At 60.7% G+C, this 115,343-nt stretch carries 102 protein-coding genes, 1 tRNA gene and 2 pseudogenes (2 of these 105 running past the window's edge); 72 read left to right on the top strand and 33 right to left on the bottom strand.

Annotated elements, in window-relative coordinates; all coding sequences use genetic code 11:
• On the bottom strand, positions 1–19 hold the 5' portion of the coding sequence (locus IAU67_RS09300) for a hypothetical protein (protein WP_151842907.1). 263 nt of this gene lie to the left of the window's left edge; only the first 19 of its 282 coding nucleotides appear in the window; the start codon lies at positions 17–19; its stop codon lies beyond the left edge, outside the window.
• A 597-nt stretch (positions 20–616) separates the two neighbouring features.
• On the opposite strand from IAU67_RS09300, the gene IAU67_RS10055 reads away from it, so the two are divergent.
• Complete coding sequence (locus IAU67_RS10055) at positions 617–835, top strand: transposase (protein ID WP_151842908.1); 219 nt, start codon at positions 617–619, stop codon at positions 833–835.
• Between the two features lie 966 nt (positions 836–1,801).
• Here IAU67_RS10055 and IAU67_RS09290 read toward each other — a convergent pair.
• Complete coding sequence (locus IAU67_RS09290) at positions 1,802–4,126, bottom strand: DEAD/DEAH box helicase (RefSeq protein ID WP_187767905.1); 2,325 nt, start codon at positions 4,124–4,126, stop codon at positions 1,802–1,804.
• A gap of 190 nt (positions 4,127–4,316) precedes the next feature.
• On the opposite strand from IAU67_RS09290, the gene IAU67_RS09285 reads away from it, so the two are divergent.
• From IAU67_RS09285 to IAU67_RS09270, 4 genes are all read left to right on the top strand, one after another.
• Positions 4,317–4,520, top strand: coding sequence for a cold-shock protein (locus IAU67_RS09285; protein ID WP_151842910.1), 204 nt, complete (start codon positions 4,317–4,319; stop codon positions 4,518–4,520).
• A gap of 304 nt (positions 4,521–4,824) precedes the next feature.
• Positions 4,825–7,866, top strand: coding sequence for a type I DNA topoisomerase (gene topA / locus IAU67_RS09280; protein WP_151842911.1), 3,042 nt, complete (start codon positions 4,825–4,827; stop codon positions 7,864–7,866).
• A gap of 129 nt (positions 7,867–7,995) precedes the next feature.
• Positions 7,996–8,916 carry a CoA transferase gene (locus tag IAU67_RS09275; RefSeq protein WP_151842912.1) on the top strand — a complete coding sequence of 307 codons (921 nt, stop codon included), beginning with the start codon at positions 7,996–7,998 and terminating at the stop codon, positions 8,914–8,916.
• A 45-nt stretch (positions 8,917–8,961) separates the two neighbouring features.
• Positions 8,962–10,119, top strand: a complete 1,158-nt coding sequence (locus IAU67_RS09270) for an acyl-CoA dehydrogenase family protein (RefSeq protein ID WP_151842913.1) — start codon at positions 8,962–8,964, stop codon at positions 10,117–10,119.
• Between the two features lie 56 nt (positions 10,120–10,175).
• Here IAU67_RS09270 and IAU67_RS09265 read toward each other — a convergent pair whose 3' ends face one another.
• The gene (locus IAU67_RS09265; protein ID WP_151842914.1) at positions 10,176–11,720 is read right to left on the bottom strand and encodes an adenylate/guanylate cyclase domain-containing protein; all 1,545 of its coding nucleotides are present in this window, start codon (positions 11,718–11,720) and stop codon (positions 10,176–10,178) included.
• A gap of 50 nt (positions 11,721–11,770) precedes the next feature.
• On the opposite strand from IAU67_RS09265, the gene IAU67_RS09260 reads away from it, so the two are divergent.
• Entirely contained in the window at positions 11,771–13,039 is a 1,269-nt protein-coding gene (locus IAU67_RS09260; RefSeq protein ID WP_151842915.1) for a DNA polymerase III subunit delta', read from the top strand.
• A gap of 100 nt (positions 13,040–13,139) precedes the next feature.
• A tRNA-Thr gene (locus tag IAU67_RS09255) sits at positions 13,140–13,212 on the top strand.
• 105 nt (positions 13,213–13,317) lie between these two features.
• Here IAU67_RS09255 and IAU67_RS09250 read toward each other — a convergent pair.
• Positions 13,318–14,496 (bottom strand): IS481 family transposase, encoded by a 1,179-nt coding sequence (locus IAU67_RS09250; RefSeq protein ID WP_151843304.1) that lies wholly within the window; start codon positions 14,494–14,496, stop codon positions 13,318–13,320.
• Between the two features lie 594 nt (positions 14,497–15,090).
• Here IAU67_RS09250 and IAU67_RS09245 point away from each other — a divergent pair.
• The 4 genes from IAU67_RS09245 (at position 15,091) to IAU67_RS09230 (ending at position 18,661) form a co-directional block, all read left to right on the top strand.
• A complete protein-coding gene (locus IAU67_RS09245; RefSeq protein WP_151842354.1) occupies positions 15,091–15,288 on the top strand; it encodes a hypothetical protein in 198 nt (65 codons plus the stop codon).
• A gap of 425 nt (positions 15,289–15,713) precedes the next feature.
• A complete protein-coding gene (locus tag IAU67_RS09240; RefSeq protein WP_151842353.1) occupies positions 15,714–16,802 on the top strand; it encodes an ABC transporter substrate-binding protein in 1,089 nt (362 codons plus the stop codon).
• A 41-nt stretch (positions 16,803–16,843) separates the two neighbouring features.
• Positions 16,844–17,902: a FecCD family ABC transporter permease gene (locus IAU67_RS09235; protein WP_187767904.1), complete on the top strand. Its 1,059-nt coding sequence runs from the start codon at positions 16,844–16,846 to the stop codon at positions 17,900–17,902.
• 3 nt (positions 17,903–17,905) lie between these two features.
• Complete coding sequence (locus tag IAU67_RS09230) at positions 17,906–18,661, top strand: ABC transporter ATP-binding protein (RefSeq protein ID WP_151842351.1); 756 nt, start codon at positions 17,906–17,908, stop codon at positions 18,659–18,661.
• A 19-nt stretch (positions 18,662–18,680) separates the two neighbouring features.
• On the opposite strand, the gene IAU67_RS09225 is transcribed toward IAU67_RS09230, so the two are convergent.
• Together IAU67_RS09225 and IAU67_RS09220 are read right to left on the bottom strand one after the other, a co-directional pair.
• Complete coding sequence (locus tag IAU67_RS09225) at positions 18,681–19,799, bottom strand: YihY/virulence factor BrkB family protein (RefSeq protein ID WP_151842350.1); 1,119 nt, start codon at positions 19,797–19,799, stop codon at positions 18,681–18,683.
• 124 nt (positions 19,800–19,923) lie between these two features.
• Entirely contained in the window at positions 19,924–22,062 is a 2,139-nt protein-coding gene (locus tag IAU67_RS09220; RefSeq protein WP_151842349.1) for an acyl-CoA dehydrogenase family protein, read from the bottom strand.
• A 78-nt stretch (positions 22,063–22,140) separates the two neighbouring features.
• On the opposite strand from IAU67_RS09220, the gene IAU67_RS09215 reads away from it, so the two are divergent.
• Positions 22,141–23,463 carry an MFS transporter gene (locus IAU67_RS09215; RefSeq protein ID WP_151842348.1) on the top strand — a complete coding sequence of 441 codons (1,323 nt, stop codon included), beginning with the start codon at positions 22,141–22,143 and terminating at the stop codon, positions 23,461–23,463.
• On the opposite strand, the gene IAU67_RS09210 is transcribed toward IAU67_RS09215, so the two are convergent.
• The 6 genes from IAU67_RS09210 to IAU67_RS09185 form a co-directional block, all read right to left on the bottom strand.
• The gene (locus IAU67_RS09210) at positions 23,417–23,845 is read right to left on the bottom strand and encodes a DUF2304 domain-containing protein (RefSeq protein ID WP_151842347.1); all 429 of its coding nucleotides are present in this window, start codon (positions 23,843–23,845) and stop codon (positions 23,417–23,419) included. The genes IAU67_RS09215 and IAU67_RS09210 overlap by 47 nt on opposite strands.
• 13 nt (positions 23,846–23,858) lie before the next feature.
• The gene (locus IAU67_RS09205; protein ID WP_151842346.1) at positions 23,859–24,590 is read right to left on the bottom strand and encodes a glycosyltransferase family 2 protein; all 732 of its coding nucleotides are present in this window, start codon (positions 24,588–24,590) and stop codon (positions 23,859–23,861) included.
• A gap of 3 nt (positions 24,591–24,593) precedes the next feature.
• Positions 24,594–25,484, bottom strand: a complete 891-nt coding sequence (locus tag IAU67_RS09200) for a glycosyltransferase (protein ID WP_151842345.1) — start codon at positions 25,482–25,484, stop codon at positions 24,594–24,596.
• A complete protein-coding gene (locus IAU67_RS09195) occupies positions 25,481–26,851 on the bottom strand; it encodes a hypothetical protein (protein ID WP_187767903.1) in 1,371 nt (456 codons plus the stop codon). Before IAU67_RS09195 ends, IAU67_RS09200 begins: the two co-directional genes overlap by 4 nt.
• The gene (locus IAU67_RS09190; RefSeq protein ID WP_151842344.1) at positions 26,848–28,332 is read right to left on the bottom strand and encodes a M1 family metallopeptidase; all 1,485 of its coding nucleotides are present in this window, start codon (positions 28,330–28,332) and stop codon (positions 26,848–26,850) included. The genes IAU67_RS09195 and IAU67_RS09190 overlap by 4 nt, the downstream gene beginning before the upstream one ends.
• Before the next feature lie 111 nt (positions 28,333–28,443).
• Positions 28,444–29,823: an alpha/beta hydrolase gene (locus tag IAU67_RS09185; protein WP_151842343.1), complete on the bottom strand. Its 1,380-nt coding sequence runs from the start codon at positions 29,821–29,823 to the stop codon at positions 28,444–28,446.
• Positions 29,824–30,083: 260 nt separating this feature from the next.
• Between IAU67_RS09185 and lpdA the strand changes: the two genes are divergently transcribed.
• From lpdA to IAU67_RS09160, 5 genes are all read left to right on the top strand, one after another.
• A complete protein-coding gene (gene lpdA, locus IAU67_RS09180; protein ID WP_151842342.1) occupies positions 30,084–31,499 on the top strand; it encodes a dihydrolipoyl dehydrogenase in 1,416 nt (471 codons plus the stop codon).
• Between the two features lie 352 nt (positions 31,500–31,851).
• Positions 31,852–32,694 (top strand): hypothetical protein, encoded by an 843-nt coding sequence (locus IAU67_RS09175; protein ID WP_151842341.1) that lies wholly within the window; start codon positions 31,852–31,854, stop codon positions 32,692–32,694.
• A gap of 121 nt (positions 32,695–32,815) precedes the next feature.
• The gene (locus IAU67_RS09170; RefSeq protein WP_151842340.1) at positions 32,816–33,634 is read left to right on the top strand and encodes a hypothetical protein; all 819 of its coding nucleotides are present in this window, start codon (positions 32,816–32,818) and stop codon (positions 33,632–33,634) included.
• 106 nt (positions 33,635–33,740) lie between these two features.
• Positions 33,741–34,997, top strand: a complete 1,257-nt coding sequence (locus IAU67_RS09165; protein WP_151842339.1) for an Ig-like domain-containing protein — start codon at positions 33,741–33,743, stop codon at positions 34,995–34,997.
• 80 nt (positions 34,998–35,077) lie between these two features.
• The gene (locus IAU67_RS09160) at positions 35,078–35,860 is read left to right on the top strand and encodes an SDR family oxidoreductase (RefSeq protein WP_151842338.1); all 783 of its coding nucleotides are present in this window, start codon (positions 35,078–35,080) and stop codon (positions 35,858–35,860) included.
• Positions 35,861–35,879: 19 nt separating this feature from the next.
• Here IAU67_RS09160 and IAU67_RS09155 read toward each other — a convergent pair whose 3' ends face one another.
• The 3 genes from IAU67_RS09155 to aceA form a co-directional block, all read right to left on the bottom strand.
• Complete coding sequence (locus IAU67_RS09155; RefSeq protein WP_151842337.1) at positions 35,880–36,371, bottom strand: carboxymuconolactone decarboxylase family protein; 492 nt, start codon at positions 36,369–36,371, stop codon at positions 35,880–35,882.
• 6 nt (positions 36,372–36,377) lie between these two features.
• Positions 36,378–37,544, bottom strand: a complete 1,167-nt coding sequence (locus tag IAU67_RS09150) for a pirin family protein (RefSeq protein ID WP_151842336.1) — start codon at positions 37,542–37,544, stop codon at positions 36,378–36,380.
• A gap of 178 nt (positions 37,545–37,722) precedes the next feature.
• Complete coding sequence (gene aceA / locus IAU67_RS09145) at positions 37,723–39,018, bottom strand: isocitrate lyase (RefSeq protein ID WP_151842335.1); 1,296 nt, start codon at positions 39,016–39,018, stop codon at positions 37,723–37,725.
• 388 nt (positions 39,019–39,406) lie between these two features.
• On the opposite strand from aceA, the gene IAU67_RS09140 reads away from it, so the two are divergent.
• On the top strand, positions 39,407–41,629 hold the full coding sequence (locus IAU67_RS09140; RefSeq protein WP_158062900.1) for a malate synthase G: 2,223 nt from the start codon (positions 39,407–39,409) through the stop codon (positions 41,627–41,629).
• Positions 41,630–41,683: 54 nt separating this feature from the next.
• Here the strand turns inward: IAU67_RS09140 and IAU67_RS09135 are convergent, their stop codons facing one another.
• Both IAU67_RS09135 and IAU67_RS09130 read right to left on the bottom strand, forming a co-directional pair.
• Positions 41,684–41,791 carry a CGNR zinc finger domain-containing protein gene (locus IAU67_RS09135; protein WP_225723523.1) on the bottom strand — a complete coding sequence of 36 codons (108 nt, stop codon included), beginning with the start codon at positions 41,789–41,791 and terminating at the stop codon, positions 41,684–41,686.
• Positions 41,791–42,081, bottom strand: a pseudogene (locus tag IAU67_RS09130) (transposase); the annotation flags it as partial. The pseudogene IAU67_RS09130 and the gene IAU67_RS09135, both read right to left, overlap by 1 nt.
• 190 nt (positions 42,082–42,271) lie before the next feature.
• Between IAU67_RS09130 and IAU67_RS09125 the strand changes: the two are divergent.
• Positions 42,272–42,496 carry a DUF2283 domain-containing protein gene (locus tag IAU67_RS09125; RefSeq protein WP_225723500.1) on the top strand — a complete coding sequence of 75 codons (225 nt, stop codon included), beginning with the start codon at positions 42,272–42,274 and terminating at the stop codon, positions 42,494–42,496.
• 496 nt (positions 42,497–42,992) lie between these two features.
• On the opposite strand, the gene IAU67_RS09120 is transcribed toward IAU67_RS09125, so the two are convergent.
• The gene (locus tag IAU67_RS09120; RefSeq protein ID WP_151842333.1) at positions 42,993–43,643 is read right to left on the bottom strand and encodes a CGNR zinc finger domain-containing protein; all 651 of its coding nucleotides are present in this window, start codon (positions 43,641–43,643) and stop codon (positions 42,993–42,995) included.
• A 52-nt stretch (positions 43,644–43,695) separates the two neighbouring features.
• On the opposite strand from IAU67_RS09120, the gene IAU67_RS09115 reads away from it, so the two are divergent.
• The 19 genes and pseudogenes from IAU67_RS09115 (at position 43,696) to IAU67_RS09030 (ending at position 65,205) form a co-directional block, all read left to right on the top strand.
• Entirely contained in the window at positions 43,696–44,874 is a 1,179-nt protein-coding gene (locus IAU67_RS09115; protein WP_151842332.1) for an MFS transporter, read from the top strand.
• A gap of 1 nt (position 44,875) precedes the next feature.
• On the top strand, positions 44,876–45,997 hold the full coding sequence (locus IAU67_RS09110; protein ID WP_151842331.1) for an FAD-dependent oxidoreductase: 1,122 nt from the start codon (positions 44,876–44,878) through the stop codon (positions 45,995–45,997).
• A gap of 38 nt (positions 45,998–46,035) precedes the next feature.
• Positions 46,036–46,473 (top strand): PaaI family thioesterase, encoded by a 438-nt coding sequence (locus IAU67_RS09105; protein ID WP_151842330.1) that lies wholly within the window; start codon positions 46,036–46,038, stop codon positions 46,471–46,473.
• A gap of 2 nt (positions 46,474–46,475) precedes the next feature.
• Positions 46,476–47,618, top strand: a complete 1,143-nt coding sequence (locus IAU67_RS09100) for an acyl-CoA dehydrogenase family protein (RefSeq protein WP_151842329.1) — start codon at positions 46,476–46,478, stop codon at positions 47,616–47,618.
• A gap of 88 nt (positions 47,619–47,706) precedes the next feature.
• The gene (locus IAU67_RS09095; RefSeq protein WP_151843355.1) at positions 47,707–49,920 is read left to right on the top strand and encodes a malate synthase G; all 2,214 of its coding nucleotides are present in this window, start codon (positions 47,707–47,709) and stop codon (positions 49,918–49,920) included.
• Positions 49,921–50,008: 88 nt separating this feature from the next.
• Positions 50,009–51,118 (top strand): annotated as a pseudogene (locus tag IAU67_RS09995) (alkene reductase); the annotation flags it as partial.
• A 33-nt stretch (positions 51,119–51,151) separates the two neighbouring features.
• Positions 51,152–51,877 (top strand): HAD family hydrolase, encoded by a 726-nt coding sequence (locus tag IAU67_RS09900; RefSeq protein ID WP_370451978.1) that lies wholly within the window; start codon positions 51,152–51,154, stop codon positions 51,875–51,877.
• A gap of 93 nt (positions 51,878–51,970) precedes the next feature.
• Positions 51,971–54,640, top strand: coding sequence for a glycoside hydrolase family 65 protein (locus IAU67_RS09085; protein WP_151842326.1), 2,670 nt, complete (start codon positions 51,971–51,973; stop codon positions 54,638–54,640).
• Positions 54,641–54,956: 316 nt separating this feature from the next.
• A complete protein-coding gene (locus IAU67_RS09080) occupies positions 54,957–55,745 on the top strand; it encodes a succinate dehydrogenase cytochrome b subunit (RefSeq protein ID WP_151842325.1) in 789 nt (262 codons plus the stop codon).
• A gap of 31 nt (positions 55,746–55,776) precedes the next feature.
• Complete coding sequence (locus IAU67_RS09075; protein WP_151842324.1) at positions 55,777–57,810, top strand: fumarate reductase/succinate dehydrogenase flavoprotein subunit; 2,034 nt, start codon at positions 55,777–55,779, stop codon at positions 57,808–57,810.
• A complete protein-coding gene (locus IAU67_RS09070) occupies positions 57,810–58,559 on the top strand; it encodes a succinate dehydrogenase/fumarate reductase iron-sulfur subunit (protein ID WP_151842323.1) in 750 nt (249 codons plus the stop codon). The genes IAU67_RS09075 and IAU67_RS09070 overlap by 1 nt, the downstream gene beginning before the upstream one ends.
• A gap of 20 nt (positions 58,560–58,579) precedes the next feature.
• Complete coding sequence (locus tag IAU67_RS09065) at positions 58,580–58,900, top strand: hypothetical protein (RefSeq protein WP_151842322.1); 321 nt, start codon at positions 58,580–58,582, stop codon at positions 58,898–58,900.
• 226 nt (positions 58,901–59,126) lie between these two features.
• On the top strand, positions 59,127–59,432 hold the full coding sequence (locus IAU67_RS09060) for an urease subunit gamma (protein WP_151842321.1): 306 nt from the start codon (positions 59,127–59,129) through the stop codon (positions 59,430–59,432).
• Between the two features lie 10 nt (positions 59,433–59,442).
• Entirely contained in the window at positions 59,443–60,258 is an 816-nt protein-coding gene (locus IAU67_RS09055; protein ID WP_151842320.1) for a hypothetical protein, read from the top strand.
• 11 nt (positions 60,259–60,269) lie between these two features.
• Complete coding sequence (locus IAU67_RS10090) at positions 60,270–60,689, top strand: urease subunit beta (protein WP_151842319.1); 420 nt, start codon at positions 60,270–60,272, stop codon at positions 60,687–60,689.
• Positions 60,690–60,693: 4 nt separating this feature from the next.
• Positions 60,694–62,409 carry an urease subunit alpha gene (ureC, locus tag IAU67_RS09045; RefSeq protein WP_151842318.1) on the top strand — a complete coding sequence of 572 codons (1,716 nt, stop codon included), beginning with the start codon at positions 60,694–60,696 and terminating at the stop codon, positions 62,407–62,409.
• Between the two features lie 13 nt (positions 62,410–62,422).
• Positions 62,423–63,217 carry an urease accessory protein UreF gene (locus IAU67_RS09040; RefSeq protein WP_225723499.1) on the top strand — a complete coding sequence of 265 codons (795 nt, stop codon included), beginning with the start codon at positions 62,423–62,425 and terminating at the stop codon, positions 63,215–63,217.
• 130 nt (positions 63,218–63,347) lie between these two features.
• Positions 63,348–64,010, top strand: coding sequence for an urease accessory protein UreG (gene ureG / locus IAU67_RS09035; RefSeq protein ID WP_151842317.1), 663 nt, complete (start codon positions 63,348–63,350; stop codon positions 64,008–64,010).
• A gap of 106 nt (positions 64,011–64,116) precedes the next feature.
• Positions 64,117–65,205 carry a Fic family protein gene (locus tag IAU67_RS09030; RefSeq protein ID WP_187767902.1) on the top strand — a complete coding sequence of 363 codons (1,089 nt, stop codon included), beginning with the start codon at positions 64,117–64,119 and terminating at the stop codon, positions 65,203–65,205.
• Between the two features lie 106 nt (positions 65,206–65,311).
• Here the strand turns inward: IAU67_RS09030 and IAU67_RS09025 are convergent, their stop codons facing one another.
• Positions 65,312–65,851, bottom strand: a complete 540-nt coding sequence (locus IAU67_RS09025) for an LOG family protein (protein WP_151842316.1) — start codon at positions 65,849–65,851, stop codon at positions 65,312–65,314.
• A gap of 97 nt (positions 65,852–65,948) precedes the next feature.
• On the opposite strand from IAU67_RS09025, the gene IAU67_RS09020 reads away from it, so the two are divergent.
• Entirely contained in the window at positions 65,949–66,944 is a 996-nt protein-coding gene (locus IAU67_RS09020) for an urease accessory protein UreD (RefSeq protein WP_151842315.1), read from the top strand.
• A gap of 63 nt (positions 66,945–67,007) precedes the next feature.
• Here the strand turns inward: IAU67_RS09020 and IAU67_RS09015 are convergent, their stop codons facing one another.
• From IAU67_RS09015 to IAU67_RS09005, 3 genes are read right to left on the bottom strand one after another with little or no spacing between them, the layout of a single operon-like run.
• Positions 67,008–67,856, bottom strand: coding sequence for an ABC transporter ATP-binding protein (locus tag IAU67_RS09015; protein ID WP_225723498.1), 849 nt, complete (start codon positions 67,854–67,856; stop codon positions 67,008–67,010).
• The gene (locus tag IAU67_RS09010) at positions 67,835–68,911 is read right to left on the bottom strand and encodes an ABC transporter substrate-binding protein (protein WP_151842314.1); all 1,077 of its coding nucleotides are present in this window, start codon (positions 68,909–68,911) and stop codon (positions 67,835–67,837) included. Before IAU67_RS09010 ends, IAU67_RS09015 begins: the two co-directional genes overlap by 22 nt.
• Before the next feature lie 11 nt (positions 68,912–68,922).
• Positions 68,923–70,002, bottom strand: a complete 1,080-nt coding sequence (locus IAU67_RS09005) for a FecCD family ABC transporter permease (protein WP_225723497.1) — start codon at positions 70,000–70,002, stop codon at positions 68,923–68,925.
• A gap of 247 nt (positions 70,003–70,249) precedes the next feature.
• Here IAU67_RS09005 and IAU67_RS09000 point away from each other — a divergent pair, with 247 nt between their 5' ends.
• From IAU67_RS09000 to IAU67_RS08980, 5 genes are all read left to right on the top strand, one after another.
• Entirely contained in the window at positions 70,250–71,575 is a 1,326-nt protein-coding gene (locus IAU67_RS09000) for a DUF445 domain-containing protein (RefSeq protein ID WP_151842312.1), read from the top strand.
• A gap of 5 nt (positions 71,576–71,580) precedes the next feature.
• Positions 71,581–71,895 carry a DUF2516 family protein gene (locus tag IAU67_RS08995; protein WP_151842311.1) on the top strand — a complete coding sequence of 105 codons (315 nt, stop codon included), beginning with the start codon at positions 71,581–71,583 and terminating at the stop codon, positions 71,893–71,895.
• Between the two features lie 50 nt (positions 71,896–71,945).
• On the top strand, positions 71,946–72,659 hold the full coding sequence (gene deoC / locus IAU67_RS08990) for a deoxyribose-phosphate aldolase (protein ID WP_151842461.1): 714 nt from the start codon (positions 71,946–71,948) through the stop codon (positions 72,657–72,659).
• A gap of 20 nt (positions 72,660–72,679) precedes the next feature.
• The gene (gene ybaK, locus IAU67_RS08985; RefSeq protein WP_151842310.1) at positions 72,680–73,201 is read left to right on the top strand and encodes a Cys-tRNA(Pro) deacylase; all 522 of its coding nucleotides are present in this window, start codon (positions 72,680–72,682) and stop codon (positions 73,199–73,201) included.
• Positions 73,202–73,468: 267 nt separating this feature from the next.
• Complete coding sequence (locus IAU67_RS08980; RefSeq protein ID WP_225723521.1) at positions 73,469–75,244, top strand: FAD-dependent oxidoreductase; 1,776 nt, start codon at positions 73,469–73,471, stop codon at positions 75,242–75,244.
• On the opposite strand, the gene IAU67_RS08975 is transcribed toward IAU67_RS08980, so the two are convergent.
• From IAU67_RS08975 to IAU67_RS08965, 3 genes are read right to left on the bottom strand one after another with little or no spacing between them, the layout of a single operon-like run.
• Positions 75,241–76,362 carry an LmeA family phospholipid-binding protein gene (locus IAU67_RS08975; RefSeq protein WP_151842308.1) on the bottom strand — a complete coding sequence of 374 codons (1,122 nt, stop codon included), beginning with the start codon at positions 76,360–76,362 and terminating at the stop codon, positions 75,241–75,243. The genes IAU67_RS08980 and IAU67_RS08975 overlap by 4 nt on opposite strands.
• Before the next feature lie 5 nt (positions 76,363–76,367).
• Entirely contained in the window at positions 76,368–77,240 is an 873-nt protein-coding gene (locus tag IAU67_RS08970) for a class I SAM-dependent methyltransferase (RefSeq protein WP_151842307.1), read from the bottom strand.
• A gap of 24 nt (positions 77,241–77,264) precedes the next feature.
• A complete protein-coding gene (locus IAU67_RS08965) occupies positions 77,265–77,762 on the bottom strand; it encodes a DUF2505 domain-containing protein (RefSeq protein WP_151842306.1) in 498 nt (165 codons plus the stop codon).
• A gap of 23 nt (positions 77,763–77,785) precedes the next feature.
• On the opposite strand from IAU67_RS08965, the gene IAU67_RS08960 reads away from it, so the two are divergent.
• Together IAU67_RS08960 and IAU67_RS08955 are read left to right on the top strand one after the other, a co-directional pair.
• Positions 77,786–79,078: a UDP-N-acetylmuramate dehydrogenase gene (locus IAU67_RS08960; RefSeq protein ID WP_151842305.1), complete on the top strand. Its 1,293-nt coding sequence runs from the start codon at positions 77,786–77,788 to the stop codon at positions 79,076–79,078.
• Positions 79,078–79,830: a TetR/AcrR family transcriptional regulator gene (locus IAU67_RS08955; protein WP_151842304.1), complete on the top strand. Its 753-nt coding sequence runs from the start codon at positions 79,078–79,080 to the stop codon at positions 79,828–79,830. The genes IAU67_RS08960 and IAU67_RS08955 overlap by 1 nt, the downstream gene beginning before the upstream one ends.
• Here IAU67_RS08955 and IAU67_RS08950 read toward each other — a convergent pair whose 3' ends face one another.
• The 4 genes from IAU67_RS08950 to IAU67_RS08935 all read right to left on the bottom strand — a co-directional run bounded on the left by IAU67_RS08950 (position 79,831) and on the right by IAU67_RS08935 (position 83,590).
• Entirely contained in the window at positions 79,831–79,995 is a 165-nt protein-coding gene (locus IAU67_RS08950) for a rubredoxin (RefSeq protein WP_151842303.1), read from the bottom strand.
• A 138-nt stretch (positions 79,996–80,133) separates the two neighbouring features.
• Entirely contained in the window at positions 80,134–80,460 is a 327-nt protein-coding gene (locus tag IAU67_RS08945) for a hypothetical protein (RefSeq protein WP_225723496.1), read from the bottom strand.
• The gene (locus tag IAU67_RS08940) at positions 80,453–81,706 is read right to left on the bottom strand and encodes an alkane 1-monooxygenase (protein WP_151842302.1); all 1,254 of its coding nucleotides are present in this window, start codon (positions 81,704–81,706) and stop codon (positions 80,453–80,455) included. Before IAU67_RS08940 ends, IAU67_RS08945 begins: the two co-directional genes overlap by 8 nt.
• A 93-nt stretch (positions 81,707–81,799) precedes the next feature.
• On the bottom strand, positions 81,800–83,590 hold the full coding sequence (locus IAU67_RS08935; protein WP_151842301.1) for a long-chain-fatty-acid--CoA ligase: 1,791 nt from the start codon (positions 83,588–83,590) through the stop codon (positions 81,800–81,802).
• 235 nt (positions 83,591–83,825) lie between these two features.
• Here IAU67_RS08935 and mshA point away from each other — a divergent pair, with 235 nt between their 5' ends.
• The 5 genes from mshA to IAU67_RS08910 all read left to right on the top strand — a co-directional run bounded on the left by mshA (position 83,826) and on the right by IAU67_RS08910 (position 88,825).
• The gene (gene mshA / locus IAU67_RS08930) at positions 83,826–85,085 is read left to right on the top strand and encodes a D-inositol-3-phosphate glycosyltransferase (RefSeq protein ID WP_151842300.1); all 1,260 of its coding nucleotides are present in this window, start codon (positions 83,826–83,828) and stop codon (positions 85,083–85,085) included.
• A 142-nt stretch (positions 85,086–85,227) separates the two neighbouring features.
• Complete coding sequence (locus tag IAU67_RS08925; protein WP_151842299.1) at positions 85,228–85,809, top strand: type III secretion system chaperone family protein; 582 nt, start codon at positions 85,228–85,230, stop codon at positions 85,807–85,809.
• Positions 85,810–85,826: 17 nt separating this feature from the next.
• Positions 85,827–86,627, top strand: a complete 801-nt coding sequence (locus IAU67_RS08920) for a phosphoglyceromutase (protein WP_151842298.1) — start codon at positions 85,827–85,829, stop codon at positions 86,625–86,627.
• A 129-nt stretch (positions 86,628–86,756) separates the two neighbouring features.
• Positions 86,757–87,995, top strand: coding sequence for a sensor histidine kinase (locus IAU67_RS08915; protein WP_151842297.1), 1,239 nt, complete (start codon positions 86,757–86,759; stop codon positions 87,993–87,995).
• A gap of 134 nt (positions 87,996–88,129) precedes the next feature.
• Positions 88,130–88,825, top strand: a complete 696-nt coding sequence (locus IAU67_RS08910) for a response regulator transcription factor (RefSeq protein WP_151842296.1) — start codon at positions 88,130–88,132, stop codon at positions 88,823–88,825.
• Here IAU67_RS08910 and IAU67_RS08905 read toward each other — a convergent pair.
• A complete protein-coding gene (locus tag IAU67_RS08905; protein WP_225723495.1) occupies positions 88,822–89,817 on the bottom strand; it encodes a DUF3109 family protein in 996 nt (331 codons plus the stop codon). The genes IAU67_RS08910 and IAU67_RS08905 overlap by 4 nt on opposite strands.
• A gap of 31 nt (positions 89,818–89,848) precedes the next feature.
• Between IAU67_RS08905 and IAU67_RS08900 the strand changes: the two genes are divergently transcribed.
• From IAU67_RS08900 to IAU67_RS08875, 6 genes are all read left to right on the top strand, one after another.
• The gene (locus IAU67_RS08900) at positions 89,849–90,799 is read left to right on the top strand and encodes a Ppx/GppA family phosphatase (RefSeq protein ID WP_151842294.1); all 951 of its coding nucleotides are present in this window, start codon (positions 89,849–89,851) and stop codon (positions 90,797–90,799) included.
• 193 nt (positions 90,800–90,992) lie between these two features.
• The gene (locus tag IAU67_RS08895; protein WP_151842293.1) at positions 90,993–91,868 is read left to right on the top strand and encodes a ribonuclease E domain-containing protein; all 876 of its coding nucleotides are present in this window, start codon (positions 90,993–90,995) and stop codon (positions 91,866–91,868) included.
• Between the two features lie 166 nt (positions 91,869–92,034).
• Complete coding sequence (gene proC, locus IAU67_RS08890; protein ID WP_151842292.1) at positions 92,035–92,874, top strand: pyrroline-5-carboxylate reductase; 840 nt, start codon at positions 92,035–92,037, stop codon at positions 92,872–92,874.
• Positions 92,875–93,234: 360 nt separating this feature from the next.
• Positions 93,235–93,441, top strand: a complete 207-nt coding sequence (locus IAU67_RS08885) for a helix-turn-helix domain-containing protein (protein ID WP_151842291.1) — start codon at positions 93,235–93,237, stop codon at positions 93,439–93,441.
• Positions 93,442–93,999: 558 nt separating this feature from the next.
• A complete protein-coding gene (locus IAU67_RS08880; RefSeq protein WP_003855542.1) occupies positions 94,000–94,101 on the top strand; it encodes a 30S ribosomal protein bS22 in 102 nt (33 codons plus the stop codon).
• 278 nt (positions 94,102–94,379) lie between these two features.
• Positions 94,380–95,744: a CitMHS family transporter gene (locus tag IAU67_RS08875; protein WP_151842290.1), complete on the top strand. Its 1,365-nt coding sequence runs from the start codon at positions 94,380–94,382 to the stop codon at positions 95,742–95,744.
• Between the two features lie 27 nt (positions 95,745–95,771).
• Here the strand turns inward: IAU67_RS08875 and IAU67_RS08870 are convergent, their stop codons facing one another.
• Positions 95,772–96,917: an HAD family hydrolase gene (locus tag IAU67_RS08870; RefSeq protein ID WP_225723494.1), complete on the bottom strand. Its 1,146-nt coding sequence runs from the start codon at positions 96,915–96,917 to the stop codon at positions 95,772–95,774.
• A 115-nt stretch (positions 96,918–97,032) separates the two neighbouring features.
• Here IAU67_RS08870 and IAU67_RS08865 point away from each other — a divergent pair, with 115 nt between their 5' ends.
• The 4 genes from IAU67_RS08865 to IAU67_RS08850 all read left to right on the top strand — a co-directional run bounded on the left by IAU67_RS08865 (position 97,033) and on the right by IAU67_RS08850 (position 101,895).
• Positions 97,033–97,251, top strand: a complete 219-nt coding sequence (locus IAU67_RS08865) for a glutaredoxin family protein (protein WP_231699654.1) — start codon at positions 97,033–97,035, stop codon at positions 97,249–97,251.
• Between the two features lie 158 nt (positions 97,252–97,409).
• On the top strand, positions 97,410–98,846 hold the full coding sequence (locus IAU67_RS08860) for a glutamyl-tRNA reductase (RefSeq protein WP_151842288.1): 1,437 nt from the start codon (positions 97,410–97,412) through the stop codon (positions 98,844–98,846).
• Positions 98,839–99,882, top strand: a complete 1,044-nt coding sequence (hemC, locus tag IAU67_RS08855) for a hydroxymethylbilane synthase (RefSeq protein WP_151842287.1) — start codon at positions 98,839–98,841, stop codon at positions 99,880–99,882. The genes IAU67_RS08860 and hemC overlap by 8 nt, the downstream gene beginning before the upstream one ends.
• A 246-nt stretch (positions 99,883–100,128) precedes the next feature.
• Complete coding sequence (locus IAU67_RS08850) at positions 100,129–101,895, top strand: bifunctional uroporphyrinogen-III C-methyltransferase/uroporphyrinogen-III synthase (protein WP_151842286.1); 1,767 nt, start codon at positions 100,129–100,131, stop codon at positions 101,893–101,895.
• 246 nt (positions 101,896–102,141) lie between these two features.
• Here the strand turns inward: IAU67_RS08850 and IAU67_RS08845 are convergent, their stop codons facing one another.
• Positions 102,142–102,336, bottom strand: a complete 195-nt coding sequence (locus IAU67_RS08845) for a hypothetical protein (protein WP_151842285.1) — start codon at positions 102,334–102,336, stop codon at positions 102,142–102,144.
• 158 nt (positions 102,337–102,494) lie between these two features.
• Here IAU67_RS08845 and IAU67_RS08840 point away from each other — a divergent pair, with 158 nt between their 5' ends.
• The 4 genes from IAU67_RS08840 to IAU67_RS08825 all read left to right on the top strand — a co-directional run bounded on the left by IAU67_RS08840 (position 102,495) and on the right by IAU67_RS08825 (position 106,942).
• Positions 102,495–104,150 (top strand): DUF6777 domain-containing protein, encoded by a 1,656-nt coding sequence (locus IAU67_RS08840; protein ID WP_151842284.1) that lies wholly within the window; start codon positions 102,495–102,497, stop codon positions 104,148–104,150.
• Between the two features lie 287 nt (positions 104,151–104,437).
• Positions 104,438–105,457 carry a porphobilinogen synthase gene (gene hemB, locus IAU67_RS08835; RefSeq protein ID WP_151842283.1) on the top strand — a complete coding sequence of 340 codons (1,020 nt, stop codon included), beginning with the start codon at positions 104,438–104,440 and terminating at the stop codon, positions 105,455–105,457.
• Between the two features lie 373 nt (positions 105,458–105,830).
• Positions 105,831–106,376: a hypothetical protein gene (locus IAU67_RS08830; protein ID WP_151842282.1), complete on the top strand. Its 546-nt coding sequence runs from the start codon at positions 105,831–105,833 to the stop codon at positions 106,374–106,376.
• A 44-nt stretch (positions 106,377–106,420) separates the two neighbouring features.
• Positions 106,421–106,942: a hypothetical protein gene (locus IAU67_RS08825; RefSeq protein WP_151842281.1), complete on the top strand. Its 522-nt coding sequence runs from the start codon at positions 106,421–106,423 to the stop codon at positions 106,940–106,942.
• A gap of 344 nt (positions 106,943–107,286) precedes the next feature.
• On the opposite strand, the gene IAU67_RS08820 is transcribed toward IAU67_RS08825, so the two are convergent.
• The gene (locus IAU67_RS08820) at positions 107,287–107,766 is read right to left on the bottom strand and encodes a hypothetical protein (protein WP_151842280.1); all 480 of its coding nucleotides are present in this window, start codon (positions 107,764–107,766) and stop codon (positions 107,287–107,289) included.
• Positions 107,767–107,931: 165 nt separating this feature from the next.
• Between IAU67_RS08820 and IAU67_RS08815 the strand changes: the two genes are divergently transcribed.
• The 7 genes from IAU67_RS08815 to IAU67_RS08785 all read left to right on the top strand — a co-directional run.
• Entirely contained in the window at positions 107,932–108,813 is an 882-nt protein-coding gene (locus IAU67_RS08815) for an MFS transporter (RefSeq protein WP_151842279.1), read from the top strand.
• Entirely contained in the window at positions 108,810–109,331 is a 522-nt protein-coding gene (locus IAU67_RS08810) for a hypothetical protein (protein ID WP_151842278.1), read from the top strand. The genes IAU67_RS08815 and IAU67_RS08810 overlap by 4 nt, the downstream gene beginning before the upstream one ends.
• Entirely contained in the window at positions 109,331–112,069 is a 2,739-nt protein-coding gene (locus IAU67_RS08805) for a heavy metal translocating P-type ATPase (protein WP_151842277.1), read from the top strand. Before IAU67_RS08810 ends, IAU67_RS08805 begins: the two co-directional genes overlap by 1 nt.
• A gap of 69 nt (positions 112,070–112,138) precedes the next feature.
• A complete protein-coding gene (hemL, locus tag IAU67_RS08800) occupies positions 112,139–113,494 on the top strand; it encodes a glutamate-1-semialdehyde 2,1-aminomutase (RefSeq protein WP_151842276.1) in 1,356 nt (451 codons plus the stop codon).
• A gap of 33 nt (positions 113,495–113,527) precedes the next feature.
• Positions 113,528–114,133, top strand: coding sequence for a histidine phosphatase family protein (locus IAU67_RS08795; protein WP_151842275.1), 606 nt, complete (start codon positions 113,528–113,530; stop codon positions 114,131–114,133).
• The gene (locus IAU67_RS08790; RefSeq protein ID WP_151842274.1) at positions 114,126–114,836 is read left to right on the top strand and encodes a TlpA family protein disulfide reductase; all 711 of its coding nucleotides are present in this window, start codon (positions 114,126–114,128) and stop codon (positions 114,834–114,836) included. Before IAU67_RS08795 ends, IAU67_RS08790 begins: the two co-directional genes overlap by 8 nt.
• Before the next feature lie 6 nt (positions 114,837–114,842).
• Positions 114,843–115,343, top strand: the 5' portion of a protein-coding gene (locus tag IAU67_RS08785) for a cytochrome c biogenesis CcdA family protein (RefSeq protein ID WP_151842273.1). The gene runs 303 nt beyond the window's last position; 501 of the gene's 804 nt are visible here — the first part of the coding sequence; its start codon is at positions 114,843–114,845; the stop codon falls past the right edge of the window.

Genomic DNA, 115,343 nt, shown 5'->3' with positions numbered 1-115,343 from the left:
TTATTTTTGTTTTAGACATAGGTATATAATCCACAATTAATTTGACTTTTAGTGTCGTCTAGGAACCTTTCCGTTAACACGGAGAACCTACACCCCACCAGAAAGCGCTTGCTGCCGCTCCCGCAGCAGAACCCGCAGCTCCACCTAGGGCTGCTCCCCACAGGGCAGGTTGAGCTATATCGGCAGTACCTGTTGCCACCTGGCATGAGTTAGGCTTCTTTCTTAAAGCTTCAACTCACTCTGCGGCGCCCGCACTTTGTACATAACTTTTTAGTTCGCTGAGCTTAAATTGGTAATTCTCGCCATTGTCCGACGTAACTCGGATAGAATCTGCTACGACATCAACTTCTACCGTAGCTTTCACTCCATTTTTAAGGATTATTGTCTGGGTTGCGAAGTGATTAACATCGCCAGTAATTTCATCCTCAACGATTTGCTTAGCGGAAGAGGGGGTATCGGCTTTGCTGTAAGATTACTCGAAGTGGCCGATAGAATCGGCCATCGCAACAGGGGCCAGTAGTGCAAAACCTAAAATAGAGGCAGCAATCGACAAAGAGAACTTATGCAACTTAGACAAGTGAGGAACGTTCCTGTAATAAATCAATATGTTTACTAAATGAATATAACATGCCTGGGCTTCATGTGCAAGATTCATGCTGGACTCATGATCCTAGCGGCTGTTAGGCAAGTGCTTCCTGCTCCTAGTTGGCAGCGCTGCCGCACGCACTTTGCCAAGAACCCGTCATTAAAAGTGCTGAAATACCAGTGGACGGCCCCATCAGTCAAAATTCGCCGGTGGAGGCAACAATTTCATATTAGGAAAACCTCTGGTTGAAGATGATGCTGACGTATTGCGGCTCGTAGTTATCAATGGTGAATTAGACCAGCCGTTTCCCTAGCGCAGGCAATGGCATGGTTCAGCGTTTGTAGCGGCAACGTCTCGGTAGACATCGAATCAGATACCGCCCACTCGAAAATTCGACAGGAGTACACATCAATGGCAAAAACGGCGTATACGAATCCCTTGACGTGTTCGAGCATAGGTAATGTCGGCCACTCACAAATGCATTCGGCTTCCCGGCCGTGAACTGACGCATGATCAGGTCAGGGCGCAGATCATAACCGTGAGACGAACGTGTGGTTACAGGGGCGCTACCTTTAGCTGTGCTAGGTGCATCAGATGGACAGTCTGCTCACGGCCGATATCGGTGCCTTCACGACGAAGCGCATGCCAGAATCCACCTTGGCGGCGCTTCTTCAGCGTCGAGCAAATGAACCTGGCTGTGAAGCGATTCTGATGCTTATCAGATGCTTATCAATGAACTGGATCCTTGTCGACGTTGTGGGCCGAGAACTGAGGCGAGAAAAAGCCGAGGCAGCCTTCAATAACTCGTTGGTGTCCCGCAGATCCCGGTTTTTGAGCCGTAGCTTGGCGTTTTCGTCGGCGAAGTTTTCAGGTAGCGGTGCAACTACCCGCGCATCACATTGTGCTGTCTGTGTTCACTGCCGGGCAGTGTGTCACGACTCGACCAGCTTTGGTGTCATAATCTTGCATCCTTATTCTGGGGGAGAGATATTTTCTGCCAGAATGCGGGCTTCTACGAGACGAACCAGGCTGCCCTCCGCATTTTAATCAATCTTCATCGGCATGGTCCGGGCCTTTCCCATCTGCTCACGCGAAGCAAGACCTGGGAAGCTTCAGCTTGAAGTGGAAAGAGATTCTGATAATGCCACCCCTAACAAGAATGGAATCTCAAGAAAATCACAGCAAGAACAATTGCTGGCAAGCCAATCCGCCAAATTACTCAGCCACGTCCGCCAAATAACTCAACAACACTAACGCGCCGCGCTTGAACAAGGGATCGTTGCCATTTCCGCACTTGGGCGATTGCACACACGACGGGCATCCGGACTCGCATTCACACGCGGCCACTGCATCACGTGTGGCGCGAATCCATGAGGAGAACTTCCGAAAGCCCTGTTCTGCAAAGCCTGCCCCGCCTGTGTAGCCGTCATACACAAACACTGTGGGCAATCCCGTGTCCGCATGCAACACAGTGGATACTCCGCCAATGTCCCAGCGATCGCACGTGGCCATGAGGGGCAGCAAACCGATCGCTGCGTGCTCTGCGGCATGCAACGTTCCCGGCCATACGGGCTCGGGCAATCCAAGATCCTCAAGCACACACGGATCTATCGTGTAAGCCACCGCACGTGTACGCAGGGATTCCGGCGGCACATCCAGTGGTACTACATCTAGTACCTCTCCATCGGGTAGTCGCTTTCGATAGCTCGTGACCTGATGGGATACCTCCACATCCACATCCGCCAACCACACGCCCTCGTCCAGCTTGATCGTTGACCGTGTGGTGAGCACACGAATATCCGTTTCCTTATTCACGCTGGTGGAGTACTCCGGCATGGACTCTTTGACCCATGCCACATTCTCCTGCAGGTCTAGCTGCTCCACCACATACGTTTCTGCCTGATGCACGTACACAGCGCCGGTGTGTACATCACTGATCGCACGGGTGCTATCCACCGTCCCCAACAATCGCCCCGTGGAACTATCGACGATGGCCACCTGCTTCGCCGCCCCACCGCGAATGCTCACGGAACCATGGATGCTCTTCGCGGCCTCCAGGTCCGCGAAAATGCCCCGCGGCCGCCGGCGGAGCTGTCCTTTTCGCAAGAGAAACTCGGCCACTCGAGTAGCACCCCAGGCCTCGATCTCCTCCCATGCTAAAGGCTTTTCCGCCGCGGCACACACCAGATGGTCCGCCAACACATAAGGGTTCGACGGATCAAACACCGTATTCTCCACGGGCCTATCCAGCAACGCCTCTGGGTGGTGCACGAGGTATGTGTCCATCGGGTCGTCTGCCCCTACCAGCACTACTAAGGCTCCCTGGCCTCTGCGCCCCGCGCGTCCCGCTTGCTGCCGGAAGCTCGCGACTGTCCCAGGAAAACCACTGGTCACCACAACATCCAACCCGCCCACATCTATGCCCAACTCCAGCGCATTGGTGGAGGCCACGCCGAGCAGCTCGCCGTTGTCCAAGCGCCGTTCTAGATCCCGACGATCTTCCGGGGTGTATCCCGCACGGTAGGCCGCCACCCGCACCGCGTCCTGGGATCGGCCCAACGAGGAGAGCTGCTCCGCCGCCCCCATCGCAACATGCTCAGCCCCGCGACGCGAGCGCACGAAGGACAAAGTACGCGCACCCTGCGCGATAATCCTGCCCATGATCTCGGCGGATTCCGTGTTCGCCGCGCGGCGTACCGGTGCGCCATGCTCGCCCTTTTTGTTCGGGAGCAGCCCTGGCTCCCATAGCGCGATCGTGCGTTCACCGGATGGCGCTCCGTCTTCAGTCACAGCGCTGATCGCTGTCCGCCCCGTTAACCTGCGCGCGTGCGCCGCCGGATCCACGCTGGTGGCGCTGGCCAGAATCACTGTGGGTTGCGCGTGAGCCAGCCGCAACAACCGGCGAAGAACCATGGAGACGTGCGCGCCGAACACACCGCGATAGACGTGACACTCATCAATCACAATGAACCGCACGGTCTTCAGCAGGCGGGTCCACGCCTGCGGCCGCCCCACAATGGACGCGTGCAGCATGTCCGGGTTCGTCACGATGATGCGCGCTTGCTCGCGGATCACGCGCCGGCTGTCCTGCGGGGTGTCGCCGTCGTAGGTAGCGACCATGATTCTGCCTAGATCGTCCGCCTCCTGCGCCTCTCCGTTGCCTTTTTTACCGACGCCCACGGCCTCCGTAACATCGTGCGCTCCCCGGCACAGACGCGCAATGCTTGCCCGTTGGTCCTGAGCCAGTGCTTTGGTAGGTGAGATATATAACGCTGTGGCCGTGCTATTTTTCTGCCCCAGGACGGACAAAATCGGCAATTGGTAGGCCAAAGACTTCCCGGAGGACGTGCCTGTGGACACGATCACGTCCTGGCCATGAAACGCGAGATCCGCAGTCTGCGCTTGATGGGACCACGGGCGATCAATCCCGGATTCCTGCAGGTACGCCACCAGATCCGGATGTGCCCACTGTGGCCAATCGACGGGTTGGGATGGGCGCGCCGGTTCGTGGCGAACGTGCGTGAGCGTGGAGTTTTTCATGTGTGCCTGTAGCTCCTGGAGTAGCTCATCGCCAAAGTGGGAAGGCTGACGGGGTGGGCTAGCGGGGCTGAAATCTGGCACCTGGGTCCTTCGTGGTTGAGAGGTTGCGCGGTCAAACGTGGCAAGATGGACAACGTCTCCACCTCCGCAAGGGATTTCGGAGATTCTCCAACAGTTAGGTAAGAACATAATGGCACAAGGAACCGTGAAATGGTTCAATGCAGAAAAGGGCTTCGGCTTCATCGCACCAGACGATGGATCTCATGACGTTTTTGTGCACTACTCCGAGATTCAGGGTGGCGGTTTCCGTTCCCTTGAAGAAGACCAGCGCGTTGAATTTGAAGTCGGCGCTGGCTCCAAGGGCCCCCAGGCTCAGAGCGTGACTGCGCTGTAGTCTCCCGCTCATCGTGTGAGGACACACGAGCAACAGGCCACGCCACCATCCTGGTGGGCGTGGCCTGTTGCTATGTCTCCAGCTACCCCGCGTGTCCCACCACGTGAAATCATAAAAAGAGCAGGTCAGGACACCATGGGAGGGAGGGGTCGAGGGGGGAACGGGGTAACACGATGGTGAGGGAAAATGTATTGCTTAGCATTTTCGGTTATTGTGACGGCCAAGAGTGCGTGTGAAGTGCATGCAATATATAAGGAAGAAAAATCCTTCAGTTCCGCACGGTGAGGAAGAGTGAGCCACCCATATGGTGAAGCGACTAGTAATTGTCGAGTCTGCAACGAAGGCCCGCAAGATTCAGCCTTATTTGGGCGATGACTACATCGTTGAGGCCTCTGTGGGCCACATTCGCGACCTGCCGCGCGGCGCCGCCGACGTGCCCGCCAAGTACAAGAAGGAACCCTGGGCGCGCCTGGGCGTGAACGTGGACAAGGGCTTCGAGGCCCTGTACGTGGTCAGCGCTGACAAAAAGAAGAAGGTCAGCGACCTGAAAGCCAAGCTCAAGCAGGTCGACGAACTCTACCTGGCAACAGACCCCGACCGTGAGGGCGAGGCCATCGCCTGGCACCTGCTGGAGGTGCTCAAGCCGAAGGTTCCCGTCCGCCGCATGGTCTTCCACGAGATCACCAAGAGCGCGATTCTGGAGGCTGCGGAGAATACCCGCGAGCTGGATTATGACCTGGTGGATGCCCAGGAGGCCCGCCGCGTGCTGGACCGTCTGTATGGCTACGAGGTCTCCCCGGTGCTGTGGAAGAAGGTCATGCCGCGCCTGTCTGCGGGACGTGTTCAGTCCGTGGCCACGCGTGTGATCGTGCAGCGTGAGCGGGAGCGCATGGCCTTCGTCTCCGCGAACTACTGGGACCTGTCTGCGGAATTGGCGCTGGGTGCGGACGCGCTCCGCGTCGGCCAGGAGAGTGACCACACGCAGGATCCGCGCTCCTTTGAAGCCAAGCTGGTGAGCGTGGATGGCAAGCGCGTTGCCCAGGGCCGCGATTTCGGTGACGACGGCGCTCTGAAGACGGACGCCGTGGTGCTGAACGAAGCCCGGGCCCATGAGCTGGCGGAGGGCCTGAAGGACCAGCCGATGGCCGTGCTGTCGGTGGAGGAGAAGCCCTACACGCGCCGCCCATACCCACCCTTTATGACCTCCACGCTGCAGCAGGAGGCCGGGCGGAAGCTGCGCTTCACGTCGGAACGCACGATGCGCATCGCCCAGCGCCTGTACGAAAACGGTCACATCACCTATATGCGTACGGACTCCACCACGCTGTCCCAGGCGGGTATCGACGCCGCGCGCGCCCAAGCCAAGGAGCTCTACGGTGCGAAGTTCGTGGCAGATGCGCCACGCCAGTACTCCCGTAAGGTCAAGAACTCCCAGGAGGCGCACGAGGCAATCCGCCCTGCCGGCGAGACTTTCTCCACGCCGGGTCAGCTGTCCTCCCAGCTGGATGCCGAGGAGTTCAAGCTCTATGAGCTGATCTGGCAGCGCACCGTTGCCTCCCAGATGGCCGACGCCCGCGGCACCTCCATGAAGGTGACCATCGGCGGCAACAGCGCCGGTGGGGATGCCTGCGAGTTTTCCGCAACGGGCCGCACCCTGACCTTCCCGGGCTTCTTGAAGGCCTACGTGGAGGTGTCCCAGAATGCTGAGGGCCGGGACGTGGCCGATAACGCGGAAAAGCGTCTGCCCGTCATGGCAGCCGGGGACGACCTGGTGGCGCGCACCATCACTGCGGATGGCCACTCCACGAACCCGCCGGCTCGGTACACGGAGGCCTCACTGGTGCGCCGAATGGAGGAGCTGGGCATCGGCCGCCCCTCCACGTACGCCTCGATCATCCGCACCATCCAGGACCGTGGGTATGTGTTGCCGCGCGGCAATGCGCTGGTGCCATCCTGGACCGCGTTCGCGGTGATTGGCCTGATGGAGCAGAACTTCGGGGCACTGGTGGACTACGACTTCACCTCCGCCATGGAGGACGAACTGGACGCCATCGCCACCGGTGATGAGAATCGCGAGGCCTGGCTGAAGGCGTTCTACTTCGGCGATAAGGACCGCCCGGAGGGCCCGACCGCCGCGATTCCTCGCCAGGGCGGGCTGCAGCAGATCGTGGGGGACCGCCTGGAGAGTATCGACGCCCGCGCGGTCAATTCCCTCCACCTGTTCAACGACGATAACGGTGTGCCGATCGTGGTGCGCGTGGGTCGCTATGGTGCGTACCTGGAGCGGATCATCCCCGCCGCCTCCTCCGAGGAGGGGGCGGAGCCGACCGTGCAGCGCGCGAACCTGCCGGAGTCCATGACGCCGGACGAGCTCACGCTGGAAGAAGCCGAGCGATTGTTCGCCACTCCTCAGGGGGGTCGCGAGTTGGGCGTGAACCCGGCGTCGGGTCGAAAGATCGTGGCGCGCGAGGGGCGCTACGGCCCGTACGTCACTGAAATCCTCGGCGAGGATGAAGAGGCGACGGTCGCCGCGGAGGCGGAAAAGACGTGGGAGGCGGAACGCGACCAGCAGGACGCCGAGCGCGCCGCCGAAGGCAAGAAGCCGCTCAGCCGCGAGACGAAAACCGCGCAGAACCAGAAGGCCAAGCGGGTCAAGGAGATCGTGGAGGAGACGCTGAAGCCAAAAACCGCGTCCCTGTTCCAGACGATGGAACCCGCCACGGTGACGTTGGAAGAGGCACTGAAACTGCTGAGCCTGCCGCGCGAAGTGGGCACGGACCCATCCGACGGCGAGGTCATCACCGCGCAGAACGGCCGCTATGGCCCGTACCTGAAGAAGGGCAACGATTCCCGCTCGCTGGGCAGCGAAGAGGAATTGTTCACCATCACGCTGGATCAGGCGCGCCGCATTTACGCGGAGCCGAAGCGACGCGGCCGTGCTGCCGCCCAGCCGCCACTGAAGCAGCTGGGTGACAATGACGTCTCCGGCAAGCCCATGAGCGTGAAGGACGGCCGCTTCGGCGCCTACGTCACGGATGGAGAGACCAACGCCTCCCTGCGCAAGGGCGATACCCCGGAGACGATGACGGATGCTCGCGCCAACGAGCTGCTGTCCGAGCGACGGGCTAAGGAAGCCGCCGATGAGGCCGCGGGGAAGACCACGAAGTCCTCCCGGAAGGGCACGAAGAAGGCGGCCAAGAAGACGGCGAAGAAGGCAACGAAAAAGGCTGCGAAGAAAACCGCGAAGAAGACCGCGAAGAAGGCTGCCAAGAAAACGGCGAAGAAGTCCGCCACGAAGTCTGGCGCGCCCACGCTGACGAAGCGGACCATCTCGCGCTCGCACTAGCAGCTGGTTAACGCCGCGGCTCGCGTGCAGACCGCCGGCGGCTCGCGGGGCATCTGGTTGCAAAGCTGAGGAAAAGGAAATTTTCTGATTTCCCCACCTCAGCTGCCGGCACATTGCTACCGTCAACCTATGACTGATGTGCCGAACGCGGTGCCAGCCTTCAACGTGGTCACCCTGGCCCCCAACCTGCCAGGACCCATCGCAGCAAAACGCTTTGCCCACCTGGGCGCCCACGTCACCAAAGTGGAAGGCCCAGGGCCCGCTGCTGACCCCATGAAAGCCCAAGCGCCCGCCTACTACAAACACCTCACGGCAGGCCAGAAGGTCGTGGAGCTAAATCTCAAGGACCCCCACGGGATCCAAGGCCTCCACGAGCTTCTGGCAGACGCCCACCTTCTCCTCACCAGCTCCCGCCCCGCCTCCCTCGCCCGCCTCGGGCTCGGCTGGGACGAGCTCCACGAACGCTATCCCCACCTGGTGCAGGTCGCGATCGTGGGACACAGTGGCGAACACGTCAATCAAGCCGGCCACGACCTGACCTACGAAGCCCACGCAGGAACCCTGCCCGTGGGCCCCGACAACACTCCGGTCATGCCGCCGGTTCCCCTCGCCGACCTTGCCGGAGCCGAACGAGCAGTTTCCGAAGGCCTGGCGGGCCTCTGGACCGCCACCAACACAGGAGTGGGGTCCTACCACGAAGTGGGCCTAGCTGACATGGCCGAAGAGTTCTCGGACGTCGCCCGCTGGGGACTGTCCGGACCCGGCACCTTCCTCGGCGGCGCGCTTCCCCAATACAACCTCTACCAGGCCAAAGACGGCCAGTGGGTGGCCGTCGCCGCACTCGAACCCCATTTCCTCGCCGCCTGCGCCGAGGTTATGGACTTTGGCGACGCCCAGCCTTCCATGGACGCAGGCCCCACGTTCGGCCTCCAGCACCGTCACTACCAGCACGCCATCGCGCAGAGGACGGCGGCGGAATGGGACACTGTGGCGTCGGAGAAAAATATCCCCATCGCGGCAGTTCGGCAGCACACGCAGCCCACGAACTAGCCGCGTCACCCCATCAACACATCCCCAACAGCAAGGAGACAACACATGTCCGCACTCGATGACCACCGCAGCCCCTGGATGAACGAGGAACTCGACAGCCTCCGCGAACTGGCGCACGAGTTCTTCGCGCGCGAAGCCGCCCCACACCAGGAACGCTGGATCCAGCAAAAGCATGTTGACCGCGAATTCTGGAACAAAGCCGGCGAAGCAGGCCTGCTGTGCCTGTCCATTCCCGAAGAATACGGTGGAGGCGGCGGCCACTACGGCCACGAAGCCGTGGTGATCGAGGAACAAGCCCGCATCTTCGACACCTGCTGGGGCAACACCATCCACTCGGCCATCACCGCCCCCTACATCGTCCACTACGGCACCGAAGAACAGAAGAAGAAGTTCCTGCCCAAGGCAGCCACCGGCGAGACCGTATTCGCCATCGCCATGACAGAACCCGGCGCCGGATCGGACCTGCAGGGCATCAAGACCACCGCCCGGCTGGACGGCGACGAATACGTCATCAACGGATCCAAGACCTTCATCACCAACGGCGCGCAGGCCGACGTGATCCTGACCGTGGTGCGCACGGGCGACGAAGGCTCCGGAGCCAAGGGCATCTCCCTGATGCTCGTGGAAGCAGATCGCGAAGGATACTCCCGCGGCCGCGTGCTCGACAAGCTGGGACTGCGCGGGCAGGATACTGCGGAGCTGTTCTACGACAACGTCCGCGTACCAAAGGAGAACCTGCTCGGCGGCGAGGAAGGTCAAGGCTTCTACCAGCTGATGCAGCAGCTGGGGCAGGAGCGCCTGGGCATCGCCGTGGGATGCATGGGAGCCATCGAGGCCTCCCTGCGCGAGACCATCGCCTACACCAAGGAACGCACGGCGTTCGGTAGGTCCATCTTCGACTTCCAGAACACCAAGTTTGAGCTGGCCGAGTGCGTGGCCGAGGCCATGGCCGTGCGCACCCTGGTGGACCTGTGTATCTCTGAGCTGATTGCGGGCACCCTGGATCCCGCGCGTGCGTCCATGGCGAAGCTGATTGCTTCGGACAAGCAGGCCGTGATTATCGACCGCTGCCTGCAGCTGCACGGCGGCTACGGCTTCATGAATGAGTACCCCATTGCCCGCGCCTACGCGGATGCGCGCGTGCAGCGCATTTACGGTGGCACGAATGAAATCATGAAGGAGTTGATTGCGCGGTCGCTGTAAGCGGCTGCGTACTCGCTGCGGCTGGCAGCGAGCCCTGCCAGGTCACTCGCTGCGGCTTACTCGCCGTCCCGATCCGCCAGGGTCGGGCGGATCGGGCGGGCCAGCTGGGTCATCTCCCGGCGCCCGCGCAGCTCCACGGACTTCAGCAGGGTCCAGCGCGCCTGCTCCGCCTCGTTCGCCTCCCGAAGAGTGGCTGCGGTGGTGAGGCAGCGACCCGGGGTGTCCTTAGCCAGGTCCGTGATGCGGGCTGCAGTGTTCACCGCGTCGCCGATGACCGTGTACTCAAAGCGGTCCTTCGCGCCAATGTGCCCGGCCACCACGGTGCCCGCGGCCACGCCGATGCCCGCTTCGAACTCCAAGTCCTTCAGCTCCGCCCGCAGCTCACGGGCGGCGGCCATCGCGTGCCCCGCCACGTCGTCGAGGGGGAGTGGCGCGCCGAACATCGCCAAGGCGGCGTCCCCTTCGAACTTATTGATGATTCCTTTGTTGCGGTGCACCACGTCCACCACGCGGTCGAAGAACTCATTCAACGCCTTCACCACGTGCTCTGGTGTGTTCTCCTTCGCATAGCTGGTGGATCCCACAACGTCCACGAATAACACAGCTGCGTGCCGCGTTTCGCCTCCCAGCTCTGGCTTTTCCTCCAGGGCACGCTTAGCCACCTCGGTGCCCACGTAGCGCCCGAAGAGGTCAGAGACGCGCTGGCGTTCGCGCAGCCCGCGCATCATCTCGTTGAAGCCAGCCTGGAGCACGCCGACCTCCGAGGAGTCATAAATCCGCACCACCGTGTCCACGGAGCCGCGGCGCACGTTGTTGATGGCGTATTGGAGCTCCCGGATAGGGTCCGCGATGGACATACCGAACAGGTACGTGCCGAACATGCCGCTGATGAGCGTGGTGCCCGCCAGGGCGATCAACGCCGGGCGCACGTTGGGGCTCCAACCGGGGGCGGCGGAGGCGAAGAATCCGCTGTCATCACCCCATAGGACCAGCAGCATGCCTACCACGGGCACGGCAGTGGTCAACGCCCACGTGAGCATGAGCCGGCGGCCCACCGGCAGGATCTTGGAGTGATCCGGCGCGCCGGCCATGAGGGCCCGGGCAGCCACGGGACGCACCAGGCGCTGCGCCTCCATGTACGTCATCAGCTGCACCATCAGGCCGCCGAGCACACCCGTGATCGCCACGGCGATAGCCCACTGAGTGGTCTGATGCGCGGCCACCACGGTAAACATCGCCACGCCGATGCCCCACAGCACCGCACCAGTCACGGTCTGCAGGGTTGGGATGCGCAGCACCAGGTCCCGCATCATGTTCGGGTCGTAGGCGCTGGGGTTGCGCTGCCAGCGCAGCACCGGCGCAAAGAAAATGAGTGTGGTGATCACCCCGGCCACCAACGCGAACGCGAAATACGCCGCGTAGAGCGTGGCGGTGGTGGTGTTGATGTCCGTCACTAGCTGCGCGCTGGGCAGCGGCATGAGGAAGCGCAGGAACGTGGCCACGCCCATGGCTCCCAGGCCGTTGGTGAACAGAATCGTCAATGCGTACAGGGGCCATGCGGTCTTCATGGACCATTTCAGGTACTGGACGAATTGACTCATGTTCCTAAGCCTAGCTGACGATGTAGGAGACCAAGACTAGACTGTCGAGTGTGACTGACACTGTATTCAACGGCATCACTTCCCCCAGCGTGCGGGAGGTCGTGGAGCGTGCCGTTGCCGACCCGCGGGCGATGACGCATTCGTGGCTGTTCACGGGGCCACCTGGTTCCGGGCGCACTGTCGCAGCGAAGATTTTCGCCACGGCGTTGGTGTGTCCCCAGGGCGGATGCGGCACCTGTGAGCAGTGCCGGAGCGCTCACGCCGGCTCCCACCCGGATATCGTCTGGGTGTGCACCGAGGGGTCGATCATCCCCGTGGCACAGATCCGCGAGGTAGTTCGGCAGGCGGCGACGTTGCCATCGGTGGCACGGCGTCGGGTCATCATTGTGGAGGACGCGGACCGGCTGAACGAGCAGGCGGCGAATGCGTTGCTGAAGTCCGTGGAGGAGCCCAGCGAGCACACGGTGTTCATCCTGTGCGCGCCGTCCACGGATCGGCACGATATTGCCATTACGCTGCGGTCACGCTGCCGCCACGTGTACGTCCCCACCCCGTCGATGGAGGCCGTGAAATCCGTCCTTTTATCCGACGCCCAGCTCACCCTCACAGAGGAACAAGCCCACTGGGCGGCCTCCGTGGCTGGGGGCCATATTGGGCGCGCGCGGCACCTGGTGCGGGAGGAGAAGGCACGGGCGAAACGGGCCGCTGCGCTGAAACTGCCGGGAATGATCTATGAGCCGGCGGGGGCGTACGCGTTCACGGCGGAGCTGGTGAAGCGAGCGGAGGAAGAAGCCGTGAGCTCCTTGGCTGCTGTGGAGGCGCGGGAGGTCGCGTCGCTGGAGGCGTCCCTGGGTGTGGGCACGAAGGGGCGCGGGGCTGCGAAGCTGATGCGTGGGTCGAAGGGGCAGTTCGATGAGCTGGAGCGGGAGCATAAGCGGCGGCGTGCGCGGCAGACGGCGGACTTCTTGGATCTGGCGCTGATTGATGTGGCGGGGTTGTATCGGGACGCGATGATGTTGGCGGTGGGGGCGGTTGTCGGCGCTGACGCTGACGGTGCGGCGCCAGACGGCGGAGCGGACGCTTCCAGCGCTGGCGGTGCTGCACAGGACGGAAGGGTGCAGCCCGTGGGTGGTTTCCAACACCCGGATATGGAAGGCACCTCGAGGGAGCTGGCGCGCCGGAACTCCCCGGAGGCGTTGCTGCACTGTATTGATGCGGTGATGGAATGCCGGGAGACGCTGAACTCCGGCGTGAACGTTCCCGCCGTGGTGGCGCTGAATGCGCTGGCGGGGCGTCTGCGTGAGTGCTGTTCTTTGTAGGTTTCTACCAGGCGTTTCTGTGGCTGTGGGCGTACGTGCCCTGGCTGGTGACGGGTGGTTTTGTACGTAGGGGAGTGTTTCGGCTAGACTATGCTGGCACGCCGCTTTAGCTCAGTCGGCAGAGCGTTTCACTCGTAATGAAAAGGTCGCGAGTTCGATTCTCGCAAGCGGCTCCGTGTGATCAGTCGGGACATAGTTGACACTGTCAGTCGCGACATGGTTGACAGATACCGCTCTAGGGTTGGGACGTTGTTCTTTCCCTGGGGCGGTATTTGTTTTTAGTGCTGGGTGTTCTTGGGGAGTTTGGGTTGGTATTGGCGCTGGGTGTCTATGATGTGTTCGGCGATGAGTTCTCCTGTGGTGGCGTTGGTTGTGGTGGCTGTGTTGCCGGTGATGACGGTTAGTGTTGGGGTTCCTGCGTAGGATCGGCCGATTCCTAGGTAGCGTAGTTTTCCGGCGAAGCGTAGGGTGATGCGGCCTGATGTGTCGACTTTGTCGTGTCGAACTCGGTTGTCTTCGGTTACTAGTGGTTGTGGGCTGGCTTTGGGCAGGGCGTTGTATGCCTGGTGTGGGGTGTTTCGTCCTAGGGCGCGGTGAGGGCGGTCGTTGTTGTACCAGGTGCGGAATTCGTCGAGGAGTGCTTGCAGTTGCGGGAGTGTTTCTGCAGGCGGTCGGGCTTTGAGCCATTTTTTGAGTGTTTGGTGGAAGCGTTCAATTTTTCCTTGGGTTTGTGGGTGAGCTGGTCGACCATTTTTCTGTTTGATGGAGTGGGTTTCGAGGAATTTTTCGAAGCCTGTTTTCCCGCCTCTGGCGCCTGCTAGGCGTGCGGTGAAGATAAGTCCGTTGTCGGTGAGGGTGGATTGGGGAAGTCCGTAGGTGGCTGTGACTTCTTCGATGGCTGTGACGACGGTGGGGCCGTGGACGCGGTAGAAGGCGGTGAGGTAGAGCAGGTAGCGGGAGTGGTCGTCGAGGAAGTCGAGGACTTCGATGGTGCGTCCGTCGCGTAGCCTGACGTAGGTGACGTCGGCTTGCCAGCATTCGTTGGGCAGTGTGGCTGCGAATCGGCGTAGTGAGGCTTTGGGGCGTTTATGGGGTTGGGGTGTGATGAGGTTTCGGGTGGTGAGGATTCGTCTGATGGTTGATTCTGCGGGGCTGCGGAGTCCGCGTTGTTGGAGTACCCAGGCTATGGATTCGGGTCCGTTGTCGGCGCCTTTACTGGTGAGTTCTTTGCGGATGGCGACGATCTCATCAGCGAGGGTGTCTGGGATTTTGGTGGGGGATGTTTTGGGTGCTTTTGATCGGGGTTGGACTGCGTCCGGGCCGCCGTGGTCGTAGCGGTCGAGCAGTGTGTAGATCCATTGGCGTGAGCGTTTGAATTTTTTGGCGGCTTGGCTGACTGTCATGTGTTGTTTGCGGATTGCTGTGACGATTGCCAGGTTGGGGTTGTTGTAGCTCATGGCTCATTATCGGTGAGTTGTGTCAACGATGTCTCGACTGAGCTGTCAACTATCATGCCCGCCGGGTCAGGGGGCCAGGGTGTCAAGTATGTCCTGACTGATCTGTCAACTATCACTGAGAAAACCGCAGGAAGAATGTGTCAACTATGTCCTGACGGACAACATCGCAAGCGGCTCCGTTGAAGGCCACGTCCAAGGACGTGGCCTTCGTGCATGTGGCGCATGCATCTCGGGTGGGTTATGCGGGTTATGGGGTTGTGTCAGCGTGCTTACTGCCGGTTCGGCTGAGAACGTCCCAGCCGGTGATGATGAAGCGTCCTCCGGTGGCGTAGTGCCATCGCTGAAGACCACGGTCGGGAGAACACCTAAAGTCTGTAGCGATCAAACTTGATGTTCTGGTGCTCTACTAACGAGAGGCCACTACCATCCTTTGGTTGTTGGGGCGGCTAGCTTAGGGTACACTTAATTTATGCGACTTCTTTAGGGTATTAGTATCAAGTTCTAAAAGCGTGCACTTTGTATGTGAAAGCATGATGGAGCAGGTATGAGTGTGATTATGGCGGTCGTTGAGAGTGTAAACCAAGGAGTTTCAGAATGATAAAAGATAACACACCGACACAATTTTTTACAAAACTAGCGATTTCTGTAGCCCTGTCGTTTGTTGTCTATTTGTGCCTTCATTTGTTAGGGGTTCAAGACGGAGTTAGTGGTGGCATTTCTGCTTCCGTGGCGGGATTTTTGTTTGTTTTTCTTCTTCACATGCCTCCTCGACGTAGCGCGCCAAACAAATAATAAGTAGCCGTCCCTTGATGTGCATCGATTCCGGCGGCGCTCACTGAGCGATTCTTTGAAAAAATTGCGTCAGTGACGCGGTCCAGTAGTCGCAGGGCGGAAAAGGATGTCTCCGTATAAGGATAATTCCTATTGCAAATGAAACCTTGTTCATAACCTTCACGATGGATTACCCCCAAATTTTGGTGCCTATTCCCACCGCGCGCTCTGTTCTGTAAGCTAACCCTGCCCTAAATTGACGTTTGTCTTGGCCTGGCCTGTTGATGGGTCATGCCTTAGCACACAGGATGGAGTACACACGTATGTCTTTGCGTTTAGTAAGCAGTCCGCGGCGATGGACTGCAGCATTGTGTTCGTTGTTGTTTGCGGTGTCCCTGGCCGCTTGCTCAGGTGGGACGGGTTCGGACCCTGCAAGCAGTGAGGCCATGTCCGGAAGTGACACCAAGGCAGGCTTCCACGTCACGGACGTGGCCGGGCGCGACGTGGCTTTTGAGAAGCGCCCAGAGCGTATCTTGCTGGCAGAAGGCCGCGGACTCTTTGCCACCTCGCTGCTGAATAAGGAAGAGCCGCTGCACAACGTGGTTGCGGTGGGTAATGACTTCCACAGTGCCGCACCGAGCTACGAGGCCAAGTTTGCGGAAGAAAACGCCGGTTACAAGGACCTGCCGCGGGTGGGTCACATCGCCAAGGGTGATGTCACGGTCGAAAACCTGCTGTCCTTCAAGCCGGACGTAGTGGTGATGACCCTCGACCACAAGAAGGCCGCAGAATCCAACGGCTTTTTGGACAAGATGGACCAGGCAGGCCTGAAGTACGTGTTCACGGACTTTAGGCAAAAGCCCCTGGAGAACACTCCGAAGTCCATTGAGGTCTACGGCAAGCTCTTTGACCGCGAGGACAAGGCCGCGGAGTACACGGAGTTTTACACAAAGAAGGTCGAAGAGATTTCCCAGCGTGCGGCGAAGCTCAAGGACAAGCCCACCACCTTCCTGTGGCGTGCTGCTGGCCTGAAGGACTGCTGTGCCACGGTCAAGGAATCCAACCTCGGCGACCTGGTGGTGGCTGCAGGTGGCACCAACCTTGCCGATTCTCTCTTGGACACCGAATCCGGTGACCTCACCCCAGAGAAGGTTGTTGAGCAAAATCCTGAGCACATCATTGCTACCGGTGGATCCTGGGCCAAGGATCCGGATAAGCCAGAGGTCCTGCCACACGTGGAACTCGGTTACGGCGCTTCCCCAGAGACGGCCACTAAGACCCTGAAGGGCCTGCTGGCTACCCCTGGCTTTAACGAGCTGCGCGCACCGAAGGAAGGCGACCTGCACGCGGTCTACCACCAGTTCTATGACTCCCCGTTCAACGTCTTTGCCCTGGAACAATTTGCCGTGTGGCTGCACCCGGAGGAGTTTAAGGACCTGGACCCGGAGGCGGACTTTGCCGCCTTCCACAAGCAGTGGCTGCCATTTGAGCTCTCCGGCACCTTCTTTGCCACCCTGAACGGCTCCCACAGCTAATGCGCAGGCCTGCTCACTGGCCTGCACAAAAGGAGGCAGCAATGACTCAGACGCTTAATCAAGACGCGATTATTGCGCAGTATCGACGAGCCAGTGCCCGCAAGGTGGCCATCATTGTGACGCTGACTCTGGGAGCAGTGGTGGCCTTTGTGGTGGCTACGATCATTGGCCCAGTGGATTTAAGCGTGCGTGATGTCGCTCAGGGCATCTTCCGTCCGGATAGCGTGGATAGCACCACCCGTACGGTGCTGTGGACTTTACGACTACCGGCATCGGCCATGGCGGTACTCATTGGGGCATCGCTGTCACTATCCGGCGCCCACATGCAAACTATTTTGGACAACCCGCTGGCAGAGCCATTTACCCTTGGCATCTCGGCGGCCGCAGCCTTCGGAGGCGCTGCCTCCATCGTGCTGGGGTGGTCCTTAGTGTCGCACCCGCAGTTTAATTTGGCGGCAGTGGCGTGGGCATCGGCCCTGCTGGCTGTGGCCATCGTGGCAGGTGCGGCGGTGTGGAAGTCCGCTAGTGCAGAGTCGATGATCCTGCTGGGCATCGCTCTGGTCTTCCTGTTCCAAGCTATGCTCTCGTTGCTGCAATACCGCGCCACCACCGAGGCACTGCAACAAATTGTGTTTTGGACCATGGGGTCGCTGCAGCGCGCGAACTGGGCGGCCAATGGGATTATTGCGGTATCCCTAGCCCTGGCCATCCCGTTCACGGTGGTCAACGGCTGGAAGCTCACCGCGCTGCGTCTGGGTGATGCTCGCGCCGCGGCACTGGGAGTTAATGTCACCCGCCTGCGAGTATCCACGCTGGTGGTGGCCTCCCTGCTGGCAGCCAGCGCGGTGGCCTTTGCCGGCATCATCGGCTTTGTGGGTCTGGTCGGCCCGCATGTTGCCCGCATGTTGGTGGGTGAGGACCAGCGCTACTTTGCCCCAGCTGCCATGGCTAGTGGCGCCATATTGTTGGCCGGGGCGCACGCGGTGTCTATCAGCATGGTTCCAGGCATTGCGATCCCGATTGGCATTATTACCGCCCTGGTGGGTGTGCCTTTCTTCGTGGGGCTGGTGCTCTTCCGCAAGCGCGGAGCCTGGGGGTAGTCGATGTTAACCATTACAGATCTGCATGTCTCTTATGGTCGACGCCAAGTTCTCCGCGGGATCAGCGCTGGCTGTGGTGAGCCCGGGACGGTCACCGGCCTTGTGGGGCCCAACGCTGCCGGCAAGTCCACCCTGGTTAAAGCGATTGCAGGGGTGTGTCCCATTGCCTCAGGCCAGGCCCAGGTGGAGCTCGACGGCACTGTTTTGAAGGGCCGGGCTCGCCAACGCGCGCTGGGCTATGTGCCCCAGGATGTGCTTTCCAGCGCGAGCCTTACGGTTTTTGAGTCCGTGGTCATTTCTGCCCGCGGTGCCGTCGAGGACCCCTTGACCGCCAGTGCCGAGGCCCTGGAACGGCTGGGCATAGCCGGCCTGGCGCAGCGCAGTGTGCGTGAGCTCTCCGGTGGACAGCGCCAGCTCGTGGCCGTGGCCCAGATGTTGGTGCGACGCCCCCACGTGCTGCTGCTGGATGAGCCCACCTCCGCCCTGGACCTGCGCCACCAGGTTGAGCTGCTGCAGCTCACCCGCCAGGAAGTCCGCAAGCGTGACGCCGTGGCCCTGGTGGTCTTGCACGACCTCAACCTGGCTGCGCGGTACTGCGACCAATTGCTTGTGCTTGCCGATGGCCAGGTGGTTGAGCACGGCACTCCTGCCCAAGTCCTGCGGGCCGACCTGCTAGAACAGGTCTATGGCCTGCGGGCCCGCGTGCTTGATGATGAAGGTACACCCGTGGTGTGCCCCGTCGCCACGGACATGGGCTAGGCGGCCGAGGCTTCGCGCGTCACAGCTCCTTCTGGAACGTCTCGGCGGACTCCTTCAAAGACTCTTCGAGTTTCACCAGGTCCTGCAGCGCCGCCTCGGACCGCGGCGGCGCCACGATCATGACCGAGGAGTCCAACCCCGCCTGAAGCTCCCGGGCCCGGGTGATCTCCGCATCCAGCTTCAATCCCAGGAGAAGGAGCGTGTTCGCGATCACCAGGCCGATGAAGCCGGCAATAAGACCACCCAGCGCTCCATAGGACCCCACGTTATAAAAGTTCTGCCAGTACACCCGCACCAGCAGACCCACTGCGGTGATGGACACCAACGCGAACACAGAACCGCTGGTCAGCCAACGCACGCGCCCGTAACGGACATTGGGTGCGAAGTGGTACAGCAGGGCGATCAAGATAATCGAGGCGCCGAAAATCACAGGCCAGCGCACATACACCCATACCGGCAGGAACGTATCAAGGATGAAGGCGCTGGCGCTTTCAATATGCAATGGCTCGGAGAACCTTCCTAGCAGCGGCTGCAGAATATCTTGACTGAAGAAAAACGCGATGGCGATCATCACCAGTCCGATCACCAGGGCAATGGTCAGTCCCCACATGGTCAGCCACGTCCGGACAATGCTGCGCCCCTCGGCCCGCCCATAGAGGCCATTGGCATTGCGGGAAAACGCGCGCACGTAGGCCGAAGAGGAAAACAGCGCGAAGAGCACGGATACAACCAGCGCAATGAGTGATTGCTGCGTGGATCCGATAATCAAGGAAATGGCGCGGTGGGCATTGTCCTCGAAATTGTCCGGCACGTTGGTGCTGATGAAGTCGTTCGTGATGTCCGTGACCTGCTCCTTATTGTGGGAGAGCACCAGGGTGACGATGGAATAAAACGCCGTCAGGGTGGGCACGGTGGTCAGCAGTGTGAAGAAGCTCAGCGTGGCACCGCGGTCCATCAGACCGTTAAAGAAGGTCTCCACGAATAATCTGCGGGTGATCAGCGGCCAGGCTTTCCATTGAAGCCGACGCTGAGGCTTGCTGACCTGCCGGTAATACTCCTGAGGCGACAGCGTGGCAATGGTGGAGCCGCCCTCGGCCGGCAGGATGAAGGAGCTTACATCGGAATCTTTCGCGGTCATCGCGCTTTAATCTACCTGCTGGAACAGCGCGGGGGCGGCAGACACACGCCCCGCGCTGCGCTGCCGCGTCGCTGTGCTGGCTGCGCAGAGTCCGCGGTGTGCTGGCTCGGCGGCGCTCAGCGCGCTACTGCTCCTGGCCCTGAGCCGGGTGGGACTTCCATCGCGGAACGGCGTTCTCATCGGTCTGCTGCAGGTTCAGATCCAGCACAGGAGCGGGAACACCAAACGCGTCCACCAACACCTGAGACCACGGTCCCAAAGAATCCACCAGATCGTTCAGGGACGCGCGAGCCTGCTTCGTGCGCTGAGCCGACAACATGCCCTGCTCCAAATACCAGGCGGCATTCCTCACCACAAGATCCATGAAGTACACGTCACGAACCTGCTCGAACACCTCGGTGGCTTCCTCCGTGTCCAGGTTGGACTCCGCCTCCAGCAGTGCCTCGAACAAGATGCGGTCGATGTGCGCCTGAGCTACCGTCAACAGGTGATCCTGGGCGCGGTCCACAATCTTCGCCGCCTCGTCCACTGGTGCCTTCTTCGCCGCACGCAGACGGCGCGCCAGCGAGAGCATCAAGCGGTCCTCACGCTCGGTGAGCAGCTTGACCTGCGTCGCCGGGTCAAACAGGGACGTCTCCTCCGAATCGGAGAACGTATCCATCAAGTTCTGCACAATCTTGTCCGCAGCCGTGCGGCGGCGTAGCAACGAGCTGAAGTTATCCAAGCCGAAGCGCACCATCTCCAGGTTGGACATGGAGCTCAGCTCCTTGGCGAAGCCCGTCATCAGCTCCTTCGCGGCCAGCTGAAGCATCACCACATTGTCGCCCTCGAAGGTGGTGAACACATCCGAGTCCGCCTTAAACGTAGTCAGAAGGTTCTCCGCCATGTAGCCGGCACCACCACACGCCTCACGCATCTCCTGAATGGTGTCTGTGGCGTGCGCCGTGTTCGCCACCTTCAACGCCGCTGCGTGTGCTTCCACCTCGCGCTGGTTGCTCTGCTGCTCCTTATCGGCCGTCGCGGGATCCAGCCCCAACTGTTCCAGCTCGTGTATACGCGCAATCAAGTGATTCGTCGCCAACTGCAGCGCATAGGCGCGCGCCACGCGTGGAATCAGACGCAGGCGATGCTGGCGGTATTCAATCAGTCGCGTTTCTGGGAGGCTGTCATCGGGAGCGAACTGTCGGCGTCGGTTTGCATAGGTCACACCAATCGCCAACGCGGAACGGGCAGCAGCACCCGCAGCAGCACCCACGGTCACACGTCCACGCACCAACGCGCCCAACATCGTAAAGAAACGACGATTCGGGTTCTCGATCGGGGAAGAATAGTTACCCTGCTCATCCACATCACCGAAACGGTTCAGCAGATTCTCACGAGGCACACGCACATTCTCGAAGAACAACGTGCCATTATCCACGCCCTTCAGGCCACCCTTGTAGCCATGGTCGCCAATACGCACGCCCTCCACGGCGGAGCCGTCATCCTCGCGGATACGCACCACGATGCAGTGCACGCCGTGGGACTCCTCCACACCCGGGGTGAACAGCTGGCAGAACACCGCAGCGAAACGGCCATCGCGGGCAGCGTTACCGATGTAGGCCTTCTCCGCGGACCAGGTGGGGGAGTTGATGATGAACTCCTGAGTGTCCGGGTCATAGTGCGCCGTGGTTTCCAGCGACTGCACATCCGAACCGTGGCCGCGCTCCGTCATCGCGAAGCAACCCAACGCCTTCAGATTGATCAGATCCTCCACGAGCTGCTTGTGGCGCTCCGTGCCCAAGTTGCCCACGGCGCCGCCCCACAGGCCCCACTGCACACCAGACTTCACCATCAGAGACAGATCCACGTGCCCCAGCATCTCGATGGAGGTCAGGCAGCGGCCGGTCTCGCCCGTGCCGCCCTGGTCCTTGCGGAAGGAATCCTGCGGAAGGCCGGACTCCAAGATTGCCGGCAGCTTGTCCGTGATGTAGGCACGGGAGTCTTCCAGGTTCAGGTCCACGCGGGGCAGCATGTCTGGATCACTGAGAGTGTCACGCATGATCGCGCGGGCTTCGGGGAAGCTGCCGTCCAAGACGGTCTGCAGGTCCTGGGTGACCTGCGCCAGCAGTTGCGGATCCTCCTGGACGTTCAGCTTGGCGGGAGCCTTCTGGGAGCGACGCACAGAGCCCTTCGACTGGTTGCCGCGGGTGGAGGCGCTAGTGCTTTTCTCCCCCAAAGGGGTCTGTGGTGAAGAACTAGTGACATTATTATTGTGAGTCATGGCACAAGGTTACATGCGAAACACTACAGTGAGGAAGGCCTGACTAAAATTTAGTTGACGAGGTGGGAGCAAAGATTTATGACACAACACCACGAACAGAGTGACAACAGCAGCAGAAACAACAATGCTGCGGCACATGACACGCCCCAGAATGCGAGCCAGCACACGACCACTGCGAAGCAGCAGCGGCGCCCCAAGAATTACTGGATCTTGGTGGCCTTCGCGGTCTTCATTGTGGCCTGGGGAGGCAACGAATTCACACCCATGATGGTGTTTTACCGCCAGGAACATGTCTTCGGAGCCGTGTTCGTGGAGTCCCTCCTGGCGTGCTACGCAGCCGGAATTGCGATTTCCCTGCTGCTGTCCGGTCCGCTCTCGGACCGCTTCGGCCGCAAGATCGTGATGCTGCCAGCGCCGCTTATCGCACTGGTCGCCAGCCTGCTGATCGCCGTCGGTGAGGTTAATGAGCCGTTGATCTTCACCGGCCGCGTGCTGTCCGGTATTGCCATCGGTTCGGCCATGACCGCCGGTGGCTCGTGGATCAAGGAGCTGTCCAACCCCCGGCTGGATCCCTCCGCACGCCCCAACTCCGGCGCTAAGCGCGCCACCATGTCCCTGACCGGTGGCTTCGCCCTGGGCGCGGCGTTGGCAGGATCCCTGGCGGAATGGGGACCTGCGCCGGGCCAGACCACCTACGTCATCCACGCCATTCTTGCCGCCGTGGCGATGTTCGGTTTGCTGTCCGTGCCAGAAACCAGGCAGAGCGCGCACCTGAAGGTCAAGGGCTCCCTGTGGTCCGACCTGCTGGTGCCCACTGCCCGTCACCCTCGCTTCCTGCTGGTGGTTCTGCCCATCGCCCCATGGGTGTTCGGTTCCGCCGGCGTGGCCTACGCCATCATGCCGTCCCTGGCCCAGAAGGGTGTGGAGTACCCCATCGCCTTCTCTGCTCTGGTGACGGCACTGTCCCTGGCCACCGGTTTTATCGTGCAGCAGTTCGTGCACCTTTACACCAGCCCGCGGGATGCCCGCGGCCCACAGCTCGGACTGGTGCTGGCCTTTATCGGCATGGCCCTGGCGGCCTATGTGTCCGAGAATGTCACCAGCTGGGGTGTGCTGGCCGTGGCTATCATCCTGGGACTGGCCTACGGTATCTGCCTGATCTCCGGCCTGGGTGAGGTTCAGCGCCTCGCCGGCCCAGATGACCTGGGTGGACTGACAGCTATTTTCTACACGGTGACCTACATCGGCTTCTTCTTCCCGATGATCCTGCGCCGCCTGAACGACTGGTTCACCTACCCGATGATGCTGGGCTTCGGCGCCGTGATGGCCGCCCTGTTCTTCGTGGTAGTGACGGCTAATTCGAAGAAGTTCCTGCCGGAGAATCCTCAGGATTCCCAGTAGCGCCAGCCTCAGGCGCGACAGCGCTGACCGCGCCAGCCTCCGGCGGAATGGCGTTCTGCAGCGCGATGGAGCGCGCAAGTCGCGCGTAGCGCAGCTCCTGCTCGCGCAAGCGAATGTACGTGGACATCGTGACGAACATGAACGCCACAATCAGCCCGTAGAGCAGCAGATCCGTCCCGCGGGACACACCCATCCAGCGCGCCACCACGGTCAGGTCGTCGGGACGGATGATAGCCCACACGCTGGCCAGAAGAAACAGCACAAAGCCAATCTTCACGCCTGCCTTGGCGCGCGCCTTTCGTCGGTTTTGGAGGAAGTACAGGACCAGGCCGATCACGGCCACCAGCAGGATCAGCTGAATGAGGGTTGTTCCAATGCTCATAGCTTTTTCTCGATCACGGCAACTTTCTTGCGATAAACCCATCGGCCACGATGTTCACACCGTTGAGGAGGCTTTGCCCCTTGGACATGGAGTATTCCGTGTACAGAATATCGACCGGCTCCTCAGAGACCCGCCACTGATTGTCCACCATCGCCGTGACGAATTCGGAGGCGTGGCTCATGCCGTTCATGCGCAGGTTCAGGTCGTCCGCCACGCGCTTGTTGAACACGCGCAGCCCGTTGTGAGCATCGGAGAGTCCCAGCTTGCGCGTGGTGGGGGACAGCAGCACCACGGTCTTCAGCACGATCCGCTTCAGCAGCGGCACTTGGGAGTTGTCTTGCCCGCCAAAACGCGTGCCGGTGATGATGTCTACCTCTTCGGTGCGCAGGCGTTCCAGCATACGGACGACGTCTTTCACTTGGTGCTGGCCGTCGGCGTCGAAGGTGACGAAGTAACGCGCACCCGGTTGATTTCGCGCGTATTCCACACCGGTTTGGATCGCTGCGCCCTGGCCGAGGTTCACGGGGTGGTTGGTGAGGTGGGCGCCGGCGCGGTGAATCTCTGTGGCGGAGTGGTCGGCGGATCCGTCGTTGACGGCCACGATGTTGGGGAAGGTGGGCAGGGCGTTGCGGATGACGTCGCCGATCACGGTTGCTTCGTTGTAGCAGGGAATGATCAGCCACACGTCGCGGTTGTCGCGCCCCGCGGCGGGCTGCTCATGGGTGTGTGTGTCAGTGTGTGTCATGTTTCAGCGGTGGAAGAGGATGCTGTACACGCGTGTCAGTGTTGTTCTGGGGAGCGCGCGGTACAGGCTTCTGGCAAGTAGGTTCAATATAGCCCGTGGCCGGGTGATGAGTCCGTAGCGACGCAGGTTGGCTTGCATGACGCGTTCTGCCGCGAACATATCCTTGCCGGTGCGGCGGTCGAACATGGCCTCCGACGCCCGGAAGTACGTCAGCGGCTCAGGCTGGTTGTGCAGGGTTTTCCCGGCGGCGATCATGCGGGCCCACAGGTCGTAATCCTCCATCAGGTGGACGGGCTGGTAGCCGCCGACCTCCTCCAGCGCCTCGCGCCGCATTATCACCGAGGGGTGGTTCAGCGGCGAGTTGATCCGGGCGTAGCGCACGATCTGCCGGTGCGTTTCCGGCAGGACGCGGGACGTGGTGCCCATCTGCGTGATCGTGTGGATTGCGGTGTGTGCGTCTTTATTTTTTATCCACGACGCCCACATCGCGTCATCGAACTCAGCCACCGATGTTCCCAGGACATCGATGGTGGGGTTGCTGCGCAGGAACTGGACTTGCTTCTCGAAGCGGGTGGGGGCGGCGAGGTCGTCGGAGTCCAGGCGCGCGATGAACTCTTCGGTGCAGTGGGGTAAGCCTTCGTTGGAAGCGGCGGCGCTGCCCTGGTTGTGAGGGGTGAACACGCTGTGGACGGTGCCGCCGGTGGCGGAGTAGGTGGTGATGAAGTCCTCGATGATGTGGCGCAGGTCCTCTCCGATGGGGCCGTCTGCGACGATGACTACCTGGGCGGCGGGCAGCGTTTGTTCCTTCAGGCTGCGCAAGGCCCAGGTGAGGTCTTCGGGGCGGGTGCGGTGGTAGGTGGTGAGGAGAACGGAGACGGGGGCGAGGGTGGTCATGGTTGTGTGAGGTCCTGGGTGGTCGTGGGGGTGGGTGCGGGTGCTGCTGCAGGCGTGGTTGCGCCGTGGGTGGGTGCTGTGGCGTGTGCTGCTGCGCGCCGCGCTGAGAGCGTGAGCACCGTCAGGTGAACGATCACTCCGATCAGCGGGGCCACGCCGAGTGCCAGGATGGAGCGCCATTCTGGTGTGCCGTCCCAGCTCAGCACCACGATGGCAGCGACGGTGGAGATGATCCAGCCCAGGGAGTAGAGCGCGTGCTTATCCGCGGCGAGGGCGGCGCTGCCCGTGATCATCAGCACTGCGGTGGACGCGGAGGCCAGTGTGAGGGCGGCCAGGACCCACTGATCAGAGATCAGCTCCTCCCGGAAGAACAGACGCATGATCGGCTGGGCCAAAAAGTAGGCGGCCACGCTGCCCACACCACCCAGCAGAAGTACTGCGGCGATGGGCTTCACAGCTGCCGAGAGGATGGTGTAGCGATTCTTCGTGAAGTGCACAATCAGTGCCGGCTGGAAGCGTTGGAGCGGGACCAGGATCGGGGCGCGAGTTAGTGTGACGGCGGTGATGGTGGCGGCCAGTGCGCCGCCGGCCACGGAGGCATCCGTGGTGAACTTCAACAACACGCTGAATCCGGTGATCATGACCGCGTTGGCACCGGAGGCGACCATGGCTTGCAGCACGCGGCTGAGGAAGGGGCGGAAACTCACGTCGGCCCTGCGCGGCAGCAAGGCGCGCGTGGCAGGGGACAGCGCAAGGACAGCGAGCCACGTCGCCGCGCCCAGTACCGTGACGATGAGGAACGCCAGCAGATCCCACCCCATCCACCAGGCCACGGCCGCCAACGCCAAGCGGATGCCGGAATCCACGCTGATGAGCACCGCGAAGGCTGTCCAGGCCTGGGCTGCGGACAGCAGGCCGCAGACCGTGGCCTGGAAGGCATAGCTGAGCAGGCCGAGCGTCAGCAGGCCCACTCCCCATCCTTCCAGGTGGGGACTAATATCCGACGCCCACAACGGCCCCGTGGCCAACGCCAAGAGTCCCGTCACGCCAGCAATGATGGCCGTCACCACGAGCGGGCGCGCAGTGGGGGAGGCCTGCGCGCTGCGCTCTTGTGCGAACTTCCCCTGCGCGTTGCGCTCTTGTGTGGACTGGCCCTGCGCGCCGCGACCCTGCGCATCCTGCGCCGCAGTCACCGCGCGCGTGGTCTCCTGCATCAACCCGTCCAGCACACCAGTCAGCGCGAAGAAGAGGCTCCAATAGACCATAAAGGCCTCGTAGCCCGCGGTATCCATCGCGCGGCCAGCAACTGTCAGCACGGCATAGCCGGCAAGTGCCACGAACACCGTGGCGAGCGTCATCGCTTTCATAGGCTGCAGGACTCTCCCGCCGGCAAATCACGCAACGCCTGCTCATCCAGCTCAGGGCGTGGATGATCCGGGGACTCTGGGAAGGCGGGAAGCTGGGGGGAGTGAAGCCAGGCGTCGAATATCATATCGGCAGCCTCACCCGACACGCCGCGCAAGCCAGCGATCGTGCGGCGCACCATGTTCTCCCAATCGCTGGTCTCCACCAGTCCCGTGCGGTGGTCGCGGGTCCACTGTGTCAGCAGATCGAAAAAGGCCTCGTCGCCCAGCAGCACACGCACAGCATGCACCGCCAACGCACCTCGCTTGTACACGCGATCATCGAACATGTCCTGCGCGCCGGGATCCACCAGCACCATATCCTGCGGCTTGGCCCGCAGTCCCTGGTAGTGAGCCCACGCGTGATGAGCAGCGGGGATACCGCGGGAATGCTCGAACCACAGCCACTCCGAGTAGCACGCGAAGCCCTCGTTGAGCCAAATATCTGACCACTCCACCAGACCCACGGAATTGCCGAACCACTGGTGCGCCAGCTCGTGGGCGATGAGGCGCTCGTACGTGCCCTGACCATCCGCGTGGTTGCAGCCGAACATGCTCAGCGCCTGGGCCTCCAGGGGGATCTCCAGCTCCTCGTCCGCGATGACCACCCCGTACTCTGGGAAGGGGTAGGGGCCGAACATCTGGCTGAAGGCCTCCACCATGGCGGTCTGCTGGGCGAAGTCCTTCTGAACCTTCTCCCGGATCTCCCGGGCTTCCGGCGTGCCGGCGGGAAGCCACGCGTACACCGGCACGGTCTTGCGGCCGATCGTCGCGGCGGGCAGTTCGTGGCGCTGGAAGGGGCCCACGTACACGGCGGCGAGGTAGGTGGACATGGGGTAGTTCACCTCGAACACGCGCGTGGTGGACGCGCCCCGGGAGCGTTCGCTGCTGAGCTGGCCCGTGGCAAGGGCGGTGGTGTCCCGGCTGGCCGTGATCGCGATCCGGTAGGTCGCTTTCTCATCCGGGGTGTCATCGCAGGGGAACCAGGAGGCGGCGCCGGTGGGTTGGCCGGCGACCAGCGCGCCGTGGGTGGTTTCCTCCCAGCCCACGTCGCCCCACTGGGAGGGCAGGGGGCGAGGGGTGCCGCTGTAGCGGATGCTGAGGTCGAAACTCGTGTCCTCCGGTAGTTCCGCGTCCATCGTGATGTGTAGCTTGTTGTTGCTGTGGCGGAAACGTTTAACCGACGCCCGCGGTCCGCCTCCGTAGACACGGAGGCTGACCTTGGATACCTTCAGCGTGCTTGCTAAGTCCAGGCTGAGCGTGGTGAGCGCCCGGTAGTTCTCGACCGTCAGCACAGCGGTGGCCTGGAGGTGGTTGGGGCCCACGTTGTAATCCAGGTCCAGGGAGTAATGCAGGACGTGGAAACCCAGGTTGTAGTCAATCCCCGTGTAGGGGTCCCGGGGTCCAGAAATGGAAGAGCTGCGATGCGGACGGGAATAAGTCACACATCGCAGCCTAGTGGGCTCTCCGCTGCAGACCAACTATCATGCCCGAAAATAGCCGAAGTCATGAGGGCTGGTGGGGTGGCGGCCAGCCGCAGGGGATTGCCGCAGGGCCTAAGAACTCAAGCCGAACTGACGACCCAGCTCCGTGGCGGAGCCCACCAGCGTTCCAGCCTGAGCATCCTGGTAAGGATCATTCTCCGGCTGTGGGTGGGACTCGGCGGTGCCCAGGCCCCTGGTCATGACTGGCCAGTAGGCGCGCATGTCATCCTGCCAGTAGCCCCACTGGTGGGTGCCCTGTGGGCGGAAGTTGTAGGTCACAGGGATTCCCAGGGCGTTCGTCTTGGCTGCCAGCTCGTGGGTACAACCGTTGGTTGCTGCCTCGATTGCGCCACCTTCCACGAGGACCGTGGCGGTGGCCCTAAGTTCGTTGTGGATGCGTGGGGCGGACAGGATGTCATACGGCCCAGCCAAGCCGGTGGCGTTGGACACGTAGATGTTTTCCTGGCCACGGAGCTTCTCGGCATTCAGCAGAGCGTCATTGTAGCGAGCCCTCTCCGAGAATGGGCCGCCCCACATCGTCTGCATGTTGGTGCCGCCACGGTTCAGGGTGATGTCAATGAAGGCAGGGCCCAGGCCGGTGGTTGCGGAGGCACAGCCGGAGAAGGAACCGATCGTGTCGTACAGGCCCTTGTGGTGCTGGGCGTAGTTCAGCACCGTGCTGCCGGACATGGACAGACCCGCGATGCCGCGCTTGCCGTTGGCCTTCAGCGCAGGCTCAATGGCCTTCGGCAGTTCCTGGGTCATGAAGGTTTCCCACAGTTGCTTTCCGCCCAACTCTGGCTCCTCGTTCACCCAGTCCGTGTAGTAGGAGAACGCTCCGGACATAGGAATCACGATGTTAGCGCCGATGCCGGGGGACTTGGTGGCTTTAAGGGTGCCCGAGTCCAGGCCCTTGTCTCCGTAGAGAGCCTCGTAGGGGTTTCCGCCAAAGTACTCGATGACGTCCGTCTGGACGATCCAGTTGGCTCCGCCCTCGCCACCGTCAGCGCCATTGAGCAGGTACTGGGTGGGAGCGTTATCCCGCTGAGCTGGGTTGCGAGGCTGAATGACGGCCACCGGCACCAGACGATTCATCGTGTGGGACTTGATGACGTACACGTGGACGTTATCGAACGGCCGGAATTCCTTGTCTTCGGTGTGAGCAAGGATATTCCGGAACTTCTTGATCTTCTCCACCCACGGGGCTGCCTGGATAGGCTTTTCTTCGCGGTTCGAGTCAACCCACTTCATGGAGTCATTGCCCTCGAACTTTCCGGCGAAGAACTCGTCGTCCATGGCGACGATCTCACCGGCAGGAACGGTACCGGAGTACTGATCGCCAGCGATCTGGTCGACAGGCGTGCCGGCCGTGGCGGGTGCAACGGAGGCGATGGAAACTGGTGCCAGCGCAGCCAGGGTGGCTGCGGTTACGCGGAAAATGCTTCGCTTCATCGTGTAGGTCCTTATATTTATATGTGGGATGTCCTCTATGAAGAGTGTCAGTAACGCTGGCTCCAGTGGAGGCCTAAGCCGCGTAAGCAACAGCGTTGTCTACAGCCTTAACGACTGCTCAGGCGGTGATATTACCGCGCATTCAGTATTCTGTCAGCTTTTTTTCTCTTACGGGGGCAAAATAGATGGGAGGGGTGAAATGTTTTCCTTGATCCTCCCAGGGAGGACAATAAACGCCCAGGCGCGTACGCTGGTTAAGCGTGAGTGAACATTATGACGTAGTAGTACTCGGAGCGGGCCCAGGTGGCTACGTCTCCGCCATCCGCGCAGCCCAGCTCGGCAAAAAAGTTGCCGTGATTGAAAAGCAGTACTGGGGTGGAATCTGCCTCAACGTAGGCTGCATCCCCTCCAAGGCCCTGCTGAAAAACGCCGAAGTTGCCCACATCTTCAACCACGAAGCCAAGACCTTCGGTATCTCCGGCGACGTATCCTTCGACTTCGGCGTAGCCCACAAGCGTTCCCGCAAGGTCTCCGCCAGCATCGTCAAGGGCGTGCACTACCTGATGAAGAAGAACAAGATCACCGAAATCAATGGTCTTGGCTCCTTCACCGACGACCACACCATCGAGATCACCGATGGGGAGGACGCCGGCTCCACCATCACCTTCGACAATGCCATCATCGCCACCGGCTCCGTTGTCCGCTCCCTGCCGGACGTGGAAATCGGCGGCAATATCCTTTCCTTCGAAGAGCAGATCCTGAAGGAAGAGGCTCCCGAGTCCATGGTCATCATCGGCGCGGGCGCCATCGGCATGGAATTCGCCTACGTGCTGGCGAACTACGGAGTGGACGTCACGGTCGTGGAGTTCATGGACCGCGTGCTCCCCAACGAGGACAAGGACGTCTCCAAGGAAATCGCCAAGCAGTACAAGAAGCTGGGCGTGACCCTCAAGACCGGCCACAAGACCACCGCCGTGCGCGACCTGGGAGACTCCAAGGGTGTGGAGGTGGATATCGAATCCGCCGACGGCTCCAAGTCCGAAACACTCAAGGCCGAGCGCGTCATGGTATCCATCGGCTTCGCTCCCCGCACCGAGGGCTACGGCCTGGAGAACACCGGCGTGAAGCTCACCGAGCGTGGCGCCATCGACATCGACGACGAGATGCGCACCAGCGTGGACCACATCTTCGCCATCGGCGACGTGACCGCTAAGCTGCAGCTCGCACACGTCGCGGAGGCTCAGGGTGTTGTGGCGGCGGAAGTGATCGCCGGTGCCGAGACCGAGCTGCTGGGTGACTACATGATGATGCCCCGCGCTACCTTCTGCAACCCGCAGGTGGCCTCCTTCGGCTACACCGAGGACCAGGCCAAGGAAAAGTTCGAAGGCCGCGAGATCAAGACCGCTAGCTTCCCCTTCACCGCCAACGGCAAGGCCGCGGGTCTGGCCGAAACGGCTGGCTTCGTGAAGATCGTGGCCGACGCCGAGTTCGGCGAACTGCTGGGCGCACACATGGTCGGCGCGAACGTGTCCGAACTGCTGCCGGAGCTCACCCTGGCACAGCGCTTCGACCTCACCGCCGAGGAAATCGGCCGCAACGTGCACACCCACCCAACTCTGTCCGAGGCGATGAAGGAAGCCGCCGAAGGCATCATGGGTCACATGATCAACCTCTAAGCATGTGATGCCGTGAGCGCCGGGCGGTGATATTACCGCGCGCACCGTGCACCCAGCCGCCCCCTCCTGTGGGGGCGGTTTCTTTATGTATTTTTACCTATACCCGCATGCATCGGGTGAGTTTTCGTGGAACGGTGGAGCGGCGGCGTCGAATTATAAATGCAGGTAGGGGCAACAACGGGGGATTATTCAGGGGGTAAAAACACACAGGTAATTGTTGAGGAATGTGGCGGACACTTACATTGTGTCAAGAAACTATAACGTTGGTGTCGCCCATCTACCTTCGCGGATCGTGGCCCCGCAGCCGCCCGGACGCCGCGAAGCGTGGACACCCCGACCGAAAGAGGACTCTATGCGACTCACCACCCTCACAGCACGCCGCATCGCCAGCGCGGCTCTTGCCGTGCTCGCAGCTGTTGGACTCAGTATGCCCGCCGCCTCCGCAGCCAACCTCGTGAGCCAGCTCCCCGGTGCATCCGCAGAAGGAACAATCGTCGTCACGGACAGCCCCCGCGTGACCGTCACCGTGGGCCCGAACACGGCAGAGGATCAGAACGTCACTGTCACCGTCAAGAACAACTACGACAGCTCCTTCCGCTGCGCAGCCCCAGGCGCCATCAAGGATGCGGCGAAGAAGCCCGCCGAAGTGCCGAACGTGCTGACCACGGCAGACATCGTGTCCAAGTCCGTGGCGTACTACCGCTCCAAGCCCTTCGTTCCGAAGGACAACCTGACCGTCCCATTCATCGGCGCGCTCCCGATCGGCGAGTTCCTGCAGTTCGTGCCGGAAGGGCTCATCGGCCGGCTCCTGGGCGAGGACATCAATTCCCGCGCCGAGCTGTTCCGCAACTGGGAGAAGGCCCGCCTGGCTGGCCAGGCTGCGGAAATCACGCCATTCACCCTGGCCCCAGATGAAACCAAGGAGATCACCGTCCCGCTGGACGCGCCAGCTTCCGGGCCGCGCACTGACTTCCAGGCAGCCGCCTTGCTGTACTGCGTGGACACTACCAGTAACCCGCAGCAAGCTTACGTGTTCGCGGGCTATGAAAAGACCGAGCCGCCGAAGGCTCCGCAGGGGTCCCAGGGATCGTTGGGAGCCTTGACCCCGCGCGAACCGGCCGGCAATGGCCAGCCTCAGAACCCCTTCGGTTCGCTGGGGTCCCTGGGTTCCTTGAGCTCGCTGGGATCGTCCTAAGTGCGTCAGCCTTCTTCCCCTCGGCTTTCTTACTAGCCACTTCTTCCCCTCTTTTCCGCCCTGAGCCTGCCGGCTCATACATACGAGCCTGCGGGCTCATCACACACACGAGGTGCCATCCATGAGGATCACAACCCTAACCACCGGCCAGAAAACCACCCGCCGTACCCTCGCCACCGTCATTGCGGCAACGGCCGTCCTGAGCGCGGCCGGGCCACTTGCCGGAACTGCCGCTGCTGCGAATGTTGTCCCCGGGGCCAACAACTCAGGCAAGGTTGTCGTGAGCGATTCCACCGCCCTGCAGGTGACTGTCCATGCTGCCGACGCCAGCGCGACCGCCATCACCGGCTCCGTCACCAACACGTCCTCCGATACGTTTACCTGCTCTGGAATCGGTGCTGCGGATCCCAATGCCGGAGGTCCAAGCGCTGGGGACATTGCTCCAGCCGATGTGGTGTTGAAGTCTCAGACGTACTACAAGAACAATCTCTACCGGGAGCTTCCGTCGCTGCCGCTGAACATCTCGGGTCTTCCGATCATCGGCAACTGGAAGCTGGGGGATCTTGGCCTGGGATCGGTGGCATCGATCTTCCAGGAGTTCGGTGGCCTTGCCGGTCAGGCGAACAAGGCCCGTTCCGAGATCTCCGAGGGATACAACCAGGCCCGCGTGGCAGGGCATGCCGGTCAGATCCCCACCTTCACCCTGGCACCGGAGGAGACCCAGAAGTTCTCCGTGGCACTGCCACATCCCACCTCCGGTGCCCGCACGGACTTCGACGCCGCAGCCTTCATCATGTGCACCAAGGATGACACGAAGCAACCTCACCTGTTCGTGGGCTACGAAGAGGGAACCACCGCGCCGACAGTGCTGAACCATGGAACGTTGGGCAGCGCTGGATCTTCTGGGATGAATGCCTTCGGATCCCTGGGGCGCCTATAGAGGGAGTTTGTCGCAGGCACCTGGAGAGGCGTCTGCTCCCGCTGTGACCGTCACAACACTTCTTCGCGCACCGTCATGGTGCGCCCATCAGCACAAGGAATAATTCATGCGTAACACCACTCTTGCCGCAGCAACGGCACTCCTGGCGGCTGTACCCGTGGTACTCAGCCCAGCCGCCACTGCGGAGTCTGCCTCCGCATCTCACAGGGATAGTTCGGCTGTGTTTACCCGCGCCGTGAGCACCACGACCCCCGTGGTGGGCGACACCCTTACCTATGCCCAGCGATTTGTCACCACTGGCGGTAATGAGACCATCCGTAACTGGAGCAACAATCATGATACCTGCCTGCGCTACATCCCAGGATCTGCCACGGTGCAGGTGGGTGCACGGGACGCGGTGGCAGTCCCCGATGCGAACGTGACCGCAGCCGCTGGCCGCACCACCATTCGTTCCACATCGCCGAATGGGGCCTGGATCTACAACCAGGCCAACCCTTACACCCTGGCTGTGAGCTATGAGGTTACGGATTCGTGTAAGCCTGGCGCGCAGCTGCAATCCGGATTCTGGTACGACTACAACGGTTGGATAGGAACGGGCAATAAGAACTACGCTCCTAACCTCTTCAAGGGCGGCCCGGTCGCGGTGGTGCAGGATGGCCATCGGGTGAAGACCTCCCTGAGCCTGGGAGCCGTGGACAGGCTGGTGGAAGCTGGCGCAGAGGTTCCCCTGACAGCAACGCTGGCAGCCACACCAAGGCAAGGCCAAGAGGCCCCGGCAACCCTGGCCGGTAACACCATCACCTTCTTCAATGGCCGGGAAGAGGTCTGCTCCGCGCAGACCGACGAATCCGGAACAGCCACCTGCACCTGGACTCCCGCTGCTCCTGGAACGGCGAACATCAGCGCCCGCTTTGCTCAGAGCGACGACCTATTCGCCGCGGCTACCGAGGCCCAGCCAGTGAAGATTGTTCGAGCTCTCCCCAAGGCACCGAAGGACCTTAGCGTGTCCCCGGAGAAGCTGACGAACGCTCAGCACGCGGTCGTGTCCGGAACCGCCACCCCCGAAGCGCGGATCGAGGCCCTGGGCCCAGGCGGTACGCGCTGCGTAGCCACCGCCGATGATCAGGGACACTTCGAGTGCAACCTCGGCTACCTGCCTGCCGGTACGGGGCACACCATCTCCGTGGCTGAAACTGTCGACGGCGAGCGCTCGCCCGCCGGAGAGCTGATGGTTGACGTGGCCGGCGCTCAGCAGAAGGCCGATGGCTCCACTGCTCTGGGTAGCTCGCAGGGCCTGCTGGCGCAGTTCTTCTCCCTGCTCGGGCCACTGGGCGATCTCCTGGCTCGCCTGTTCCGCTTCTAGCTGGGGAGCCAGAGAGAAATAGCGGGAAAAGTTTTCCATAGTCGCCGCGTGATTTTGGTGTGAATACTAGACTCATAGTCATGACACAGAACGTATTTATCACCGGCGCAGCGCAGGGAATTGGGCGCGCGACGGCACAGCTCCTCGCAGATCGAGGCTGGACCGTCGGCGCCTTCGACATTTCCGACGACTTTTCTTGGGCGACCCACCCAAACATCCACACCGGCACGCTGGACGTGACCGATCCCGACGCCTGGTCCACGGCCCTCGAGGAGTTCGTTTCCGCCCACGGCGGACACTTGGACGTGCTCGTGAACAACGCCGGAATTCTCTATGGAGGCCCGTTCATGGAGGAGGGCTCCTACAAGCGCGATAGCGCCTTGGTGGACGTGAACGTGAAGGGCGTGCTGTACGGCGCTCGTGCGGCGCACCCATACTTGAAGGCGCAGGCTGGTTCGAAGCTTGTGAACATTGCCTCCGCTGCAGCTATTTACGGCACCCCGGACATGGCGGTGTACTCCGCAACGAAGTTTGCGGTTCGCGGCATCACTGAAGCTCTGGATTTGGAGTGGGATCAGGATGACATCACTGTCACGTCCCTGTGGCCGTTGTACGCCCAGACGGGCATGCTTGACGGTGTGGAAACCAGCGGAACCAAGCGCCTGGGTGTTCGCCTGACCGCTGATGATATTGCCTTGGAGGTCGCGAACCTGGTGGAGGCGTCGCGCTCGACGCCTACCAAGGTGCACCACCCCGTGGGCCTGCAGGCGAAGGTGATGTTCGCCGCGTCCCACTTCTCACCAGCGTTCATGACGCGTTTTGTGAACTCCAAGCTGGTGTCCGATCGCAAGATCCGTTTCTAAAAGCACGATCCGCTGGTGGTTACTCGCTGTAGTTGGCAGTGTATGGCGGGTGGCCGCTGGCGATAGAAATGCGGTTGAACGCGTTGATTGCGATAGCCGTCCACTGCGCGGCGGCGAGCTCCTCGTCGTTAAGTACCTGTGCTGCGTCCGCGAGTGCGGAGTTTAAGGCCGGGCCGCTCAACGTTCCGCTGCCCGCGGCGGGGACGGTGAGGGCCTCAGCGACCGTGAGGCACGCGCGCTCCCGCTCGGTGAACACCTCCGCATCGCGCCATGCGGGAAGCAGGTCCAGTTTCAGTGCGGACACTCCCGCGCGTCGGGCGGCGGGGACGTGAACACTCAAGCACGCCACGCAGCCATTGATCTGGGACACACGGATGTTGATGAGCTCGCTGAGCGCGCGGTCGATGCCCGCAGCCTTGCTGGCCTTTCCTACTTCCTTGGTTACCCCAACCATTGCCTTGTAGGTGGCTGGTTGGCTCTTGTCTAGGTAAGGACGATCTGTGGGGGACATAGGGTTTTACCTGCTTTCTTTCGTTGTAACTGTCTCGGTGCGCTCGCCCGGTTCAGGCAAATTCGCACGCGCATGGGGTTCTGGGTTTGTGCGGGGTTTAATAACCCCGTTGGGAAGCTTCGGTGCGGGAAGCCAGCTGAGGCCGTCCGCGTTCTTGCCTGGTCCCCCGTGGCCTACGTAGTCTTTCACGTCACCGAAGCGCTCGGTGCGGGCCTGCCACTGATCACGGAACTCTGTGATCTCTTCGCTGGAGCGGCCTACGAAGTTCCACCACATGACGATGTCCTCGGGGAATGGCTCGCCGCCCAGAAGCACAAGGCGCGCGGGGGAGTCCGACTCATTGCGGATTCTTAAGCGCGTGGCGCCGATTCCGGTGTAGCCGATCGCAGAGACGGGGATGGGAGTGTTTTCCAGTACGATGTTGCCCTCGTCGACCAGGAGTCCATGTTCGAAGTCAGGGTCTACGTCCAGAGTGATGGTGCTGTGGGGATCTACCGTGAGTTCCGCGCCCAGGAGTGGGGTGTGGGTCTCGATGGGGCTGGTGGCCCCTGCGAGGGAGCCGATGAAGACCAGCGCGGAGCCACCCTCCAGAGGGCATGGCGTGGGTGCATAGTGGTCCAGGGCGCGCGGTGCCGTTGAGCGCACGCTGTTGGGCAGTGCCACCCAGAGCTGCACACCGTGCAGGGTTGTGACGTCAGAGGGAGAAGTTTCGGAGTGGCAAATGCCAGCTCCGGAGGTCATCAGGTTCACTTCACCCGGCAGTACCATTCCACGATTGTCACCGGAATCGATATGTTCGATCTTCCCCTCAAAGAGCCAACTGACGGTCTGCAATCCGGTGTGAGGGTGGGGAGCTACGTCCATGCCGCCCGTCGAGGACACATCGGAGGGGCCATAGTGGTCTGCGAAGCACCATGCTCCAATGAGGGATCGCTTCTTCTGGGGAAGCGTCCTGCGTACCGGCATCGCCCGAGGTCCTCCGAGGGGAACCTCCCGGTGGGTGATGATCTCCACATCCGCATAGGTGTCGCTCGTCGACGTAGTGCGACCCTTAGTAGTTTGTCCCTCAGTGGTGTGCCTCTCAGCGGTGAGTTTTTCAGTGGCGCGCTGAGTGTCCGGTTCGCCGCCGGAGGTACAGACCCGTTGGATGGGCTGGGACTCGAGGTTGCTCATACATCCCAATATAGTTGACACATCACAAATCTGCAGGGGGCTTTTACATGCAGAAGCGCCCTGCCTGACGAGTCTCATCAACTCGACAAGGCAGGGCGCCTGTTTAAGAGCTCTCCCGTTACGCTCTCGCCTCGGCCTGTGGCCGGGTAGAGCCTAACGATGAGGGGCTAGGCAGTTCTTAGTGGAACTGGCCTTCCTCGGTGGAGCCCTTCAGAGCGGTGGTGGAGGAGTTTGGATCCACGGTGGTGGCGATCTTGTCGAAGTATCCTGCACCAACCTCGCGCTGGTGCTTCACAGCGGTGAAGCCGCGCTCCTCGGCAGCCTTGAACTCCTTGTTCTGCAGCTCCACGAATGCGGACATCTGGCGACGTGCGTAGCCGTGAGCCAGGTCGAACATGGAGTAGTTGAGGGAGTGGAAGCCAGCCAGGGTGATGAACTGGAACTTGAAGCCCATTGCGCCCAGCTCGTTCTGGAACTTGGCGATCTCCTCGTCCTCCAGGTGTGCGGACCAGTTGAAGGATGGGGAGCAGTTGTAGGCCAGCAGCTGGTCTGGGAACTCAGAGCGAACAGCCTCGGAGAACTTCTTAGCCAGCTCCAGGTCAGGGGTGCCGGTCTCCATCCAGATCAGGTCAGCGTATGGAGCGTATGCCTTCGCGCGTGCGATGCAAGGCTCGATGCCGTTCTGAACGTTGTAGAAGCCCTCGGAGGTGCGGCCGCCGGTCAGGAATGGACGGTCACGCTCGTCAACGTCGGAGGTCAGCAGGGTAGCAGCCTCGGCGTCGGTACGTGCAACAACCAGGGTTGGGGTGTTGGAAACGTCAGCAGCCAGGCGAGCGGAGTTCAGGGTACGAACGTGCTGCTGGGTTGGGATCAGAACCTTACCACCCAGGTGGCCACACTTCTTCTCGGAAGCCAGCTGGTCCTCCCAGTGGGTACCAGCAGCGCCGGCCTTGATCATGGCCTTCTGCAGCTCGTAAACGTTCAGTGCACCACCGAAGCCGGCCTCACCGTCGGCAACGATTGGAACCAGCCAGTTCTCAACGGAGTCATCGCCCTCAACGCGAGCGATCTCATCTGCACGGGACAGCGCGTTGTTGATGCGCTGAACAACAGATGGAACGGAGTTTGCTGGGTACAGGGACTGGTCTGGGTAGGTGTGGCCGGAGAGGTTAGCGTCACCAGCAACCTGCCAACCGGACAGGTACACAGCCTTCAGGCCTGCACGGACCTGCTGAACAGCCTGGTTACCGGTCAGAGCGCCCAGAGCGTTGATGTAGGAGTCGTCGCCCTTGTTGACTGCGTCCCACAGGATCTCAGCGCCGCGGCGTGCCAGGGTGTGCTCCTCAACAACGGTTCCCTGCAGCTCGGCAACCTGCTCTGCAGTGTAATCGCGCTTGACGTTGGCCCAGCGTGGGTTCTCGTCCCAATCCTTCTGGATCTCTGCAGCGGTACGTGCCTTGCCTACGTTAGACATAGAGTGTTCACTTCCTTAACTCAATGAGGTGACTGAGGTGTCGCTTACAAAGCTTACCAACCTGTGCCACGTGGTCAATGCTTCGATAATCCGCGTAAATGCGGTGGGGGTGGGAGAAATCCGCTGCTGACACGCTGGAAAATGCCAGGCGTACTTATGAATGTCAGTATCTCTTGGCATGCCCAAGGTGCCGATCTTACTGGGACAATGGTTTTCAGAGACGCCCCCGCAGGGTGTAATCAGCTGTCCACTCATTACCCCCAAAACGCGCTGAGATTAGCCCGGGGTGGGGGTGATTATGGGGCCCAGTAGAGCCAAGGGCATGCCGAACGTGACTGCCGTCACCTACTCTAAAGAGAGTAAGTTTCCCAGAGATGAAGGAGTCACCATGACCTCTACCCAGCAGACCGAGCGCGTTTCTGCCGGCGGCCTTCAAGTCGCCAAGACTCTGTACGATTTCGTCAATAACGAAGTACTGCCAGCAATTGGCAAGTCCTCAGAGTCTGATCAGAGTGCTTTCTGGGATGGTTTTGGCAAGATTGTTGCGGAGTTTGGTCCTCGTAACAAGCAGTTGTTGGCGAAGCGTGATGAGTTCCAGGCCACGTTGGATAAGTGGTACGCGGAGAATCCTGGTGAGCAGGATGCTGAGAAGTACACGGCGTTTTTGAAGGAGATTGGTTACCTGGTGGATGAGCCGGGTGACTTTGAGATCCAGACGCAGAACATCGATCCGGAGATCGCTGAAACCAACGGCCCACAGCTGGTGGTTCCAGTTCTGAACGCCCGCTTTGCTCTGAATGCTGCCAACGCTCGGTGGGGTTCCCTGTATGACGCGTTGTACGGCACGAACGCTATTTCTGAAGAGGGCGGTGCTGAAAAGGGCACGGGCTACAACAAGGTTCGTGGTGACAAGGTCATTGCGTGGGCTCGTGACTTTTTGGACCGTGCTGTGCCGCTGGCGGAGGGTTCTCACGCTGATGTGACGAAGTACTCGGTGGAGTCCGGTGAGTTTGTTGCTGAGGTTGATGGTGCTCAGGTTGGTTTGAAGGCTCCTGAGGCGTATGTGGGTTACGCCGGGGATGTGGCTGACCCATCCAGCATTTTGCTGCGTAACAATGGTTTGTACATTGACATCCAGATTGATCCTGAGTCCCCCGTCGGCTCTACTGACAAGGCCGGCGTAAAGGACATCATCCTGGAGTCCGCTGTGTCCACGATTATCGACTTCGAGGACTCCGTTGCCGCTGTGGATGCCACCGATAAGACCTTGGGCTACCGCAACTGGTTTGGTCTGAACGCCGGCACCCTGGAGGAGAAGCTGGAGAAGAACGGCAAGACCTTCACCCGTAAGCTCAACGACGACCGTATTTACACGGGTCGTGATGGTGATGAGGTGCGTTTGCATGGTCGTTCGTTGTTGTTTGTGCGTAATGTGGGTCATTTGATGCAGAATCCGGCGATTTTGGATCAGGATGGTGAGGAGATTTTCGAGGGCATTATGGATGGTGTGATCACCACCGCTGCTGCGATTCCTGGTCTGGCTGAGGATAATGAGCGTCGGAATTCTCGTAATGGTTCGATTTACATTGTCAAGCCTAAGCAGCATGGTCCTGAGGAGGTTGCGTTTACGGATGATTTGTTTAACGCGATTGAGGATTTGTTTGGGTTGGAGCGTTACACCTTGAAGGTGGGTGTGATGGATGAGGAGCGTCGTACGACGGCGAACTTGGATGCGTGTATTGCTGCGGTGAAGAACCGTTTGGCGTTTATTAATACTGGTTTCTTGGATCGTACGGGTGATGAGATTCATACGTCGATGGTTGCGGGTCCGATGATTCGTAAGGGTGATATGAAGTCTTCTGCGTGGATGTTGGCGTATGAGGACAACAATGTGGATGCTGGTTTGGCTCATGCTCTGCCTGGTAAGGCTCAGATTGGTAAGGGTATGTGGGCTATGACTGAGTTGATGGCTGAGATGTTGGAGCAGAAGGTGGGTCAGCCGAAGGCTGGTGCGACGACTGCGTGGGTTCCTTCTCCTACGGGTGCGACGTTGCATGCGACGCATTATCACGAGGTGGATGTGTTTGCTGTGCAGGAGCAGTTGCGTGAGCAGGGTCGTCGGGATTCTTTGGGTAAGATTTTGACGGTTCCTGTGGCTGGTGCTGCTGTGGGTGAGGGTTCTGCGACGTGGTCTGAGGCTGAGGTTCAGGAGGAGTTGGATAACAACTGTCAGTCCATTTTGGGTTATGTGGTGCGTTGGGTTGAGCAGGGTGTTGGTTGCTCGAAGGTGCCGGATATTCATGATGTGGATTTGATGGAGGATCGTGCGACGTTGCGTATTTCTTCGCAGTTGTTGGCGAACTGGCGTAAGCATGGTGTGGTGTCTGAGGAGCAGATTGTTGATGCTTTGGAGCGTATGGCTGTGAAGGTTGATGGTCAGAATGCTGGGGATGCTGCGTATCGTGATATGGCGCCTGATTTTGATTCTTCTGTGGCGTTTCAGGCTGCGAAGGATTTGATTTTGAAGGGTGAGCAGTCGCCGTCTGGTTATACTGAGCCGATTTTGCATGCTCGTCGTTTGGAGTTTAAGGCCAAGAACAACATCGCCTAAGCTTTAGACAAGCTTCATTGAACGAAACCCCCAGGTGTCCGTTATGAGCGGAGACTAGGGGGTTCGTTTGTTTTGGCTGAAGCGGTTTGCTTTCGTGCGGTTGCCGCATTTTTTCATGGAGCACCATTGTCGTCTACGGCCTTGGGAACGATCCTCGAACAGGATTCAACGGATTCTGACGTGGCTACCTGCATGCCCAGAAGTTGGAGATACCCATCATTGTTGGCGCTAGTAGCAACACGCACGCTGGTTTTCACCACCCGGCCACCTTCACGGACGTTCATGGTCAGCGCGTCACAGGACAGGTAGTAGTACGGGCCAGAATCCATGGGTCTAGTTCGGAACTCGTCGACCATGGTCCCGAGTTCTTTGGCCATGTCTGAGACCTGGGATTTTGAGAAGCTGTTGATGTCGAGTGCGGCTACCATGTCGTTCGCCCTGCGGGTGGACAGGATCTGGTTGATGAAGTCTCGAAGCATCTGTCGCATCAGGTCGGGGAGACTTGGGTGCACAATTCTTCGAGATAGGCGATGGAGTCTATAGGATGGTTCCCGTGTGTACCGCCTTGTGGCTTAACGTGGGTTACAGATACGCCACGCTAGCGGACGCAACCGGAAATGTGATTACTGTTACAAAAGTCTAATGATGAAGTTTGATTATGACCCAGAAGCTGATGCTGCCTATTTAACTATAGCGCAGCCAGGTGTCCTTCCAGAAGGCCAGATATCAGCAATAACTACCGAAGGGATGGAAGGGGAAATTGAGATAGACATTGATGAAAATGGTAAAGTTATCGGTATCGAGTTTATAAATGCTTCCTTGATCCTTCCTTCAGGTTTCCTTGAGCGCCAAACAAGGAAATCATGACCCTATTTAAAAGGGTCTGCGAGGTAGAAAAGTTGCATCCTGATCGGGGCCACGTCTCTGATTCATTCTGAATTGATGACCCGCACTCAAGCCAGCACCCGCTGACTTAAAGTGTGTCGACGCATTCACATTAAATGTCCTCGGCCGTAGCCTTCCGTAAATGCTATCGCCACTGCTGTCCGTGCACGGCTGTGCTTCTCGCTCATCTCTCGGCGGAGCTCCTCTGGTGTTACGTAGAGGTATTAAGTAGCGGGCGTAGGTCTATCCAGTAGAGGTGATACTGCTGGAGCTCAACTCCAGTGGTGAATCCTGCCGCCCCGGAATTTCGTTTCCATCTGCGAAGGATTTGATTTTGAAGGGTGAGCAGTCGCCGTCTGGTTATACTGAGCCGATTTTGCATGCTCGTCGTTTGGAGTTTAAGGCCAAGAACAACATCGCCTAAGCTCTAGACAAGCTTCATTGAACGAAACCCCCTGGCGTCCGTTATGAGCGGAGGCTAGGGGGTTCGTTTGTTTTGACTAAAGCGGTTTGCTTTCGTGCGGTTGCCGCATTTTTTCATGGAGCACCATTGTCGTCTACGGCCTTGGGAACGATCCTCGAACAGGATTCCGCAGCGTTCGTGCGCGCACTCCTTAAGCCGTTCTATGTCAGATGTTCCGAAAAGCTCAATGGCATCGCGGGCGACGAAGCCCAGGACTTCCTTGAGGGTCATATTGGACCGCAGTCGGAAGGTGCGTGAGTCCGCTAAGGTATCCAGCTGAGGCTGTGGTTGGTGCTGCGCCCACGTGTTCAGAGTGTCAACGGCGTTCTTCGCACGGGCGGGGTCTACTAGTTCGCCGCTGCTTAAGGTCGCTTCGGCGAGGTCAAAAATTGATTGTCGAAGCTGTTCGATCTCATTGAATGAGGGGCACGGCGTGTTGTGCTGAAGTCCGGGGAGAGTTTTACCCCACGCTGTGTTGTCTCGGCATGCCTCGATCCAGCGAGCGAGGCTGGACGGGTCCTGGCTTGGGTCATCATGCAGTAGATCCACAGTGAGGTAGAGGGGGTCTTTTCGTCTCCGAAGTGTGTTTGCGAAGTCCAGGCTGGGGCGCGCTCCGTGAAAAACAAAGTCCAACTCCTGCGATGCTGTGGCAGCCGTGTTGCTCATAAGTTCAGTGTACATGCTTGAACTAACCCCTTGAGGGGGTTAGTGTTGAGGTATGAATGATCGCAGACTTCCTTTAAGCATCTATGCCCTGCCCCTGGTTGCTGCATTTATGCTGCCAAATCTTGCAACTCCGCTTATGGAGCTGTGGCGGCAGGATATCGGCTTTTCCTCGGGCATGCTGACACTGATCTTCGTCATGTATTTAGGCGGCTTGGCACCGGCATTTCTCCTTGCGCCGAGTCTGGGCCGCTTGTGGGGACGGCGTACAACGCAGATCCTGGCCTGCGTCTTGGGGATTCTTTCTTGTGCCTTCTATGTTTTCGGCGTGAATATCGCGCTGCTGTTAGTGGCTCGAGTGCTCACCGGGTTGTGCTCAGGTCTGATTTTGGTGCATGGGCCTAGTGCTGTTCAGGCCATGGCTGATAGTGCTGAAAAGGCTAAAGCAACCTTTATTGCGACGATGGGTATCGCCATTGGTTTGGCCGGAGGACCACTATTCGCCGGATTTATTGCTCAATGGTTGCCATGGCCCACAAAGACTGTGTTTGTACTCATGGCCGCCCTGCTGGCCTTGTCTCTGCTTTTGATCACAACGGAGCCAGAAACCACTCGCGAAAAGGTCACATCCTGGTTGCCGTTTAGCGGCCTGGGATCCAAGAGTGTGAGGACGATTGCCGCGGGCCTTGGTGCGTTCAGCCCAGGCATGACCGCCGCTGCGATTGTCTTGGCGCTATCCCCCACCCTCCTGATGGGGCTCGGCGGACCCACGGGTCCACTAGGCGCAGGACTGATGGCCGGTGGAATGTACGCGATGAGCCCAATTGCACAATCGATGGTTCGTAAGCTTCGGAGCATGGCGCACATTCGCCTCTCTTTGGGGCTCATCGTGCTGGCTATGATCTCCTTCGCTTTCGCGGTCACCAGCCATAACCTTCCTATCCTCATCCTGAGCGCAATCTTGATGGGTGCTGGACAGGGAATCAGTAACCTCGGCAGCTTTGGATTGATTCACCAAGAAGTGACACCAGACAATGTTCCGGGAGCCACGGCGGTCTTGAGTCTCGGCACCTACGCCAGTGCCAGCATCGTTCCACTCGCCGGAGGATTCCTCATTGATGCACAGGGGCTGGAAAGCGCTGGAGTGTACATGGCACTGGGCGTTGTCGTGATGGTCCTTATCGGAGCCTTTTTTGCCCGTGACAGCTACGTCGCGGCTCACGGAGAATCCTGACATGCGGATCGGGATTGTTGGAGCTGGTGTTGCAGGGCTGACGCTCGCCGCTATCCTCAGCGAGCGAGGGCTGAATGTCACCATCCTTGATGCGGCAAATTCTCTGGAGCCAATCGGTGCGGGATTCACTTTGCAACCAAATGGTTTGAAAGTCTTAGCTCACGTTGTGGATTTGGACCAGCTTCTAGTCTCGGCTGCTCGGGTATCTGAATCGTCAATTTCTCATTGGGATGGCCGACCACTCGATGTCGACATTATGGGAAGGCTGAGTGAGGGTGCAGAATCCTATTCCATCCATCGCGGTGATCTTCATGCAGCATTGCTTGAACGATTGCCGAAAGATGTGCAGCTCCTGTTAGGGCAGAGAGTCAGCCGAGTCTGGCAAGAAGAACATGGAGCCTGCCTTGAAACAGACCAGGGTGTGGCTCATGCTTTCGACGTGGTGATAGGGGCTGACGGAGCCCGGAGCGTTGTTCGCGACTTCATTGATCCCGATTATCATCTGGACCTTGGGCACGGGGTAGCAATTCGAACTTTGATTCCACGAGAGGAAGAGGAAACGAAGTTTAAGCGATTCCAAGCATGGTTGGGCGAAGGCAAGGTTGTCCTGGGATATCCCGTTCGCCATGGCGACTTCCTCAACATTGCGTGCTACGTGGAATCAGAGCTCTGTGGAGATTCAGAGTGGTCACAACCCGTAGATCCCGGATGGTTGCTCGAACAATTTGAAGGCTGGGATGAAGCATTACTGAGGTTGCTGGCGAACTCGCGTGAGTGCTTTAGCTGGCGCTTGGCCAACCTCAGCCCACTAAAAAACTGGACGCGAGGACACGTTGCCCTAGTGGGTGATGCTGCCCATGCAATGGTGCCCTACCTGGGGCAAGGAGCAAACCAAGCTCTCATGGACGTGGACGTCTTAGCACATTGCTTGTTGGACGGCGGTCAAGGTTTGGCCTTGATACAAGACCGCCTCATGGATTACCAGCGGAAAAGAATGAAAGCAGCTCGGGTGATGCAGCAACTGTCAGCAGAGGCGGGACAACTCTACAAAGAAAGGACAGTGAACAATCTTAATCAGCGAAGTGAGAAATTAGAGCAATTCCTAGAACGCGTGAAGTCGTAGCTTTGCGACAGTTCGATCAAGAAATCGAAGGTCACATTATGCACAGCAACATTGATCTCCAAAATCTGCTTGATAAAAGCGTTAAGGATGGCTTCGATGCGAAGCTCAATCTTACATATGTCCATGTGGACGCCGATCGCGTACACGTGAGTCTTGATGTAGATGCCAGCCTTCATCAACCCGCGGGCATCGTTCATGGGGGAGTGTTTGCTTCGATTGTTGAATCGGTTGCTTCCGCTGGAGGTGCTGCGTACTTGTTTGCACGCTCGCGCCGAGCCGTGTTCGTCGGGATGTCGAACAATACCGAGTTTCTGAAGAGTGTCAGTGGTGGCGTTCTTGAGGCGATAGGGACGCCGCTGCATCAAGGAACGATGACGCAGCTGTGGAAAGTGGAAATCAAGCAGGCTGGCACAGGTGAGTTGGTGAGTGTAGGAACCTTGCGCGGACAGAACGTATTGACCGGAAAAGGGGCCTGATAATGGATCGACTGACAGAAGATCTACTGCGCAGCACCGTGGACACAGTAGTGAGCAAGTACGGGCGCCATTACAGAAGGGCGAAAATCGCAGCAGATGAACCGGCGACTGAATTGTGGAAGGACTTAGCGGATGCCGGCCTTGTGGGAATAGGGCTTCCGGAGGAGTACGGAGGAGGTGGGGCTGGTCTCCTAGAGTTCAGTATTGTTGCAGAACGGTTGGCTGAGCAGGGGCACCTGCCAGTTCTCTTGGTGATGTCGCCGGGCATCGTGGGCTCAATTCTATTGGGAGTTGGAACTCATGATCAGAAGAAGAGGTTTCTACCTGGAATTGCTAGTGGAACGGTGAAGTGTGCCTTCGCGATTACAGAGCCTGAAGCGGGAAGCAATACCCATAGGACTCGCACAAAGCTGCAGAAGACTGATGATGGTACGTACCGCTTACATGGTGAAAAATGCTTCATATCTGGAGTAGATGAGGCTGACTATGTTCTTGTTGTTGCTCGAGAAGTTGATGAAGCAAACGACGGACAAGTGTGTTGTTGCCTGGTTCCTACTGATACGGCGGGTCTCACAAAGGCAAAGATTGAGACCGAGGATTTTAGCGCTGATTCTCAGTGGTTAGTGCACTGTGACAATGTTCGTGTAGAAGCGAGAGATGTTGTCGGAAGAGGAACGAACGGCTTTAAGGCACTGTTCAAGGGCCTCAATCCAGAGCGAATTCTTATGGCTGCGTTCTGTAACGGTATTGCCCTACGTGCCTTAAGTAAGGCCATTGACTACTCCAAGAGCCGCGAGGTGTGGGGCGCTCCCATTGGATCTCATCAAGGGGTCGCGCATCCGCTTGCTGAAGCCAAAATCGACGTAGAGCTTGCGAGGCACATGACAGCACGTGCTGCGTCTGCGGCTGATGCAGGAGAGCATGCTGGAGAGCTTGCCAACTACGCAAAGTTTTCTGCTGCTCGAGCAGCAGAAAAAGCCGTGGATCGAGCAATCCAAACGCATGGCGGCAACGGATTCAGCAAAGATTATGAAGTTTCGGAGTTGTACTGGCCTGCCAGGTTGTTCCGGACTGCACCAGTCAGTGAGGAGATGATTCTGAACTATGTATCACACCAGGTACTAGGTCTTCCGCGGAGCTATTGAATGCGCTTGACCAGCGTCAACGCTCACCACAAAGCGGAAGATCAGCACAACTGATTCACGATCCCATGAGAAAGGATATTGAGAAAACATGACTACAGAAAATTACATCAAGGTTGGAAGCCTGTCGGTGGCTCCAATTCTCCTAGAGTTCATCAACACCGAACTATTGCCGGCCATCGGAAAGGGCTCGGACGCTGACATCGATGCTTTCTGGGATGGTTTTGGCAAGATTGTTGCGGAGTTTGGTCCTCGTAACAAGCAGTTGTTGGCGAAGCGTGATGAGTTCCAGGCCACGTTGGATAAGTGGTACGCGGAGAATCCTGGTGAGCAGGATGCTGAGAAGTACACGGCGTTTTTGAAGGAGATTGGTTACCTGGTGGATGAGCCGGGTGACTTTGAGATTCAGACGCAGAACATCGATCCGGAGATCTCTGAAACCAACGGCCCACAGCTGGTCATCTCGTCGCTCAACTCGCGTTTTGCTCTGAATGCTGCGAACGCTCGGTGGGGTTCCCTGTATGACGCGTTGTACGGCACGAACGCTATTTCTGAAGAGGGTGGTGCGGAAAAGGGTACGGGCTACAACAAGGTTCGTGGTGACAAGGTCATTGCGTGGGCTCGTGACTTTTTGGACCGTGCTGTGCCGCTGGCGGAGGGTTCTCACGCTGATGTGACGAAGTACTCGGTGGAGTCCGGTGAGTTTGTTGCTGAGGTTGATGGTGCTCAGGTTGGTTTGAAGGCTCCTGAGGCGTATGTGGGTTACGCCGGGGATGTGGCTGACCCATCCAGCATTTTGCTGCGTAACAATGGTTTGTACATTGACATCCAGATTGATCCTGAGTCCCCCGTCGGCTCCACTGACAAGGCCGGGGTTAAAGATGTGGTTCTTGAAGCGGCGATCTCTACCATCATTGATTTTGAAGATTCTGTTGCCGCGGTCGATGCGACCGACAAAACCCTGGGCTACCACAATTGGCTAGGCCTCAATGTGGGTGATCTCACCGAGGAGATTACCAAGGAGGGACGTACGTTCACTCGCCGGTTGAACCCGGACCGTATTTACACGGGTCGTGATGGTGATGAGGTGCGTTTGCATGGTCGTTCGTTGTTGTTTGTGCGTAATGTGGGTCATTTGATGCAGAATCCGGCGATTTTGGATCAGGATGGTGAGGAGATTTTCGAGGGCATTATGGATGGTGTGATCACCACCGCTGCTGCGATTCCTGGTCTGGCTGAGGATAATGAGCGTCGGAATTCTCGTAATGGTTCGATTTACATTGTCAAGCCTAAGCAGCATGGTCCTGAGGAGGTTGCGTTTACGGATGATTTGTTTAACGCGATTGAGGATTTGTTTGGGTTGGAGCGTTACACCTTGAAGGTGGGTGTGATGGATGAGGAGCGTCGTACGACGGCGAACTTGGATGCGTGTATTGCTGCGGTGAAGAACCGTTTGGCGTTTATTAATACTGGTTTCTTGGATCGTACGGGTGATGAGATTCATACGTCGATGGTTGCGGGTCCGATGATTCGTAAGGGTGATATGAAGTCTTCTGCGTGGATGTTGGCGTATGAGGACAACAATGTGGATGCTGGTTTGGCTCATGCTCTGCCTGGTAAGGCTCAGATTGGTAAGGGTATGTGGGCTATGACTGAGTTGATGGCTGAGATGTTGGAGCAGAAGGTGGGTCAGCCGAAGGCTGGTGCGACGACTGCGTGGGTTCCTTCTCCTACGGGTGCGACGTTGCATGCGACGCATTATCACGAGGTGGATGTGTTTGCTGTGCAGGAGCAGTTGCGTGAGCAGGGTCGTCGGGATTCTTTGGGTAAGATTTTGACGGTTCCTGTGGCTGGTGCTGCTGTGGGTGAGGGGTCTGCGACGTGGTCTGAGGCTGAGGTTCAGGAGGAGTTGGATAACAACTGTCAGTCCATTTTGGGTTATGTGGTGCGTTGGGTTGAGCAGGGTGTTGGTTGCTCGAAGGTGCCGGATATTCATGATGTGGATTTGATGGAGGATCGTGCGACGTTGCGTATTTCTTCGCAGTTGTTGGCGAACTGGCGTAAGCATGGTGTGGTGTCTGAGGAGCAGATTGTTGATGCTTTGGAGCGTATGGCTGTGAAGGTTGATGGTCAGAATGCTGGGGATGCTGCGTATCGTGATATGGCGCCTGATTTTGATTCTTCTGTGGCGTTTCAGGCTGCGAAGGATTTGATTTTGAAGGGTGAGCAGTCGCCGTCTGGTTATACTGAGCCGATTTTGCATGCTCGTCGTTTGGAGTTTAAGGCCAAGAACAACATCGCTTAATAACTCCCGCTAACAACCCCTTCAGATCGTCAGCTAGTATCTTCCGCTAGCGCTCGTGCAGTCATGCCATCCGTGTATAACGGGTGGCATGACCTCTTTATTTACCCCGCTGGACCTGCCGCACCATCGCCTCCCCAATCGCGTGACCATGGCGGCGCTGACACGCCAGCGCGCAGGTGAAGATGGCGTGCCCACGGATCTCCACGTGCGCTATTATTCCCAGCGAGCCTCGGCCGGGCTGATCGTGACGGAGGGGACCTTCCCGGCGTTTAGCAGCCGCGCTTTCCCTGGTCAGGCCGGTATTGCGAACGAGGAGCAGCAAGCGGCGTGGGCCACGGTTGCCGAGGCAGTGCACGCCGCGGGTGGAACGATCTTTATGCAGATCATGCACGGTGGGCGCCTGTCGCACCCGGACTTGTTGCGTGGGGTGCAGCCGGAGGCGCCGAGCGCTGTGGCGTCGGGCACTCAGGTTCACACCTTCAACGCCAAGGTGGACGCGGCGCTGCCCCGCGCGGTGACGCACGAGGATATGGATCGCATTGTTGAGGAATTTGTGGCGGGTGCGCGCCGTGCCATTGATGCCGGATTAGATGGCGTGGAAATCCATGGCGCTAATGGCTATTTATTGCATCAGTTCCTGAGTCCGGAATCGAATCTGCGTACCGATAACTATGGCGGTTCGCCGGAAAATCGTGCTCGTTTTGTGGTGCGGGTGGTCCGGGCAGTCGTTGAGGAAATTGGTGCTGGCCGCACGGCGTTGCGGATATCCCCCGAGCACAATATTCAGGGCGCCCTGGAGCCTGACCGTGCTGATGTTATTGCCACGTATGGGGCGCTACTGAAGGGGTTGGATGATCTGGATATGGCGTATATCTCCCTGTTGCATAAAGATGCTGCGGGGATATTCGACGCCGAAGCCTCCGACCGAGACGCCGCTCAATCCGAAGTGACGGATCTTCCCGCGTGGATTCGGCAGGAATATGGTGGCCGGCTGATATCCAATACCGGTTTTGGGGAGCTCACGCAGCTGGATGAGGCGCAGATTATTGTGCATAGTGGTCGTGCCGATGCGGTGGCCGTGGGCCGATTGTTTATTGCGAATCCCGATCTTCCCCAGCGTTGGGAGCACGGTTGGGAGTTGAATGAGCCCGATTCTTCGACGTTCTATAAGGGTGGAGAGCGCGGATATACGGATTACCCTGCTTACGCCCGGATTTTTGAGTATGACGCGGTGCTGTTTGACCTGGACGGCGTGATTACTCCCACCGCTGATCTGCATAGGAAGGCGTGGGCTCGCATGTTTACGGCCTTTTTTGAGCAGCGGGGCGTGCGGCCGTATACGGAACAGGATTACTTCGATTACCTCGATGGGCGCCGCCGAGATGAGGGAGTGCAGGCCATTGTGGAATCTCGTGGGATGACCTTGCCGGTCGGTGAGCCGGATGATGCCGCGGACGTGGAGAGCGTTCACGGCTTGGGCGCGCGGAAGAACGAGGACTTTCTGCAGCTCGTGGCAGAGGGTGTGCAGGCGTATCCAGGGTCGGTGCAGTTGTTGGATGCGATCCGGCAGCGCGCGCAGGAAGCGCACACAGCGCAGGCTGGACGATCCGCACGCAAGGCACCGAAGATCGCGATTGTGTCCTCCTCGAAGAACGCGCGGCCCGTGCTGGAGGCGGCCGGTCTGCTGGATCGCTTCGAGCTGGTTGTGGACGGCCTGGTGGCAGTGGAACAGGAGCTTCCGGGAAAGCCCGCGCCGGATACGTATGTGTATGCGACGCAGCAGCTGGGCGTGTCCGTGGATCGGGCTGTGGTGGTGGAGGATGCCACCAGCGGCGTGGCCAGCGGCAAGGCCGGAGGTTTCGGGCTTGTGGTGGGCGTGAACCGCGGGACGGGTGCAGATGCGCTGTTGGATGCGGGCGCCACGCTAGTTGTTGATGACCTGGCCGAGCTGCTATAAACGCTGCTGGCCAGTGCGGCCTATTCCGTAATGCTGCCTGGATCGTGCCATAATGTTGCCATTACTCATACGCCCGTCAGGAGCAACCCTTTCATGAGCTCTAAGTCCTCTACATCGCAATTGGAGCAGTTTCTTGCCCAGCGCCGTACTCAGTCTCACCAGGGCCCCAACCGTCCTGTGGATGGTGGGGATTTGAATGCGGCGAATTTCCGCACGGATTGGAAGTTGGCGAATGCGGATCCTCTGGCGGCGATTGATCGTGACGTGCACCCCGTGGATGAGTGGGCGTGGGTGGAAACGAAACCTAATCACGGCGATCTTGGCGTGATGGAGACGCTGTTTGCATTATCGAATGGCTATTTGGGCCTGCGTGGTAATCCGCCGGAGGGCCGTGATTCCCATGCACATGGCACGTTTATTAATGGTGTGCACGAAACGTGGGATATTCAGCACGCCGAAGACGCCTATGGTTTAGCACGGGCTGGTCAGGGAATTGTCTCTGTCCCCGACGCCAAAGCGATGCGGTTGTACATCGACGATGAACCGTTGCGGCTGGGCAATGCCGAGGTCAGCGACTATAAGCGCAGCCTGGATTTCCGTGAGGGTGTGTTGCGCCGCACGCTGGTGTGGCGAACGCCGGGTGGAAAGCGAGTCCGGGTGACGTCGGAGCGGATGGTTTCTTTCCAGGAGCGCCATGTGGCGATCATGAGCTTGGAAGTGGAATTGCTGGATGCTGATGCGGCCGTGGTGATTTCTTCTCAGCTGCTCAACCGCCAGGATGGGGAAGATGAGTTCCCCAATGCGGATCGGGGCCCCATGGCCGAGTCCGATGAGCATTTTGATCCGCGTAAAGGTGAGCAATTTAAGGAGCGGGTGTTCCTTCCGAAGTATCAAAAGAGCGCCGGGGCCGAGAACGCGACCTTGGGCTACCAGGTGAATCATTCGGGAATGACGGTGGCCGCTACCATGGATCACATTCTTGAAGTGGATAATCCGGCCGATGCACATGGGCAGCCGGGTGTGGAGATTTCCACCGAGGTGTTGGAGGATGTGGCCCGGGTGACCTATCACCTCAAGGGCAACAAGGGGATGAAGCTGCGGTTGGAGAAGTTCGTGGCGTACCACTCCTCCCGCCATGTGGCGCCGGAGGAGCTGGCGTTCCGCTGCGAGCGCACGATTACGCGCGCGAAGTCCGTGGGATTTAGCAATCTGGTGGCGAATCAGCGCAAGTGGTTGGGCCGTTTTTGGAAGCGGTCGGATGTGCGCATTGAGGGGCAGCCGGAATTGCAGCAGGCGGTGCGGTGGAACTTGTTCCAGCTGCTGCAGGCCTCGGCGCGCGCGGAGTTTAATGGTATTCCGGCGAAGGGCATGACGGGCTCTGGCTATGGAGGCCACTACTTCTGGGATACGGAGATTTATGTGATGCCGTTCCTGTGCTACACCAACCCGGCCTATGCCCGGAATGCACTGCGTTTCCGTTATGACATGCTTCCCGCGGCGAAGCAGCGCGCCCTGGAATTGTCCCACGATGGCGCCTTGTTCCCGTGGAGAACGATTAACGGGCAAGAGTCCTCTGCGTATTACGCGGCGGGAACGGCTCAGTACCATATCGATGCCGATATTGTGTTCGCCCTGATGAAGTATGTCTATGCCACCGGGGACGTGGATTTCCTGCTGGAGCAGGGCATTTACATTCTGATTAATACGGCCCGTTTCTGGATGTCCTTGGGTTTTTTCAACGCGGATCAGAAGCGTTTTGAGATTCACTCCGTCACGGGACCCGATGAGTACACCACCGTGGTGAACAATAACCTGTACACCAATGTGATGGCTCGCTTTAACTTGAGCATCGCCGCGGCCGTGGCGAAGCAATTGCGGGAGGAACGCCCCGGCGATTACGAGGACTTGGCGCGCCGCGAGGGGCTGTCCGACGACGAGCTGGCTCTGTGGGTGAAGGCCGCGGAGTGCATGTACATTCCGTTCAATGAGCGCCTTGGCGTGAACCCCCAGGACGATCAGTTCCTTCAGCGCGAGATCTGGGACCTAGATGATCCGGATGCGGAGCCGAAGCGGCCGCTGCTGCTGCACTATCACCCGCTGACGATTTATCGCTACCAGGTGCTGAAGCAAGCAGATGTGGTGTTGGCGCTGTTCCTGCAAGGCCAGGAGTTCCTGCCGGAGATTAAGAAGGCTGATTATGACTACTATGATCGCCTGACCACGGGAGACTCCACGCTCAGTGCCGTGGTGCAGTCCATCATGGCCGCGGAACTGGGCTACGAGGATAAGGCCTTGGACTTTTTCCACCGGGGTCTGTTTGTGGATCTGGGTGACCTGCACGGCAACACCAGCGATGGCGTGCACATTGCGTCCTGTGGTGGCGTGTGGTCCGCGCTGACCAATGGCTTCGGCGGATTGCGGGATCACTATGGGCACTTCTCCATTTACCCGCGCCTTCCGCGAGACTGGGAGAGCTTGACGTATTACATCACGTTGAGCGGGGTGCGCCTGGAGGTGTGCGTCCGCGATGGAGAGGTGACGGTCTCCGTGGACGACGGGGATGCCTCCCAGGGTGTGCAGCTGATCGTGATGGGAGAGTCCGTGGAGATCGGCGGCCAGTCCGGCCGCGAGTCCGTCACGGTGCACGGACAGACGGTGTTGAGCGAGGGTGCTGCCGCCGTGGCTCCCAGCCACGCCCAGTATGCGGCGCACCGCGATGAATCCGGACCGGAGGGGCCGTTGAACTTCGAGCCGGAGCAGTAGCGGTTCGCCTCACGGCAGGCGCTCTCCCGCGGGTGTGCGTAGGTGAGCCGTGGTTCGGGTGGTAGGCCGGGGGAGGGGTGCGCTGGGCGTCGAATCTAAAAAAGACATATTTCTATAACTATATTGATATGACGGAGCCCGTTTTCGGCATTTTCGCAACGTGAGTTTTTCGTAAATCAGTACATTTGTACTGTTGGAAAACAGCAGGTCAAGTGCTATGACCCCCATAACGGGGTGTGAAGGCAGTGACGTGAGCTACCAAAAGTGGTTCAAGCAGGGGTCCAGGCCTTACAGTGTCTATGACACTGGAGGTGCCATGACTGTTAAATCTGACGACCGTGAAGCAATCGTTCACGGCAAAATTACGACGAAGCCACTAAGGGAAAAGCCTGGCTTCCCATCTTGGGCAATGAAGCTGACGATGGCCGTAACGGGCATCATCTTCGGCCTCTTTGTCCTGGTTCACATGGTAGGAAACCTAAAGGTTTACATGGGAGCCGAATCCTTCAACACCTACGCTGACTTCCTGCGCGAATTCGGCTACCCGCTGATCCCACACGAGGTCTTCCTCTGGGTATTCCGCGTAGTCCTGATCGTCAGCCTGGTGCTCCACATTTGGTGTGCCTTCGCACTGCGCGGCCGCGGCTCCAAGTCCCGCGGACGCTTCAAGCGCAAGGGACTGTCCCAGGGCTACACCTCGTTCGCAGCACGCAACATGCTGGTCACCGGCGTAGTCCTGCTGCTGTTCATCATCTTCCACCTGCTGGACCTCACCATCGGCGCGAAGCCCTTCGCCTCCGATGAGTTCCAAGGCCCAGTGGACGGATCCCACGCAGCATTCCAGAACCTCATCGCCTCCTTCGAGCGCCCAGGCGTAGCAATCTTCTACATCCTGGCCATGCTGGTTCTGTTCCTGCACCTGTCCCACGGAATCTGGGTTGCAACCTCCGACCTCGGCATCACGGGCCACCGCACCCGCCAGGTAGCACTGTGGATTGCATACCTGTTGCCAGCCATCGTCATGATCGGCAACATCTCCATTCCGCTGGCAGTAATGCTGGGTCTTGTGGACAACGTCCCATTCGTTCCTTCGGCTGGGCACTAGTCGCGAGTCTGATTTAGGAGAAGAGAAATCAATGAGCGAAGTTACTAACCACCCGCACAATCAGACCGCGGACTTTGACTACGACAAGGCTGTAGCGGCCTTCGCCGCTCCACAGTCCTCCGTGCCTGGCGTGAGCGTGGGCACCGTCCTCAAGGACAACGCACCACACGCCGTATCCCAGGACAAGCAGTGGCAGTACGCCAAGGAGCACTTCGGCATGGTCTCCCCGTTGAACCGTGCCAAGTTCCGCATCCTCATCGTCGGCACCGGCCTCGCCGGCGGCGCAGCAGCCGCCGCGCTCGGCGAGCTGGGATACGACGTCAAGGTGTTCACCTACCACGACTCCCCACGCCGTGCGCACTCCATCGCCGCACAGGGTGGTGTGAACTCCTCCCGCGGTAAGAAGCTGGATAACGACTCCACCTACCTGCACGCCAAGGACACCGTGAAGGGCGGCGACTACCGCTGCCGCGAAAACGACTGCTGGCGCCTGGCCATGGAGTCCCCCAAGGTCATCGACCACATGAACGCCATCGGTGCCCCATTCTCCCGCGAGTACGGCGGCACCCTGGCCACCCGATCCTTCGGTGGTGTGCAGGTCTCCCGCACCTACTACACCCGTGGACAAACCGGTCAGCAGCTGCAGCTGGCCACCACCTCCGCCCTCTACCGCCAGATCGGCGCAGGCCACGTGGAAATCTTCACCCACAACGACCTCGTGGACCTCATCGTGGAGGACGGCGTATGCCAGGGTGTTGTGATGCGTAACCTCATCACCGGTGAGCTGACCGCACACACCGGCCACGCCACCGTGCTGGCTACCGGCGGATACGGCAACGTGTACCACATGTCCACGCTGGCCAAGAACTCCAACGCATCCGCCATCATGCGTGCATACGAGCTGGGCGCCTACATGGCCTCCCCATCCTTCGTGCAGTTCCACCCAACCGGCCTGCCCGTGAACTCCACCTGGCAGTCCAAGACCATCCTGATGTCCGAGTCCCTGCGTAACGACGGCCGCATCTGGACCCCGAAGAAGAAGGGTGACGACCGCGATCCGAAGGACATCCCCGAGGACGAGCGCGACTACTTCCTGGAGCGCCGCTACCCAGCCTTCGGTAACCTGGTGCCCCGCGACATCGCGTCCCGTGCCAACGCACAGCAGATCAACGCTGGCTACGGCGTAGGCCCGATGAAGAACTCGGTGTACCTGGACCTGGGTGACGCCATCAACCGTCTGGGCAAGGACACGATCCGCGAGCGTTACTCCAACCTCATCCAGATGTACGAAGAGGCCATCGGTGAATCCGCATACGAAACCCCGATGCGTATTGCACCAACCTGCCACTACACCATGGGTGGCCTGTGGACCGACTTCAACGAGATGACCTCCATTCAGGGACTGTTCTGCTCCGGAGAATCCTCCTGGATGTACCACGGTGCAAACCGCCTGGGTGCAAACTCCCTGCTGTCCTCCTCCGTGGAAGGCTGGTTCACCCTTCCGTTCACGATCCCGAACTACCTGGCACCACGCCTGGGCACCCCAATCCCAGACGTCGATGGCCCGGCAGCAAAGGCCGCCATCGAGCGCGCCGAAGCTCGCATCAACAAGATCATGAACATCAAGGGCGACAACCCACACTCCGCCGAGTACTACCACCGCCAGCTGGGCGAGATCCTGTACTTCTCCTGTGGTGTGTCCCGCAACGTCAAGGACATGAAGTCCGGCATCGAGAAGATCCGCGAACTGCGTAAGGACTTCTGGGCCAACGTTCACATCCCTGGCGATGCCGACGACATGAACCAGCAGCTGGAGTACGCAACCCGCGTGGCTGACTACCTGGACCTCGGCGAGCTGATGTGCGTGGACGCACTGGACCGCGACGAGTCCTGTGGTGCACACTACCGCGATGACCACCTGTCCGAAGACGGTGAGGCCGAGCGTGACGATGACAACTGGTGCTTCGTCTCCGCATGGGAGCCGGATGGCGAGAACAAGTTCATCCGTCACTCCGAGCCACTGTTCTTTGACCGAATCCCGCTGATGACAAGGAATTACAAGTAATGAAACTACATCTTGAAATCTGGCGTCAGGCGGGCCCGAATGCCGAAGGCCACTTCGAGTCTGTCGATGTCGACGACGCAGCAGAGCAGATGTCCATCCTGGAGCTGCTTGACCACGTAAATTACAAGTACGTCGAGGCTGGCAAGGAGCCATTCACCTTCGCCTCCGACTGCCGTGAAGGTATCTGTGGAACCTGTGGCCTCATGGTCAACGACCGTCCACACGGCCCGGACAAGAACAAGCCGGCCTGCCAGCAGCGCCTGCTGTCCTTCAACGATGGCGACACCATCAAGCTGGAGCCACTGCGCTCCGCGGCCTACCCAGTGGTCAAGGACATGCTGGTGGACCGTTCCGCACTGGATCGCGTGATGGAAAAGGGTGGCTTCGTGTCCGTCATGGCTGGAACTGCCCCCGACGCCGACTCGTTGCTGGTCAACCACGCCGACGCCGAACGCGCCCTGGACCACGCTGCCTGCATCGGCTGTGGTGCCTGCGTTGCCGCATGTCCGAACGGTGCTGCGCACCTGTTCACCGGTGCAAAGCTGGTTCACCTCACCCTGTCCCCACTGGGACGTGAGGAGCGAGGACGCCGTGCACGGAAGATGATCGACGAAGTCGAGACCAACTTTGGTCCATGTTCCCTGTATGGTGAATGTGCAGACGTTTGCCCGGCGGGCATCCCACTGACTGCCGTCTCGGCCGTTACCAAGGAGCGCGCACGTGCGGCGTTCCGCGGCAAGGACGACTAACATCCTGAAAGGAAAGAGCTATGTCTCTAGCTCCAGAACTCCACGTTGAGAAGCAGTACCTGGACGGCTACGTGCCATCTTCCTTCGATGCTCCTCACTCCTCCCTGCAGCGTTCCATCACCTGGGTGGGCATGGGTGCCATCCTGGCTTCCCTGGCCGGCTTCGGACTGATGGTCTTCGGCCTGGCCACCTGGCAGTCCGGTGTTCAGGAATTGGGCCCGGAGTACGCTCTGGCTGGCGCCATCCTGGGCTTCGGCCTGCTGTTCGGTGGCATGTTCATGATCCACTTGGGTCGTAAGAACTACCGCGAGTACAAGGCGCGTACCGGCCGTATTCACTAGGCCGACTTCGCACATAACAGTGCTTCAGCGCAGAAGCTGGCTACTTCTGCGCACACCTCCAACACACAAGGCTGCACCCTGACAGCCTGCCCGCTGCGCGTTGATCGCGCCCGGTGGCAGGCAGGGTGCGGCCTTGTTGTGTGTGCAATGGCGTGCCACCGGCAATGCCTCGTAGCCGATCCGGTGTGAAACATCGCTGTAATATTTGCTCGCTACACTCGACTACATGAACCTCACACCCCGCGAGCTGGAAAAGCTCTATATCTTCACCGCCGCTGAGGTCAGCCGCCGTCGGCAGCAGAGGGGGCTGAAGCTGAACCAGCCGGAAGCTACGGCCTTGATCAGCGACGCGGTCATCGAAGCCGCCCGCGACGGTTTGAGCGTGGCCGAAGCGATGGAGGTGGGAAGCCAGGTGCTGGGGCCCGACGATGTGCTGCCGGGCGTGCGGGAGCGCCTGAGCCTGATCCAGGTGGAGGCCACCTTCCCGGATGGCACGAAGCTGGTGAGTGTCCACGACCCGATCGGGGAGTAGTGATCGCGCCATGACCCACACTTACACTCACACCGACGTGCCCGTGGTTCTCTACGCCACCGCCGAGGCCACGGACACTCACTACTTGCACGAGGTCACCGGCCTGCCCGTTGTCCGTTCCGCCCGCGAGCTGTCCGCCATAGTCCACGACCGCGTCTGCGTGGTCCCGATGTGTACCGGCCGCGACCTGACCTCCATCACTCACGCTGCACAGGCGCTGCGATGGCTCACCGAACGCACCTCCCTCCGCGCCGCCCTCGCTACGCCGGTGTGCACGAGTACCTACGTCATCGCGCGCATGCGCCACCACCTGCGCCGCCTTGCCCCTACCCACGACGCCGTCGTATTCCTCGCCGCCGCCGTCGATCCTTTTGCCGACGCCGAACTGTGTCGTCGCGTGAGGCTCGCTCAACAATTCTCGGAATCCACCGAGGTGGCCCTGGCGTTCGATGATCCAGGCCAGCGCGGGGCGGACTGTTGGCCTACGCTGCCGGAGGTGACCTCGCGCCTGCACAAGATCATGGATGGGCAGCCGACGGTGGCTGTGGTGCGTGCTGACTTTCATGCACCACGCGCGGAGAGCTGTGAGGCGCACGCCCTCATGCCCGGGAGTGCGTTGAAGACTGCGGTGTTGGCGTCGGTGAAAAAGGCGTTGCATGCGCAGGAACATGGCGACGACGGCATTGCGGCGGGGTTGCTGGCGGATCACGATCAGGGGTTCGCGCATTCGCATGGGGACGAGGATCATGCGCACGGGCACGCGCATTCCCACGCGCATGCTCACGCACACGGTCATGCGCATTCACACAGTCATTCGCACCACTAAGGAATTGTTTGATGTCTTCCGGTTTTAACGCATATATCACGCAGCCAGGTGAGATAGTCATGAATGAGGGCCGCGCGACGGTGACTGTATCCGTGGCGAATACGGGCGACCGCGCGATTCAGGTGGGGTCGCACTATCACTTTTTTGAGGCGAATGCGGCGCTGGAGTTTGATCGGGAGGCTGCCTATGGGCGCCATCTGGCGATTCCCTCCGGTTTGGCTATTCGTTTTGAGCCGGGCGATACGCGCGAGGTTGAGCTGGTGGATTTCGGCGGGGCGCGTGTTTTGTATGGATTTTCCAACCTGGTCGATGGGCCATTGGACGACGAGGAGATTCGAGAGCAGGCGATGCGGCGGCTGGAGGATTTTTTGAAGAATTCCAATTCGGAAGACAATGTCGCACAGCAACGAATTACCCCACACGAAGAGTAAGCAGATGAACAATAGATTGAGCCGCAGCAGATACGCAGAGATTTACGGCCCTACGACAGGCGATCGCGTCACATTGGCGGACACGAACCTGACCATCCGGATTGAGCAGGATTATGCCGCGTGCTCCTATGGCGATGAAACGGTGTACGGCGGCGGAAAAGCCGTCCGCGATGGAATGGGACAGGACCCCACCGCCGTGGATGCACTGGATACCGTGATTGTGGGGGCCATTATTATCGACACCGCGCTCGGCGTGGTGAAGGGGGACGTGGGCATCAAGAACGGCCGTATTGTGGGCGTGGGAAAGGCCGGCAACCCGCATAGTCAGGATGGGGTGGATCCGGACCTGGTGATTGGCCCGGGTACGGAAGTGATTGTGGGGACTCACCGTATTCTCACGGCTGGTGGGGTGGATTCTCATATTCATTACATCACGCCGCAGCAGGCGCAGGAGGGGCTTTCGAATGGAATTACTACGTTTTTCGGCGGCGGAACCGGGCCTGCTGAAGGCACATTAGGAACCACGTGCACGCCGGGTGCGGATGGCATTCAGTTTATGCTCCGCGCCGCCGAAGGCCTGCCGGTCAACACGGGGTTCTTGGGGAAGGGCAGCGCGGCGCTGCCGGACGCCCTGCGTGCGCAGATGCGTGGGGGTGCAGCCGGGCTGAAGGTGCACGAGGACTGGGGAGCCACCCCGGCGAGTATCCGCAATGCGCTGGATATTTGTGATGAATTCGACGCCCAGCTCGCCATTCACACGGATACCTTGAATGAATCGGGCTTTTTCCAATCGACTGCTGGCGCCCTAGGCGGGCGGACGGTGCACACGTTTCACTCCGAGGGTGCCGGGGGTGGTCACGCACCGGATATTTTGCGGGTGACGGGGTTGGGAAATGTCCTGCCGGCGTCGACGAACCCCACGTTGCCGTACACGGTTAATTCTGTTGATGAGCTGCTGGACATGGTGATGGTGTGCCATCACCTGTCGCATGACATTCCCGAGGATGTGGCTTTTGCCGATTCTCGCGTACGCGCGGAAACCATCGCGGCGGAAACCGTGCTGCATGATATGGGCCTCATCAGCATTTTCAGTTCGGATTCCCAGGCGATGGGACGCGTGGGGGAATCCTGGGTGCGAGCGTTTCAGACGGCGCATCATTGCCGGGAGCAGCTCGGTGAGCTTGAGGGGGACAACGGCGATGACAACAATCGCGTGTTGCGTTATCTGGCGAAAATTACGATTAATCCGGCGATTGCGCAGGGTATTTCGAAGCACGTGGGTTCCATTGAGCCGGGAAAGCTTGCGGATCTGGTGCTGTGGCCTATTGATTCTTTTGCGGCGAAGCCGCACGTGGTGTTGCGCAAGGGAAGGATTTGTTGGGCGGCGATGGGGGATCCGAATGCGTCCTTGGCGACGCCACAGCCGGTGTTTTATCGGGACCAATTCGGTAATTGTGGGTCGGCTCTGCAAGATACGCGCGTGACCTTTATGTCCGCGGCGGCCATCGAAGAGGGCGTGCCGGAGCGGCTGGGTCTGAAGTCCGAGGTGCTGCCCGTGGAGAATTGCCGCACCATCGGGAAGAAGGACATGGTGCTCAATGATCGCCTGGCTGATATTCAGGTGGATCCCGATACCTATGAGGTGCGCGTGGACGGGGAAATTGCAACCATTGCCCCGGCGGAATCTCTGCCGTTGGCGCAGCTTTTCTATCTCTTTTAGCAGGGGCTGTGCGATGAGTATTGATTCGGTCATGCATTCGGTGGTGTACGGGGATTCCGCCTACCCGTCCGGCCGTTACACGCTGTCCAATGGGTTGGAGGGCCTGGTGCAGACTGGCCGGGTGGCCGGCGCGGAGCAGGCCGGGCAGGCGCTGCTGGATCATCTGCGCCATGCCTATGCCCCTGCCGATGGCGTGGCGACGGCGGTTGCGGTGGAGTTGTCCTGTCAATTCGACGCCCAGCGCGCGCACGAACAGCACACTCCCAACCGGCGCGCGTCCGGCGACAGCGTGATTGCGCTGCTGTGCGCCGCCGATGAGGAGCTAAGCGCCACCAAGGTCACCGACGCCGTCCGGCGCGCATCCACCCGCGTGGGCCGCCAGACGCTGAGCGTATATGCCCAGGTGCACAGCCGTGTGTCCGAGCAGCAGAATACTCAGGGGCTCTTGGAGCTCTACATGGATCACGTCACCTCGCGGCGCACCGCGGGCAATCAAGCCGTGGCACTGGGGCTCATTCACCAGCGGCATGGACTGGATGCCGCCCACGCGGTGGCCGTGGAGATGATGGGTGTGGCGATGGGATGGGCGTCGGCGGCATTGCGGTTGCGGCAGTGCGATCACATCGGCGCGCAAGTGATGGTGGAGCGGGCGCGGCCGCTCATGAAGGAGCTCGCCGAGGAGTGTGTGGAGAAGGCGCTATGGATGGTGAAGTGCCAGGACATGCGACATATTGGGAGCAGTTCGCCGGCGCTGGACCTGGCGAGTGCCGCTCATCAGTATGCGCCAGCGCGATTATTCATGAATTGAGTTGAAGGCGCAGCAGAAAAGTGACTGTGGAGACACAGCAGAACAGTGACTGTGGAGACACAGCAGAACAGTGACTGTGGAGACGCAGTAGAAATGAAGAAAAGGAATGGAGAGAAAAATGGTAGACAACATGCAATCCAATCCAGCGCCGGCTGATGCGGCGCAGTCCAATCCGGTGACCGGGCAGGGTAGCCCGTTAAGGATCGGAATTGGCGGCCCTGTGGGAAGCGGAAAAACCGCGCTCATTGAGGCGCTGGTTCCGCGATTTCAAGCGTTGGGACGAACGGTTGGCGTCGTCACAAATGATATATATACGCAAGAGGACGCCATGCATATCCGCCGCGAGCTCGAGGGAATTATCCCAGGTGAGCGGGTGATTGGCGTGGAAACCGGAAGCTGCCCGCACACGGCTGTGCGCGACGATCCGACCATGAATCTCATGGCGGCGGCGGACATGCTAGACGAGCATCCAGAGATTGATACTCTCTTTTTTGAATCCGGTGGGGATAACCTCACGCTGACGTTTTCGCCGGCGCTGGTGGACGTCTTTGTATTCGTGCTGGATACTGCGGAAGGGGAGAAAATGCCCCGAAAGCGCGGTCCGGGAATCACTGAGTCGGACATTCTGGTGATCAACAAGATCGATATTGCGCAATATGTGCGCTGCGACCTGGATCGGATGGCTGCGGACGCGCACGATGTGCGCAGCAATAAGACTGTGGTGCTGACGAATTGTCTGGACGGCGACGGGATCGACGAGCTGGTCGAGGCGTTGGAGTCCTACCGCGCGTAGAGCGAGTACATGTGCGACATGTACACCGAATCGACACATCCCGGAAACGTGTCGATTTTCGGGCCAAAAATCGACACGTCCGGTCTGATCTGGGTAAGGTGTGTACATGTTCGGCGCTTCCGCACCCTTCGACCCGCGCGTTCCCTACAACGCGCTTCCACCCCTGCCACCAGCAGGGGAGATCGAGACCAGAGCGGTGTTGAAGGCCGTGATCCGCGCGCAGGAAGCCCTGGCGGAGCTCAACACCGCGTGCCGATTAATCCCCAACCCCTCTATCTTGACTGCGACGATCCCTCTCCGGGAGGCGCAGGCGTCGTCGGAAATTGAAAATGTTTTCACCACCAACGACGAGCTCTTCAAAGCCGCCTGGAAAGTCGACAATCAGCCAACACCGGCAACGAAGGAAGCGCTCCGGTACAACGATGCGCTGTACACGGCGACTCAGGACTTAGAAGAACTTCCCGTATCCGAAAAACTGGCGGTACGCGTCTGTACTGTCCTTCAGGGCTCGCACGCCCAGGTTCGATCTACGCCAGGCACGTTCATTGGAAGCAGTAGCTCGGAGGGGCCGGTATATACCCCGCCCGAGGGGAAGCAGGTTATTGAACAGCATTTATCGGCTTGGGAGCGCTACCTCTATTCGAAGCATGACCTCCATCCTGTTGTGCTGATGGCGCTGGCACATTATCAATTTGAAGCGATTCACCCGTTTTACGACGGGAATGGAAGAACCGGAAGAATCTTAAATATTGCCTTGCTGATGCAGCAGGGAGCCTTAAGGCTGCCCGTGTTGTATCTTTCTGGCGAGATCGTGGCCCAGAAAAGTGAATACTATCGTCTGCTGAATGCCGTCACACGCGATGGAGCGTGGGAAGAATGGATCCTCTTCATGGTGGGGTGCGTTGAGAACGCCGCTCGGCATGCTCTGCAGCTGATCGACGCCATTACGTCAGTACAACACAGTATGGAAGACGAGGTGCGCGGCGCCGGCATCGCGCCAGCAAAAGAACTGGCGGAGCTGCTGGTCTCGAATCCTTACCTACGAATTTCTGATGTGGTGGAGGCCGGATTGGCTCAACGGCAGACTGCCGCGAAGTGGTTAAAGCAATTGGCCGATAAAGGTGCCGTGGATAGTGTTCAGTTGGGGCGGGAAAAGATTTTTATTAATCCGCGTATTCTCCAGGCGTTATCGTAAGGCCGCATCGCGAGTGTTAGTCCGTGGGGTCTCACGGCGGAGTCCGGCTGTATCGCACGGCAGCGGAGAAGCATCCGAGCCGAAGAGTTCGCATAAGCCGAAAGGTCTAAACAGAGGGATCAATGAATCGCGTGACCTGCCCCAGATCATCGGAAAAGAGGATGCTCTCCCGATCAATGCGGGACAGGAAACCTTCCTCAACCATGTGGTCGTACTGAGCCTGCAGGTGCGCGTAATAGTCATTGACGTTGAACAGCACGCAAGGCTTATCGTTTTGACCAATGCGAGCCCAGCTAATCACATCCGTGATCTCCTCCAACGTGCCCGGCCCGCCCGGTAACGCCAGGAAGGCGTCCCCGCGCTCGAACAGCATGAGCTTGCGCGTGCTCATATCGTCCACCGTGATGAGTTCCGTCAGGCCCGAGTGTGCAGGCTCGCGAGCTGTGAGAAACTCCGGAATGATTCCGATAACCTCCGCGCCACCCGCGAGCGCCGCATCCGCGACCGTGCCCATCAGGCCGGTGTTGCCGCCGCCGAACACTAACGTGTGGCCGTGGTCTGCAATCCAGGTGCCGACCTGGATCGCAGCTTCCTTATAGATGGGGTTCGTTCCAAGTGAGGCGCCGCAGTAGACGGTGATATTCATACGGACATTGTCGCACGCGGTCCTGCTCGGTCGATCTGGGTGCCACCGCTGCCGTGCTGGGCAGGACATTGTCGCACAGCGCCGTAGACTGGTTCGCATGGCAGTCACCGTCCCGGAACTTCAGCGAACCAACGCTCGCGCGCTCACACCACCGGTTCCCTACGAGTTCCGTGCCTACGACAACCCCGCCGCCGGCGACGGCGTCCAAGCCGTCGGGCGCCCGGGGAAACTCGGCGTCATTGACCTGGAACTCGTTCGAGGAACCACCGGAAAAACGGGAATGGCCCGCCGCTACGTGAAAGCGCCGATGAGTCTCTCGCGCCCCCTCCACGTGGACCCTCAGGACCCCCACACCGCCGTGGTGTACCTGCGCAGCACCGGCGGCGGGATCGCCCAAAACGACCGCATCCGCCAGCGCTTCGTACTACAGCCCAACGCCACAGCACTGATCACCACGCAGGCCGCCACCTCCGTCCACCGGATGAACAGCGGCTTCGGAAGCCAATGGACCAGCGCCGTCGTCGCCGACGCCGCCATGCTGGAATACCTGCCCGGTCACACCACACTGTTCGGCGGCTCCCGCTTCCTCCAACTGACGGAATTCGACCTGCACCCGCATGCAGCGCTCATTGCGGGGGAGGTGGTCATGATGGGACGTGTGGCGTCGGGGGAAATACATAAATTCGACGCCTGTTCGATCACCCTGCGAGTAACCCGCGAGCGCAGGATTCTGCTGAACGATCGGATGACGGCGCTGCGGGAACACAACAACGCGAATACGCAGCTGTTTGGCGAGTGGCCGGTGTGGGCGACCCTGGTGGTGGTGCCGCCGGAGCGCCCGAGCGTGGACGTGGCTGTGCTGGTGGATGAGTTGCATGAGCTGGGGCAGCGGCTGGCTGGCAATGCGGTGGTCGGCGGCACGCACACCCCACCCCTGGCCGTGGGTGTGAGCTCGCTGGTGGACAACGCCGGCGCCCTCGTCCGCATCGCCGGCACGACCATGGAACACGTCCGCCGCACGATGGACGCACTGCATAGCGCCGCGCGGCAGCGGCTGTGCGGAAAACCGAGCTTTGACCTGCGCACAATGTAGCTCGACCGGTGCAGCCAGTGCGGCCAACGCATCCAGCGCGGGCATCCAACGCATCCAGCGCCGCTACGGCGCCGCCTCGCCACCCTCCCCAAACAGCAGCTGAGGATTCCCACCCACATCAACGCGCGTGATCGGAATCCCATATATCGGCTCCAGCACCTCCGGCGTGAGCACCTCCCGCGGTGCTCCCGCAGCCACGATGCGCCCGGCGTCCATCACATAGACGTAGTCGCAGTACCGGGCAGCGAGGTTCAGGTCGTGCAGCACGATCAGGCTGGCCACGCGCCGCGTCGACGAGAGCTCCTGCACCAGCCGCAGCACATCATGCTGAAAGCGAATATCCAGGTGGTTGGTGGGTTCGTCCATGATGAGGTGCGGCGTGCGCTGCGCCACGGCCCGGGCGATGCGCGCGCGTTGCCGTTCGCCGCCGGACAGCCGCGCCAGCTCGTGCGTAGCCTTATCGCGCAGCCCGACCGCCGTCAGGGCTTCGACAATGATTCTTTCTTCCCGACGCCGCCTCTCTCCCCGAAAGCCACCCGCCGATAAGGGCGCGCTGTTGTGCGGGATTCTGCCCAAGGTCACCAGGTCGGCGACGGTCATGGGGATGCTGGTGCTGTCCTCTTGGACCACGATCGCGAACTGTTGGGCGATGGTGCGCCGGGATAGGCGTGCGAGCGGTTCGCCGTCGATGGTGACGCTGCCTTCCGCGCAAGGCAGTTCCCCGAGGAGGCCTTTGAGCAGCGTTGTTTTGCCGCAGCCGTTGGGGCCGACCAGCCCGGTGACCGAGGGGTGACCGGCGTTCGGTTCGTGGTGCTCCGGTGGGAAGTGCAGGTCGACGTTGTCGACGATGCGCTGCGCCCCACGGTCAATGGACACTCCGGTGGCTGCGATCATTCGGCTGCCTTGTGCCATTCGGCCGCTGCCTTGTCCGCGAACTCGTGGATTTTCTCCACTCCGTCCACGGCCAGGGGCGTGGACGGCTCCGCGTAATTCAGGAGTAGCGGAAGAATCCGTCCCTTCTGTATTGCCGGCAGGGTCTTCGCTCCGGGAAGATCCTTGGTGGCCTGGACAACGGCGGCGGGGTCGCCGGCGGTGTACAGGGAAATGATGAGGTCGGGCTGCCGGGCGGCGATGTCCTCGGCGCTGACCTCAAAGACGCGTTTGTTCACATCGGAGTAGACGTTGGTGAGGCCCGCAGCCTCCACCACGGGGTGCGACATGGAGCGCGTGCCGTAGGCGTAGGTCACTCCGCCGCCGATGGTGGGGTACAGCACCGCCACGGTCAGAGGGTGCGCTGAGCCCTCGTCGCCCGCGCGGCCCGGACTGGCGTCTGCGCGGCTCTGACCGGCGTCCGTGGCCCCCGGTATCGCGAGCTCCGCCAGACGCTCCTTCAACTCCGCAACGTACTCAGCCGCGCGCTCCTCTCGATGGAACACCTTCCCGTACGTCGCGACCTGATCCCACACATCCTCAAAGCTCGCAGGCCCCTCCAACGCTCCGCAAAACGCCGGCTCATTAATCAACGGAATCCCCTGGGCCTGCATCGACTCAAACGTCACAGTATCGGACGCCCCCAACACCACATCAGGATCCACCGCAGCCACCTGCTCCGTAGAAATCTGAATATGACCCGTGGCATCCACACGGTCCGTCAACGACGGAACCTCCGTAAGAGCCGAACGAATCGACTCGTCAAAATACTCCTCCGGATAACTACCAGCCCGCGCAGCCACGCGATCCAGAACCCCCAAATGCGACAACGTCGTGATGGACTCCGCACCCATCGTCAACACCCGCTGCGGCTCCCTCTCAAAGACAACGTCGTGCCCACAATTGGGCACGACGTTCTCACCCTCATGCGCTGCGTGTGACGAGCACGCACTCAGAGCCAGCACACTGCACGCCGCCACCGACGCACAGACAACACGGGCACCCCGCGGGACGCGAGACAAACGAACAGTAAACATGGGAGGGAACCTTAGGGGGAGGAGAGTTGGCGTCGAATAAGAATAAAAAGACCAGGAGTGCCGATCAATGCAGTAATGATACCGATGGGAATCTCCTGCGGAGCCAGCAGCAGGCGCGCCAGCACATCAGACCAGACCAGCAACAACGCACCCAGCAGCGCCGCGATCGGCAACATCCGGCGGTGGGCGCTACCCACAAGGCGGCGGGCCACATGCGGCACCACCAAGCCCACAAAACCAATCGCGCCACTCATCGCGACCAGCGAACCAATCAACACGCATAGTACCGCCAGTAGTACCGCGCGGAAACGAGCCGGACGAATACCCAACGACAACGCCGTAGAATCCCCCACCACCACAGCATCCACATGCGGCCCCACACACCACAACACAGCACAACACAACGCCGTCACCACGGCACACGCCAACAACGCCGAATCCCACCGCGCCAGATTCAACGAACCAAGCAACCAAAACATCACAGAACGCGAAGACTCGGGAGAATCGGAGGCGAACACCATGAAACTCGTCAATGCGCTCAACGCATAACCCACGGCCACGCCCGCCAACAGAATGCGCACCGCGTTCAATGAACCCGCCGTCCGCGCCAGAGCAAAGACCAGAACAGACGCCACCGCCGCGCCCACAAAAGCCCCGGCTTGAAGACCCAGCGCGGGGATCGCGGCGCTGGCTGTGCCGGCAGCGCCTGCAGCGCCCACAGCTCCCAGGGCGGAGCCGCCCAGAAGCACCGCCGCAGCCCCGGCGGAGGCGCCCGAATGAATGCCGACAATATAAGGATCCGCCAGGATATTGCGCACAAGAGCCTGCATCACGGCGCCCGCGACGGCGAGCCCCGCACCCACACATACCGCGAGCGTGATGCGCGGCGCGCGGATGGTGTGAATGATGGTGTGGAGCTGCTCAGGAGATAGGGAAGCGTGTGAGCCAAGAGTGCTGGTTCCAAGGTGCAGCGCTGCGGCGCAGCTGGCTGCAAGCGTGCAGAGGAGAAGGGCAGCCCAGGTGATGGTGCGGGCATTCGCGTGGCGGTGACCCAAAGGGTCAGTGGCGCGCGTGGCCTTCAGGAGGATCACAGTTTGAATCTACGCGCGTTGATGGCAATTCTCTAGTTGCTTATTGCCTGCTGCTTGCTTGCAGCTTTGCCTACCTATTGATCACAGCCTGCCTGTTAGAGGGAGAGGTGTCTTAGAACGTCGCTTCGACAAATCGCATAAATGATGCCAGTTTTCTGACCTGGTCTTATTCTTTTCTTAGGAAAATCGAGTCGACGTTCTAAGACACCCCGCTGAGTAGACGGCAGCATTGTGGATAATAGGATGGGTGACTCATCGAAACACCGCAGCCCCAGCACTCAACGGCAACGCGTTGCCGGTCCCAGGCCCAGCCCCGGAAACTGAGGCGGCGCGCCGGGCGGATCTGCGCAAGCACAAAACAATAGCTACAAGCTTGCTGATTCTCGCCACCGTCATCTACGTCTCCATGCGCTGGTTGGAATACCAGGGCAATCCTGGCGCATGGGTGGGGTACGTCCGGGCGGCGTCGGAGGCTGGAATGGTCGGAGCCTTGGCGGACTGGTTCGCGGTCACCGCGTTGTTCAGGCACCCGCTTAGAATCCCCATCCCGCATACCGCGATTATTAAGCGCAAAAAGGACCAGGTGGGCCACGCGCTGTCTGAGTTCGTGGGGGAGAACTTCCTCAACGCCGCGCTGATCAGCGACAAGCTTCACAAGGCCCACATCCCGTCGCGTGCCAGCAACTGGGTGCTTAACCAGCAGGGTGACCTTCGCATCTCTCAAGAGGCCGGCAAGCTGATCGATGTCGTGATCAACGGCATCGACCCCACAGAAGCTGAGCAGGTGCTGCGCGCCCTCGTCATCGACAAAGCCAGCGAACCCCAGTGGGCCCCGCCCTTGGGCCGGGGACTTCAGCAATTGATCGATGAGGGCCGCACGGAACCCGCGGTGGACGCTGTGGTGGTGTGGATGGATGACAAAGCCCGGGCGTCGGAGGATTTTGTCACCACGTTGATCGATGAACGGACCCCATCCTGGGCGCCCCGCTTCGTCCGCGAGTTGGTGGGGGACAAGGTGTATCGCGAGCTGGTGCAGTTCACCGCGGATGTGCGCCACAATCCGAATCATGAGGCGCGTCAGCAGATCCGCTCGTTCATCGCGCAGTTGGCGCAGGACTTGCAGCACGATCCGGCCATGATTGCCAAGGTGGAAGGCTTCAAGGAGGACATCATGAGGTCCGGGCCGGTGCAGGCGCTGCCCGGAAAGTTGTGGGAGTCTGTGCGCTCGAATGTCACGGCGATGGCGCGCGATGAGCAGGCTTTGCTGCGCCGCAAGATTGCGCAGTGGTCGCACGAGTTCGCCCAGCGCATTCAGGATGAGCCGCAGTTGCGCGACGCGCTGGAGGATCGGATTGTCCGCGCCGCCAGCTACCTCGCGGACAACTATGCCGGCGAGGTGACCGGCATCATCGGCGAGACCGTCGAGCGGTGGGATGCCCAGGAGGCCAGCGACAAGATCGAGCTGATGGTGGGCAAGGATCTGCAGTTCATTCGCGTGAACGGAACGATCGTCGGCGCGTTGGCTGGTTTGGTGATCTATTCCCTGACTGAGCTGGTTTTCGCGGTAGCATAGCGGTCATGAGTGTTGTGCTGACCGGTCTGTGGTACGTGCTGTTTGGGCTGAATGCGGCCGCTGGGCTGCTGGTTTTGGCGTTTGCTGTGGTGGGCGGTGTGCAGATCGCCATCACGCGCGATGACGCGTTTATGGTGATTGATCGCCAGAAGCAGAATTGGTTGATGTTGATGGGTGGCGCGCTGGTGTTGGTTGTGCTGTCCTTTCTGCCGGGGCTGCAGATGTTGTGGATTATCGCGGCGGTGATTGTGGGCGTGTACTGGCAGGATGTGCGCCCGTCGTTGCGTGACGTGCTGGATAACGCCAGCGGGAGCTGGTGAGCGTGGCCGTGAATGCTGAGACGCTGAGCCCTGCGGCGTTGGCCGCGATCATGGATGCGACCGTGCTGAAGCCGGAGGCGACACGGGCTGACGTGGACCGATTAATATCCGACGCCCTTCGCTTGTCGTGCGGCGCCATCTGCGTGAGCCCCTCGATGCTGCCGGTGGCTGTGCCCGAGGAGTCGGGTCTGGTGGTGGCGACGGTGGCGGGGTTTCCGTCGGGGAAGCATGCCAGTTTGATTAAGGCCACGGAGGCGCGTTTTGCGGTGCAGAATGGTGCCGATGAAGTGGATGTGGTGATTGATATTGCGGCGGCGATTGCGGAGGATCGCACTGCGCTGATTAGCGAATTGATGACGGTGCGGGAGGCGGTTCCGCAGCCGGCTGTGCTGAAGGTGATTGTGGAATCCGCGGCATTGACTGAGCAGCAGCTGCGCACGGCAGTGCAGGCGTGTGTTGCTGTGGGGGTTGATTATGTGAAGACGTCTACTGGTTTCCATCCGGCTGGGGGTGCCAGTGTGCGGGCGGTGGAGATTATGGCGGAGGAGTTGCGCTCTGCTGGGAAGTTGGCTCCGTGCGGTCTACCGGATGTGGTGCGGCAGCAACAGGGGCTGATGGGTATTAAGGCCAGCGGTGGTATCCGTGACTGGGATTCTGCGGTGGCGATGGTGGCGGCGGGGGCGACGCGCCTGGGGGTGTCGGCGCCGGAGGCTATTCTGTCGTCGCGGCCGCAGGATGGCGCCGCGGACGGCTCAGCGGAGTAGAGAGCCGGGGTGTAGCGCGCGTGGGTAAGAAGCATGACAAGAAGTCCAAGACACCGCATGCTGCCACTCCGGCTCTGCTGATTCTGGAGGAGGCTGGCGTGCCCCATACCGTGTCTACTTTTGAGGCCGGGACGGATCATTTTGGGGAGCACGCGGCCCATGAGCTGGGTGTGGATCCAGACAGGCTCTTTAAAACATTGGTTGTGGATCTCACGGCGGGGAAGGGGTCGAAGCGTGTGCTGGGCGTGTGTGTGCTGCCAGTGTCTCACCAGCTGAGTCTGAAGAAGGCTGCGGCAGCGCACGGGGTGCCCAAGGTGACGATGGCGGATCCTGCAGATGCGCAGAAGTCGTCCGGATATGTGCCTGGTGGGATTTCGCCATTGGGGCAGAAGAATGTGCTTCCCACGGTGATTGATGAGACGGCTGTGCTTTTCGAGACGATCTTCTTCTCGGGTGGTCGGCGTGGCCTGGATGTGGAGATGAATGCGGAGGACCTGGCGCCGTTGGTGAACGCTCGGTTTGCCGATGTGTGCGCAGACTGAGCGCGCAGGCTACATGTGCAGCGCAAGACACAGCGCAAGGCGCAGCGTGAACACGCAGAACTAGGCGCAGACCACGACGTCCGCGTGGAGACCGCGGGTGTGGTGAAGATATAACTATGTGGCGCAGATCTCACTCAAGAATCTAATGTGATGGTCAGCACTTTCCAATTGGTGGAAAGCAAAACACACTGAGGCACGTGCGCAGCACGGGGCAAGGAGATCACCATGAACTGCGATCAATTGAAGGACACCGCACACCGTTGGGCCATGGCGCTGGAGGAGCTGACACAGAAGTCAACGATCTCCGACGACGATGTCCGCGCACTCTTCCGCGAGGACAGCTACTGGCGAGACCTCCTCGCCTTCACCTGGAACTTGCACACCGCGGAGGGCATCCCGGCGATCACCCAGATGCTGCAGGCAACCAGAGAAGCGAGCGCTTTGAGCAACATCCACATCACAGAGGTGGCTGACGAAGGCAGCGACATGATCGGCACCCAGGTCACCCGAGTCCACTTCACCTGCGATTCCGCGGATTTCCACTGCAAGGGCATCGCCCGCCTCGCCGACGGCAAAGCGTGGACCGTCATGACCTCCGCCCGCGAACTGAAGGATTTCCCGGAGCCGTCCCGCCACCGCCGCCCGATGGGCGCAGAGCACGGCCCGCAGAAAGATCCGAAGAACTGGGCCGATAAGCGCGCGGAGCGCCGCCGCACCCTGGGCTACTCGGAGCAGCCCTACGTCCTGATCATCGGCGGCGGCCAGGGTGGCATCGCCCTGGCCGCGCGGTTGAAACGCCAGGGCGTGCCTACACTGGTCGTCGACAAGGCTGAACGCCCGGGTGACCAGTGGCGCAGCCGCTACCACTCCCTGTGCCTGCACGATCCGGTCTGGTACGACCACATGCCCTACCTGCCGTTCCCAGATGACTGGCCGGTGTTCACCCCGAAGGACAAGATGGGTGACTGGCTTGAGCACTACGTGGGGATCATGGACCTGGACTACTGGACCAACGCGGAGTGCAAGGGCGCAACCTTCAACGAAGCCTCAGGTACATGGACGGTCGTCGTGAACCGAGACGGCGAGGACGTCACGCTGGAACCCACGCAGCTGGTGCTGGCCACGGGCATGTCCGGCGTGCCGAACCGCCCGTACATGGAGGGGCAGGAAAACTTCAGGGGTGAGATCCGCCATTCCTCCGAACACCCCGGCGGTGGCGGGGATGCCGGCAAGAATGTGATCGTGCTGGGTGCCAACAATTCCGCCCACGACATCTGCGCGGACCTGTATGACCATGGCGCGAAGCCGGTCATGATCCAGCGCTCCTCCACCCACATCGTCCAATCTGATTCCCTGATGCGGGAGGTCTTCGGCCCGCTGTACTCCGAGGACGCGGTGGACGCCGGGCTCGACGTGGATAGCGCTGACTTACTGTTTGCGTCGTGGCCGTACAAAATTTTGCCCGACGCCCACCGGCCCATCTTCGACAGAATCCAGGAAGCGGACAAGGATTTCTATGACCAGCTGAGGAAGGCTGGCTTTCTCCTGGACTTCGGCGATGACGGGTCAGGGTTGTTCTTGAAGTATGTGCGCCGCGGTTCGGGATACTACATCAACGTGGGCGCTTCGGAGCTGGTGGCGAACGGATCCATTCCCGTGAAGTCCGGTGTGACGATTAAAGAAGTGAGGGAGCACTCCGTGGTCTTAACGGATGGTACGGAGCTTCCGGCGGATGTGATTGTGCAGGCCACGGGCTATGGTTCGATGAATGGGTGGGCGGAGATGCTGATCTCCAAGGAGGTTGCCGATCAGGTGGGTCGCTGCTGGGGCCTCGGGTCGGACACGGCGAAGGATCCCGGTCCGTGGGAAGGGGAGCTGCGCAATATGTGGAAGCCCACCCAGGTGGAGAACCTGTGGTTCCATGGCGGCAATCTGCACCAGTCACGTCACTACTCGCGGTACCTGGCGCTGCAGTTGAAGGCGCGGTACGAAGGTCTGGACACCCCGGTCTACGAGCTCGCCGAGGTGCACCACACGGGCTAGCGGCGCTCGCTGGATCCCACGGCGCCTGGCTCAGGGATCGTGACGGAGTCCTGCTCCTGTGCAGCATCGGGACGGGCTGCGCCGTGATCTGCCGCGCCAGAATCCCCAGCGTCGTGATCTGCAGAGCCCAGTTCACCGTCCGCGCCAGCGTCGTGTCGTCCTTCACCGCGCCCTGCACCGTGCCCCTCGCCGGCACGGCCAGCGCTAGCGCTACCGTCACCACCGCGCACCGTACCGTCGGCAGCGCCCCTGGCCTCGTTCAAGGACCGGGCCAACTCCGCCATGCTGACGTCGTTGCCCTGCATGACAACCTTGAGCCCCTCGTCGGTCACGCGGGCGTCGGACATACGGAGATGATCGCCAAGGTTTCCGGCCTCCTCGGCCTGTTGCGCGATCTGCTCACCGATGGCGTCCACGATGGCGCTGGGCAGGCTGAAGCCCAGGAACTTCACGTCTGTGGTGTCCATCGTGATGCGGCCGTCCTCCACGCGGGGGCGCAGCACCAGGTCGGCCAGCCCGCCGCCGAGCTGGAACGTGAGGGTCTGGTTCGCCTCATCGGTGGTGATGTCCGTGACCCGCAGCGCCTGCTGCACCAGCCCCTCCAGGCCCTCGTCCTGCTGCTGCTCCTGCTTGGACTCGGCCATGGTTTGCTGCGCCTGCGCCAGCATCGCCTCGGCCGGCAGCACGGTCTCTACCTCCAGGCTGCCCAGGATCATGTCCTCCTGGGAGGACCCATTCAGCGCAATGTCCGTGGCGTGAATCGTGGTCGCGGGATCGCCGGCGACCACCGGACGCGACTTATCGTTGTTCTCGTAGCTGACCTGCAGCGACGACGGGATTTCCATATCCAGCTGCGGGATCCTCCCGCCCAGCAGGCCCAGCACCACAGACCGGCTGCCCATCGTCACACTGGGATCCGCCTGCATCTGCACGCGGGACGCCGCGGCCTGCTCCTTGAGCGTGTCCTCAATGTTGTCCTTGATGTACCAGCGCAGCCCGAACTCCGCGAACAACCCCAGAATAAGGATGACGGCCACCAGGCCGCCCAGAATTTTCCACACAAGGCCGGTCTTCTTCCGGGTGCCCGCCGAACGTCCTGTCATGTTTGCTGTACTCACGTGATCTAGTGTTCCCCATAGCCGTCCCTGTCTGCAACCATGTTCCACGGGAGCGTGATTGTGTTGTCTTGAATTCGACGCCGGGCTTGCAGTGTCCGCAGCCCACCCTCATCTCCGCTCTCACTCAGGAAGGTGTCCAGGGCCTGCCTCCAGCGGGTGCGCGGGCCGAAGACGGCGAGGGGCGCGGCGCGTTCCCAGGCGTCGTCCATGGCGGTAAGGATGTCGTGGATTCGGTGACCGGGCGTGTTGTTGTGGATCAGTGCTTTGGGCAGGCGTTCGGCGATGTCGCTGGGTGTGTGGACGTCGAACGGGTCCCAGGCCATGGTGAGGGTGCGGGGGCCGTCCTGGTCGAGGAGTACCCAGCAGCTGCGGCGGCCGATTTCATCGCAGGTGCCTTCGATGATCAGGCCGCCGGGGCGCAGGCGGGAGCGCATGGTGTCCCAGGCGGCGTAGACCTGGTCGACGTCGTATTGGCGCAGGACATTGAAAGCGCGGATCAGGTCGGCGCGCATGCCGGCCAGCTCGAAACCGCCGAGGGCGAAGGTCACCCCGTCGCGGGGCGGGAGGACCCGGGAGGGCTCGATCTCCAGGCCCGTGACCTGCACAGGGTGGTGCTCGCTGGGGTGGACGGTGCGGAGGAAGCGCGCCCACTCGCAGGTGGTGGTGTGGGAGGCGCCGTAGCCCACATCCACCGCGACGGGGCTGCGCTGCTCGTGGATGATGGCGCGCTGGAATTGCCGGCGCAACAGCGGGTGGGAGGCAATCCAGCGGTCGGATTTCCGCAGGCGGTTAAAGCCGGTGGTGCCGCGGGTGGGTATGCCGATGGGCCCGTCCGATGTCCACGAACGGGCCTTAAGATTATGCGCGTGATCGGCCATGGCAGCCGATGTTACTGGCCGAGGTTACTGGTTGTCAGCCAGCCACTTTTCGATGCAGGCTGCCTCGCTGGCGAGGAAGTCCTCCAGCCACTCGGCGACCTTCGGCTCCAGCACTGGGCCCATCATCGGGATCTTCACATCCACGGCGGAATCCGCGACGAGCGTGGTGGTGTCCCCCTCGCCGGTCAGCTTCACCTCGGAAGAGAAGGACACGGGCGCGCCCTTGACCTCAGCGGTAACCTCACCGGTGATGGTGTTGTCCGCCAACGGTCCGAAGCTCGCAACACGCTTGAGCTTCAGGTCCTGGGAGACGAAGCCGCGCACGGCCTCGGGAAGGGCGGCCTTGGGAAGAAGTTCGTACAGTTCCACCTTGGTGGGGTCTTCGGTGAAGGTGTGAACCTGGCCTGGCTCGTCACCGATGTTTTCTACCTCGTAGGTCCAGTATGCGTTGGAGGTCAGGGCTTCGTGAACTTTTTCGATAGGAAAGTTGATCGTTGCGGTGTTCTCGCTGTGAGTAGTCATGTCAACAGACTACCCTGATACCCGTGACTGATTCGGATTTTTCCCCAGAAACTGTGTCCACATCTGAGACTGCAGCTGAGTCCACTTCTGCGACCGCACCTGCGACCACATCCGTGCCCGAGCGTGCCGAGCAGTTCGCGCAGACCGTGCCCGGCGCTCATAGTGTGGGCCGCACCTTCGCGGAGCTGACCACCCTGCGCATCGGCGGCGCCCCCGCCGCCGTGATCGCCTGCGCCACCGCGGAGGCTCTGCACCAGGTGGTGGCCTGGGCCGATCAGGAGGAGATCCCAAACATTGTGGTCGGCGGAGGCTCCAACCTTGTGGTGGGCGAGGGGCCCGGGGTACAAGACCTGCTGGTCATTTGGGCGCACGCCGGAGCTGCGGGAGCCCAGGTGTCGGAGGAAGATCAGGACGCGGAGATTCAGGGCGAGTCCGACATCTCCGTGGATACGTCCACGGGCGTGGTGCGCGCCTTCGCCGGAGTGGTGCTGGATGAGCTGGTGGAGGTGACCGTGGCGGCGGGGCTTGGCGGCCTGGAGTGCCTGTCCGGTATCCCCGGGTCCGTCGGCGCCACCCCGGTGCAGAACGTGGGGGCGTACGGCGCGGAGGTGTCCCAGACGCTGCGGCGGGTGCAGCTGTACGAGCGCTCGACCGGCCGTTGGGAGTGGGTGGATCCGGAGTCCCTGGACCTGGACTATCGCTACTCCAACCTGAAGTTCACGAATCGCGCCGTGGTGACCGCCGTGGAGTTCCAGCTGAGCACCGACGGCCTGAGCGCGCCGCTGCGGTTCGGCGAGCTGGCCCGGCGCCTGGGTGTTACGCCCGAGGAGGGGCATGGCGTGCGCCGTCCCGTGGCGGAGGTGCGTGAGGCCGTGCTGGCGTTGCGCGCCGGCAAGGGCATGGTGCTGGACGAGGCCGATCACGACACCTGGTCCGCCGGGTCCTTTTTCACCAATCCCATTGTGGTGGGCCGGGACGCCCGGGATGCGGTGGTTGCCGCTGTGCGTACCCGTTGTTCCGACGCCGAAGCGGACTCCATGCCGCTGTACCCCGCAGGCCACAGCGCGGAAGGGGAAGAGCGTTTTAAGTTCTCTGCCGCCTGGCTGATTGAACGCGCCGGGTTTTCTAAGGGATGGCACGTGCCGGGCAATGACAGGGCGTCCTTGTCTACGAAGCACACGCTGGCTCTGACGAACCGGGGTGGTGCGAGCAGCGAGGATGTTGTTGAGCTGGCTCGGGCTGTCCGCGACGGGGTGCGAGAGGCCTTCGGTGTGGTGCTGGAGCCGGAGCCCATCTGGTTGGGCGCTACGCTGTGATGGCTGAGAGGACTGGAGGTTCTGAGCAGTCTGCGGGGTCTGAGCGCTGCGTGCGTTCGGAACGGCCGGCGCATGCGGGGCGGTCTGTGCGCGAGGAAAAGCGCCGAGCGACCCACGCCGCCCTCCAGGACCACGCCACCCGGCTGGTCCTGGAGCGAGGCTTCGACGCCGTCACGGTCGAAGACATCTGCACCGCCGTGGGCATCTCCCCGCGCACCTTCTTCAATTACTTCCCCAGCAAAGAAGTGGCCGTGTTGGGGCCGGAGCCGGAACTCCCCGGAGAAGCAAGTGTTGAGTGGTTCGACGGAACCCGTGCTGAGGTGGCTGCCGAGCCGTCTCTGGTGTATCGCGTACTCGCGTTGATGTTTAGGCTCGTGACCAGCGAGTTGCGCAGCGATCAGTACCGGCCAGAGATCACCCGGCGGCGCCGGGTGATCCGGGAAGAAAACCCCGCCCTGGCGAGGAGCTTTTTCGCGAAGTTCCATGCGCTGCACGAGGACGTGGAGCAGCACCTGGCGGAGTTTTTGCACCAGCGGCCGGAGTGCCGCCGCCTGAGCGAACAGCAGTGTAGTTCTAGCCGGGAGGCTGGCGTGATCGTGGCGATGGTGTCCGCGGCCTTGAACACGGGCTTCAAGCAGTGGCAGCAGGCCGAGCCCACGAACCCTGCGGTGGCTTTTGAATACTGCCGGCAGACTCTGGAGGCGATGACGCTCATCGCCTCCACGAGTACCGGGGGCGCGGGGACGCCTTAGTTATCCCACCTGTTCGAAGTCCACCTTGTCCCGCACGCCACAGTCGGGGCAGAACCAGTCATCGGGCACGTTGTCCCACGGCGTGCCCGGGGGGAAGCCTTCGGTGTAGTCGCCTCGGTCTTCGTCATACTGATAGTCGCAACACGTGCACTTGTGGATAGCCATGGTGTTCCTCTCTTCTGTTGTGTGACTTCTCTTCTTCTGTTGTTCTGTCGTGTGTTGTTCTGTCGTGGTGTTTCTCTGGAGCGTCCTCAGGTGCTCCCGTGACAGTGGTCTGCGCTGTGCTGCCGCGCGGCGCGTGCTTTAGCGCGCGGCGGCCGTGCCTCTCATCCGAGTGCGCTGCTGAGGCCGCGGGATGATGTACGTGGACGGCTGACCAGGGCCTCGGACCACACCGGCGATGCCGGGAATGAGGAAGAACAAACTGATCACCAGAGTCCAGGGAATGATCGTGGCCAGCCCACCAACGCCCACGAAGCCCAGCACCGCCAGAAGCAATAGCCCCAGCCCCACCGCCGTGCCGGCCGACGCCAGCGCGTAGTGCTGCCGGGCGCGAGCCCGCCGCTGCTCAACCGTCTCGGTGTGGATACTCTCCGCGTGGGCACTCTCCGCGTGCGCTTTCTCAGACATGGGATTCCCCTTCGTCCGCCGTGTGCCAGCGAGCCGCCAAAGCGTCGCGCTTCCGTGGCAGCACATTCGCCCGCCGGATGTCCCCGCCGTAGTGCTTCATGAGTCGTCGGTTCATGACGGCAAACCACAGCGGAGGAATGGACGCAAGAAAGATCATCGTTGCGTAGCCGGCTGGTAATTCGGGCGCTTTGGCGTCGGATCTCAAGGATTGATAACGGCGCGTGGGATTGGCATGGTGATCCGAGTGGCGCTGCAGCTGGTACAGGAAGATATTGGTGGTCAGGTTATCCGAGTTCCAGGAATGCTCCGGCGAGCAGCGCTCGTAACGGCCATCCGGCTGCAGCTGACGCAGCAGCCCATAATGCTCCAGGTAGTTCACGAACTCCAGAAGGGCAATGCCGATGACAGCTTGGATGAGCATCCACGGCAGGATCGTCCACCCAAACGCCAGGAACAGTCCGCCCCACACAACCACCGTCACCAGCCAGGCGTTGAGCACCTCGTTAGAGATGTGGAAGGAAGGCTTACCCTTGCGGGCCAGGCGCTTGCGCTCGATGCCCCACGCGCGCGGAATCTGCTGAGGGATGGAACGCACCAGGTAGGTGTACACGTTTTCCCCCATGCGTGAGCTCACCGGATCCTCCGGCGTGGCGACCTTCACGTGGTGGCCCTTGTTGTGTTCGATATAGAAATGCCCATAGGCAGGAATCGCCAGGGTGATCTTGCCCATCCAGCGCTCGAAGGAACCCTTCTTGTGGCCCAACTCGTGCGCGGCAACGATGCCGATTCCCGACGTCATGCCCATCGACCAGGCCAAGCCCAACTTATCCCACAGGGTCAAGTCCCCGCTGGTCCAGAGGTAGCAGCACGCCACGATGGAGGCCAGCATGATGGGGAAGTACAAGTACGTGATGATGCGGTAGAACTTCGTCTCCTCCAGCCAGGGGACGAACTCCTCCGGAACGTTCTCGCCATCGCGGCCCAGGATGAGATCCGCCAGAGGGATCAGGATGAACACGGAGATGGGGCCGGCCCACCAGGTGGCGTGGACCAGCCACTGGGGCCCGTTCAGTGCTTGGAGCCACTCAACGATTCCCCAGGCAATGAGGGGAATGGCCGCCGGGATCAGGCTGAACGCCCAGGAGTACTTCTTGGAATCCTTCCAGCCCTGGGGCCTGGACTCGGGCGCTGAGGCCGCAGCGCTGCCCGCCCGGGCTGACGTGGGTGTTGGGTGTGTTGTGGTCATAATCCCTCCAGTGGTTGTAGCCGGGCCGCAGCTGCCTGACCGCAGCAACCTGCGTGCTGCGGCCGGGCGGCGTCGGGCTGACGGAGCCCGCCGTTACAGCATGGTCTGCACCAGGTCCTTCACCTCGCGGCGTCGGATCTTTCCGATCAGGTCGGCCGGCATTTCGTCGATGATGAAGAAGCGGCGCGGCACCTTGTAGCGGGTCAGACCCTCGCGGCAGTATTCCTTCATGGCTTCGTGGTCGAAGCTGGATTCGGGCACCCCGTCGCGCAGGACAATCGCTGCCACCACTTCCTCGGAGCCATCCTTCTGAGGCAGGCCAACCACGCCAGCCTTCACGATGTCCTGGTGCTCCTCCAGGTACTCCTCCACCTCAGCCGGGTAGACGTTAAAGCCTCCGGTGATGATCATTTCCTTGATGCGGGACACGATCCGGATGAAGCCGTCGGGCTCCATGACCGCCATGTCGCCGGTGCAGAACCAGTCCTCGAAGAACGGCTGGTCCTCGTCGGGGATGTTGATGTAGCCCTTGAAGACCTGCGGGCCGCGAACCAGAAGCTCGCCGGCCTCGCCATCGGGCATGGTGCGGCTGAAGTCCTCCGGGTCCGCCACACGCAGCTCCGTGTCTGGGAATGGAATACCGATGTGACCGGCGCGGCGGTCCGGGGTGATGGGGTTGGCCACGATGATCGGCGCCGTTTCCGTCAGGCCGTAGCCCTCGATGATCTTTCCGCCGGTCTTCTTCTCCCACGCCTCCGTGGTGTGCACGGGCAGAGGAGCAGCACCGGACAGGGCGTTGTTGATGCCCTTGAGGTCCAGGTTGTGGCTGTCCGCGGCCTCCAGGATCTTGTCGTACAGCGTAGGAACGCCCGGCATGTAGGTAGGAGTTTCCTTCTTCAGCTGATCCACGATCAGCGGAACCTCCGGCTTCGGCAGCAGAACCAGCTTGCCGCCGGTCGCCACGCCCAAAGCCGTGGTGAGCGTCAGGCCGTAGACGTGGAACATCGGCAACGCCGCCAGGTAGCGCTCCTGGCCGCCCTTGCCCAGGTCCTTCACCCACGCCAAGCCCTGCGTCACGTTGCACATGATGTTGCCGTGGGACAGCAGAGCACCCTTCGGCTTGCCGGTGGTTCCAGAGGTGAACAGAATCAGTGCCGGATCGTTCGGACCCAAGTCCGGGTGAATCTCAATGTCCTTGCCGTTGCCGCCCATCTTGTCGGAGCTCACAGCACTGAAAGGAATGGTTCCCGGCGCCGGTGCATGCAGCAGCTCCCGCTTCTCCTTAATGGACTTCAGCGGCAGCTTCAGGGCGAACTGCTTGATCTTCGGCATCGCCTCGATCATGTTGACGGAGATGATCGTCTCCAGCGGAGTCTTACCCACCAGGGACTGCGCCAACGGCGCCACCTTATCCCAGGCGATGCAGACCTTCGCGCCGTGATCGTTGAACGGCCCTTCCAGCTCACGCGCCGTGTACAGCGGGTTGTGCTCGGCGACGGTGGCGCCCAGCGTCAGGATCGCGAAGTAGGCGATGATGTGCTGCGGGCAGTTCGGCAGAATCACGGCCACGCGGTCGCCCTTCTTCACACCCAAGTGCCGCAGGCCCGCCGCGAAAGCATTGACCTGCTCCTGCAGCTCAGCGTAGGAGGTGGACGCACCGAAGAACTCCAACGCCGTGTTCTGTCCGTTCTTGCGCACAGAATCCTTCAGCATGTGCGCCAGCGTGTCCTCGGAGTATTCCAAGGTGTGCGGAGTCCACGGCGCGTAGTACTTCAGGTACGGCTTCTCCTTCCACGCCGTACCTTCCGGGGCTGGTCCATTGGTTGCGTTGGCTTCGTTGCCTGCTGGCACGCCATTGTGTGGGGTGTCTTCGGCGGTCGTCATCACGTATTCCTTTTAATGTTTCGACTGAGCTGTCTTAGCTGTCTGGGCTGGCTGTGAGTTATCTCGGTTGTTATCTCGATCGTGGAGATTGTGGAGATTGTGACCAGGATAACGTTTGCCACTCAAGTATTCAGCAGAACAAAGAAGTTTCATACTAAAAAACTGTTCACCCCTCACACACAGCACCCCCGCTGAAGACCGCTGAAGGCCCCGCCGCCCGCGTACACTAGCCGATATGCGCGTTGCGATGATCTCGATGCACACCTCCCCCTTGGAACAAGCGGGCAGCGGCGATGCCGGCGGAATGAATGTTTATATAAGAAATACGGCTGTGCAGCTCGCGAGGCTCGGCGTCGACGTAGATATATTTACCCGAGCAACCCGCCCACTCCAAGGCGAAATTGTGGACGTTGAGCACGGCGTACGCGTCATCAATTGCGTGGCCGGGCCCTACGAAGGACTAGCGAAGGAGGCACTGCCCACGCAGCTGGCGGCGTTCACCGGAAGCGTGCTGGCGTTCGTGCGTCACCATGGCATCACCTACGACCTGCTGCACTCCCACTACTGGCTGTCCGGGCAGGTCGCCTGGCTCCTCCGCGACCTCTGGAACGTCCCCTGGGCGCACACGTCCCACACGCTCGCGGCCGTGAAAAATAACTCGCTCGCCGAAGGTGACTCGCGCGAACCCGAATCCCGCATGATCTGCGAACAACAAATCGTGGACAATGCGGATCTTCTGATTGTTAATACCGACGCCGAAGCGCGCGACCTCACAGTCTCCTACGACGCCGAAGGCGCCAACATCCACGTGGTCGCGCCGGGCGCCGACGTGGAACACTTCACGCCCGGATCCGACCGGGCCACGGAACGCTGGCGCCGAGCGCTGGGCATCTCCTTCCGCGCGAAGGTGATCGGGTTCGTGGGCCGCCTGCAGCGCCTCAAGGGGCCGCACGTGCTGCTGCGCGCCGTGGCGGAGCTCCAGCGGCGGCACCCCGAGCAGCTGCTGAGCGTGATGGTGTGCGGAGGATCGTCCGGCGCTGGGGAGGACAGCCTGGAGTTCCTACAGAACCTGGCCGCCGAACTGGAGATCGCGGGGTGCGTGCGGTTCCTGCCGCCGCGGCCGCCGGAGGAGCTGGTGGCGGTGTACCAAGCGGCGGATGTGATCGCGGTGCCGAGCTATAACGAGTCCTTTGGGCTGGTGGCGCTGGAGGCGCAGGCCTGCGGCACGCCCGTGGTGGCGACGCGTGTGGGAGGGCTGCCGATCGCCGTGGAGGAAGGGAAGTCCGGTGTGTTGGTGGACGGTCACGAGACGGCCGCGTGGGCCGATGCGTTGGAGTCCTTGATCCTGGATGATGAGCGCCGGATTGCGATGGGCGAGTATGCGCCGGAGCATGCGGCGAAGTTCTGCTGGTCGGCGACGGCTGCGCGGTTGAAGGATCTGTATGAGCAGTTGCCGCCGCAGGGGTGTGGTGGGCCGCGGCAGCCTGCGGGATAAACTCTGTACAAATTGTTCGATCAAAACGCCAGATTTGGGCCCAAATCTGGCGTTTTGATCGAACATTTTGGGAGGGGTGCGCCAGCGCGTACCCCTGGCTTTTCCTTCACGTGGCAGCGCCACCTCATATAACGTGGAAGCTATGGATCGACAAGGAATCTGTGACCTCTTAGATACAGCAGAGGTTGAATACCAGGACGCGGGCGACAACGTTGTAGTGGTGCTACCAGGCGAGAAGCGCTTGAAAACCAACTGCATCTTCATCCCTCAAGAAGGCATGTTCCGAGTAGAAGCCTTCGTCTGCCGCCGCGTGGAGGAAGCCCAGGAAGAGGTGTACAAGCTCCTCCTGCACGCCAACCGCAAGAGCTTCGGTGTGCACTACACCCTGGACCGCAACGATGACATCTACTTGGTGGGGCAATTCCCGGACTCCACCACGGCCGACGATGTGCAAAGAATCCTGGGCCAGGTGCTCGAGCGCGCGGATCAGGACTTCAACCGGATCCTGGAGCGCGGCTTCGAATCCTCCATCAAGCACGAGTGGGCCTGGCGCTTGTCCCGCGGGGAACCAACGTTCAACTTGGCGGCATTTGCGCACCTCAAGCCGGATGAGGCGGAGGTTGCCTTGCTGTCCCCACCGCCGGATTCTGACCTGCCGGAGACCGCACATCAGGCAGCTGACCCCCAAACGGGGCAGGAAACAAACAAGGAATCAGAGCAGTAGGTGGCACAATAGACATTATGACCGAAAACACCAGCTCCGAAAACAGCTCTAATAGCTTTAATAACTCTGACAACAATGGAACCCTGATCCTCCTCCGCCACGGCCAGAGTGAATGGAACGCCTCCAACCAGTTCACTGGTTGGGTGGATGTCGCTCTGACGGACAAGGGCCGTGAGGAGGCGAAGCGCGGCGGCGAGCTGCTGAAGGAAGCAGGCTTGGAGCCTACTGTGTTGTACACCTCGTTGCTGCGTCGTGCGATCACCACGGCAGCTCTGGCGCTGGATGCGGCTGACCGTCACTGGATCCCCGTGATCCGCGATTGGCGTTTGAACGAGCGCCACTACGGTGCGCTCCAGGGCCTGAACAAGGCGGAGACGAAGGACAAGTACGGCGAGGACCAGTTCATGAGCTGGCGCCGCAGCTACGACACCCCACCGCCAGAGATCGAGCTGGACAACGAGTACGCCCAGACCAATGATCCTCGCTACAGCGACCTGCCTGAGGTTCCTCGCACCGAGTGCCTGTTGGACGTGGTGAAGCGTTTCATTCCTTATTACGAGGAGGAGATCGAGCCGCGCCTGAAGCGGGGCGAGACTGTGCTGGTTGCTGCGCATGGTAACTCTCTGCGCGCGCTGGTGAAGCACTTGGACAAGATTTCCGATGAGGACATCGCTGCCCTGAACATCCCTACCGGCATTCCGCTGGTGTACACCATCGGCCAGGATGGTTCGGTGTTGAATCCGGGTGGCCAGTACCTCGATCCGGAGGCTGCGGCCGCTGGTGCTGCTGCTGTCGCTGCTCAGGGCGAGGCCAAGTAGCCCCGACGCCGCCGCGCCCCGTCCCATCCTCTCCGCGCCCGAACTTCCGCACTGCGTCGCCCACCCGTCCTAGTGCTCTCGCACCGCCACCCCAAGCTCTGTGCGTGCCAGCGTGTACATTGAACTCCTATGAGTGAACTTGGACTAGCGGTGCTGTGCGGCGTGGCCGCGGGTGTGCTGGTCACTGTGGTGGCTGTGCTCCTGTATCGCCTGCGCGTGCGGGAGTTGCGCCATCGCAAAACGCAGGCGGACCTGGAGGACAACAAGGTTTCCACGGTGTCCCAGGTGTTGTATTTTGCGGTGCAGTCGTCGCCGGATGCGGTGGTTGTGGTGGATAAGCGCCGTAGTGTGGTGCTGTCGAATCCGCGTGCGCATGAGCTGGGTTTGGTTAAGGAGCGCATGGTTCATCCCGAGGTGTGGGAGATCGTGGAGCAGGTGCTGGTGGATCAGGTGTCTCGTGAGATGACGGTGAAGCCGGTGGTTCAGCGTGGCGCCCGCCCGGTGATGGAGGTTGCGGGTCATGTGCAGTTGTTGACGCTGACGGATGATCGTTATGTTGTGGTGTATGCCTCGGATGTGTCGGAGCAGATCCGCATGGAGTCGGCTCGGCGTGATTTTGTGGCGAATGTGTCGCATGAGCTGAAGACTCCCGTGGGGGCGATTTCTTTGCTGGTGGAGACGATGATGTCAGTGAAGGATGATCCGGAGTCTGTGGAGTATTTCGGGGGGAAGCTCACGAAGGAGGTTTCGCGCATGAGTACGATGATCACGGAGCTGATTTCGCTGTCGAAGTTGCAGGGTGCGGAGTCTCTGCCTGATCCGCAGATTCTGGATATTGATTCTATTGTCGACGCCGCCGTGGAGCGCTGCCGTCTCGCCGCTGAGACGGCGGGAATTGAGATTGTCACGGATGCGGGGTTGGGTGTGCCTGTCCGAGGGGACAGGAATTTGCTGGTTACTGCGTTGAGTAATTTGGTGACGAATGCGATTAACTATTCGCCGCAGGGTAGTTCGGTGTCTATTTCTCGGCGGGTGGATGCTGGTGCGGTGAAGTTGAGCGTGACGGATCGTGGGATTGGCATTGCGCCGGAGGATCACGAGCGTGTGTTTGAGCGGTTTTTCCGGGTGGATAAGGGGAGGTCTCGGGATACGGGTGGCACGGGCCTGGGCTTGGCGATTGTGAAGCATGTGATGGTGAACCATGGTGGGTCGGTGAGTTTGTGGTCGAGGCCGGGGACTGGGTCGACGTTTGCGTTGGAGTTGCCGGTGTATGACGAGGCTCAGCAGAAGGCGGCGGGTGGCTATGTATCGTCGTTGTCGTTGAGCACGGGGACTGACGATGATGACGATGATGAGGCACTGAACTAGTTGATGGAGTGCTGAGCCAGCGCACGGGGTTGGGCTACTCCGCGGTGGGATCATCCGACCCTGAACTAGAGGTAGCGCGAACTGGCCGTGTACCCTTGGGCTTTAGTGCTGTCGATCCAGAGAGGTTTTCCGCTGTGACCAGTGTTCTTATTGTCGAAGACGAGGAATCATTGGCGGAACCATTGGCGTTCTTGCTGAAAAAAGAGGGCTTCGAGGTGTTTATCGCCGGTGATGGCCCCACTGCCTTGGAGATGTTCGAGGCTAACCATGTGGACATTGTGCTTCTGGACCTCATGCTGCCGGGGATGTCTGGCACGGAGGTCTGCCGGACGCTCCGGCAGACCTCCAGCGTGCCGGTCATTATGGTGACCGCGCGGGATAGCGAGATCGACAAGGTTGTTGGTTTGGAGTTGGGCGCGGACGACTATGTCACCAAGCCGTACTTTGCCCGGGAGCTGATCGCTCGTATCCGCGCTGTGTTGCGTCGGGGAGGGGATAACGAGATCCCGGCCGAGGACGCGGACGACGGCCTGGTGTTCCGCGAGGGGCGCGTGGTGTTGGATGTTGAGCGGCATATCGTGACCGTGGATGGGCAGCGGGTCCAGCTGCCGCTGAAGGAGTTCGATCTGCTGGAGTACCTGATGCGCAATAGCGGCCGGGTGTTGACGCGTGGGCAGTTGATTGACCGGGTGTGGGGCGCGGACTATGTGGGCGATACGAAGACGCTGGATGTTCACATCAAGCGTCTGCGCTCCAAGATTGAGGAGGAGCCGTCCCGCCCGCAGATTCTGGTGACGGTGCGCGGGCTGGGCTACAAGTTCGAGGCCTAGGCCTGCGATTCCCGGCGACGCTGCTCCAGCGTCGCCGGATGAATCGCAATCAATGGGAGCCCGCTGGGCGACAGCGCGGCGAGCTTCTCCCGCTGCTCGCAATGCTGCGCCAGCACCTCGTAGGCCGGGGCTCCGATGAGCTCCTCCAACTCCTCCTTGTGCGTGCGCCACAGGGGATCGGCCCCTGCATGGCAGGTGGGGTCAGTGGTGCAGTACCAGTCGAAGTCCTCGCCGCCGTTGCCCCAACCCCGGCGGTTGTATTCGGTGATGGTGGTGCGCAGCTGCTCCACGCCGTCGGGACGAACCTCCCACTCTTCAAGCCGGCGCAGGGGAAGCTGCCAGCACACCTCCGGCTTGGAGTCCACGATGGACAGCCCGTGCTTGAGGGCATAGGCGTGCAGCGCGCAGCCGGTTCCCGCGGGGAAGCCCGCGCGGTTGGCGAAGATGCACGCGCCGTCGACGACCACGGTCTTGAGCGCGGGTTCCATCTCGCCCTCATCGTTTTCCAGCTCGTCCCACTCCAGCCACGGCTCCACGCGTCCCTGCTCGAGGCGCTCCTGCTCGCCGCTCCCGCGAACGCCCGCGTCTGCGTCTGTGCTCGCGCCTGCCCCTTCGCGGCCTGTGGCGTGCCCGGCAGGATCGCCCGCTTGCTCGTGACAACGTCCCCAATGCTGCCAATCCTCAGGCCCCAAACGCTCCGCCATCTCACGCAGACGAGAACGGTCATCCTCGTCCGTCAGAAACGCCCCATGTCCGCAACAGCCGACGTCGCGCGCGCCGGCGTCGATTCCAAGACAGGATTCAGTGCCAAAGCGGCAACGATACGACGACAGCAACCACGTCAGATCCAGAGAAATAATGTGCTCAGGATCAGCGGGGTCCAGAAACTCCAACCACTCCCGGGGATAATCAGCAGGAAGCTCCCGGCCAGATTGCACTGACAAGTCCGCGGGTGTGCCCTCGGGGTAACCCGATGCGATGTGTGTACTCACAAGCACCCACCGTATCGGTTAATCTTAAGCAGTGCGATTAGGTGTCCTAGATGTCGGAAGTAATACGGTTCACCTCGTGGTGGTTGACGCCCAACGAGGCGGCCCGCCAACCCCCATGAGCAACTGGAAAACCCCCATGCGCCTGGTGGAATACCTGGACACACAGGGCGCCATTAATAAGGAGGGCATCGACCGGCTCACCAAAGGCGTGGCCCTGGCTCGCGAAATGGCGGACCAGTTCCAATGCGAATCCATGTTGGCATTCGCAACCTCCGCGATTCGCAGCGCAGCCAACGGGGAAGCCGTGCTGGATCATGTGGACAAGAAAACCGGCGTGCGGCTGCAGATCCTGTCCGGTGAGGACGAAGCGCGCCTGACCTTCCTGGCGGTGCGCCGATGGTTCGGCTGGTCGGCAGGCCGCATCTGCGACCTGGACATCGGTGGCGGATCCCTAGAAATCTCCGTGGGAGATAACGAAAACCCAGACATCGCGTGCAGCGTGAACCTCGGCGCGGGCCGCCTGACCCGCGACTGGTTCGAAACGGACCCGCCGAGCAAAAAAGCCATCGCCGACCTGCGGGAATACATCGACGAAACGCTCAAAGAGCCGGTGAAACAGATCAAGGAATACGGCGAGATCGACCTGGCCGTGGGAACCTCCAAAACCTTCAAAATGCTGGCGCGCCTGACGGGTGCGGCGCCGTCCTCCGCGGGCCTTCGGGTGGAGCGACGGCTGACCCAGGCCGGCCTGAGGCAGCTGATCGCCTTCATCTCCCGAATGACCGCCGCCGACAGGGCCGAGCTGGAGGGCGTGAATGTGGACCGCTCCTACCAGATCGTGGCCGGCGCGCTGGTCGCGGAGGCAACCATGCGCCACCTGGACATCGATACGCTGAAGAACTGCCCGTGGGCGTTACGCGAGGGTGTGATCTTTGCGCACACAGATGTGGAGAAGGCGCCGTGGAGTTATTGGACGCATTAGGGCTGTAAGTGTGCGCTGCGAAGCGGTCACACGGCCTGGCGCGATAGGCTAATTTAGGCTGTAATAACTTTTAGAGTAACTTCTGTGTCACATCCGGGTGCGTTCGGCAATTATCGGCCTGGTGGATCTCAGAGTAATATGCACTCTTAAAGTGCCATGTGACGTAGGCGTTTTAAGCTGATGGGAAACGTGAATGAGTGAGAAGCTAACCGTTGCAGAACTGCTGGCCCGCCATGGGCGCAGCGGTTCTTCCGACAGTTCTCGTCCGCATCGTCGTCGCAGCCTGTCCGAGGGCGGTGTGAGCGTTGCGGAGCTGACGGGATCCATCCCCGTCGTGAAGGATGAGCACATCCGCGCTGCTCAGGCGCTGGACAGAGATTCGGTGAACGTGACCGAGCCGGAGATCCTTGAGGCTGAGCTGGTCGATGCTGAGGAGACGGAGGCTGAGGTACGTACTGTGACCGACGCCGACCAGGTCGCCGCCGAACCCATCGACGTGGAGCTTGCTGGGGATGATCCCATCGACGCCGAGGTTTCCGACCCGGAGGCCCACGCCGAAGAATCCGGCGCGGCTGTTGCTGCGGCCGCTGCGCCTGCTGCTGAGTCTGCGGCGCCTGCTGAAAAGCCAAGCGCTGAAGAAGCTGAGGCAGACCACCTCGATGAGGCAGAGCCCACCGCTGAAGAGGCCCGTGACGTCGAAGAAGCCAACGAGGTCGAGACCGACCGTGCCGAAGGCCCCGTGGAAGGCCCGAAAGAGTTCGAAGAACTCGTCGCCACCCTCTCCGACAACGAGGTCGTGGACTTCGAAGACAACCGCATCTCCTGGCCAGCCATGATCGCCCAGGCTATCGGCGCGGTCGCTGCGGGTGTGCTGATTTTCATCGGCTTCAACCTGCTGTGGGCCAACGTCAGCCCCATCATCGTGCTGGCCTTGGCGCTGATCGCCACCGTCGCCATGGTCGTTGGAGTGCACCTGCTGCTCCGCCACAAGGACAAACTGCTGATGATCCTGGCCCTCATCGTGGGCCTGGTGCTGACTATCGGGCCGCGCCTCATAATCGGCATATAGCTCTCATCATCGCGATATAGCCTCGCGATAAACATCCGCTCACGCCCGGCCCAAGGCCTCCCATACCCCACGCAACACCCGCCCTCCTGCCACCGCAGGAGGGCGGTTTGCGCTGCTCACAGCCTGCAAGGGTGCGAAACACGAGTGAAGCTGGCACTCTGGAGATATGACACGAATTGGAATTATTGGTGGAGGAAACATTGGCGAAGCTCTCATCTCGGGCGTGATCTCGGGAGGCGTGGACGCCAAGCACGTCGTGGTGAGCGACCCCGCCCAGCCGCGACGCGAAGAACTGCGCGAACGCTACGGCGTGGTCGCTACGGACGACGCCACCGAAGTAGCCGAAGAAGCCGACTTTGTGGTGATTGCCGTCAAGCCTGATGTGGTCGGCGTCGTTCTTAAGGACATTGCGGATACGGTGAGCGGCAATTCCGCGGACACGGTCGTGGTATCCGTGGCGGCCGGCGTGTCCATCGGATTCATGGAGTCCCAGCTGGCCGCGGGAACTCCTGTGGTGCGCGTCATGCCGAATACGCCGATGCTGGTGGGCAAGGGTGCCAGCGGCATCGCCGGCGGACGCCACGCGGAGGACACGCACTTGCAGGGCGTGAAGAAGCTCATGGAGAACACCGGCCGCGCGCTGATCGTCAAGGAGAAGGACCTGGATGCCGTGACCGCCGTGTCCGGCTCTGGCCCGGCCTACTTCTTCCTGGTCGTGGAGGCGATGACGGACGCGGGCGTGCAGCTCGGCCTGCCACGCCCAGTTGCGGAGGAGCTGGCCGTGTCCACCGCTGCGGGTTCTGCGGCGATGCTGGAGCGGAACCTGGATGAGGATGATGGGGACGACGCCAACACTCTCCGCACGAAAGTCACCAGCCCTGGCGGCACCACTGCGGCCGCTACTCGGGCGTTGGAGGAGAACGGCCTGCGTAAGGCCTTCTTCCAGGCGATGCAGGCGTGTCGCGATCGTTCCGTGGAGCTGGGGCAGCAGAACAAGGAAGACTAGCGGCGAGGCGGCTGCGCGCGTCCTGAGTCGACCTCTCTGGCGCCGGTTGCCCAGTTGCGTCCTGAGTCGGATCTCCCGGCCGGATGATCGCAGCGCCGGCGCCGCGACCGAGGAGTCCTCTCCCCCAACATGTGGGTATGCTGCCGCTGCTTTCTGTAACACTGTTCACAGCTTTAGCGTGCGATAACATGCGATAACTTGCGTGGCAGCAGTAGTGAAAGGTCTCACACGTCCATTTTTTCCCTCTATTTCACATAAATCACAAGAATCACGTACGATTATGGACGAGCGATTCACGTGCGATGTCGTGCAGGAGGGGAAGCCTGCCGCGCATGAGGGCGCCAAGAAAGTGAAGAAAATATGGCTAATGCTAGTAATGACAATGGAAGCTTCTTGACCGTTGCTGAGGTTGCAGACCTCATGCGCGTGTCCAAGATGACTGTGTACCGCTTGATCCACTCCGAAGAGCTGCCAGCCGTTCAGGTAGGCCGCAACTTCCGTGTGCGCGAGTCCGCAGTGAACGAGTACCTGGGATCTTCGGAATACACTGCAACGAAGACCGGTTAAGCTTCTCAAGCGCCCTGAGCTCCCTGAGCGTTCCTTGAGGAACACTCAGGGAGCTTTGCTGTGCGCGAGCCTCCGCGCGCGAGCGCGCACTGCACGCGGGGCCTGCGCGCTGCCGCGCCGCGGCCGCGGGCCGCGCTGCACGTGGAGCATACTGCCTGCGCGCACCCCGCGCTGCCACGTGTCGGCGTCGGCCGACGAGAAAGTGCCATAGCGTGACACACTTAAGCCCCGGAAGTCTCTGAAATGGCCCACTTTCGAGTGTTTCCGGGGCTTAACTGTGTCATGCCGTTGTACTTCTGCCCCTCAGGGAGCTGCGACGTTGCTGCCAGTGCGTGGTGCGTACGGTGCGCGCGGCGCGTGCCCGGGCTGGCTACACAGCGCGTGGAACAGCGCGCGAAGCGCGCCCCGCTTTGGTGACGGGATGGGGGACGCGCTAAACTATTGACCATTCGTGTCGGTCCGCCCCACTTTTGTCAGACTGGCACCGTGTCCGCCCGCCGGAAGGTCAGGCTGGGCGTGAACAAGATATGACCATCGATATGAAGCGAGGTTCCCACAATGGGTTCTGTTATTAAGAAGCGCCGCAAGCGTATGTCCAAGAAGAAGCACCGTAAGATGCTGCGCCGTACCCGCGTTCAGCGTCGTAAGTTGGGCAAGTAAGCCTTCGCACCCACAAATTGCTCGGTCATATCGCCATTTTTCCCTCGGAAAATGGCGATATGACCGAGCATTTTGCTTTGAGGGGTGGGTTCCTGGGTGTTTTGAGTCCGAACATTCCGGGTGCAACCTGAGTTAGACTAGCTCGAACACTGACGACCACTTGCCCCGTCCTCGGTATGCGGCCGCCCAGCGCCAAGCCTGAGCCCGGCACACACCAGTGCCGCCCGGCGCCAGCCGCCCGCCATCCACAGCCGGGGTCACGACCGGGAGAATGACGCATGAACACTCCATTGGGCCTCACTGTGATGGGGCTGGTTATCATCCTGAGCACGGTCACCCTGCTCATCCGCGGCAAGGTGAACCCCATCGTGCCGATGACTCTGGTGCCGATCGCAGGCGCCCTGATCTGCGGATTCGGCCCGGAGGACATCGCGGATTTCTTTTCCTCCGGCCTGGGCTCCGTCATCAACGTGGTGGTGATGTTCATCTTCGCCATCATTTTCTTCGGGATTCTCCAGGACGTGGGCCTGTTCGTGCCGGTCATCCGCGCGCTGATCACCGCCACGCGCGGCAAGGTCCTCCTCGTGACCCTCGGCACCGCCGCGATCGGCATCGTGGCCCATCTCGATGGCTCGGGTTCCACCACGTTCCTGCTCACCATCCCCGCACTCCTGCCTCTCTATCAGGCTTTGGGCATGTCGCGGTATGTGCTGCTTACTATTGTGGCGTTGGCGGCGTCGGTGATGAATATGGTGCCGTGGGGTGGCCCGCTGGGCCGCGCGGGTGCGGTGGTTGCGCAGGAGCCGAATCAGATCTGGTTGCATATTTTGCCGATGCAGGCGCTTGCGGTGGTCCTGGTGTTCCTCGTGGCTGCCTGGTTGGGCTGGACTGAACAACGACGCCTAGCCGGCCTTCGCGCCTCCGGCCAATTCCATGGCCCGGCTACCGTGGATGTGCGGACGGTGGCTGCTGATTTCGCGGCGTCGCATGAGAAGGATGTCCAGGACAAGGGCTATTCTTATCGTTCTGCCCGGTGGGTGACCATCACGAACGTGCTTTTGGTGCTCGTGACTCTGGTGGTGTTGTTGGCGGACATCCTCCCGCCTGCGCCGGCGTTCCTGATCGCCACGACGATCGCCATGATCGTGAATTTCCCGACTGCCGATGAGCAATCCAATGCCCTCCGACGCCACGCGCCGAACGCCTTGGCCATGGCAGGTGTGATCCTGGCTGCTGCGATGTTCCTGGGGGTGTTGAATGAGTCGGGGATGTTGGAGGAGATCGCGCTGGCGTTGGTGAGGGTTCTTCCTGAGTCCGTGGGGCCGTATCTCCATGTGATTGTGGGGCTGTTGGGCGTGCCGTTGGATATGCTGACCTCCACGGATGCCTACTACTTCTCGGTGTTGCCGATTGTTCAGGAGACTGTGGGCACGTTCGGGGTGAGCGGCATGGGAGCCGCGGCGGCGTTGATTATCGGCAATGTGATTGGCACGTTTGTGTCGCCGTTTTCTCCGGCCCTGTGGCTGGCTCTGGGTTTGGCTCAGGGGCAGATGGGAAAGTACTTGAAGGTGGCGTTCCCACTGGCGTGGGCGTTCTCTGCGGTGTTGGTGCTGATTTCTTTCGGGGTGGGAATCCTACACTAGCGCCGTGTGGCGCGCATACTGCCACGCTCAGCGCCGCTTGATCCAGTAGCCTCCCGCCACGGCCGCAGCCCCTGCGGCCGGGGCGCCGTAGCGCTTCAATATTCGCCGAGTGCGGCGATAATCGCGGATCTCCCAATCGCGTGCCTTGGCAATTCTGCGTAATTCCGAATCGGGATTCACTGCCACCGCGGTGCCCACCATGGACAGCATGGGAAGGTCATTAGAAGAATCCGAATAGGCGGTGCACCGCTCAAGATCTAATCCCTCAGACGCCGCCAAGGCCAGCACCGCGTGCTTCTTACCCGGACCGTGCAGAATATCGCCCACCATATTCCCGGTGAACTTCCCATCTTTCACCTCAGTGACGGTCCCCAGAGCGCCCGTGAACCCCAGTTCACGGGCGATGATCTGCGCCAACTGCACCGGGGAGGCCGTCACCAACCACACCTCGTGGCCGGCGCGCAGGTGCTTATCGGCCAATTCCTTCGTGCCGGGGAAAATGCGTTCGGCCATATTCTGAGCCCAGATTTCCTCACCCAATTGAATGAGGTCCTGCTCTTTATGGCCCGCCACTAATTGCAACGCCTGCTGGCGTCCCGATGCAATATCGCCGGCATTTTCCTTGCCCATCACGCGGAACTTCGCCTGCATCCACAGAAACTGCAGAATCTCGCCCACCGTGAAGAACTTCTTCCGCGCCAAACCTCGGGCAAACACCAGCAGGGACGCGCCCTTAATCAGGGTGTTATCCACATCGAAGAACGCGGCGGCACCTAGGTCCTGGGGGATCGTAGGGTCGGGAGTATTCAGGCGGTTCGATCCCCCGGCAGCCATAGAAGCGCCCTGGAGGTTGCGCAGCCCCGTCCGGAACTCGTCCCCGGTCATTTCGTAGCTATCCGCCAAGCGGTCAATCTTGGCATTCGTCTCCGCGTCGAAAGCTTCGGGGTCTAGGTACGCCCCGGGGTTCAGGTAGCGTCCCCGGAGTGCGGCCATCGCACTGGCCTGACCAGCAACTTTCTGCGCCTCGTCACCCTGGGTAGGGAAGATCTCCCGGCTCAGACGACGGCGAACTAAGCCCCGCACGCTGAGTATCGCGGCGCTGGTGGCGTCGGTTATGGTCTCGCTGGCGGCACGCGTGGTGCGGGCGAGGTCAGTCAGGGAGGGCGCGTTCACACACAAAAGGTTACCCTCTCGCACAGAGGAACGCGGCGAGCAGTCAAGGAATGAGGCAAGGAATCAGCCACGGATTAGGATGAGCATCATGCAGCCCACCCACACAGTCACAGTCATGACACGCTCCACCTGCGGTTCTTGCGCGCGAGTGGTGGAGCAGATCCGGCCCATCGTGGAGCGATTCCACAGCACCCTGGAGATTTTGGATGTGGACACGGACGGCCCCGGCCTGGATATGGAGTTTGGCGATCGCGTGCCCGTGGTCCTGGTGGACGATGAAGAGATTGCGTGCTGGGAGGTGGATGACCAGGAGTTGATCGCGGCGCTGTCGTAGGCGGCCGCACCCGCGCCTCCCCCTGCTTCCTTAACCCCTCCATAACAAAGCACCACTGTTGTTTTGTCATAGGGGTGGGTTAAGGGATACGGTTAGGGGTCGATAATCGACGTAGCAGGAAACGTGGCACAAACGTAGCAGGAGAGGCGAGCATCGCAATGAGCTCTAGCACCAGGATCGGTACCGGTTCGGCGTCCGTGTTGCTGGTTGGCTTATCCTTCCGCTCCGCCCCCGTGTCCATGCTGGAGAAGGTCAATGTGGCCGACAGTGAAATGTCGAAGCTGCAGCTAGCGCTGGTGGATAACGACGTCATTAGCGAGTCCCTGGTACTGTCCACCTGCAACCGCATGGAGTTCTACACCGTCTCGAATGCCTTCCACTCCGGCCTGGATCATGTGGTGGAGACGATCTCGAACATGACTGGGGTGACTGCGCAGGAGTTGGAGCCGCACCTGTATGTTCACTATTCCAACGCCGCCGCGGAGCACATGCTGAACGTGGCCAGCGGGCTGGATTCGATGGTGATGGGGGAGCAGCAGATCATCGGCCAGTTGCGTTCCGCGTACCAGGTTGCTGACGAGACGGGCACGGTGGGCCGGACGCTCCATGACCTGACGCAGCGGGCCTTGCGCACCGGCAAGCGCGTCCACACGGAGACGTCGATTGATAGTGCTGGGGCGTCCATGGTCAGTTTCGCCGTGGACCGTGCGTTGCGATTTTTTGATTCCGACGCCCAGCGCACATCCGCGCAGCGCCCGTTAGAAGGGAAGCGTGCGGTGATTGTGGGTGCTGGGGCGATGGCGAGCTTGGCGTCGACCTATGTGGGAAAGTTGGGCATTGACCACGTGACGGTCGCCAACAGGACCGTGGCGCGTGCGGAAAATCTGGCGGCGCACGCCGTGGAAGCGGGGGTGAGCGCGCACGCCATTGGTCTGGAGGGCATCCCATCGGCGCTGGTGGACGCGGACATTGTGGTGTCCGCGACGGGCGCGGTGGGCAACGTGATCACCCGCGCGCACACGGAGGAGGCGCTGCGGCAGCGCAGCCCACGGCCGCTGGTGATGTGCGACCTGTCCATGCCACGAGATGTGGAGCAGGCCGTGGCGGAGCTGGACCAGGTGACGCTGCTGAACATCGAAGAGCTGACCACCATGGCCGGCGAAGGCGTGGAGGATGAAGAGTCCGCGCGTGAGATCGTGGCCCGGGAGCTGGAGGAGTTCCTGGAGGACCAGCGAGCCCAGGCCGTGGTGCCGACGGTGAAGGCCATGCGCCAGAAGGCGGCCGACGTGGTGGCGGCTGAGTTGCTGCAGCTGGAGAAGCACACCCCGGGGATGTCGGAGCTGGACCGGCGGGAGGTGGAGCGAACCGTGCGTCGCGTGGTGGATAAATTGCTGCACACTCCGACGGTGCAGGCGAAGCGGCTGTCTGCCGACGGGGAGCGGGTGACGTACACGGATGCGTTGGCGGCGCTGTTTAACTTGCCGATGGGCACGGTTGAGTCCGTGACGGAGGCCCGGTCGCAAGGGGCTGTGACGGCCAGCGCTGCGAGTGCCTATCTTCAGCGCGAAACTCAACAGGGAGAGAAGAATGACTAACCCTCAGCACACGCCGGAGGAGAACGCCTCGGCTCAGCGCTCCGAGAACGCGGCCGAGAAACCACTGCTGCTCGGCACGCGCGGATCCCTGCTGGCCACCACCCAATCCGGCCATGTGAAGGAGGCCGTGGAGGCCCGCGGAGAATCCGTCGAGTTTCACATTGTGCACACTCCGGGGGACGCGAGCCAGGCGTCGCAGATCCCGGTGGCGGCAATCGGCGTGGGAGTATTCACGGAAACCCTGCGCACGGCCCTGCATGACGGCGAGTGCGACATTGCGGTGCACTCCTTCAAGGACCTGCCGACGGCACCGGATCCGCGCTTCCGCACAGTGGTGCCGAAGCGCGTGGACCCGCGTGAGGTGCTGGTCTCCCGGGACGGCTCTGGGCTGATGGACTTGCCAGCGGGCGCGAAGGTGGGAACCTCCGCGCCACGACGGGTGTCCCAGGTCCGGGCTCTGCGCCCCGACCTGGAACTGGTGCCGCTGCGCGGCAACGTGGGCACGCGTATGGACCGAGTGAACCAGGATCTGGACGCGGTGATTCTGGCGCGCGCGGGGCTGGAGCGTATTGGCCAGCTCGAGCGTGCGGCGGAATCCATCGACCCCATGGTGCTGATCCCCGCCCCAGCCCAGGGTGCCCTGTCCGTGGAAGTTCGCTGCGACGACCAGCGAGCCTGGACCGCCGTGCGAGCCCTGGACCACCTGCCCAGCCACATCGCCGCCGTGGCGGAACGCGCAGTGCTGGCGACCTTGGAAGCCGGCTGCTCTGCTCCCGTGGCTGTCCGCTCCGAGTGGACCGGCGACGGCCAACAGCTGACCGTCACCGGTGGAGTGTTCGCCGTGGACGGCTCCCAACAATTGGTGGAATCCAGGACCGAAATATTCGACCTACCTGCTGAGATGGACGCCGACGGCCATCACAACCTGGACCACGAGGCCAGAGAGCGCATCCTGGTTCACGCCCGGGCCTTGGGCAGCGAGGTGGGGCGCACACTGATAGACAGAGGTGCGGCACGCATCGTGGCCGCCACGTAAACATCTGGGCGCCGCGGCCACCAGCCACAGCGCGTCCGTTAAGAACCCAGCACCACGTTGTTCCTCGTTTCGTCCACAGATTCGTCCAACGTTTTCGCCCATAGTTTCGTCCACAGTTTCGTTTAAAGTTTCGTTCACATTCCTGCCTAGGTTCATGTGTCTCTCCAGAGCAGAACTCCAGTAGCGGAGAGCCCCAGTAACGGAGAGCTTCAAGAGACTAGGCAGCTACCGTAGAAAGCACATCCCATGACCGTTTCCGGATTGACCCCGATAGGCAACGGCCGCATCTTATTTGTTGGCGCAGGCCCCGGTAACCCGGATTTGCTGACTGTGAAAGCCCGCGACGTGCTGGTCAATACCGCGCACGCGTGGGTGGATCCTGCGGTGCTCACCGCGGTACGGAAGCTGGTGGGTTCTCGCGTGCCGGTGCCTCAGGAGAAGCTGGATGCCGCCGAGGCGCAGTGGGAAGAGCAGGTGAAGGCCGCGAAGGAGGCCGGGGCGCGCCGTAAGCCACCACGCCCGGAGCCTCCCACGGCCGCGGAGATCGTCATCGCTGCACCGGGGGATCCCCAGGACGTGGAATCCGCGACGTGGAACAGCAGTGCTGAACCCGATCCGTCGGAGGTCCCCGTCCCACCCAAGGAAGTCGCCGCGGCTATGGTGGCCTGCTCCAAGACGGGACACGACGTGATCCGACTGGTGGCCGGCAACCCCCTGAGCAACCCCTACGTGATGGAGGAACTCCAGGAAGTGGCGAACCTGGGGGCGGACTTCCAAGTGGTGCCAGGCATGACGGGATCCGTGGCAGTGCCAGCCTTCACGGGTATTGGCGTGGGCCCGGACGTCACCGAAGCTGACGTGCGCGGAGGTGCCGATTGGGACCAGCTGGCCAATGCGGGATTGCCGTTGATTTTGACCGCCTCGCCGTCGGACTTAGCGGGGATCGCCAGCGAGCTGAAATCGCACGGCGTGGCCGGCAGCACCCCGGCGACGGTGACGCTGCACGGAACGACTCGGCGTCAGCGGTCCTACGACGTCACGTTGGATACGTTGAAGTCCATTGCGGCGGCCTCGGGCCCGGCGGCCAAGGAAGGGGAGCTGCCGGAGGAGATGCTGGTGACGATCGGCAGCCAGGTGGGCAACCGGTCTAAGTACTCCTGGTGGGAGAACCGGGCGCTTTATGGCTGGACGGTCCTGGTGCCCCGAGCCAAGGACCAGGCCGGCCCGATGAGCACCCAGCTGGCATCCCACGGGGCGATCCCCGTGGAAGTGCCGACGATTTCCGTGGAGCCACCGCGAAGCCCGCTGCAGATGGAGCGTGCCGTGAAGGGGCTGGTGGATGGCCACTACCAGTGGATCGTGTTCACCAGCGTGAACGCGGTGAAGGCTACGTGGGAAAAGCTTAACGAGTTTGGGTTGGATGCCCGGGCTCTTGCCGGCGTGAGGGTCGCCGCGGTGGGGCCGAAGACGGCCCAGGCCGTGCAGGACCTGGGGATCACACCGGAGCTGCTTCCCAGCCCCGAGGAGCGCAATGCCTCTGGCCTGGTGAAGGTGTTCCCGCCGTGTGATCCGGACCTGGACCTGGTGGACCGGGTGCTGTTGCCTCGGGCAGACATCGCCACGGACGTGCTGGTCGATGGCCTGATCAATCTGGGGTGGGAGGTCGACGACGTGGTGGCCTACCGCACCGTGCGCGCAGCCCCTCCGAGCCCTGAGATCCGGGACATGATCAAGACCGGCGGGTTCGACGCCGTGTGCTTCACCAGCTCCTCAACCGTGAAGAACCTGGTGGGCATTGCTGGGAAGCCGCATGCCCGCACCATCATCGCGTGCATTGGGCCGATGGCGGCTCAGACGGCGAAGGAGTACGGGCTGCGCGTGGACGTGATGCCTGATGTGGCAGGCGTGCCCGAACTGGTGGATGCACTGGCGAAGCATGTGGCGATGCTGCGCGCGAATAACCAGCTGCCGCCGCCGCGGAAGCGCCGGCGGCGGCGCAAGAAGGCTGAGTAGCCCCTCTACAAATTGTTCGATCAGAACGCCAGATTTGACCCCAAATCTGGCGTTTTGATCGAACTTTTTTGGTTGGGAGCGCGGGGCTAGCCGCCAAGCGGACTCATGCTGGGCGGCTTCGGGCTGGGTGGGTTCGTGCTGGAAAGCCTGAGACGGCGAAGTGCTTCTAACCTTTACCCCATAAAGGGTTGCATCCATCGTCGATGGTTACCGCACGAAAATGATGAAGTTTAAGATTCCTCTTAACTAACGCTTAGACAGCAGGAGAGCTTCACGTGACGAACCAGCCGCCGAACAACCCACCCGGCCAACCGGGACCGCAGGGTCCGTGGCAAGGTCAGCCGGGTCAACCTGGACCACAAGAACCGTGGCAGGGGCAGCCTGGGCAGCCATACCCAGGTCAACCTGGTCAATCCGGATCGCATGGATCACAAGGTCCATGGCAGGGACAGCCCGGGTCACCATATTCTGGCCAACCGTATCCCGGTCAGCCTGGCCAACCGCAGCTGCCGCCCCAGTTTCAGCACCCAGGCTTCACTCCGCAACAACCTCAACAGCCTGAGCAGCTGCAGCCTGCCCAGCCGAAGAGCAAACTCCCAGTGATCATCGCCGCTGTCCTCGTCGCAGCACTGGTCATCGGCGGCGGCGTGGTGGCCTTCACCAAATACCAACAAAACCAGCACCTGGCACGGATGGAATACCTTGCCTTCGACGACCCAGGCGTGAACCCATTCATGACATCAGTCGCAGATAACGAAGCCTCCAAGAAGCTCGAGGACAGCACCACCTCCCATGCGAACAGGCGGGCCGGCACGGACGGCAGTGACGCCAACCTATACGGAGGAACCAGCGAACTGTCGGTCTGCGACGCGGCGGCGTTGATCGACAACCTTTCCGGCAATGAGGACCTCAACCGTGCCTTTGCCAAAGGGGTTGGTATTAACGAGGGCGACGTCGAACTCTATGTGAAATCGTTGATGCCGATGGTCTTGATGCAAGACACGTGGGTCACCAACCACGGCTACGACGACGGGCAGGCCACCCCGTTCCAGGCTGTGCTGCAGCGCGGTACCGGTGTGTTGGTCGACGGGCGTGGTGTGCCTCGTGTGCGCTGCTCGTGCGGTAACCCGCTGGCGGAAGCCTGGACGGGTTACACTGCCCCGAGCACGACGGAGGCAGCATGGGATGGATATGCGCCGGGGCAGGTCACGGCCATTTATGCCAGTGTGGATTGGCTGCCCAAGCTGCGTGGGTATGACCTGGATAGCGGTGATTCTGATACCTGGGAGTACTCCAAGGCCGCGATCGAGGACCAGCAGCAGGTGTGGGATAGCGTGTCGGTGGACACTCCCCGGACTGTGCCGTCGGATATGGGGACTACTCCGGATAAGAAGTTGTTAGAGTCCCTGGGTATGCCGGTTGCCGACAATGGCGAGAGGCGCCAGGTGGATGGGGATCGTTTCCAGACGAGTAATGGAACCTTCGACCCTGATGCGCCGGCGCGTGAGCACACAGAAGCTGTCGATGCGGCAAACTTCGAGACAGGCCGCGATGCCTTTTACATTCCGATAGAAGGACCTGAAGGAATTCGTGGTTGGTGCTCTCTAGAAGTTACTGATCGAGGCGAGCCAGAATTCATGTGTGGCTCAGACGAGCTTGATACAAAGGTGAATGCAGGCTGGAAGTCTAAGAAGCAATTAGAAGCCTTCACGGCTAATACCATTGAATATCACACTGTGTTGAAGACCTTTTCGCTTAAAGATAGTGAGACGAGAAGCACACCTGATGCTGACTTAATAGATGAGATTGAGCCTCTAAAGCCTGGTCAGCATGTGGTTGCTGCCGATTTTACCTGCTACAATTTTTCAGATTCCTTCTCTTGTGAAAAGGGAGGCTCTGCATTTAAAGTAACCAGTAATGGACAACTTTACATTAACAGGTCAATCCAACCTATCGGCACCTCATGTAGAAGTCTAAACTTTGCTGGAATGGGCGAACATAACGTTCTGATCGCCGATGGTGCGGTCAGTTGCGCTGAGATCACGAAGTTGGTGGAAGAGTATTCGGAGGCATGGGAGAAGGACGACCCAAAGGGTAGTGATATATACTTCGAAAAGGGGGACTGGTTTTGCAATTTCTTCATCAGTACCTTCACTGAGCCTTTTGGTCGAACGGCAAAGTGCAGCCACAATAACGCCTCTCATGGCGCTTTCTACATCACCAAAGAATCCGGCACTGAGCCGCTGCCAGAGTAGTCCGACTCTGAGAAGCCTCACTGGCTGGTCCCTCACCGGCAGCAGTCCCATCGGCTAGAACTTCCACTGCTCGGAGCCTCAGCAACCGGAGCTTTACTGGCTGGCTTTTCACCGCCCAGAGCCTTAAGGCTCCAGCCTCGCCGGTCTCAAAGCCGTCCACCACAAAAAGTTCGATCAAAACGCCAGATTTGGCCCCAAATCTGGCGTTTTGATCGAACAATATGCAATCAGGCAATGTGCACAGGACAGTCCATGCACACCACAGCACGGGGAGTAGCATGGCAAGCATGTCGAACTACCAGAAGCTTGTCTCTGAACACACTCCGCTCCGCCGCCCGCGTCGGCTCCGCACGTCGCCCGTGATGCGCAATTTCGTGGCGGAGACGGACATCAACCCAAACCGCCTGGTGTTGCCGATGTTCATCGCGGAGGGCATCGACGCGCCCCGCGATATCTCCTCCTTGCCGGGGGTGCAGCAGCATACGTTCGATTCTTTGCTGCATGCGGTGGAGGAGGCCGCCGAGGCGGGCGTGGGCGCTGTCGATCTGTTCGGCGTTCCCACGGACGAGAACAAGGACGCCACGGGTAGCGCCGGGTGCGCCAGTGACGGGATCCTGAATCGTGGTGTGGAGGCCGTGCGGGAGCGTTTCGGCGATGACATCCTGGTCATGGCCGATACGTGCTTGGACGAATTTACTGACCATGGCCATTGCGGGCTGCTTCAGGAAAATGCGCGGGGGACCGTCGTTGTAGATAACGACGCCACTCTCCAACAATATGCAGCTATGGCCGTGAGCCAGGCGCGCGCTGGCGCGCATATTGTGTCGCCGTCGGGAATGATGGACGGCCAAATCCGTGTTATTCGTGAGGCTTTGGATCAAGCAGGGTTCCAGGATGTGTCGATTATGGCGTATTCGGCGAAGTATGCTTCTGCGTTCTATGGTCCCTTCCGTGAAGCTGTGGGGTCTAGTTTGCAGGGGGATCGGAGGACTTATCAGCAGGATGCTCGTAATCTTCGGGAGTCCTTGCTGGAGGTGCAGCTGGATATTGATGAGGGGGCTGACATGGTGATGGTGAAGCCTGCGATGCCGTACTTGGATGTGCTGCGGGAGGTTGCCAATGAGTCTCCGGTTCCGGTGGCTGCGTATCAGGTTTCTGGTGAATACGCGATGATCAGCGCGGCAGCGCAGAATGGCTGGATTGATCGGGAGCCTGCGATCATTGAGTCCTTGTATGGCATTCGCCGGGCTGGTGCGGACATTATTTTGACCTATTGGGCAACTGAAGCAGCGCGACTGTTGGCATAGCACTGCGAGATCTCCGCATTGGGTTGGCATCCGCGAAGGCGTCGCGAGCTGAGATCTGTTCATTGCAGAACTGTTTACCTGCATGATAGTATGAAGTTTCGCAATCCAAATTCCATAATAATAAATTGGCGCGACCTGAAGCAAGACTTGAGAGTAGGAGAGTCCGGCTTCGCTGATGGCGCTGGCGGTAACAGATGAGATCGATGTACCGCATGGGTTGGAGAGTCGATAGGTCTACTGGCGGCTTGATGTCAGGGTATCTCCTAGAGTGCGCCATGGTCGCGGTCCGATCGATTCTGATCCAAACTTAGCACTACGGCATGCGGATGCCATTGGGCTCTCTATAGAGTCGCTTAATGCTTAAGGAGAGACCATGTATCAAGGTAACTATCGCTTTGATGACTTTATGTGGTCCTCGACGATTTTTGTCGTTGTCCCTACTTTGATCTGCCTGGTAGTATTTTGGCTCTCGTGCGGCAAAGAAGTAGCCTTTCGGTCAAAGCTCCTGAAGGGGGAATTATACGCCTTCTGTGTGGGGTTCATGTCTGCTGCTTGTTGGCTGTCGTGGAATTCCTATTCCACTCTAGAAACTTTTGTTAAATATGGCCCACCCGCTGACTATCCTGTGTGGCAGATAATCTGCTGTGGCGCGACTGTCATTATTGGCTCGTTGTTCATCTCGCACTTCTTTTCACAGTGCTACCCTGATGTTCTGGCTATATCCCTGCTCACGGGCGCTGGATTCGCGATTGCCTTCGCTTGTGGCGCTTCCTTTGGCGTCACTGCTCAAGAGGGAATCGGGATAGTCTTCTCCTTTGTGGGTATCACTATTCTATGCCTTGTTGTGAACGTTACGACTTTTTCCGTAGTTTTGCTGAAGCGGCACGTGAAGCAAAGAAAAGATCGTTATAAGTCATAGCTCTGACAGTCACTGTCTACGATCGTGTTGAAGGGAAGGTATGAATGTTTAGCGGAAACTTTCGATTTGATGATTTCCTGTGGGTGTCATTTATTTTCGTGATTGTCCCTTCGCTGATAGGCGTGTTTCTCGTGCGGCGAGCTTCCGCCCGGCGGATCTCGCCGTGGAGAGAATCGGTTAAGCTGTATGTTTATGCTGCGACGGTGGGATTTTTCTCGGCAGCGGCATGGCTATCCTGGAACTCTCACTCAGGTATCGCTGATTTCGTCCGTCGAGGGGCGCCCGCACATTATCCCCCATGGCAGATTGTGTGTTGTGGTGCGACAGTGATACTGGGTTCGTTGGCTGTATCTCTTCTCTATGCCCGGTTTTTCAGTGATGTCCTGATAGTTTCCGGGCTTACGGGCGCTGGTTTTTCCGCCGCATTCGTTATCGATGCAAGCTTTGGCGTACCTGCTCAGGAAGGTATTGGAGTAGTGTTCTCCTATATTGGCATTTCCTGCTTGTGTGGGCTGGTGAATATTGCCGGATTTATCGGGAGTACCTTATATCGTCGCAGCAAGTAGAGGCAATTCGATAATCCTCCGATTTAATTACTTCTGGCGGTCATTTTGCGGCTCTTTCGCTGGAAGAAGCTGATGTTTTCTACCTGAGTTCTATCTTGTGTGAAACCACCATTTTCCGTCGGTGTGCTTTTCGCAGTCGTGATCTACTGAGAATTCACGAAGAAGTTGTGCTGGTGTACAGGTGAAGTAATTAGAATATGGTCCATGCCAAGTGCCGTTTGCTGCTTGATAGGTTACTGTTTCGGAATGTGCGGATGGTTAAGCGGAAAGTGCAACTGCTGTAGTTGCTATAGCGATGGCCATTCTTTTATTTTTCATGGTAATCCTTCTGGTTTTGGATATTGTTATTGCTCAACTGGTCCGTACATACGTTCATAGTAAGCTTGCTTGTACCAGTTCAATGACTCCTTGCAGAAGAGGAAGTAGTAGAAGTTGAGCACGATGAACGTGAAGACCAGACCTAAGGGGATCTGTCCACCCTTGAAGATCGTAAAAGTGATGATGGTCAGGATGACGTTTGTGAGAACTAGTGCTGAATAAGACCATGTTTTCCCAAACCATAGGCCGACAGCGAAGAGAATGAATGACGCAAAGAACAAGCCCAACGCAAGCCCTGTGATCGGAATGTTCATGTGAACCTGCTCATCGCCAGGAACCTTGGTGTAGTGGGTATAAGAAATAGCCGTGTGTACGACGCCCACCAGTCCTGTTGCAGCAGAAAATACGCTCGCTGCAGTGAGGTGCTCTGGGACTCTGCTGTTCTTGAATACGGAGAGGGTGTGATGATTCATCTGGTTTCCGTTACGTGTGAGTGACTTACTCACAGATACCTTAGTACACCAACTACCACCTAGTACATAGGTTCAGCCTGTCTTCTAGCTCTGCAGAGCGCCGATGGCTTCGCACACCGCGCCTGCCCGCGCTCGCCCCAGTCCGTCAGCGCACACCGATCGGTGGCTGTAGGACAAGTCCGATAGGCTATAGCGAGTATGAACACCACGCAGAACTCACAGCAGAACCCTTACCACCAACCGGCTCCCCCTCGCGGCCAACAGCCCGGTGGCTCGCCTCGTCGCGGCAGCGGCACCTCTAGTGAGGAGCCGACTCCTCCGAAGCCGCCGAAGGTGGGCCGCCCCGACGGCCTGGCGAAGAATCTTAAGGAAGCCCCACAGAACGTGCAGTGGGGCGTGGGGGCATGGCTGATCACAGCCCTTTTTCAGATTGGGCATGCGCTGGTGCAGTTCACCGCGAACATTATGGACAGTCGCGCGCTGCACGCCGAGGTGAAGAAGCAACTGGAGGACGGCAATGGGGGCTTAGGGATTGGCCAGCTGGCTCACCTTACGGGCATGTCCGAGGAGGAAAGCATCTCCCACGTGGTGACGATGACGAACATCACCATGACGGGATGGCTGATCTTCGTGCCGCTGGTGTGCGCCTGGCTGGCGTGGCGCGCCGGTCGCGGTGGCAACTACTCGCGCATGTTCCTCTCCGTGGGTTCGCTGTACCTCGGTCTTAGCGCCGTGATGGTGGTGTTCAGCAGCGCGCCGAACTCCATGAACGTGCTGCTAGCTCTGATGGCCGGGGTGTTCACCATCCTCTCTGGTGTGACTGCGGTCCTGGGTCTGTACTTTATGACTCGCCCAAGTAACGCGGAATGGTTAGGAATGCCGTCGAATAAGGAGTTCCAGGAGTACCGCAAGGAACTGCAGAAATACGAAGAAGAGCAGAAGAAGCTAAAAGATAAGAAGAAAGCGGAGAAGGACGGACAGCGCCGCAACACTCGGAAAAACCCCGACAACCAACAGAACAACCAGAGCAACCACCCGAACACTCACCACAACAACCACCAGAACAATCACCGCCCATGACCTCGATGTTCCCCTCCCTATACCGCGACGGTTCCGGCGACAAGAACCGGGCCACGAATAAGTGGGCCCCGGGCGACCCCACCCCAGGAACCGTCATCGCCGCGTTCGTGTTCTTCCTCGTCATCGCTGCGTTCATGATCCTCAGCGGCTTCTTCCTCGTCACGGCCCATTGGGATCGGGAACCCCTCACCCCTGAAGAAGCCGACAGAATGAACTTCGTGCGTCAGAACGTCCGCATCCTCGGCGTGATCAATATCGTGGTCGGCTTGGTTGTCGCCGCGCTCTCCACGGGGGTGAAGGACGGCTATCGTGGCAAGCGCCGCCTGGTGCTGTGGTGCAGTGCCCTCGGCATGTTCTTCATGCTCGCGGGCTGGGTTTTCCAGTTCACCGGACCGGGCCAGGCTCTCCTCGCACTAGGCTTGGCGGTGGCGAATCTGTTGGCATGGAGGCCGGCGTCGGATCCCTATTTCGACGCGGGTCACCGCCTCGAGCAACATCAAGAGGACACGTCGAGCTAATGGCTGACAACAATGAGCTCCTGAAAGTCGATCAGGCAATTAAGCAAGCCCGAGAGGCCGCGCGCTCCGCGGGCCTGAGCGGGGAGGATCTTGCGCCCGCCGCGCACTATTCCAGCGAAGAACATGATTCGCTCCAGAGGATGCATGGCCGCGGCCTGACCAGCCTGGCGTACAACGTGGAGACGTTTGAATCTGCCGTCTCGGCGACGAAGCTTCAGGATGCTCTCAACGAGATCGATGGGGTGGAAGCCGTGGTGGTCTACGGCACCAAGCAGGTGTGGATCACCGCCCCGGATAGCATTAACCTGACCCAGATCGAGCAGGTGTTCCTTGACCTTGGCGTGGACGCGTGGATGTCCGATTCCTCCCTGCGCCGCCGCATTGCCCGGATGGAGCGCCCCAATGCGCCCCGTGCTCGCCGTAACGTGGATGCCCATCGACGTGCGTGGGCTGCTGCGGAGAGGATGAAAAGACAAAACGACGCCCAAGTTCTCTTAAGCAAAAGCCGCCCCTTTGAGAGCACTGAGGTGTTGTTTACGGCCCGTGAGCTGATTACGAAGACGCGCCTGGTGGTGGCGATACTGCTGGGTGTGCCGGTGATTGTGCTGCAGTTGGTGGGCAGCCTGCAATTCGACTATTGGCAGTGGGTGTGCCTGGCTTTGGCCACGCCGGTGGTGCTGTGGTCTGCGTGGCCGTTCCACCGCGCGGCGTTGGGTGGCCTGCGGCGGGGAATGTCGGCGCTGGACTCGGCCAGTTCTGCGGCGATTGCATTGGCGTATTTGTTTTCGATTTACCAGCTGGTTACCACGCATGTGGGCGATGTGGGGTGGAAGAGCCAGCAGATCTTGCTGGCCGCCACCTGGAGCTCCCCCGAGTATGAGGGCTCCCTGTTTTTCGACGTGGCGTGCGGCGCGACGATTCTGCTGCTGATCGGGCGGCTGTTGTCCCGCCGGAACACGTTGCGCGGGCGCACCCTCCTGAATGTTCTGGCGATTTCCCCGCACGACACGGTCACGGTGGTGCGTAAGGACCGTAAGGATAAGAAGGGTAAGGCCACGAAGAAGGACATCACGGTGGGGGAGATCCGCACCGGTGATGACATCCTGATTCCCAACGGCATGACCTTCCCGGCGGATTGCGAAGTGATCAGTGGAAAGTCTCTGGTGGACATGGGGCCGGTGGGCGGCCTGCACCGCGTGCGGGAGGTGTCCGTCAATGACATTGTCTACGCCGGGGCACGCAACCACGGCGCCACTCTGAAGTGCCGCACGGTGAAGACGGGCTCCAAAACCCGTTTGGCGTCCATGCACCGCTGGGTGCTGAACGCGGCTCGTGATGAAAACCGCCTGGCCCAGCTGTCCACGCGCTCGGCGAGTTTGCTGGTGCCGTGGGCGCTGCTGTTCGCGCTCATTGCCTTTGGGATCTGGTGGCTCATCACCGAATCGGTGGATGCCGCGATGGCCACAAGCCTGTCAGTGCTGGCGACGGTCGCGCCCGTGGCGCTGGCGATGTCCGCGCCGCTGGCTCTGCGCCTGGGCCTGTGGCGCGCGGCCACGGAGGGCGCGCTGTTGCGGGACACTACCACCATCCACAACTTGGCTCAGGTGGAGTCCATGGTGTTCAACCGCGTGGGCACCTTGACACACGGGCCGATGCAGGTGATTGGCATTACGGCCGCTCAGGGCGAGAATCCGGATTTGGTGTTGCGCGTGGCGTCGGCGCTGGTGATGGAGTCCAAGCACGCAGTATCGAAGGCGATCGTGCGGGCCGACCGCGAAGCCAGGGACGCGTCGGCGGGCGGCGATGAGGTGCCGAACTGGCTGGAGATCGGGGACGTCACCATCACCCAAGGCGGCGTGTTCGAGGGCGTAATCGAGATCCCCATCAACGGGGAAATGCGCAACGTCCCGGCCCGCCTCTGGCGCCCCAGCGGAGTGGGCGAGTTGCGCGATAGCCGCCTGGCCGCCGCTGTGGAATCCGGCGGATCCCCCGTGGTGGTGAGCTGGAAGGGCAAGGACCGCGGCGTGATCAACCTCGCCGATAGCTTTAAGGACGACGCCCCACAGGCCATCGACAAACTTGAGGAGCTGGGGCTGGAGACCTACATGCTCTCGCGCGACCCCTATCCTGTGGCCCGGCGCCTGGCTGACTCCGTGGGCATTTCCACGGTCCTGGCGGGAATCTCGCCGAACCGTAAGGAAGCGACCGTGCGTGCGCTGCACTCCCAGGGCGTGTCCGTGGGCATGGTCGGGGACCAGGATGTGCTGGGGGCACTGCGGGTGGCCGATATCGGCATCCTGATGGGTTCCGCCGATAGGGTCGACGCCGTGGCCGCCGAGATCGACGGCGCGGCCGACGTGGTGCTGCTGCGCGAAGATGTGGAGGCCGTGCCCGAGATCGTGAACCTGGTGCGCCACATCCGCAACACCGTGGACTGGAACATCTGGCTGTCTTGGGGCTACAACATCGTCACGTTGGTGCTGGCGATGTGTGGCCTGCTGAACCCGCTGCTGGCCACGCTGTGCATGTTGGCCAGCTCCTCGCTGATCGAGTTCCGCTCCGCCCGTATTCTGCGCCGCAGCTACGCGCGCACCATGCTGCGCAGCACACACGCCTGGCAGTCCTGGGTGGCGCAGTTCCGGGACTTGAGGGAGATGCGCAAGCGCAGCAAGCTGCGCGCCGAGGCGATCGAGTTCGCTCAGCGAGACGCCGCGGAGGCCGATGCCTCCGAGCGGTAGACTGGCAGGCTGGAAAGCACTGAGAGCACTGTAAGCCCACACAACAGACTGTAAGGACACACAAAACCCATGAGTACCGCACACCTGAACCACACCAACAGCGCCGCCGCGATGGAACGCGCCCGCACGGTCATTCCCGGTGGCGTGAACTCCCCCGTCCGAGCCTTCGGATCCGTCGGCGGCACCGCCCCCTTCATCACGCACGCCAACGGCAGCCACCTGCACGACGAAGATGGAAACACCTACGTGGACCTCATCTGCTCCTGGGGGCCCATGATCCACGGCCACGCCAAGCCCGAGATTGTGGACGCCGTGCACCAGGCGGCGTCCAAGGGCCTGTCCTATGGCGCGCCAACCTCCATGGAGGTTGATCTGGTTGAGGAGATCGTCTCCCGAACCTCCGTGGACAAGGTGCGCCTGGTGAACTCCGGCACGGAAGCCACCATGTCCGCAGTCCGCCTGGCCCGCGGCTTCACCGGACGCGACAAGATCCTGAAGTTCGAAGGTTGCTACCACGGGCACGTGGACTCCCTTCTAGTCGCGGCAGGCTCCGGAGTGGCTACCTTCGGCTTGCCGGATTCGCCGGGAATTACGAAGGCCGCGGCGTCGGATACGGTGGTGGCGCCCTACCGCGATATCGAGGCAGTCAAGGCAGTGTTTGAGGCGCACCCCGGTGAGATCGCCGCGGTGATCGTGGAAGCCGCCGCCGGAAACATGGGCACGGTCACGCCGCTGCACTCTGCCGACGGAGCTGCCGACGGTGAGGCCGAGCAGACGTCCTTCAACGCCCAGCTCAAAGAAGTAGCCCACGCCCACGGCGCGCTGCTGATCGTCGACGAAGTGATGACCGGATTCCGCGTGAGCCACAGCGGCTGGTTCGGCAAAGACCAGGTAGCCGGCGACCTCACCACCTTCGGCAAGGTCGTCTCCGGTGGCCTGCCCGCGGCCGCCTTCGGAGGACGCGCGGACATCATGGACCACCTGGCGCCAGCCGGCCCCGTGTACCAAGCCGGAACGCTCAGCGGAAACCCCGTGGCCGTGGCCTCCGGCCTGGCGTCCTTGAAGTTCGCCACCCCAGAGGTCTACACCACCCTGGACGCCAACGCGCAGCGCGTGTCCAGCATCGTCTCCGAGGCACTGGCCCGCGAATCCGTGGCGCACCACGTGCAACGCGCCGGGAACATGTTCTCCTTCCGCTTCGCCGAAGGAGAGGGCACCAACTTCGCGGACATGCAGGCCGCCGATACCTGGCGTTACCCCGCGTTCTTCCACGCGCTGCTGGACGGAGGAGTGTTCGCGCCGCCGAGCGTGTACGAGACCTGGTTCGTGTCCACCGCGCTGACGGACGCTGACTTCGAGCGTCTGGAGCAGGCCGCAGGTAGCGCCGCACGAGCTGCAGCAACGGCGACGCGCCCCGGAAATTAGAGCACCGAGCCCAAACAGGTAGGCTGAACAACCATGGCAACAATCGTTCACCTCGTCCGGCACGGAGAAGTACACAATCCGCAGAAGATTCTGTACGGACGCCTGCCCGGCTACCGCCTGTCCACCCGAGGCCAGAAGATGGCGGACGTGACCTCCGACGAACTGGCGGGGCACGACGTGACCCTGCTGGTCGCCTCCCCGCTGCAGCGTGCCCAGGAGACCGCGGCACCCTTCGCACAGAAGCTGGGGCTGGACATCGTCACTGACGAGCGCGTCCTCGAAGCCGGCAATGACCTGGAGGGACTGCACATCAAGGGGCCGCGCAGCGCTCTGTGGAACCCGAAGCGCTGGCCCATGCTCGCCAACCCCGCGAAGCCCAGCTGGGGCGAGCCGTACACGGAGATCCGCGATCGCATGTGGGAGGCCATCGACACCGCACGCGTGACCGCTCTGGGCCATGAGGCCGTGATCGTCTCCCACCAGCTGCCGATCGTCATGATCCAGAGGGACGCCCAGGGACTGCCGCTGGCCCACAATCCGGCCGCCCGGCAGTGCAATTTGGCGTCCGTGACATCCCTGGTGTTCGATGGCAGTGACCTGACCGATATCTTCTATGCGGAGCCAGCTCAAGATGTTTAACGCCACAACGCGCGGCGAGGCCGCTGCGCCGAACACCACCGCGCCGCGCAACAACGCCACGCCGCGCAACAACGCTGCGCCCCGCCGCGCCACCAAAGCCGCGGCGGCAGCACTCCTCGCCACCGCCACCACCCTCAGCCTCGCCGCGTGCGGCGACAACACCACCGCCGGCACGGACGCCGTGGCCGTGGGCGGCACGTTCGAGTTCGTTTCCCCCGGCGGGAAAACCTCCATCAGCTACCCCGAAGGGGAGCGCAAACCCATCCAGAACTTCAGCGGCAAGGACCTCCTGGATGACTCGGAGATCTCCCTGTCCGACTTCGACGGCCAGATCGTAGTCCTGAACTCCTGGGGTCAATGGTGCGGCCCATGCCGCAGCGAATCCGACGACCTCCAAAACGTCCAGGAAAAACTGGAGAAAGCCAAGGCCGGCACCATCCTGGGCATCAACGTCAAGGACCCCATCCGTGAAAAGGCACAGGACTTCGTACGGGATAACGGCATCACCTACCCGTCGCTCTACGACCCTCCATTTAAGACGGCGCTGGCGTTGGGCGGGCTTCCGGCGTCGGTCATTCCAACAACGATTGTGCTGGACAAGCAGCATCGGCCAGCGCACGTCTTCCTGAAGGAGATTACGGATCAGGAGCTCTGGGACGTGATTGAGCCACTGATCGACGAGCAGCCGGCGAAGGAGTCCTAAGCAGCCGTGAACACCCTGACCCTCGCCAGCATCGGCGACACCTTCGCGGACACCGCCGCCACCGGCCCGCTCCTGCTGGCCCTCCTGGTCGCCGCGGCGGCGGGGCTCGTCTCCTTCGCCTCGCCCTGCGTGATCCCGCTGGTGCCCGGCTACATCTCCTACCTCGCCGGTGTGGTGGGCGCGGACACGGAGTTCAACAGCCACGGAACCGTGGTGACATCCCGACGCGGGCGCGTGGCCTTGGCGGCGTTCCTCTTCGTGCTGGGGTTCACGGTGGTCTTCGTGCTGGCTACCGCCGCGGTGTTCGGGGTGATCGGCACGCTCACCATGAACCAGGACCTCCTCATGCGCGTGGGAGGCGCGATCACTATTCTGATGGGCATCGTGTTCATGGGCTTCATCAAACCCCTGCAGACGGACAAGCGCATGCACCCCAAGCGCTGGACCACCCTGGCCGGCGCGCCGCTGCTGGGTGGCGTGTTCGCACTGGGCTGGACCCCGTGCCTC

The sequence above is a fragment of the Corynebacterium zhongnanshanii genome, assembly GCF_014490575.1.
Taxonomy (GTDB): domain Bacteria; phylum Actinomycetota; class Actinomycetes; order Mycobacteriales; family Mycobacteriaceae; genus Corynebacterium; species Corynebacterium zhongnanshanii.
Note: the sequence above shows the minus strand (reverse complement) of the source record. Positions and strands in the feature narration are given on the sequence as shown.

Bases quoted from the DNA above. Each gene is read 5' to 3' on its own strand.
- IAU67_RS10055 (WP_151842908.1), top strand. From the start codon at position 617: ATGAATATAACATGCCTGGGCTTCATGTGCAAGATTCATGCTGGACTC.
- IAU67_RS09290 (WP_187767905.1), bottom strand. From the start codon at position 4,126: ATGAAAAACTCCACGCTCACGCACGTTCGCCACGAACCGGCGCGCCCA.
- IAU67_RS09285 (WP_151842910.1), top strand. From the start codon at position 4,317: ATGGCACAAGGAACCGTGAAATGGTTCAATGCAGAAAAGGGCTTCGGC.
- topA (WP_151842911.1), top strand. From the start codon at position 4,825: ATGGTGAAGCGACTAGTAATTGTCGAGTCTGCAACGAAGGCCCGCAAG.
- IAU67_RS09275 (WP_151842912.1), top strand. From the start codon at position 7,996: ATGACTGATGTGCCGAACGCGGTGCCAGCCTTCAACGTGGTCACCCTG.
- IAU67_RS09270 (WP_151842913.1), top strand. From the start codon at position 8,962: ATGTCCGCACTCGATGACCACCGCAGCCCCTGGATGAACGAGGAACTC.
- IAU67_RS09265 (WP_151842914.1), bottom strand. From the start codon at position 11,720: ATGAGTCAATTCGTCCAGTACCTGAAATGGTCCATGAAGACCGCATGG.
- IAU67_RS09250 (WP_151843304.1), bottom strand. From the start codon at position 14,496: ATGAGCTACAACAACCCCAACCTGGCAATCGTCACAGCAATCCGCAAA.
- IAU67_RS09245 (WP_151842354.1), top strand. From the start codon at position 15,091: ATGATAAAAGATAACACACCGACACAATTTTTTACAAAACTAGCGATT.
- IAU67_RS09240 (WP_151842353.1), top strand. From the start codon at position 15,714: ATGTCCGGAAGTGACACCAAGGCAGGCTTCCACGTCACGGACGTGGCC.
- IAU67_RS09235 (WP_187767904.1), top strand. From the start codon at position 16,844: ATGACTCAGACGCTTAATCAAGACGCGATTATTGCGCAGTATCGACGA.
- IAU67_RS09230 (WP_151842351.1), top strand. From the start codon at position 17,906: ATGTTAACCATTACAGATCTGCATGTCTCTTATGGTCGACGCCAAGTT.
- IAU67_RS09225 (WP_151842350.1), bottom strand. From the start codon at position 19,799: ATGACCGCGAAAGATTCCGATGTAAGCTCCTTCATCCTGCCGGCCGAG.
- IAU67_RS09220 (WP_151842349.1), bottom strand. From the start codon at position 22,062: ATGACTCACAATAATAATGTCACTAGTTCTTCACCACAGACCCCTTTG.
- IAU67_RS09215 (WP_151842348.1), top strand. From the start codon at position 22,141: ATGACACAACACCACGAACAGAGTGACAACAGCAGCAGAAACAACAAT.
- IAU67_RS09210 (WP_151842347.1), bottom strand. From the start codon at position 23,845: ATGAGCATTGGAACAACCCTCATTCAGCTGATCCTGCTGGTGGCCGTG.
- IAU67_RS09205 (WP_151842346.1), bottom strand. From the start codon at position 24,590: ATGACACACACTGACACACACACCCATGAGCAGCCCGCCGCGGGGCGC.
- IAU67_RS09200 (WP_151842345.1), bottom strand. From the start codon at position 25,484: ATGACCACCCTCGCCCCCGTCTCCGTTCTCCTCACCACCTACCACCGC.
- IAU67_RS09195 (WP_187767903.1), bottom strand. From the start codon at position 26,851: ATGAAAGCGATGACGCTCGCCACGGTGTTCGTGGCACTTGCCGGCTAT.
- IAU67_RS09185 (WP_151842343.1), bottom strand. From the start codon at position 29,823: ATGAAGCGAAGCATTTTCCGCGTAACCGCAGCCACCCTGGCTGCGCTG.
- IAU67_RS09175 (WP_151842341.1), top strand. From the start codon at position 31,852: ATGCGACTCACCACCCTCACAGCACGCCGCATCGCCAGCGCGGCTCTT.
- IAU67_RS09170 (WP_151842340.1), top strand. From the start codon at position 32,816: ATGAGGATCACAACCCTAACCACCGGCCAGAAAACCACCCGCCGTACC.
- IAU67_RS09165 (WP_151842339.1), top strand. From the start codon at position 33,741: ATGCGTAACACCACTCTTGCCGCAGCAACGGCACTCCTGGCGGCTGTA.
- IAU67_RS09160 (WP_151842338.1), top strand. From the start codon at position 35,078: ATGACACAGAACGTATTTATCACCGGCGCAGCGCAGGGAATTGGGCGC.
- IAU67_RS09155 (WP_151842337.1), bottom strand. From the start codon at position 36,371: ATGTCCCCCACAGATCGTCCTTACCTAGACAAGAGCCAACCAGCCACC.
- IAU67_RS09150 (WP_151842336.1), bottom strand. From the start codon at position 37,544: ATGAGCAACCTCGAGTCCCAGCCCATCCAACGGGTCTGTACCTCCGGC.
- aceA (WP_151842335.1), bottom strand. From the start codon at position 39,018: ATGTCTAACGTAGGCAAGGCACGTACCGCTGCAGAGATCCAGAAGGAT.
- IAU67_RS09140 (WP_158062900.1), top strand. From the start codon at position 39,407: ATGACCTCTACCCAGCAGACCGAGCGCGTTTCTGCCGGCGGCCTTCAA.
- IAU67_RS09125 (WP_225723500.1), top strand. From the start codon at position 42,272: ATGATGAAGTTTGATTATGACCCAGAAGCTGATGCTGCCTATTTAACT.
- IAU67_RS09120 (WP_151842333.1), bottom strand. From the start codon at position 43,643: ATGAGCAACACGGCTGCCACAGCATCGCAGGAGTTGGACTTTGTTTTT.
- IAU67_RS09115 (WP_151842332.1), top strand. From the start codon at position 43,696: ATGAATGATCGCAGACTTCCTTTAAGCATCTATGCCCTGCCCCTGGTT.
- IAU67_RS09110 (WP_151842331.1), top strand. From the start codon at position 44,876: ATGCGGATCGGGATTGTTGGAGCTGGTGTTGCAGGGCTGACGCTCGCC.
- IAU67_RS09105 (WP_151842330.1), top strand. From the start codon at position 46,036: ATGCACAGCAACATTGATCTCCAAAATCTGCTTGATAAAAGCGTTAAG.
- IAU67_RS09100 (WP_151842329.1), top strand. From the start codon at position 46,476: ATGGATCGACTGACAGAAGATCTACTGCGCAGCACCGTGGACACAGTA.
- IAU67_RS09095 (WP_151843355.1), top strand. From the start codon at position 47,707: ATGACTACAGAAAATTACATCAAGGTTGGAAGCCTGTCGGTGGCTCCA.
- IAU67_RS09085 (WP_151842326.1), top strand. From the start codon at position 51,971: ATGAGCTCTAAGTCCTCTACATCGCAATTGGAGCAGTTTCTTGCCCAG.
- IAU67_RS09080 (WP_151842325.1), top strand. From the start codon at position 54,957: ATGACTGTTAAATCTGACGACCGTGAAGCAATCGTTCACGGCAAAATT.
- IAU67_RS09075 (WP_151842324.1), top strand. From the start codon at position 55,777: ATGAGCGAAGTTACTAACCACCCGCACAATCAGACCGCGGACTTTGAC.
- IAU67_RS09070 (WP_151842323.1), top strand. From the start codon at position 57,810: ATGAAACTACATCTTGAAATCTGGCGTCAGGCGGGCCCGAATGCCGAA.
- IAU67_RS09065 (WP_151842322.1), top strand. From the start codon at position 58,580: ATGTCTCTAGCTCCAGAACTCCACGTTGAGAAGCAGTACCTGGACGGC.
- IAU67_RS09060 (WP_151842321.1), top strand. From the start codon at position 59,127: ATGAACCTCACACCCCGCGAGCTGGAAAAGCTCTATATCTTCACCGCC.
- IAU67_RS09055 (WP_151842320.1), top strand. From the start codon at position 59,443: ATGACCCACACTTACACTCACACCGACGTGCCCGTGGTTCTCTACGCC.
- IAU67_RS10090 (WP_151842319.1), top strand. From the start codon at position 60,270: ATGTCTTCCGGTTTTAACGCATATATCACGCAGCCAGGTGAGATAGTC.
- ureC (WP_151842318.1), top strand. From the start codon at position 60,694: ATGAACAATAGATTGAGCCGCAGCAGATACGCAGAGATTTACGGCCCT.
- IAU67_RS09040 (WP_225723499.1), top strand. From the start codon at position 62,423: ATGAGTATTGATTCGGTCATGCATTCGGTGGTGTACGGGGATTCCGCC.
- ureG (WP_151842317.1), top strand. From the start codon at position 63,348: ATGCAATCCAATCCAGCGCCGGCTGATGCGGCGCAGTCCAATCCGGTG.
- IAU67_RS09030 (WP_187767902.1), top strand. From the start codon at position 64,117: ATGTTCGGCGCTTCCGCACCCTTCGACCCGCGCGTTCCCTACAACGCG.
- IAU67_RS09025 (WP_151842316.1), bottom strand. From the start codon at position 65,851: ATGAATATCACCGTCTACTGCGGCGCCTCACTTGGAACGAACCCCATC.
- IAU67_RS09020 (WP_151842315.1), top strand. From the start codon at position 65,949: ATGGCAGTCACCGTCCCGGAACTTCAGCGAACCAACGCTCGCGCGCTC.
- IAU67_RS09015 (WP_225723498.1), bottom strand. From the start codon at position 67,856: ATGGCACAAGGCAGCCGAATGATCGCAGCCACCGGAGTGTCCATTGAC.
- IAU67_RS09010 (WP_151842314.1), bottom strand. From the start codon at position 68,911: ATGTTTACTGTTCGTTTGTCTCGCGTCCCGCGGGGTGCCCGTGTTGTC.
- IAU67_RS08995 (WP_151842311.1), top strand. From the start codon at position 71,581: ATGAGTGTTGTGCTGACCGGTCTGTGGTACGTGCTGTTTGGGCTGAAT.
- deoC (WP_151842461.1), top strand. From the start codon at position 71,946: ATGGATGCGACCGTGCTGAAGCCGGAGGCGACACGGGCTGACGTGGAC.
- IAU67_RS08980 (WP_225723521.1), top strand. From the start codon at position 73,469: ATGGCGCTGGAGGAGCTGACACAGAAGTCAACGATCTCCGACGACGAT.
- IAU67_RS08970 (WP_151842307.1), bottom strand. From the start codon at position 77,240: ATGGCCGATCACGCGCATAATCTTAAGGCCCGTTCGTGGACATCGGAC.
- IAU67_RS08965 (WP_151842306.1), bottom strand. From the start codon at position 77,762: ATGACTACTCACAGCGAGAACACCGCAACGATCAACTTTCCTATCGAA.
- IAU67_RS08955 (WP_151842304.1), top strand. From the start codon at position 79,078: ATGGCTGAGAGGACTGGAGGTTCTGAGCAGTCTGCGGGGTCTGAGCGC.
- IAU67_RS08950 (WP_151842303.1), bottom strand. From the start codon at position 79,995: ATGGCTATCCACAAGTGCACGTGTTGCGACTATCAGTATGACGAAGAC.
- IAU67_RS08945 (WP_225723496.1), bottom strand. From the start codon at position 80,460: ATGTCTGAGAAAGCGCACGCGGAGAGTGCCCACGCGGAGAGTATCCAC.
- IAU67_RS08940 (WP_151842302.1), bottom strand. From the start codon at position 81,706: ATGACCACAACACACCCAACACCCACGTCAGCCCGGGCGGGCAGCGCT.
- IAU67_RS08935 (WP_151842301.1), bottom strand. From the start codon at position 83,590: ATGACGACCGCCGAAGACACCCCACACAATGGCGTGCCAGCAGGCAAC.
- mshA (WP_151842300.1), top strand. From the start codon at position 83,826: ATGCGCGTTGCGATGATCTCGATGCACACCTCCCCCTTGGAACAAGCG.
- IAU67_RS08925 (WP_151842299.1), top strand. From the start codon at position 85,228: ATGGATCGACAAGGAATCTGTGACCTCTTAGATACAGCAGAGGTTGAA.
- IAU67_RS08920 (WP_151842298.1), top strand. From the start codon at position 85,827: ATGACCGAAAACACCAGCTCCGAAAACAGCTCTAATAGCTTTAATAAC.
- IAU67_RS08915 (WP_151842297.1), top strand. From the start codon at position 86,757: ATGAGTGAACTTGGACTAGCGGTGCTGTGCGGCGTGGCCGCGGGTGTG.
- IAU67_RS08895 (WP_151842293.1), top strand. From the start codon at position 90,993: ATGAGTGAGAAGCTAACCGTTGCAGAACTGCTGGCCCGCCATGGGCGC.
- proC (WP_151842292.1), top strand. From the start codon at position 92,035: ATGACACGAATTGGAATTATTGGTGGAGGAAACATTGGCGAAGCTCTC.
- IAU67_RS08885 (WP_151842291.1), top strand. From the start codon at position 93,235: ATGGCTAATGCTAGTAATGACAATGGAAGCTTCTTGACCGTTGCTGAG.
- IAU67_RS08880 (WP_003855542.1), top strand. From the start codon at position 94,000: ATGGGTTCTGTTATTAAGAAGCGCCGCAAGCGTATGTCCAAGAAGAAG.
- IAU67_RS08875 (WP_151842290.1), top strand. From the start codon at position 94,380: ATGAACACTCCATTGGGCCTCACTGTGATGGGGCTGGTTATCATCCTG.
- IAU67_RS08865 (WP_231699654.1), top strand. From the start codon at position 97,033: ATGACACGCTCCACCTGCGGTTCTTGCGCGCGAGTGGTGGAGCAGATC.
- IAU67_RS08860 (WP_151842288.1), top strand. From the start codon at position 97,410: ATGAGCTCTAGCACCAGGATCGGTACCGGTTCGGCGTCCGTGTTGCTG.
- hemC (WP_151842287.1), top strand. From the start codon at position 98,839: ATGACTAACCCTCAGCACACGCCGGAGGAGAACGCCTCGGCTCAGCGC.
- IAU67_RS08850 (WP_151842286.1), top strand. From the start codon at position 100,129: ATGACCGTTTCCGGATTGACCCCGATAGGCAACGGCCGCATCTTATTT.
- IAU67_RS08845 (WP_151842285.1), bottom strand. From the start codon at position 102,336: ATGGACCTTGTGATCCATGCGATCCGGATTGACCAGGTTGACCTGGGT.
- hemB (WP_151842283.1), top strand. From the start codon at position 104,438: ATGTCGAACTACCAGAAGCTTGTCTCTGAACACACTCCGCTCCGCCGC.
- IAU67_RS08830 (WP_151842282.1), top strand. From the start codon at position 105,831: ATGTATCAAGGTAACTATCGCTTTGATGACTTTATGTGGTCCTCGACG.
- IAU67_RS08825 (WP_151842281.1), top strand. From the start codon at position 106,421: ATGTTTAGCGGAAACTTTCGATTTGATGATTTCCTGTGGGTGTCATTT.
- IAU67_RS08815 (WP_151842279.1), top strand. From the start codon at position 107,932: ATGAACACCACGCAGAACTCACAGCAGAACCCTTACCACCAACCGGCT.
- IAU67_RS08810 (WP_151842278.1), top strand. From the start codon at position 108,810: ATGACCTCGATGTTCCCCTCCCTATACCGCGACGGTTCCGGCGACAAG.
- IAU67_RS08805 (WP_151842277.1), top strand. From the start codon at position 109,331: ATGGCTGACAACAATGAGCTCCTGAAAGTCGATCAGGCAATTAAGCAA.
- hemL (WP_151842276.1), top strand. From the start codon at position 112,139: ATGAGTACCGCACACCTGAACCACACCAACAGCGCCGCCGCGATGGAA.
- IAU67_RS08795 (WP_151842275.1), top strand. From the start codon at position 113,528: ATGGCAACAATCGTTCACCTCGTCCGGCACGGAGAAGTACACAATCCG.
- IAU67_RS08790 (WP_151842274.1), top strand. From the start codon at position 114,126: ATGTTTAACGCCACAACGCGCGGCGAGGCCGCTGCGCCGAACACCACC.